Genomic DNA, 115,343 nt, shown 5'->3' with positions numbered 1-115,343 from the left:
CTCGATCCGGTAGCCGCGCAGCTTGATCTGGTTGTCCATCCGCCGGAGGAACTCGATCCGCCCGTCCGGCAGGAACCGCGCGAGGTCACCGGTCCGGTAGAGGCGCCCGCCGGTGAACGGGTCGGCCACGAACCGCTCCGACGTGAGCTCCGGCCGGTTCAGGTAACCGCGCGCCACCTGCACGCCGCCGAGGTAAAGCTCACCCGGCACACCGATCGGCAACGGCTCGCGGTTCTCGTCGAGCACGTACGCCGTGTTGCCGGCGATCGGACGGCCGATCGGCAACGGGCTCTCGGTGCCGTCGCACTCCGCGGAGGTGATCCAGATGCTCGCCTCGGTCGGCCCGTAGATGTTGACGAACCGCCTGCCGGGCGCCCACAGCGCCGCCACCTCGTCCGGGCAGGCCTCGCCGCCCGCCATCAACGTGCGCAGACCGGGTACCGAGGCCGGGTCGGTCAGCCGCAGGACCGTCGGCGGCAGGCAGGCCATGTCGACGCGCTGCGCGTTGATCGTGCGCGCCAGGTCGGGACCGGGCTGCAGATCGTGCTGCGGTGCGAGCACCACCGTGGCGCCCGAGCTCAGCGTGACCATGATGTCGGCGACCGACACGTCGAAGCTGAACGACGCGAACTGCAGCATCCGGTTGCCGGGCCCGATGCCGAGCATCCGCGCCAGCTCGTCCGCGAGGTTCACCACGCCCCGGTGCGGCAGCATGGCGCCCTTCGGCTTGCCGGTCGAGCCGGACGTGTAGATCACGTACGCGAGGTCGTCCGGCGAAACAGTCCGCTGTGGACGGTCCGTGGCGAACGCGGACAGGTCCACGACGTCCAACGACAGCGTGTCGACGGAGGGGAAGCGTGAGGCGAACGCGGCCAGCGTCACGACCACCCGCAGACCGGAGTCGGCGACCATGTACGCCAACCGATCCGCCGGGTACTCGGGGTCGAGCGGCACGTAGGCGGCACCGGACTTGAGCACACCCTGCTGCGCCACCACGAGGTCGAGCGACCGCGGCAGGCTGATGCCGACCAGGTCACCACGCCCGATGCCCGACGAGCGCAGCTGGTGCGCGAGCTGGTTCGCCCGCGCCTCCAGCTCGCGGTAGGTGAGCGACTGGTCCTCGAACACCAGTGCCACCGCATCGGGAGTGCGGTCCGCGGACGCCTCCATCAGTTCGTGCACCAGCACGTCGTCCAGCCGCGGCGACACCGGCGGGTTCCACTCGTCCACCAGCTGCGCACGCTCGGCAGCGGTGATCATCGTCAGACGGCCGACCGGGCGGGACGGATCGTCGAGGCCGGCGGACAGCAACGTCTCCAGGTGCCCCAGCAGCCGCCGCACCGTCGCCGGTTCGTACAGCGCGCTGTCGTACTCCAGCAGCCCGGCGATCCCGCCGGACGTCGACGTGACGCCCAGCTCCAGGTCCCACTTCGCGGTGCCCGAGTGGGACGCCACCCTGGACACGGACACACCGGGCAGCGAGAAGATCTCGTGCTGCGAGTCCTCCATGCCGACGATCGTCTGGATCACCGGCTGGTGCGCGGTGCTGCGCGGCGGTGCGAGCGCCTCGACGACCCGCTCGAACGGCAGGTCCTGGTGCTGCTGGGCGGCCAGCGTCGTGTCACGCACCTGGTGCAGCAGCGACCGGAAGCTGACCGAGGGCGAGACACGGGTGCGGATCGCGACCGTGTTGACGAAGAAGCCGACCGCGTTCTCGATCTCGGCACGTCGGTTGGCCACGTTCGTGCCGACCACGAGGTCGTCAGCACCGGAGTAGCGGTGCAGCAACACGTTCCACGCGGTCAGCAGCACCATGAACGGCGTGACGCGCTCGGCCAGGCAGAACGAGTCCAGCCGCTCCTTCAGCGAAGCAGGCCAGGCGAACGACTCCGCCCCACCGCGCATCTTCATCACGGCCGGACGTGGGTGATCCGCCGGCAGCTCCAGCACCGGAGGCACACCGGCGAGCTGCGAGGTCCAGTACTCCTCCAGCCGCGCGCCGTCCGGACCGGCCAGCCACTCGGTCTGCCAGCGGCTGAAGTCCAGGTACTGGGTCGGCGCGGGGCCGAGGTCCGCCGACTCGTAGGCGGCGCGCCATTCGGCGAACAACAGCTGAGTGCTCCAGCCGTCGCAGACGATGTGGTGCATGGTGACCAGCAGCAACGCGTCGGTCGCGGAGAAGACGACCAGTTCGGCCCTCAGCAACGGGCCCTCAGCCAGATCGAACGGTTCCCGCGCGGCCTCAGCGGCACGCGCGGAAGCGAAAGCGTCCCGCTCTGAAGCAGGAACCGACACCTCCGTCACCACGAGCGAGAACTGCGGCTCCGGCAGGATCACCTGACGCGGATCCCCGTCGAGGTCGAGAAGAACGGTCCGCAGCACCTCGTGACGCCGGCCGAGCGCGAGCAACGCGGCCGCCAGCGCTGCACTGTCCACGGGCCCGCGCAGCCGGAAGGCGTAGGGCACGTTGTAGACGGGGCTGCCTGGATGCAGCTGGTCCAGCAGCCACAGCCGCCGCTGGCCCGACGACACCGGGTGCACGTTGAACTCCTCGCCGCGCTCGGCGAGCTGCGCGAACACGGCCGCGCGGCGTTCCGGGTCCAGCGCCTTCAAGCGCCGCAACACGTCCTGCACGACTTTCCTCCCTCTCACAGATCGAGCAGGTCGGCGACGGAGAGCGAGGACCTGGCCTCTGCCCGGATCGCGCCAACGGATACGGGTGTGGTGTCACGCAACCTGTCGACCTCGGTCGCGATGCCGGCGACGGTCGGGTGGTCGAACAGCGACCGCATCGGCAGCCGGACACCCAGCTCGCTCTCGATGCGCGAGAGGATCCTGGCCGCCTTCAGCGAATGGCCGCCGAGATCGAAGAAGTTCGCGTCCCTGCCGACCGACTCCGCGCCGAGGACCTGCCGCCACAGGTCCGCCACGGCGACCTCGGTCACCGTCTGCGGCTCGTCGGGTTCCTCGGCCGCGATCTCCGGGTCCGGCAACGCGCGCAGGTCGAGCTTTCCGTTGCGGGTCAACGGCAACGTCTCCATCGGCACCAGCGCGGACGGCACCAGGTACGCGGGCAACGCGTCCCGCACGTGCCGCATCAGCTCGTCGAGCTGCTCGTCGCCCTGCTGTTCCAGCACGACGTAACCGACCAGGCTGACGTCACCGGCGGCGTCCTCGCGCGGCACGACGACCGCCTGGCGCACCAGACCCGACGAGTGCAGGCACGCCTCGACCTCGCCCGGTTCGATCCGGAACCCGCGGATCTTCACCTGCCGGTCGGCCCTGCCCAGGTACTCGAACGTCCCGTCCGGCAGCAGCCGGGCGAGGTCACCGGTCCGGTACAGCCGCGCACCCGGCCTGCCACCGACGTGATCGGGCACGAACCGTTCCGCCGTCAGCGCGGGATTGCCCACGTAGCCGCGGCCGACGCCGTCACCACCGATGCACAGCTCGCCCGCGACCATCGGCGGCACCGGCTCCAGGTACTGGTCCAGCACGTACAGCTGGGTGTTGCTGAGCGCGCGGCCCAGCGGGATCCGGCCCTCGGACCGATCGCAGGAGTGACTCGAAGCGAAGGTCGTGGTCTCGGTCGGCCCGTAGCCGTTCACGACGTGCTCGGGACCGCCGGGATGCGCGACGAGCGTGGCGACCGCGTGCTCGTCCGGCTGTTCGCCGCCGAAGACGAAGTACCGCAACGAGGACAGCGCGGCAGGCAGTTCACGAGCCACGTGCATCGCGACCGACGTGGTCAGGAACAGCGTGTCGATCGAGTTGGCGCGCAACCACTCCCCCAGCGCCGCGGGGTCCAGCGCGATGTCCTTCGGCAGGCCGACCAGCCGGGCGCCGTTGAGCAACGCACCCCAGATCTCGAACGTCGCCGCGTCGAACGTCGTCGTCGACGCCTGCGCGACCCGGTCACCGGGAGCGAACTCGACGTAGTTGGTGTCACGGACCAGCCGGACCACGTTGCGGTGACTGACGCAGACGCCCTTCGGCATCCCGGTCGAGCCGGACGTGTACATGACGTAGGCGAGGTCGTCCGGCTCGACCGTCCGCTGTGGACGATCCGCCGGACAGGTCAGCACCGTCGCGGAGAGGTCGACCAGCTCGACCCCCAGGTCCGCGGGCCGGCCGGCGACCACGACAGCGGCGGAAGCGTCGGCGCACAACGCCTGCAGGCGTTCGATCGGGTACTCCGGGTCGAGCGGCAGGTACGCGCCACCCGCCTTGAGCACGGCGATCGCGGCGACGATCCAGTCCACGCCTCGTTCCAGCAGAATTCCGACCGGAGTCCCCACGCCCACGCCCAGAGCGCCGAGGTGCGCGGCCAGCCGGTTGGCGCGCTGGTCGAGCTCCGCGTAGGTGAGGCTGACCGAGCCGAACTCGACTGCGATGTCTTCGGAGAACCGGTCCGCGGTCTGCTCGAACAGCTCGACCAGCGTCGCGTCCGCCGGGTACGCGGTCGCGTTCGCGTTGAGGTCGCGGACGATCCGCAGGGTCTCGTCGGCGGAGAGCAGCGACAGGTTGGACAGGCGTGCGTCCGGCGTGCTGGTCAGCTGCTCCAGCACGGTGGTGAAGCGCTCGGTCAGGTCGACGATGTCGGCACGCTGGTAGAGCGCGGTGCGGAACTTGGCCCAGCCGCGCAGCTCGCCGCTGCCAGAGTCCGGCAGCTGCAGTTCGAGGTCGTACAGGCACTGGTTGCTGGTGCCCTGGGTGAACGTGAACACGCAGCCACCCGCGGCCAGCGGCCCGGCGAGCGGCGGCGGGGACGCGAAAACGACCTGGAAGACCGGGTGCCGGTCCACGTCGCCCTTCTCCCCCAGCGCTTCCACGATCTGGTGGAACGGCGCTTCGCGGTGGTCGAGCGCGTCCAGGACGGTGTCGCGCACGAGGTCCATCGCCTCGGCGCAGGTCGGGTCCCAGCCGAGCCGCACACGCAGCGCGAGCATGTTGACGAAGTAGCCGACCAGGTCGTGCGTGTCGGCGTGTTCACGTCCGGCGGACGGCGAGCCGACCACGATGTCCGACGAGCCCGTCAACCTGTGCAGCAGCACGGAGAACGCGGTCAGCAGCACCATGAACGACGACGAGCGGTGCGTGCTCGCGGTCTTCCGGACGGCGTTCGCCAGTTCCTCGGGCACGACCAGCGGCAGCACCTCGGCGGCGAAGTCCGGCTGTGCGGGCCGGGTGCGGATGTTGGGCAGTTCCAGGGGTTCCGGCAGATCCGCGAGCTCCGCGCACCAGTGTTCGACGTCGGCATCACCGCTCAGCAGGGCGACGTCGCGGTACCGGACCCCGGGCTGCGGCAACGCCACCTGACCGGCGTAGGAGCGCACGAGCTCCTCCTGGATCACCGCGACCGACGCGCCGTCGACCGCGATGTGGTGCACCAGCAGGACGAGCTGGTGGCTGTCGTCGTCCAGGCGCAGCAACACCGCTCGCAACGGCGCGCCGCTGGAAATGTCGATGGGGCGCGCGAGTTCATTGGCCACCAGCGCTTCGGCGCGCGCAGTGCGTTCAGCGGGCAGAAGCTCACGGAGGTCCCAGGCATTGATCGTCACCTGTGGGTCAGGGGCGACCACCGCTACGAGTTCGGTGCCGTCGAGCCGGTACGTCGTGCGCAGCGGCTCGTGCCGGTGCACGACCGCCATCAGCGCGGCGGTGAGCGCGCCGGTGTCCAGCGCGCCGGTGATCTCCACGTGCACCGGGACCGTGTTGAACGTGGCGCCCGGCGCCAGCTGGTCTGAGAACCAGATCTGCTGCTGGCCGCGAGTCGCGGGGTGCTTGCCGACAAAGGGTTGCTCGTGGCTCACTGCACACCTTCCTTGGCGGCCGCGCACAGGACGCTCGTCACCGCCGCCGGATCGTCTTTGAGGTAGAAGTGGCCGCCGGGCCGGACCACGAGGTCGAAGCCGGCGGTGGTGTGGCGCTCCCAGGCGGCGACCTCGGCCTCGCTCGCGATCGGGTCACCGGTGCCGGCGAACGCGGTGATGGGCACGTCGATCACGTCTTCGGTGCCGCGGTAACGGGCGCACACGGTCAGGTCGGCGCGCAGCGTCGGCAGGAGCAGGGCGAGCATCTCCCTGTGCGCCAGCAGGTCCGCGGGCACGCCACCGAGCCTGGTCATCCAGTCGAGCAGGCCGTCGTCATCGAGCAGGTGCGGCTCGTCGCCGGACGTCAGGTGCGGCGCCCTGGTCGCGGACACGAAGAGGTGCTCGACGAGACCGCCCAGCCTGCGTGCCACGTCGAACGCGATCAGCCCGCCCATGCTGTGGCCGAACAACACCAGCGGCGTCCGGATCTCCTCGCGAACGGCCTCCGCCAGCGGTTCCGCGATCCGCGCCGCCTCGGTCTCGGCGATCTCGGCGAACCTGCGTTCCCGTCCCGGCAGCACCGCGCACCACAGCTCAACGCTGCTGCCCAGCAGATCCGCCCAGTCCCAGAAGGCCGACGCGCCGCCGCCCGCGTAGGGCACGCACACCACCCGCAGTGCCGCGTCAGGCCTCGGCCGAGGACAGATCAGCCAGCTGCTTCCCACCCGTCACACCCCCCGTGTTCCGTCGTCCACGAGAAGCTACGAAGCGGCCCTTAGCGCACCCTTCCGGAAACCTGATGGAACTCTTACGGCGGCTTTGACCTGCTGGAACGCCAAAAAGGGCCACCTTTGCGGACGGTGATCCGCTCAGGTGGCCCCGTGGTGTGCCAGGGACTTCCCTCAGGAGACCTGAAGAACAGGTCTGCCGAACAGGTCCGGTTCGGTGGGCCGGACGCCGATCTCGTTCATCTGCCCGAGATAGACCTCGTACCTGCGGCGCGCCTCGCCGTGCCGGCCCGCCGCCCGCAACGCCTTCACCAGCCGCACGTGGGCGCTCTCGTCGTACGGGTCGAGCTCCAGCAACCTCGTCAGGTAACCGACCTGCTGTTCGGGGTCGGGTACCTGTGCCAACGCCCGCAGCACGGCGGTGTGTCTGCCGCGAACTTCCTCGCGCGCCTGGATGGCCCACTGCTCATAGGGTTCCTCGGCCAGGAACTCACCGAGGTACAGCTCGTCCGCGTCGATCAGCAACCGGTGCGCGGCCGGGTCGTTGCGCCGGTGCGCCACCAGCGCGGCGTTCGCCGTGGTGAAGAAAGCGGCGACGTCCAGGTCCACGAGGGACAGGTCCAAGGCGACCGTGTCGCGGGTGGCGACCAGCGGCTCGGCGTCCGCGGACACCGACAGCACGTTCCTGAGCGTGGACAGCAGCACCGACAACCGGTTCGCCGTGCGGTCGGAGAGGTCGTCCGGCCACAGCAGGTCGACGAGCTGCGGCCGGGGCACGGGCCGGCCACGGTTCGCCGCCAGGATCTTCAGCAGGTCGCGCGCCTTCTTCGACTGCCACAGTGCGCCCGGCACCGGAACGCCGTCGCGCAGCACCTGGAACCCGCCGAGCGTCCTGACGGCGATCCGCGCGGTGCGGGGCAACCCCGTGCCGAGCACGTCGGCCATCGGCACGTCGGTGCGCACGCCGTGCCCGCGCAGCTCGTCCTCGAACCTCGGGACGTCCACGCCGGTCAGCCGGGCCGACGCGAGTTTCGCCGTCAGGGCACCGACCTCGTCTCCCGCCGCCTGCCACACCATCGCGGCCTCGGCGAGCAGCGCGACCGCCGGCTTCTCCGACGTGCCCGCCGCCAGCTGCAACGCGTCGGCGAGCCCTGCCCGGTCGCCCCGGCGCCCCGCCAGCGCCCGAGCGGCGGCCGCGTCCTCGCGCGCCCGCTCGCGATCACCGGCGAGCAGGGCGACCCAGCCACGCGCGAGCAACGCCGGCACCTGCCACATCCGCAGGTTCTCCGCGTCGGCCACGGCCTCGTCGGCGAGTTCGCGCGCGGTTGCGGGGTTCTCGCTCGCCAGGACTCTCGCCAGCGTCGCCTTCGCGAGGATCCGCAACGGATCCGCGCCGGGGATGGCCAGCGCCTCGTCGAGGAACGCCTGGGCCTGACCGGGTTCGCCGCGCCTGCGGTGCACCTCCGCCCTGATCACCAGGCCCTTGACACCCCAGCCCGCCTTGTCGGCATCGGTGAGGGCAGCGTCGAACCGGCCGAGCCTGGTGTTGGCGAGCGCCCTGGTGTGGTGGCAGTCCGGCTCGACGAGTCCCGCCTGCCTGCCGAGAACCACGACCTCGCCGAGCTCGGCGAGCGCGTCGGCCGGGCTGGTCTCCGCCGCCAGGAACCACGCCCGTTCGGTGCGGATCGTCAGCTCCAGCATCCGGTTGCCGGACCGCCGGGCGCCGTCCGCCGCCTGGCCGTAGTGCATCTCGAACGCGACCCGGTCACCGTCGTGCGCGGCGAGGAACCCGAAGGCCTTGCTGCTCCAGGCCTTCGCGGCGTGCCCGCCACAGCGCCGTGCCGCCAGCTCACACCGCCCGGCCAGCTTCCGCGCCTCCGCGTGCCTGCCGGTCTCGCGGAACCACCGCACCGCGAGCGACAGCAGCCGCACCTCGTCCAGTGACGCGACGTCGTCGAACACCGTGCGCTCGAACAGGTCGACGGCCCGCTCCGGCTGCCCGGTGAGGGCGTGCAGCTGCCCCATCCGCCACGCCAGGCACGGTCGCAGCACCTTCCCGCTCGCCTGCTCGTAGCTGTGCAGCGCCCCGAGCCAATCCCCCTTGTGCTGCCGGGCGAAGCCCTGGACCAGGTGCAGCCGCTGGTCGTCGATCTCCAGGTGCTCCAGCGCTTCGAGCACCGCGTCCGCACCGCCCGCCGCGACGATCTGCTCGTCCCTGCGCAGGAGGAGCTGCGCGACCAGGTCCCACCTCTTCGCCTCGACGAGGTGCCGCAGTGCTTCCGCGTGCGCGCCGGTCCGTTCGCAGAAGACCGCCGCCCGGTGCCGGACCTCCTCGCCGCCGGTGTCGCGCCGCAGCAACTCACCGATCGGCTCCAGCACACTCCACTCAGGACGGTCGCCGCTCAGCAACCCCCGCCGGGTCAGCTCCGGCAGCGTCTCGCGGGCATCGGTGAACCCGAGCGCGACGCACAGCGCGATGCTCACCCGCCCCAGCAACGCGATGGCGCGCAACAGCTCCCTGACCGGCTCTGGCTCGCCGGCGAGCACCGACGCGGCCAGCCGCACGAGCACATCGCCACCATCCTCCTGCGGCACCGCGCATCCGCTGCTCAGCGCTTCCCGGTACAGCGTCACGGCAGCGGGCCACCCGGCGGTGCGCGCCCGCACGACCCCGGCCGCGTCCGCGCCGACGAGCGCGGCGACCTCCTCCCCGGTGAACGCGAGCTCCCGCGAGTCGAGCTCGCAGAGGTCCGCGGGCAGCGCGAAGCCGAGCTCGCCGCGGGTCAGCAGCACCAGGCTGAACAACTCGGGGCTGCGCAGGCACAACGCCTCGATCAACCGCGCACCGTCGCCGTCCAGCGCGCCGGCGTCGTCGACCACCAGCACCAGAGGCTCGTCGAGGTGGACGTCCAGCAGCCCGCACACCAGGTCCGCGACCGCATCGGCCTGCGAGGTGATCAGCTCCACCGGCAACCTCGGCAACCGCTGCCGCAACGCGCGCAACAGCCCGCGCGACAACCGGTCCAGCGAGGTGTCCCCCGCACTCAGCCAGCACGCCCGCCGGGTCGCCGCCCACGCGGCGACCGAGGTCGTCTTCCCCCAGCCCGGTCCGGCCTTCACGACGACGACCTTGTGGCCTGCAGCGGCGTCGAGCCTCGCGGTCAGCGCGGGCCTGTCCACGAGCCGGGCCGGTAACGCGGGCTGCGACATCTTCTGGCACCACTTCCTCGCCGTGCGCCGGGGCGGAATCCGGCGTCGGGACGAGTGCACCAACACCGTGCATCCGTCCCGCATCGACGACCGATGCACGGATGTTCCGGCGCGCTGACCAGCAGCCGCCTGCCAGAGACGTCTGCAAGTACCACCAACTCTTGATCGTGACGACCCCTGTTGGCAGTAGAAAAGAGCGTGTTGATGTTGGGCTGGTGGTACTTGCAGACGCCATCGGAGCCAGGCGCGGAAGATCTTGCTGGTGGTCAGCCTGCTGAGGCGAGTGCCACGCGTTGAGTGCTGGTGCCGCAGACGCACCGCATGCAGGTCGCATCGGCGTCAGCCAGATGCGCGCGAGGGTTCTCCGCGTCCACCGCACCGGCCGGGTACAGCTCGACAGCCCGTTCCCAGTGCGTACGAGCCCACTCCTGGTCGCCGCGCAGGGCAGCGGCGTGAGCCAGTCCCTCGTGTGCCCGCGCCCGCACCATCGGCAACGCACCGGCGAGCGCCAGTTCCTCGGCGGCCCACAGCATCGCCTCGGCTTCACGCAGCCGCCCGGCGGCCAGGTAGGTCTCGGCGAGGCCGTTCAACGCGTCGCCTTCCGGCTCCCGCAGATCCATGCGGCGCGCGGACTCCAGGGCTTCCAGACCCACCTGCAGCGCGTCCGCGAGACGACCGACCCGCCGATACGTCACCCCGAGCCAGGCCAGGGAAATGCCCTCGCCGCGGATCATTCCGATCTCCCGGCTGAGCCGCACCGCCCGTTCCAGCGCCTCGACCGCCTCCGCCTCCCTGCCGCGCAGCTGCGCGAGCCACCCCAGGTTGATCAGCACCACGACCTCGCCGCCGGTGTAGCCGTCGCGCTGGTGCATCGCGAGCGCGTCGTGGAACCGGCCGGCCGCCGCCTCGTACCGCCCGAGGTTGCAGTCGACGTACCCCAGGTCGATGAGCGAGTTCACCTCGGCCCGCTGGTCGCCGATGGACCGGGCCAACGCCACCGCCTCGGTGAAACTGGCGGCCGCCGCGCCCAGCATGCCCGCCTGCACCTGCGACGCGCCCAGGTCGCGCAGCCCACCGACCGCGGCGGGCAGGTCGCCGAGCTCACGGCTGATCGTGATGGCCTGGTCCAGGACCTCCAGCACCTCGCTGTTGCGTCCGGCCTCGCGCAACGCGAACGCGATGTTCGTCAGCGCCATCGACACCCCGCGCCGGTCGCCCAGGGCCTGAGCCGCCGCCAGTGCGTTGCGCGACAGCTCGAGCACACCGGACCGCAGGCCGACACGGGTCAGGAAAGGCAGGAGCAGGCACGGCAGCTGCCAGGCGTGCACGTGCCATCCGTGCGCGCTGGCGTAGTCCGCCACCGCCACCATGTTCTTGTACTCCGCCCGCAGCTGGCGGATGTCGTCCTCCTCGGAGGCCGACACGGGCACGGATTCCGGCAGCCACTTCACGTCCGGCTCGAACCCGCGCCTGCCCGGCATGCTGCGGCGGCCGCGGACGTCCGCCAGATGCAGGTAGTAGTCGAACAGGCGGTGCCGTGCGGTGTCCAGTTCGGACGGTGCGTGCGCGGCGTCCGCGAGGTCACGGGCGCAGTCGCGGACCAGGTCGTGCAGGCAGTAGCGGTCGGCGGCGCGTTGCATCAGCAGGTTGCACTCGACCAGTTCCTCCAGGACGTCCTGGGCGTCGTCCTCCGGCACTGCGGCGAGCGCGGCCGCGGCGCAGGCGTCGAAGTCGGCGCCGGGCACCAGGGACAGCAGGCGGAACAGCTCTTGGCGGTCGGCGGTGAGGTGGTGGTAGGACAGGGCGAGCACACCGGCGACACTCAGGTCGTTCGCGGTGAAGGCGCGGGTGCGGCGCTGGCGGTCCCGCAGCTGGCCGACGAGGTGCGCCACGGTCCAGCTGGGCCTGCGGCAGAAACGGGACGCGGCGATGCGGATCGCCAGCGGAAGCCTGCCGCACAACGAGACCACGTCGGCGACGGCGTCCGGTTCGGCGTCGGCACGAGCGGGTCCCGCGATGCGGCGGAACAGCGCCGCCGCGTCGTCGGCGGGCAGGACGTCCAACGGGACGGGGATGGCGCCCTCGATCGACATCAGGTGGCAGCGGCTGGCGATGATCACCACCGAGCTGGAGGCGCCGGGCAGCAGCGGGCGGACCTGGATCGCGTCGGCCGCGTTGTCCAGCACCACCAGCACACGCCGGGCGGACACCTCGGCCAGCCACAGGTCGCGGCGGGCGGCCGGGTCGGCGGGGATGTTCTCCGGTGGCACGCCGATCTGGCGCAGCAGCTGGTCCAGCGCGGCGCCGGTCGTCATCGGCGTGGTGCCCGCGGTGAAGCCGCGGAGATCGACGTAGCAGTGACCGTCCGGGAAGCGGCCGGCCAGGCGGTGGGCGACGTGCACGGCCAGCGCCGTCTTGCCGATGCCACCCATTCCCTCGATGGTCACGATCGCCCGTGTGCCGATCGCGTCCACCAGTCTGTCTACTTCGGACTCGCGACCGGTGAAGTCCGGGATGTCGATCGGCAGCGACGATCTTCGCGAGGTGACGACCGGCGAGTCGGTCAGCAGTTCGGCGTGCAGGCGCTGGAGCTCGGGGCCGGGATCGGTGCCCAGCTCCTCGGCCAGCGCCTGACGGCCCTCCTCGAAGATGGTCAGCGCGTCGCCGCGGCGGCCCGCCTTCCGCAAAGCGCGCATCAGCGTGGCGCGCAACGACTCCCGCAGCGGGTGTTCGGCCACCTGAACCGCGAGGTGCCCCAGCAGCGAGGTGACCTCACCCAGGTCGAGGCGCAGTTCGGCCAGCCGTTCCACGGCCTGCAAACGCTGTTCGCCCAGGCCGGAGCAGGCCGCGTCGATGGAGGCCGAGCCCAGGCCGGCCAGCACCGGGCCCCGCCACAGGTCGAGCGCGTTCTGCAGCAGCGCCACGGCCTGAGCCGGTTTTCCTTGGGACACGGCGGCTTCCGCGCCGGCCACGTGGGACCGGAACACATCCGCGTCGAGCGTCGCGTCCTGCAGTTCCAGCCGATAGCCGTGGGTGCTCGTGATCAGGTCGCCGCCGTGGTGCGACACGACTCGGCGCACCGCAGCGGCGGCGTTGCACACCTGACGGCGCGCGGTCTGCGGCGGGTCCTCCCACAGCTCGTCGATCAGGCGGTCGAACGTCACGACCGAGCCGTGGCCGAGCAGCAACAGCGCCAGCAGCTTCTGCTGACGCTCGCCTCCGAGCGCGACGGAGCGGCCCGCGGACCGCAGTTCCAGCGGGCCCAAAATGCGATATTCCATCGGCCGGAACTTTCCACTCGGGACTGCTTCTGGTGGAGCCGTCGATACTGCAGTGCCATCAGATATCACCTTTAGGAGTCGCCGTGCGCGCCTGAGATACAACATGGTTGCTGTACCGATTCAGAACTGTCGAATCACTCTCGGGAGCCGTTCGCGCACGGCGCGTTACCAGGTTGACGAACTGGACAGACGCTGCGATATTCCCCTCCGCAGTGACGAGGGAGGGAGGTTCCTCGTCGCACGTGGAGGGGATCAAGAAAATGAGACGGGCAGGCTTTTTCGGCGCACTTCTGGCTGCCGTGGCACTTGCTGCAGTAACGATTGTCAGTGCGGCTTCGGACACCGGACCGACGGAATCGGTGACCAAAACCCAGGCGATCCTCGGGCCCTGCACAACGGGCTGCTGATCGTTCCGGGCAGCCGGTCCGATGCCCACCGAAATGGACGCCGGGGCACGTGCCGCGAAAGGCATGGCCTTCACCGGTGCCGCACTCGGAATGATTTTTCTCGCTGCCACCGCCGCCCAGTTGCCCGCCGACGTCGTCGGGCACCGGGTCAGCGCCCAGCGGGACACGCTCCGGCTGTTCTGGCCGCAGGGCATGCAGCTCTTCACCGACGCGGCGGGCCGCGAGTTCATCGTCGCGTACCACCACGACGAGCCCACCGGCACGTTCGTCCCGATCACCCGGACCGCGGGTGACCGGGACCACCTGCGTGGCCTGGACCGCGGGTCGTACGCCGACCTGGTCCGGCTGCTCGCCACGGTGGACGAACTGCCGGCCGGGCACTGGCAGGACTGCGCGGCGGCGACGGTCTCGGACTGCGCCGCCGCCATCACCAGTGCTCCTCGAGCACGTCTGAACAGCTACTTTTCTCCAGAAGTGCCCTGCGGACCGACCGTGTTCACGGCGGAGCGCCCTGACGGGGACAGGCCGGCCAGGCGCGTCGTGCGCGTCGCGGTCGCGGACCTCCAGTGCGCACCCCGGTAGCCCGCGCGCTGGCGTTCGAGCCGCGGACGATCACCCTCGGCGCCGCCCGATCGCTGGTCGCGCTCGCCGAACTCAGCGTCCTCGTGTTCACGTCCGACGCCGATCTCTTCCCCGCTGTACCGAACGGCCCAACGGGACCCCGGTGCGACGGTCTGCGCACCCTTTCGCTGTGGTGCGTTAGTTCCTCTCCGGTTGCGCTGACAATTTTCCGGGTAGTAACAATCGCCGTGCTGGCGCTCGTGATCTCGGGCTATCGGCCCCGCTGGACCTGCATTCCGCACTGGTACGTCACTTTCAGCCTCGCCGTCGCGATCCACGTGCCCAACGGCGGTGAGAACGTGGCCAGGATCCTCACCCTGCTGCTCATCCCGCTGTGCCTCGGTGATGATCGGATCTGGCATTGGAGACGCCCGGCGACGCCATTGCCCGCGTGGTGGATAGGAACCTCCTATACCGCCCATCTGGTGATTCGCTTGCAGGTGGTCATCGTCTACGGGCAGGCGGTGTGGCTCAAACTCGTCGAACCGGAATGGCGCGACGGCAGCGCCATGCACTTCGTTCTTCAGGACGCGTATTTCGGAGCCGCCCCGGAACTCGTGCCGTTCCTCGATTCAGGCGTTCTCACACCCGCTATCACGTGGGGCACGATCCTGCTCGAATCCGCGATCGTGGTCTGCGTGTTCGGCAACTCGGCCGTGCGCCGCGGCGGCCTCGCGCTGGCCGTTGTGCTGCACGGCGGAATCATCCTGGCACTCGGCCTCGCGAGCTTCGGACTAGTGATGATCAGCCTGGTGGCGGCGGCGAGCAGCGGCCGTTCAGAGCACAGTGGCGAACTCGATCGAGCTCAGGTAACCATGCAGTGGGCTGAAGAGGAGAGGGACGGAGGACCGACGACACGGGAGACTGAATGACCACAGGGGGTAGGGCGGAACTGGGCGTCGACCTGGACGAGCTGCGGCTGCTGGTCGGCCTGTCCTATCGCGAGCTGGCACGCCGCACCGGTTGTGCCCGCAGCACGTTGCACGACGCGTTGACCGGGCGCCGTTTTCCCAAGCTCGACACGGTGCTGGCGATCGCGCAGGCGTGTGGCGGGGACGCGACGAGCTGGCGGCAGCGCTGGGTCGCCGCCTGCCAGCGGGCGAGGTGGCAGCGGCTCGATCACGCACCACGAACGGTGCCGACGATGTCGCGGCAGTCGACCAGGCCCAGCTGACGGGAGTCCTGCGACCGCGGGTTGTCGCCTGACACGGCCACGAAACCGGCCGGCACGTGCGAGGTGCCGGGCAGCGTGGCCGCGAGCCAGTCCGGCACGGCGTCACCAGCGACGGCCGCGACGCGCTTGATCCGGTGCGGCAGCTCGGGGTCGGGGACGCGGAACACGATCACCTCGCGGCGGCGCGGGCTCCTCCACAGGAGCCTGCGCGCCACGAGTTTCTGCCCGTCGGACAACGTCGGCGACATGCTGTTGCCCCGCACCGTCACCCTGATCCACATCAGCCGGCCCTCGCATCCTGGTACCCGTCAGCCTGCAGCCGGAACAGCCGCGCATACTCGCCGTCCGCGTCCATCAGCTCGTCGTGGCTGCCCTGCTCGACGATCCGCCCGCCCACCAAGGTGACGATGAGATCCGCGCCGCGCAGTGCCGCCATCCGGTGCGAGATCAGCAACCTGGTCCGCCCCTCCGCGTGCCGCCTGACCGTGTCGTGCACCCGGTGCTCGCCTTCCGCGTCCAGGCCGGACGTCGGCTCGTCGAGGATCATCAACTCGGCGTCGCGGCGCATCAGGCACCGCGCCAGCGCCACCCGTTGCCACTGCCCGCCGGACAACGTCACGCCGGTGCGCTCCTCATCCGCATGGGTCCTGGACAACACCGTGTCGTACCCGTTGGGCAGTGCCTGCAGCGTGTCCGCGATCCTCGCCACCTCGGCCGCCGCGACGATCCGCGCCCGATCACCGAGTGCGTCTGCCTGGCCGATGCCGATGTTCTCCGCCGCGGTCAGGTCATAGGCCATGAACTCCTGGAACACCACGCCGATCCGCCTGCGCAGTTCCTCGACGTCCAGCTCGCGGAGATCCACGCCGCCCCACGTGATCGTGCCCCGCTGCGGGTCGTAGAACCGGCACAACAGCTTCACGAGCGTGCTCTTGCCCGCGCCGTTCACACCGACCAGTCCGACGGCCGCGCCGGCAGGGATCGTGAGGTCGACCCCGCGCAGCACCCACGGGCCGTCCTCGGCATAGCGGAACCAGACGTCCCGCAGCTCGATCGTCGCCTCTGCCGGCACACCGGTTCCCGCGGGCAGGTCGTCACGTGTGCCAACGACGTCGAGGTAGTGCCCGAAGAGCTTGACCGCGCGGCCCGCCTCGCCGAGCTGCAGCACCACACCGGACAGTCCGGTCTGCACTCCCGCGACCGCACCGAGGAACAGCACGAGATCGCCGACCGACGACCGGCCGGACACCACGTTCACCGCCACGACGACCGTGCCCGCCCCGGCCACGACAGCCCCGAGCAGCGCCAGACCGCTCTGCACCAGCGTTCCCCGCCGTGCCGCCGCCAGCCGCGCACCCGACACCGTCGCGAGCGAGCCGACCATCCTGGTGTGCAACAACTCTCCGAGCCCGAACAGCCGGATCTCCTTGGCCGCACGCACATCCGTGAGCAACGCACGGTAGAAGAGCCGCCGCCGGTCGGTCGCCACCCACGCTTCCTCCGTGGCCGCCTCACGCCGTGCGGTCGCCAGCCTCGCGAACACCGCCGTCACCACCGAAGCCAGCAGCAGCAACGTCATCGGCGGCCACACCACCAGCAACGCACCGGCGAAGCTCACCAGCAACACGAGCGACCTGACGAGCTCCTGGGTGAACTGCGAGATCGTGCCGGGTGCCTCCTGCGCCGCCTGCTCGGCGAGCCGCAACCGGTCGTGGAACGCGGGATCCTCGATCTGCCGCAGTCCCCGCAGCGTTGCGACCCGCTGGAACAGCCTGCTCTCCACGGTCAGTGCGACCCGTTGCTGCACCACTTCTCCGAGGTGCCCGCCGAGGTAGAGCAACGCGATCGCGAACCCGCCGACGAGGGCGGAGGTGACCGCGAGGAACGCCGCCCTGCCGGCACTCGCCGTGCCCGAGGTGAGCTCGTCGACCAGCAGCATCGTCAACCACGCCCCGCTCGCCGGTGCCGCACCCGCGACCACCGTGAGCGCGAGCGTGGTGGTGGCGACCAGCGGCGTGGCCCGGAACGGCAGCGCGAGAGCCGCGACGGCGTTCCTGATCATGCCACCGGCGCCGGCACACCGGCGAAGTCGTCGAGTTTGATGCCGGACGCGGTCACCACGCCGCCGTGCGTGTACACCAGCGTCGGGAACGCCATGACCTCGAACGCCGACAGCACCGGGTCATCCGTGCCGATGACCGCGACCCGCCCCAGCGCACTGACCTTCTCCACGAGCCGCCGGGTGGCTTCGGGATCGGTCGGGTCGCCGTCCACAACGGACACGAACCGGGCGGCGGGCGGCTCGGCCAGCAGCGCGTCGGTGAGGGAACGGCACGGCCCGCAGCCGACCGAGAAGAACCCGACCTGCACCGGTCCGTCGAGGTCGGCCTCGGTGAACAGCGCGCCGTCGGTGCCGGTGACCGAGAACGGCCGGATCACCAGGCCGGGCTGCGGCAGGTTCTGGTTGCGCGGCGGCCCTGACCGCTCCTGCAGCTCGCGGACCCTGGCCACCAGCCCGTACGTGAACAGCACGTGCACCGCGACCACGACGGCGAGCAGGACGACGGCGATCGTGAGCAGGGTCATCGGTTCCTCCCAGGATGCCGGCGGCGTCACGAACGCGCCGGTGACAGCAACAGCGATCAGCAGTCCGTTGCGCACGAGGTGCTTGGGCCCGAGCACGTCGCCGCCCGCGCCGAAACACTTGCAGCGCACGGCTTTCCTGCTGCGGATGGCGAGGACGATCCCGCCGCAGAACGCCGCCAGCAACCCGGTGGCGAGTGCGTAGCCGAGTCCCGTTCCGGGAACCGCGAGCAGCACGACGGCAGCTGCCTCGCCGGCGAGAACCGCGATGGCGACCGGCTGTGCGGGCAACCACGGCGCCAGTGCGCCGATCGAGTCGCGGAACTCGGCGAACCCCTGCCGGGTGCGGACTTTGCCGGCGAACGCCGCGAGGAAGACAGCGGCGAGCAGCACGCGAGCGAACAGGTCGAGCACTTCAGGCCTCCCCAGCGAGTGAGGGGTGCCGGCGGGAGACCCACCGGCACCCCGGCTCAACGCGTCACCTGCAGCTGCTGCTCACCGACGAGCAGATGCCGTTGCAGTTGAAGCGGTAGCCCCGCTTGCAACACTGCCCGTGCTCCGGCACGCAGGCACCGGCATCGACCTTCGGCAGCACCAGTCCGACGAGCTTCTCACCGGCCAGCTGTGCGAAACGCTTCATGGTCCGCTCCTCCCAGTTGATCAACAGAACGCCGCACACGCTGTCCTGCCGCGACCGGGAACGGAAGCCGAGTCGGACGGACTCGGACACCCTCGGACTCGCGCTACCCCGTCCGGCCGATCGCCGTGCCGCCCGGCCGGATCAGCTCGTGACGGCGTTCGCGATGCGCAGCCCCAGCCGGTGAGGCATTCACCGGCTTTGCTCACGCTGTCGCGAGCAACACCCGACCGTCGTTCAGCGCCAGCTCCTCGCCCTGCCACCGCTCCCGCAGCAACCGGTCGTGCGACACCACGACCACGGCGCCGGGGTAACCGGCGAGCGCGGCTTCGAGCTCCTCCACCAGCGCGAGCGACAGGTGGTTCGCCGGTTCGTCCAGCAGCAGGACGTCCGACTCCTGCCGCAGCAACCGCGCGAGCGCCAGCCGTCGCCGCTGCCCGATCGACAACGCTCCGACCGGAGTCACGAAGTCCGCCTCGCGGAACAGTCCCAGCGATGCCAGCTGCTCGGCGTGGCCCTCCGGCGTCCCCGGCCTGCCGGAGGCGAACGCCGCGAGCACCGTCCGGCGCGGGTGCCGCACCACGGTTTCCTGCGGCAGGTAGCCGACGACGCCGTGCCGCGTGACGGTGCCGCGCTCCGGCTGGAGCGTCCCCGCCAGCACGTCGAGCAACGTCGACTTGCCCGCCCCGTTCGGACCGGTCACGAGCAGCCGCCGGCCCGCGGCCACGACGAGCTCGTCCACGCGCAGCCGGTCGCCGACGCGGACGCCCGCCAGTTCGAGCACCGGGCCCTCCCGCACCGCCGCGTCGAACGGTGCGTTGAGGTGCAACGGATCCGGCGGTTTCGGCACTGGATCGGCCAGGAGCCGCTCCAGCCGTTCCGACGCGCTGCGCACCCGCGTCGAGATCGACGCCTGCACGCGCCGCCCGTCGCCGTTGTACTTGCACTTGTTGTGGTCCTTGATCGCCCGGCCGGGCGCGACGCGGTACGCCGTCGTGCCGCGCCACTCGGTCCAGCGCACGATCTCGCCGGCCCACTCCGCGTACGCCTGTTCCCAGCGCTGCCTGGCCGCCCGCTTCTCGGCGAGGTAGCCGGCACGACCGTTGCCGTAGCGGGAGATCGTGCGACGGTCGCCATCGACCTCGACGATCGCGGTGACCACCCGATCCAGCAGCAGACGGTCGTGCGTCACCACGACAAGGGTGCCGCGGTGTGCCCGCAACCGTCCTTCCAGCCAGGCCAGCGCCTGGTGGTCGAGGTGGTTCGTGGGCTCGTCGAGCAGGAGCAGTTCCGGTTGCGCCGACAGCACTCCGGCGAGCGCCAGCCGGGCCCGCTGCCCACCGGACAGCGTGCCGAGCCGCCGTGCCGAGCCGAGATCGCCGATGCCGAGCTCGGACATGGCGGCCTCGACCCTGGCGTCGGCCGAGTAGCCGGCCCGCAGCTCGAACGCGGTGAGCAGCTCGCCGTACGCCGCCAGCTCCGCGGAACCGGCCGTGCCGAGCTCCTGCTCCGCGGCCTTGATCCGCTGCTCCAGCACGCGGATCTCGACGAGCGCGGCGTCGACGGCGTCACCCACCGTGGCGTCGTCCGGCAGTGCGAGCACCTGTCCGAGGTGCCCGGCACCGCCTTCTGCGACCACGGTGATCTCGCCGTCGTCCGGCGTCTCCTGCCCGGCGATCAGCCGCAGCAGCGTCGACTTGCCGGAACCGTTCTCTCCTACTACACCGACCTTTTCGCCGGCTCGGACCGTCAGCGAGACGACGTCGAGCACGCGGCGGTGGGCGAAGGTCTTGCTGACCGACCGGATTGTGAGCTGACCTGACATGGAAGCCTCCGAACGCGGGTGAAGAGAAGGGACAGGGCGCCGTGCGTTTCGCTGTGGAACATTTCCCTCGGCCTTTCTCTTGGCGTATCAGAGGTTTCAGCCGGCGCGACCGGCTTGCAGGGCCATCTCCGGCCCGCTCGATGTCCACCTCAGACAGTCCGAATCCGACCCGGCACGTCCGTCCAGGCCGTACGACTTCACCAGATCACGGCATGCGGAAAGGAATGTTCGTCATGAGCCACCCACCGCCGAAGGAAGATCGGAAACGGAGAACACGCCGGGCACACAGCGCTCAACCAGCGCGGGCCGCAGGCACGTGTCGGTGCGGGTGTCAGAAGATCACGTGAACGACGTTGCCACACCCTGCCGCGAGCCGTCAACCGCGCGCACAGCGCGTCACGCCGGCGAGAGCCGGGCACGGTACGGTCACCGGGAACACAGCCGGAAATTGAGGACCACACAGGTTCGCGCCGTGATTCCAATCGCACCACCACGAGGCCCAGAAGGTCACAATAAGTCTTCGTTGAAGATGCAACAGTCCGACTTATCACACTTCCGGCTACTCGCGCAATTCCGCACTTTGCGTCATCATTCACATCCCCCGGAATGCCTCACCCATCATCGAATTCGATGACAGTCAATAGGCCGTGCAGTGCAACCTTGATCACAGCTCAGAGTGTCGCACGCAACCCCTCCGGCCCTTGACCTGGCCATGTAGCTGCTTGAGAGAATTCACCCCGCGATTCCACCCCGACCGGATTGCACCCCGCCCTGATTCCCCGGCCGATCAGGAGACCCCTGTCTTGAGCGTGCCAGATGTCTCAATACGCGATTTCGCCGTTGCACAACTCCAGACCCTTCTGCGCGCGGTCGGATTAGCAGAGTCCTCGGAAAGATCGACGAAACTGCTGGCTGAGGCAATGGGCCCCGGCTGCCTGAGGCCGCTCACGGCGGTCCCCCATTGGCCGTCTTTCGTCGCCGACGACCACACCCCGATCGAATTCTCGGTGGCTTTGGCCCAGAACGAGCCACCCGCGGTCCGCATGATCGTCGAGTCGCTCGCCGAGCAGCCGGGCCCGGCCGCGAACCTCGCCGCGGCGCTCGGCGTGCTCGACCGGCTGACGGCCCAGCACCGGCTGGACCGCCGGCGGCTGGACCAGGTGCGCGACCTGTTCCTCCCGGACGATCCGCAGGGAGCGTTCTCGTTCTGGTACTCGCTGATCGTCAACAGGGACGCGGCACCCGCGATCAAGGTCTACCTCAACCCGGAGGTGCGTGGCCGTGAGAGCGCGACCTCCCTTGTCAGCGAGGCACTGCGGCGGCTCGGCCTCGGCGCAGCCCACCCGACGGTCGCCGGCCACGCGCTGCAACGTGAAGGCCTCGACCGGTTCTCGTTCTTCGCCCTCGACCTGACGGAGGCGGACCGCGCGAGGGTGAAGACCTACGTGTCGCACGACGCCGCCGAGATCCCGGACGTGGTGCGCGCGGCCGCCGCGGCCCCCGACGTGGATCCCGAGCTCCTGGCGGACGTCGTCGCGCTGGCCGGTGGCGGCACGGGACCGTTCGACCGGCGCCCGCTGATGTCCAGCTACACCTTCCTGTCCGGCGACGTCGACCGGCCGAGCGGCTACTCGCTCTACATCCCCGTGCGGGACTACGTGCAGGACGACCTGGAAGCGTGTGAGCGCGTTCTCGCGATCATGGCCAGGTGCGGCATGGACACCGCGCCGTTCGTCATGGCGCTGGCGAGCATGGTCCGCCGCCCGCTCGCCGACGGCGTCGGGCTGATCGCCCACGTGTCGCTGCGCCTGGGCCGCCCTCGCCCAGGAGTCACGGTCTACCTGTCGTCCGAGGCATACGACGTAACACCACCCCGCACCAAAGCAATGTCGCTCTAGCGCCGCGACACGAACCCTTGGCGGGTTGTTCGGCGCTCAGCAGGGCGCCTCGCGGCACCGCCCCCGCGCCCCCGTACATCCAGTATGAGGACGCGTGGGCGGCACCACGATCCACCCGTCTGACCACCGAACAACCCGGCAAATTTCGTGCCGCGGCACTAGAAAGGGCAAGACCGTGGAGCCGTACCGGATCAAGGTCGTCGAGCCCATCCCCATCACGACCCGCGACTACCGGGAACGCCGGTACGCCGAGGGCGGGTACAACCAGTTCAACCTCACCGCGGACGACGTGACGATCGACCTGCTGAGCGACTCCGGCACCGGCGCGCTGTCGGCGGAGCAGCAGGCGGCTGGCATGCGCGGCGACGAGACGTACGCGGGTGCCCGCTCGTTCTCCCGGTTCCGCGACGTGGCGGAGGAGCTGACCGGCTACCGGTACATCTTCCCGGTCCACCAGGGCCGGGCCGCGGAACGGATCCTGTTCAACGCGCTGCTGAAGCCCGGTCAGATCTCCATCAGCAACACGCACTTCGACACGACGCGCGCGAACGTGGAGCTGGCGGGCGGAGTGGTGCGGGACCTCCCGTGCCCGCTGGCCGCGGACCTCGACAGCGACGAACCGTTCAAGGGCGACATCGACCTCGTCGCGCTCGAAGCGGCGTTGAGCGGACCGGACGACGTCGGTCTGGTGCTCATGACGATCACCAACAACGGCGGTGGCGGCCAGCCGGTGTCGATGGCGAACATCCAGGCGGCGAGCGCGTTGTGCCGCCGCCACGGGGTGCCGTTCATCCTCGACGCGGCCCGGTTCGCCGAGAACGCGTGGCTGGTGACGCAGCGGGAGGAGAAGTACCGCGGCCACAGCCCGCGCGACGTCGCGAAGCTCGCGTTCCGGCTGGCCGACGGATGCGTTGCCAGCCTGAAGAAGGACGGCATCGTCCACATCGGAGGGTTGCTCGGGCTGAACGACGAGGAGCTCGCCAAGCGGTGCGAACTCCTGCTGATCGCCACCGAGGGGTTCCGCACCTACGGCGGGCTTTCCGGCCGTGACCTCGACATGTGCGCGCAGGGCCTGATGGAGGTCACCGACCCGCTGTACCTGCGGGAGCGCGCGGACGCCACCGCCTACCTCGCCGAGTGCGCCCGTGAGGCCGGTGTGGACAGTGTGACGCCGACGGGCGTGCACGCCGTCTACCTCAACGCGGGCAGGCTGCTGCCGCACATCCCGCCGCACCGGTTCACCGGTCACGCGCTCGCGTCGGAGCTCTACCTCGCGGGCGGAATCCGTTGTGCCGAACTGGGTTCGCTCTACCTCGGGGAGATCGACGAGTCCGGCGAGCTGATCACGCCCGCGCCGTTCGAGCTGGTGCGCCTGGCGATCCCGCGACGCGTCTACACGCGCAGCCACCTGGAGTACGTGGCCGAGACGCTCGCGGGGATCGCCAAGAACCCGGAGCAGGTGCCCGGTTACCGGCTGACCGAGGCACCCGCCATGCTGCGACCGTTCCGCTGCCGGTTGGAACAGGTGCGGGACGGTGTGGTGACCGCCGGGCCAACCCCTGCGTTCCGGCGTTCGGAACCACGCAGGACGACGCCGTGAAGGCCGGCGGTCACAGCTGAGAACTCAGGCAATTGCCGCGTGGTCGAGCTTGCTCATCGCATGCTCGATCACGCGGGCGAGCACCACCTTGCACGACTCGCGGTCACGCGCGTCGCACAGCACCAACGGCACGTTGGTGGTGACGTCGAGCGCGTGCCGCAGCTCGTCCTCGGTGTAGGAGTGGCTGCCGTCGAAGCAGTTCACCGCCACCACGAACGGGATGCCGCGGCGCTCGAAGAAGTCGATCGCCCCGAAACCGCTGTCCAGCCTGCGGGTGTCCACCAGGACGACCGCGCCGATCGCGCCGTGGGACAGCTCGTCCCACATGAACCAGAAGCGGTCCTGGCCCGGCGTGCCGAAGAGGTACAGCACGACCTCGGGGTTGATCGTGATGCGGCCGAAGTCCAGCGCGACCGTCGTCGTGTTCTTGCCCTCGACGCCGGCCAGGTCGTCGATCTCCGTGCCGGCCTCGGTGAGCAGCTCCTCCGTCCGCAGCGGCGTGATCTCGCTGACCGCGCCGACCAGCGTCGTCTTGCCGACGCCGAACCCGCCCGCCACCACGATCTTCACGGACGAGGGGACGAGCAGTTCTTCTCTCTGCTCAGATCGCACGGACACCATCAAGCACCTTCTGCAGTAGGTTCAGATCCGGCCCGGTCGCCAGCCGCGACGGATCGCTGGTGATGACATCGCCGCGCTGGATCAGGTCACTCAGCAACACCTTCGCAACGACGAGCGGCGCGTGCAGATACGCGGCGACCTCCGCCACGGACAGCGGGGTGCGGCACAGTCGGATGATCTCCTGGTGCTCCACGGAGAGCGAACTGGGGTCGGTCGACGTGCGGATCGACCGCACCTGGGTCGCGAGGTTCAGCCGGCCCCACGTGGGCCTGGTCCTGCCGCTCACCAGGGCGTAGGGACGGACCAGCGGGCCCGCCGCCTCGTCGTACCACCAGTCCGACGACCGGGAGCTCATGACAACCCGAGCGCGTTGGGGAGCCGCGGCGACGCGAGTGTTCGAGGCGCTGTCGACAGGTAGCTCCCCACGCGCTTCACGAGCATGTTCATCTCGTAGGCGATCATGCCCATGTCCGCGTCCTCGTCACCGACGACCGCGAGACAGGCACCCTGGCCCGCCGCGGTGACGAACAGGTGAGCGCGCTCCATCTCCACGATGGTCTGCCGGACCTGACCGCCGCCGAAGTGCCTTCCGGTGCCGCGGGCGAGGCTCTGGAACGCCGACGCCATCGCCGAGAGGTGGTCGGAGTCGTCCTTGGACAGTTCGGGAGAGCGAGCGAGCAGCAAACCGTCCGCGGAGAGCACCACAGCGTGCCTGGCACCGACCACTCTGGCGACGAGGTCGTCCAGCAACCAGTTGAGCTCGGGGTGCCCGCCGGTCAGGTCGTCGTCCACGTAATAGCCCTTTCGGTGTTCAGCGGTGTCATCACGGTTCGACGTCGTCATCGGCCCGGCGGGCATCACGCGTGCCCTGCTGGAAGGCCGACATGCCGTCGCGAGTGCGTTCCGCCCGTTCCTCCGTGTCGAACTCGGCGAAGTCGGGCGTGGGCCGGTGATCGTCGTTCGCCAGCTGGGGCACGAGGTGCTGCTGACGCCTGCGGCGGGGCAGCTCCGGCCGGGCGTCCTGACGCGCCGCGTCACCTTCCCGGTGGTCTTCTGCCGGCCACGGGCCCGCCGGGTGGTCGGCTGTGGGCAGCACGCCGCCGATGCTCCCGCTGTCGGGATCGCTGTCCCGGCGGGAGCTCCGGTCGTTTCCCACTCCTCCCCCTGCCCAGAACTCGTTCAGCTCGGAGCTGGGCCGCGCGTCGAGCACCACGTCCTCGGCGGCGTGCGGGAGGGCGGTCTGGGCGAGCGTCTGCTGCCGGAACGTCGGCTTGGGCATCTGCACGGGATCCGCGGCGTCCACCGCACCCGCCTCGCCGACGATCAGCTCGGACGGGACGAGCACCAGCGCGATCGTGCCGCCGGACGAGCAGTCGCGCAGCTCGACCCGGATGCCTCGGCGGGCGGCCAGCCGGGCGACGACGAACAGGCCGAGGCGGGACTCGCCGCGCAGCCGCATGGCCTCGAAGTCGGGCGGCGCGGCCAGCATCTGGTTGTGCAGCTCGCGGTCCTCCGCCTTGATGCCGAGACCGTGGTCCTCGATCTCGATCACGAGACCCTGCGGCACCTCGCTGCTGTGCACCTCGACCTGCGAGCGCGGAGAGGAGAACGACGTCGCGTTGTCGACGAGCTCGGCGATCAGGTGGATCACGTCCGCGACGGCGGCACCGGCGAGCGCCACCTCGGGCACGGGGTGCACCTTCACCCGCGCGTACTGCTCGGTCTCCGCGACGGCGGCGCGCACCACGTCGAGCATCCGGACCGGCTTGCGCCACTGCCGTCCCGGCTGCTCGCCGGTCAGGATGATCAGGTTCTCGGCGTTGCGCCGCGCGCGGGTGGCGAGGTGGTCGAGCTGGAAGAACGCGTCGAGGTGGTCGGGGTTCTCCTCCTCGCGCTCCAGCTTGTCGAGGATCTTCAGCTGGCGGTGCACGAGACCCTGGTTGCGGCGCGCGATGTCGAGGAAGACCCGGTTCACGCCTTCACGCGTCTGGCTCTCCTTCACCGCCGCGGCCACCGCGGTGTACTGCGCGGCGTTGAACGCGTCGGCCACCTGGCCGATCTCGTCGTTGCCGTAGTCCAGCGCGGGCACCTCGTGCGCCACGTCGACGTGCTTGCCGTCGCGCAGCCGCTCGACGATGTCCGGCAGCCGCTCGTGCGCGAGCTTGAGCGAGTCGCTCTTCAGGTTGTTCAGCCGGACGATCAACGCCTTGTTGACCAGGCGGCTGGAGATGCGGACGGCGACGAAGATTCCGATGATCACCGCGACCAGTGCGATGAGACTGCCGATCAGCACCGTGGTGAACTTGCTCTCGCCGTTGGACATCGCGATGTTCACGGCGCCGTTGGACTGCTCCTGCACCATCGTGGTCAGCTCGGCCGACACCGCGCGGCTCGCGGCCTCCCAGTCGGGCAGCCCGACCGACTGACCGATGGGCCGCTCCGCGTTCTGCAGCAGGCGGTTCTCCAGGGACACCAGCTGCTGCCACTGGGCGCTGCCGGTGACCGTCTTGTAGTGCTCACGCACGTTCGGCAGGGCGTAGGGCTCGATCGAGTTGAGCGAGGACCGGTACGCGCCGACGAGGTAGACGAACTCGCGGTGCTCCTCCGGCGTGAACTTCCCCGCCGCCAGCGCTCCGGCCGCGACCGAACCCGACCGCGACATCGAGTCGGCCGCCTGGAAGTACTGCACCGCGGCCAGCGCGCCCTGCACCGTCTCGGCGTCCGGCACGATGCGGGCCTGCGTGTTGAACAGCGCGGCACCCGCGTCGAGCACGCTGTTGTAGTAGCGGTAGATCTCGGCCTTGGACGCGGTGCCGGCCTCGAGCGCCGCCCGCTGCTGCGGCAGCTGGTCCAGCAGCCCGTTGAGCTTGCCGATCCCGTCGGCGACCTCCTGCGGCGCCTGGGAGGCGAGCTCGGTGAAGGCCGTCCTCATCGTGGCCAGGTCCTTGTCGGTCTCCTGCTGCTGCTTGATCAACGCGGACGTACCGGAGCCGGGCCGGCTCAGGCTCGTCATGCTGAGCTCGCGTTCCTTCTGCAGCGATGCGAACGACTGAACCGCCGGAATCGACGCGTCTTTCACACCGGAGGCGACCAGCTGAAGGTACAGCCCTTCGAACACCGTATAGGACGAGAACAGCGCCCACATGGCCAGAAGGACGATGCTGGGAACCACCACGACACCAGTGAGCCGAGAACGAATTGTCTTGTAATTCGTCTCAGGCACGGTCTTCAGCTTCACAACGCTCCACGACCACGCGAATTGGCGACGGAAAGATAGCATCGCGCGATCGAGACGATCAACAGCGATGATCTTGGGGGGCGCGTAGAGACTACTCAGTCCGATGACCATCGCAACACCCCCGCCCCTGGTTCCGGTCCTGGGCGGCGAAGCGTTGTTGTGGTGCGTGAACACGCTCTCGCAGGTAGATCGGTCACGGAAGGTCATTGCGGGCACGGGATGCCCAGCTGGGCTTTCTCCAACCGCACCCGACAAACGCACTGGTGATTGGCGCGAACTTGACAGAACGTGAGGAGTCTTCTAAGCGAGAACGGAGTGCGCCCCGTCGTCGCTTTCCGTCACCGTTTCTTATTCGTAAATTCGCGGCCGCGACTTGCGTGAGTCCTGCGACAGGCAGTGGGAGCGAGCCCTCCTCAGGAGGGCGCACCCGTCCAATCCCTGTTCACGGCGACTCCCCCCTTTACACGTGGCAGCAGGACCGGACCACTGGGCGAACCCAGTCCTGCTGCCACCCCCCAGAACCCGACCGTGACGCTGAGCGTCTCCGTCGTGCCACCAGCATCACGCCGCCAGGAGCGGAACGGCAGGGGTCTCCCGTCTCCCGGTGGCGAAGGCGACGGGAGACGCCTGGGAATCGGATCGGCGGCCGATCACACTCGGTCCGTGCGGCCAGAGGTCAGCCCTCGCCGCTCCGGGGCTGGGCCCACGACCAGGGGCTCAGTAGTCTGCAACGGTCGATTCACCGGCCGCGGGCACGCGCTGCGCTCCGGTGGCGGATGGGGGCGGGGGCTCATGGCTGAGCAGTCGGATGTCTTTGGGGTGGAACTGCGGCGCCTGCGCACCGCGGCGGGCCTGTCGCTGGCGACGCTGGCGCAGCAGGTCCACTACAGCAAGGGCTATCTGGGCAAGATCGAAACTGGCATCAAGCAACCAGGTGTTGATCTGGCCCGGCGCTGCGACGCGGTTCTCGGAGCCGGTGGACGTCTGGCCTCGCTGGTGGACCAGCCCGCTCCCGCGAGCCCGCCGGCAGCCGTCGCGGCCGACGGCGACGGCGAAGTGTGGGTGATGAGCATGGCTCCGGACGGATCGAGCTGGATGGTTCCGATGCCTCGGCGTGAGGCGATCGCGACGGGCGCGGCCTCGCTGCTCGGGCTGACGCTCGGGGCACCGCGCAGCGCCTCGGCGGCCGCGGCGCACGACGGCACGCTGATGGCGTTCCGCTCGTTGTTCGCCCAGGTCAGGCAGCTGGGGCAGACGACGAGTCCCAGCGTGGTGCTGCCGATGGTGACCGTCCACACCCACACCCTGCGCGGCATGGCGAACGGGGCGCCCTCCCCGGTCCGCGAGCAGCTGCTCGGGCTGGCCGCGCGCTACAGCGAGTACGCGGGGTGGATGGCGCAGGAGGCCGGTGACGACAGGGCCGCGATGTGGTGGACCCGCAACGCGGTGGAGATGGGCGCCGCGGCCGGCGACACCGAGCTCGCCACGTACTCGCTGATCAGGCAGGCGCTGATCACGCTCTACCGCGACGACGCCGTGGGCACGATCGACCTGGCCCAGCAGGCGCAGGCGGCACCGGGCACATCGCCGCGGGTCCAGGGGCTCGCCGCGTTGCGCGAGGCGCAGGGCCACGCGCTGGCGTGCGACTACGACAACTGCCAGCGGGCACTCGACCGCGCCGCCGCACTGCTCGACGAGGCGGACACGTCGAGCGGCATGGTGATCGGCTCCGCCTCGGTGAGCGGGGCCGACCTGAACAGTCTCGTCGCGGCCTGGTGCCTGCACGACCTCGGCCAGTCGCGCCAGGCGGCGGATGTGCTGGACCGGCAGCTCGCCCTCGTGCCGGAGACCGCCCACCGCACCCACGCCCGCTTCGGCGCCCGCCGCGCCCTCGCCTACGCCGCGGCGGGCGACATCGACCACGCGAGCGCACTGACCGCGAAGGTCCTCGACGCCGCCGACCTGGTCGACTCGGCCACCGTCCGGCAGGACCTGAAACGCCTGGCCCGCCTGCTCGGCCGCGAACGCGATCACGCCGCCGTCCGCGACGTCCACCCCCGCCTGAACGCCGCCCTCCGCAGCCCTGTTCTCTGAACGACGGACCGATCACTGATGTATGCACGATGGGGGCGATGAGGTGTCCGATGCCGCGATCTTCCAGCGCAGGTTCGAGGCGCTGGCGGCGAACGTCGAGGACTTCATCCGAGGCAAGCCCGAGGTGGTCCGGCTGGCGCTGGTGTGCCTGCTGGCCGAGGGACACCTGCTGATCGAGGACGTGCCGGGCGTGGCGAAGACGTCGCTGGCCAAGGCGATCGCCCGCTCGGTGGCGGGTGCGGAGGTGAAGCGCATCCAGTTCACCCCCGACCTGCTGCCCTCCGACGTCACCGGCGTGCAGGTCTACGACCAGGGCCGCTCGCGCTTCGAGTTCCGGCAGGGCCCGGTCTTCACGAACATCCTGCTGGGCGACGAGATCAACCGCGCCTCGCCGAAGACCCAGTCGGCCCTGCTCGAGGTCATGGCGGAAGGCCAGGTCACGGTCGACGGCCGCCCGATGGCGGTGCCCTACCCGTTCCTCTGCATCGCCACCCAGAACCCGGTGGAGCACCAGGGCACCTACGCCCTCCCGGAAGCCCAGATGGACCGGTTCATGATGCGCGTCAGCATCGGCTACCCGGAGGACCTGGCCGACGAGGTGAGCATCCTCGCCTACGGGGTGACGCGCCGCCGTCCGGAAGAACTGAAGTCCGTCATGGAGCTCGACGACCTCCGCCTGATGATCCGGGCCGTCCGCGACCAGCGCGTCGCCGACAACCTCCGCGAGTACGTGGCCCGCCTGATCCGCGCCACGAGGGTGCATCCCGACGTCGAACTGGGCGTGAGCCCGCGCGGCGGCATCGCCCTGGTGACCGCCTCCCAGGCCTACGCCCTGGCCGCCGGCCGCCCCTACGTCACCGCCGACGACGTCAAGGCCGTGGCCGTCCCGGTGCTCAACCACCGCCTGCTGCTCACCCCGGAAGCGCGCATCCAGCAACGCACCACCGAGTCGGTGCTCAACGACGTCCTGGCCGGCGCGCCGGTCCCGGCAGGCCGGTGAGCGCTGTGCTGACCAGATCCGGGGCCTGGACGGCGGCTGCCGCCGTGGGCCTGGTCGCCCTCGGTACGTGGACCGACTACCCGGAACTGGTGACGCTCGGCCTCGCCGCGGCGGGTGCCCTGCTGGTGGCCGCCGCCTGGCTGGTGGCGACACCCCGGCTGACGGTGGTGCGGGAGGTCCGGCCGAGACGCGTGTTCGAGGGCGGCGCCGCCCAGGGCACGCTGACCGTGACGAACGTGGGCAGGCGCGGCAGCCCTCCGCTGCTGGTCAGCGAGACGATCGGCGGACACCGCACCACCGTCGCGGTGCCCGCGCTGACGGCCGGCCACAGCTGCACGGTCTCCTATCCGCTACCGGTGGCACGGCGCGGCCGCTACGTGATCCCACCGGTCGCGCTCGGCCACTCCGACCCGTTGCGGCTGCTGCACCGCGGCCGCGCGTGCGGGGGTGAGCTGGTCGTGCACGTCTACCCGCGCGTGCACCTCCTGGCCACGATCACCGCCGGCGGGCCGCAGGACACGGACGGCCAGACGACCGGCAACGCTCCGCTGGGCGGCGCGGCGTTCCACAGCCTGCGGGAGTACACGCCGGGCGACGACTGGCGACGCATCCATTGGGGCGCAACGGCTCGCACCGGCACGGTGATGACCCGTCACGTGGTGGTGCCCGACGAGCCGCGCCAGCTGGTCGTGCTGGACACCAGCTCCGCGTCCTACCACGGTTCGCTGTTCGAGGACGCCGTCCGCGTCGCCGCGTCGTTCTGCGTGGCGGCCGAGCGATCCGGGCTGCCGCTTCAGCTGCGCACCACCGGTGCGGCCGAGAGGGAGTCGAGCGGTACCGCGCTGGAGTTTCTGTCCACTGTGGAGCCGGACAGCGCCGATCGGGGACTCGCGGCTCTGTCCGGCCTGGTGCGGGACGTCGTCTCCGACACGCAGGGCGTCGCACTCGTCATCGTCACCGGCCGCTTGGACGCCGACGCCACGCAGCTGCTGATGTTGCTGCGCCACAGGTTCCTCTCGGTCAGCCTCGCGCAGCTGGTCTCGCCGGACTCCGCCCTCCCGCCGCGGCCGCGCGGTGTGCTCGCGGTCGCCGCGCCGAGCAGCGAACGGTTCGCCGCCGGCTGGAACCGGCTGGTGCTGCGATGAACTGGCGGAGGTTCGCACGGAGTGGCCCGGTCGCCGAGGTGGTGCTCGCGATGGTGGCGTCGGCCGCCGGAGCGCTGGTGTACCAAGGCTTCTTCGTCACCGACGAGCACCTCCTCGTGCTCACGCTCGCGTGCCTCGCCGGCGGTGTGGCGGCCACGCTGGGCCACCGGCGGGCGTGGGTCACACCGGTGCCGGCGGTCGCGGGACTCGGCCTGGTCCTGGTCTACGGCGTGTTCGGCGGCGACAGCTCGGCCGTCCTCGACGGCGTGCGCGGCAGCTGGCACCGCCTGCTCACCGTGACCGTGCCCGCTGACACGTGGGGCGAACTGCTGGCGGCACCGACGCTGGTGGCGTGGGCGGCGGCGTTCTCGTCGGTCCTGCTCGTCCTGCGGACGCGGAGCGCGCTGGCGCCACTCCTGCCGCCTCTGGCGGGCTTCCTGTTCGCTCTCTTCGTCGTCGGCAACCAGACAGGCGGGCACCCGTTCGCCACCGTCGTGTTCCTGGTCGCCGCGCTGATCCTGACCGCGATCCGCACCCACCGCGGCACCGGAGACGGCGCCGTGCGCCTCGAACGCCGGTCGTCCAGAACGGTCGCCGCGTTCGTGGCCGCGGGCTCGATGGTCGCCGCCAGCACGGTGTTCGGCGTGGCGGGCGGACAGATGCTGCCCCTGGCGTCCGGCGAGCACCGGTTCGATCCGCGTGACCTGCTCGCACCGCCGGTCGTGCACGCCGACGCCCTCACCCCGCTGGCGCAGCTGAAGAAACAGCTCAACGAGAACCCGCCCCGCCCGTTGTTCACCGTGCGGACGACCCCCCAGTCCGCCACGCAGATCGACCGGGTGCGCACCGCCGCGCTGGACGCGTTCGACGGCACCACCTGGACTTCGACCGACACCTATCGCGTGGCCGGGAGCCGCCTCTCCGTCGATCCCGCGCTGGTGCGCCGCAGGCCCGTGACGGCGCGCATCGAGCTGCAGGAGCTCTCCGGCCCGTACCTGCCGGTCATCGGCTGGCCATCCCGGTTGCACGTGCCCGGCGAGACCAGGGGCCGGTTCGGGTTCGACCCGGACTCGGGCGTGGTGGTGAGCACCGGCCACACCTCGGCGGGGTTCAGCTACGAGGTCACGGGCGAGGTCCATTCGTGGGACACCGACCTGGCAACGGCCGCGACGACGGCGACCCGCTCGTCACCGCTTCCTCCCGGTGTCCCGGAAGCCCTGCGCACGCTGGCCGCCACGGCTGTGCAATGGCACGACAGCAGGCTCGCGCGCAACCGGCTCGACGCCCTGGAACAAGAGCTGCGGAGCAAGCCCTACCTGATGAATCGGCCACCGGGGCATTCCTACGCCGCCATCGCCCGCGCGCTGGCCGAAGGGGACGCGGGCGGCGGGTACGCGGAGCAGTACGCCGCGGCGTTCACGGTGATCGCCAGGATGTGGGGGTATCCGGCCAGGGTCGCGGTCGGATACCGCTTGCGCCCCGCCCGGAACGGGGTCTTCCAGGTCACCACCGCCGACGCCCACGCATGGTCCGAGGTGCACTTCGCCGGGTACGGCTGGATCGCGTACGAACCCAGCTCCCTCGACGACACGAGCACGGGGAACCCGCCGTCGGAGGCGCCCAGGGTGGTCCCGCCACCGCAACTCTCGCCGTCGCCCACCACGCCGTCGCCCGCACCGCAGGCGGAGGCGCAGCCCGCCGATGCGCCGGACGACCGCAGGTTCCGCTGGGACAACGTCCTGAACGGGACCTTCGTGCTGGTGCCGTCGGCGGTTCTGCTGGTGCTGCTCACGGGTGGACTCGTGGTGCTCGGCAAAGCCCGTCGCCGCAGACAGCGGCGCCGCGCTCCCGACCACGCGGTACGGGTGATCGGCGCGTGGCACGAACAGCTCGACCGGCTGACCGAACGAGGCATCTCACCGCCGGTCTCGCTCACGTTCCACGAGGTGGCTCAGCACGTGCGCGACAGGCTCGGCAGCGCGGCGAACCCGATCTCCGCGACCGCGGAACTGGCGACCAAGGCGATCTACGCGCCGGAACAACTCGACCGGCCGGACGCCGACCAGGCCTGGGAACTGGTGGAACGACTGAACGCCGAGCTCTACCCGGGACGCATGTCCGCGGCACGCCTTCGCGCCGCACTGGACCCACGTCCGCTGTGGACTTCGTGGATGGTCACGCGACGCAGGCGACAGGCAGGCGAAAGCCTGGAAATGGGGCGATACAGATGAAATCGAGAGACATCGGAGTCGCGCTCGCCTCCGTCGCCGTGATCGCGGCGGCTGTTCTGGTGGCAGGGCCGGGTTACGAGACCTCACAGGCGCGGATGTACTCCGGCGCGGCCTGGCTGCCGTCCGGCCAAGTCGGCGAGGTGACGCTGGTGAACGGCGCTTCCGCCGAGGTGACGGCCCGCGTGCCGGTCGCAGGCGCGGGCGCGGTGCTGAACGTGGCCCAGCAGGCCGGCGCCGCCTTCGTCCTGAACGAGCAGACCGGTGGGTTGAGCCGCATCGACACCGCCACCGAACGGCCCACCGCACCGGTGCCGGTTCTCCCCGCGAGCGACGGGCTGGTCGTGCTGCCAGCTCCGGACACGCTGCACGTGGTCGATGTCCGCAGTGGAATGACTGCCTCCGTCGACCCGGCGACGCTGACGCCACGAGGAGAACCGCGGCGGCTGGCGGAGGCGATCAGGCCGGGCAACGTCGGTGTCGACGAGAACGGGCGGTTGTGGGCGATCGACGACACGACCGGTGACCTGGTCTGGCTCAGCGACGGGCAACGACGGACCCGTTCCGCCGCAACGAAGAACGGTCACCTGACGATCACCGACGGCCGGCCTGCGCTGGTGGACCCGGAGCGAGGCGCAGCCGAGTTGCTCGACCCCGAGACCGGTGAGGTGGCGAAGTCGGTACGGCTTGACGCGCGTGTTGACGACACGGCGGTGATCGGAGGTTCCACCGGCCAGGCGCGAGTGCTCATCGCGACCGGCAGCCGGGGCCAGCTGGTCTCGTGCGCGTTCGACACCGGCTGCACCGAGCCCGTGCCGGTCAGCTCCGCGGGCGCGGAGCTCGGGACGCCGATCGAGGTCGGCAACGACGTCGTGGTTCCCAACCACTCCACCGGGCAGGCGACGATCGTCGATGTCACCACCTCCCGGGTGGTCGCCCAGCGCCAGCTGTTCGACAAGCCGACCCGGTTCGAGCTGGTCGCCAGGGACGGCATCCTGTTCTTCAACGACCCGAACGGCGACAAGGCCGGGGTGCTGGACCTGGCGGGCGACGTCCGGACGATCACCAAGTACACGGACGGCCCCACCACGGACGAGGCCCCGCCCGCACCGGATCCGCGGGCGCAGGCGACGAAGATCGACCACCGGGCGCAGCAACCGGGCCTGGGACTCCCCGTCCGGGCGAGCTCGACGCCGCGGGCGAACCCACCACCGCGGGCACCGGAGATCATCCCGTCCATCGTGGTCCGGCCGGGCAATCGCGGTGTGGTCGGAGACGAGTTCGAACTGACTCTGCTGCTCCGGCCCGCTGCCACCGCCACCACCCGCTGGTCGTTCGGCGACGGAACGGAGGCTGCGGGCGCCACCGTCCACCACCGCTGGCACCAACCGGGCAGCTTCACCGTCCGTGCCACCGCAACCCTCGGCGAGGGGCGCACAGCGGAGTCGGAGACGGTGGTGACCGTGGTTCCGGCAGAGGCGCCGCCGGGCATCAGCCGGATCGACTTCCGGCGGCCACGGCCGGTGGTCGGCGAGTCGGTGCACTTCAGCGCGGACACCACGGGGCGAGCCGACCGCTGGCGGTGGACCGTGACCAGACCCGGCACGACCACGCCCGTGGTCACCGCGGACACAACCGAGTTCGACCACAGGTTCGCCGCGCCGGGTGTCTACACCGTCTCGCTCACCGTCACGAGCGGCACGCGGACCGCGCAGTCGTCCCGGCAGCTCAAGGTTTCCCGGGGCGCGGTCAAGGCCTGGGGCTCCAACCTCGCGGGCCAGACGGATGTTCCGCTCGCGGCGTCGAGTGGCGTGGTCGCGATCGATGCCGGGGCCGACCACAGTCTGGCGTTGAAGGCGGACGGCTCCGTCATCGCCTGGGGCGAGGGCGGACTGGGGCAGACAGACGTGCCGCTGGCTGCGACCAGCGGAGTGATCGCCATCGCCGCCGGCGCCAGCCACAATCTGGCGTTGAAGGCGAACGGCTCCGTCATCGCCTGGGGCGACGACCAGTACGGCCAGTCGACCGTTCCGCCTCAGGCCATGCACGACGTGGTCGCGATCGCCGCCGGCGGCGGCCACAGCGTGGCGTTGAAAGCGGATGGCTCCGTCCTCGCCTGGGGCGACAACTTCGTCGGCCAGCTGGCCGTTCCGCAGGAGGCCCTGAGCGGCGTCACCGCGATCGCCGCGGGCGGCAGCCACAGCCTGGCGCTGAAGAGGGACGGCTCCGTCCTCGCCTGGGGCAGCAACTTCGCCGGTCAGTCGACCGTTCCGCAGGAGGCCCTGACCGGCGTCACCGCGATCGCCGCCGGCACCGGCCACAGCCTGGCGCTGAAGCCGGGTGGCTCCGTGATCTCCTGGGGCCGGCCCGGATGGCCTGCCATGGCGGAACAGCCGGAGGCCGGCCGCGGAGCGGTCGACCTGTCTGGGGGTGTCCAGCACTCCCTGGCGACGATGGCGGACGACGAGCAGGAAGTACCGCCCGCAGCCCGGACCGGCGTCATCTCGTTCTCCACCAACTTCGTGCACAGCCTCGCTGTGAAGACGGACGGCTCCGTGGTCGGCTGGGGCAGCAACGTGGACGGAGAGGCGTCGCCACCACCCCAGTACAACCGCGGCGTGCTGGCCGTCGCCGCCGGCTGGCACTTCAGCCTGGTCGTGGTGGAAGGCCTCGACTGACGGAGCTACGAGTAGCGGGCACGGGTGGCCTGGCGCAGCTCGCGCCAGGCCACCGCGACCCGCTCCGGGTCACCGCCGAACGCCCCGGCCCGCAGCAGTGCGGAGTCCGCGTTGAGGCGGGCGATGTTGCGTTCGTAGATGACGTCGTCGACCCGGTCGAGGCGCACGGCGAACTCGCCGAGCGAGGAGAACGCCCCGTCGTGCAGCTCCAGCAGGCTGCGCAGGAACTCGTAGTCCGCGAACGCCCATTCGAACGCGCTGCCGTCGACGACGTTGAAGAACACCCGGCTCAGCACCTGCCGCAGCTGCACGCTCAACGCCTGATGCGGCGGTGTGCCACCCCACGCGGGCAGCGCCGCAGCGTGCCGCGGGTCGACCACGTTGCGCAACGCGAGGAGGCGCAGCACCGGCGTGGACCGGCCGTCGGCGCCGATGACCGAGGTCTGGCAGAGCAGCCGGTGGACGAGGTCCTCCCGGCCCGCCTCCACCGCGGCCACGCCGATCACGTAGACCAGCAGCAACGCAGGGTAGGCCACGGCGTTGACCCACACGTCCTGTGCGCCGCGGTGCTGCGGCGAAGGGCGCAGGAAGCGTTCGGCCAGCATGATCCACAGGTCGTCGTGCCGCCGGTCGCCGGAGCGCACGCCGATGGCCACCAGCCGCAGCAGTGGTGCCAGGTCGTGCTCGTAGCCGGTGAGCCGTTTCTCCAGCTCCGCGGGAAGTTCGCGGTCGTCGAGGTGACCGGAGGTGGGGTAGCGCGCCTCCGTCAGCAGGTCGAGCACCGCCGCTGCCGCCGCCTGCACACGTTCGCTCACCGACTGGCCCACGGGCTCGGTCAGGGCACGCCGGAACTCGGTGACGGTGCTGCGCAGCTCGCCCTCGGCCGGCCGGTGCTCCCGCGCCACCGCCGGCGCCGCCTTCGCCGTGACCAGTTCCGGTACCAGCTCGACCAGCTCGTCCACCAGGCGCGGGAGGTCGAGATCGTCGCTGCGGTGGTGGATGCGCAGGTACTGGCAGCGCGCCAGGCGCTTCAGCGCGTCCGGCAGGTCGGCTTCGGTGAGCGGGTCGATGCCGTCCATCAGCACGGGGATGACGCGCAGCCCGTACTGGAAGGCCTCGGTGATCTCGCGACGCACCCAGTCGTCGGCCTTGTCGAGTCTTCGGACGCCCTCGCGATCCACGGCGCCGACCCAGCGGGGGCCGATGAGCGCCAGCAGCACCTCGCACCGGCGCAGCCCGCTCAGGATCTCGCGGGAGAAGTCCTCGCCGAGGCGGATCGACTGGCTCGCGTAGAACACCTGGTCAGCACCGAAGCGCGCGCTCAACTCCCGCTTCACCAGGGCAGCAGCCCATTCACCGTCTCCGGTGCGGTAGTTGACGAACACGCCAGGCATTGCCCAAACCCTCTCATGGGGAGCTCTGGCGTGGAGATTACTGATCGCCGGTCAGCTGGTCCGGTGGACCTCGGTGATCTCGCGGCTCTCCTCGGCCAGCGCCTTCTCCGCGAACATGGTCGGCGCGCGCCAGTGCTCGTTGCGGACGGTGAGCTCGCCGGTCTTGTGGTCGCGGCCGGAGTCGATGTTGGAGTGGAGGATGCCGGTGCCGCCGAAACCGACCCACCACACACGGGCCTCCGACACGGTGGAAGATGACGAGGTGAGCGTGCCCAGGCGAGGCCGGCCCACCGGTCCCACCGGGCCGGTGATCGGCCGTGCGCTCCAGCTGCTCGGCGCGTTCGACGCGGAGCACCGCGAGCTGACGCTGAGTGAGCTCGCCCGGCGGGCGGGCATGCCGTTGTCGACCGCGCATCGGCTGATGCACGAGCTCTGCGAGTGGGGTGCCGTCGAACGCGGTGGCGATGGGCTGTACCGGATCGGCCTGCGGTTGTGGGAGCTCGGCTCGCTCGCACCGCGTGGTCCCGGCCTGCGTGAGACCGCGCTGCCGTTCCTGGAGGACCTCTCCCTGATCACCAGGGAGAACGTGCAGCTCGCGGTCAGGGAGGGCACCGAGGTCGTCTTCGTCGAGCGGATCGCCGGATCCGGCGCGGTGCCGGTGCTCACCCGCGTCGGCGGCCGGTTCGCGCTCACCGCCACCGGTGTCGGCCTGGTCCTGCTCGCGCACGCGCCCGTCGAGGTGCAGGAAGAGGTGCTGGGCGGTTCGATCGACCGGTACACCGAACGGACCGTCACCGATCCCGCACAGCTGCGCCGGATGCTCGCCGCCGTGCGGTCGAACGGCTTTTCGATCAGCGACCGGCAGGTCACGATGGACGCGCTGTCGGTCGGCGCGCCGATCCACGACCGGCGCGGCCAGGTCGTCGCCGCGGTGTCGAGCTGCTCGTCGACAACCTGCTGGACCTCTCGCACGAGACGTACCTGCACGGCGGTTACATCGGCACGCCGGAGGTCGCCTCCACCCCGATCACGACGGAGGTCGACGAGGACGCGGGCATCGTCTACGTCTCGCGGCACATGGACGACGCGGAGTGCCCGCCGTTCTACTCGAAGTCGACCGGCCTGCAGGGCAGGATCGCGCGCTGGCAGGACATCGAGTACACGCCGCCGTGCCTGTACAAGCTGCACAGCCGCATCGCGCCGGTCGGGTCCGTGCCCAACCCGGACGGAACCGACCCGGACGCGTTCCACGTCGAGGTCGTGTACGCGATCACGCCGGAGACCGAGACCTCGACGCACGACTTCTGGGCCGTGGCAAGGGATTTCGCGCTCGGCGACGCGGAGGTCTCCGCGTTCCTCGCGGAGAACAACCGCACTGTCGTGATGCAGGACGTCGTGGCGCTGAACGTGCTGGAGAAGGTCATCGCCAACGAACCGGAGGGCTACCAGGAACTGTCGATCAACATCGACACCGGCGGGCTCGCCGCGCGGCGGATGCTCAAGCGCCTGGTCGAGAAGTCGTGAACGCGCTCACCGGCAACCGCGTGTTCCGCATCCACTGGGTGCTGGGCACCGACCGGCTCCGGGCGGTGTGCCACTGCCAGGCGGAGCGAGAGTTCGAGGATCCGGTCGAGCTGTGGGAATGGCTGCTCGACCACCCCGTGGGACACACGCCATGAAACTGTTGCTGGAGAACAAGGAACCGATCGCCGACGGCGTGGTGCTGCTGACGCTGCGGCATCCGGACGGCGACCCGCTGCCGGCCTGGGCACCGGGCGCCCACGTGGACCTGGTGCTCGCCGACGGCCTGGTCCGCCAGTACTCGTTGTGCGGGGATCCGTCCGACACCTCGGTCATGAAGGTCGCCGTCCTGCGTGAGCTCGACGGGCGCGGTGGCTCGCGGCACGTGCACGACGTTCTCACCGCGGGCCAGCTGATCGAGGTGGGCGGGCCGCGCAACCACTTCGAGCTCGTCGAGGCGAAGCGCTACCTGTTCATCGCGGGCGGCATCGGCATCACGCCGATCCTGCCGATGATCGCGCGGGTGGAGGCGGCCGGTCACGACTGGCGGCTGGTCTACGGCGGCAGGACGCGGTCGTCCATGGCGTTCCGCGACGAGCTGGAACGCCACGGCTGTGCCGAGATCCACCCTCAGGACGAGCACGGCCTGCTGGACCTGGAGTCGTTGCTCGGCCGGCCGGAGGAAGGCACCGCGGTGTACTGCTGCGGCCCGGAACCCCTGCTGGCCGCCGTGGAGGAGCACTGCGCGGAGTGGCCCGACGGGACCCTCCACATCGAACGGTTCGCGCCGAAACCCGATGCGGCACAAGGGCCTCGGCACGAGTTCGAGATCGAGCTGGCACAAACCGGAACCGTGCTGCGGGTGCCGGCCGACCGGTCAGTGCTCGAGGTCGTCGAGCAGGCGGGCGTGTCCGTGCTGTCGTCCTGCCAGGAGGGCACCTGCGGCACCTGCGAGACGATCGTGCTCGGCGGCGAGCCCGATCACCGCGACTCCGTTCTCACCGCGGAGGAACAGGAGTGCGGCGACGCGATGATGATCTGCGTGTCCCGGTCGCGCTCACCGCGCCTGGTGCTCGATCTCTGAGCACGGCACGGCCGCGCACGAGAAACACTTGACAGTTCAACAAAGCCGACCCATGCTGTCTATATCAGGATTCCTTATATTCGTGATCCTGATACCAGCGCTCGACGAGGAGCAGAACCATGCGTGGTCACTAGGAGCCGGAGAGAGCGGCGCGGCACCTGTTGAGCAGGTCGTGCAGCGCGGTTCGCTCGTCCTTGTTGAGCCTGCTCACCATCCGTTCCTCGATCGCCGCGACCTCGGCGGCGTGCTCGTCCAGGAACGCCCTGCCCTTGTCCGTGAGGCTGATCAGCAACCTCCTGCCGTGCGCGGGGTCCTGCTCGCGGACGATCAGCTCACGCCGCTCCAGTGCGGCGACCATGTCGGTCATCGTCTGCGCGGTCACGAACGAGTGGCGCGCCAGTTCCGCTGACGTGAGGCCGTCACGGCCGGCCAGCACCGTCAGCGCGGTGTACTGCAGGGTCGTCACGCCGGCGGGACGCAGCACCTCGTCCATGAGGGCGCGCACCGCGAGTTCCACCTGCTTCACCTCGTACATCAGCGACGGTCGCAAGCGCCTCACCTTCCCCATCTGCACTCCCCTCTCCCCTCGAAGCCTGTCACAGGAAGGCAAACCCACCATGACCACACTGGACGACCGGCCGGCCGCAACGCTGCTCCGCCCCGACGTCAAGCCTGGCAGGTTGTTCATCGGGGGGCAGTGGCAGGAGGCAGCGGAAGGCGGCCGGATCAACGTCGCCGACCCCTCCACGGGTTCCGTCGTGACGTCCGTCGCCAGGGCGGGGACGGCGGACGTGAACGACGCGGTGGACGCGGCCCGCGCGGCGTTCGACGGCTGGGCGGCTACACCCGGCAGACACCGCGCCCGGATCCTGCACCGCGTCGCCGACGTCATCCGGGCCAGGGCGGACGAGCTGGTGGCGGTGGAGAGCCTCGACGTCGGCAAGCCGGTCGCGCTGTGCCGCCCCGTCGACGTGGAGACGACCGCCGAGCAGTACGAGTACTACGCGGCGCTGGCGCAGAGCATCGACGGCGCGACGCGGCAGATCCCCATTCCCGCGCACGCCTACACCCGCCGCGAGCCGGTCGGCGTGGTCGCGGCGATCACGCCGTTCAACTTCCCGCTGATCCTGTCGAGCTCGAAGATCGCCCCCGCCCTCGCGGCCGGCTGCACCGTCGTGCACAAGCCGGCCGAGGACACCCCGCTCAGCGCGTTGCTGATGGCCGAGATCCTCGCCGAGGCCGGCGTGCCGGCGGGCGTGGTCAACGTGGTGACCGGCTACGGCGCCGAGATCGGCGAGCACCTGCTGCGCCATCCCGGCATCGACAAGGTGGCCTTCACCGGGTCGACGGCCGTCGGCAGGCACGCGGCGAGCGTGGCGGGCGCACAGCTCAAGCCGATGACGATGGAGCTGGGCGGCAACGCGGCGCACATCATCTTCGAAGACGCCGACCTGGACAAGGCGATCGGCGCGGCCATCAAGGGCTTCGTGTTCAACACGGGCCAGTTCTGCATGGGCGGCCCCAGGTTGCTGGTCGCGTCACCGTTGTACGACGCCGTCGTCGGCGCGCTCGCCGGCGCCGTGCCGCACGTCCCGCTCGGCGACCCGTTCGACCCGGCAACCGTGATCGGCCCGATGGCCGGCGAACGCCATCTGTCCAAAGTGGAACGCTATGTGGCGCAGGCGAAGGAGGCCGGCGGCCGGATCGTCACGGGCGGGCAGCGGGCGGACCGGCCCGGCTTCTTCTTCGAGCCGACGGTGATCGCGGACCTGCCGGACACCTCCCCCGTCGTGCAGGAGGAGATCTTCGGCCCGGTGCTGACCGTGCAGCGGTTCGACACCGAGGACGAGGCGATCGCCATGGCCAACGGCACCTCCTACGGCCTCGCAGCTGGTTTGCAGACCGAGAACCTCGCCCGCGCGCACCGCGTGGCCGCCCGGCTGCAGGCGGGCATCGTCTGGGTCAACGACTGGGCGATGCTCGACCCCGCGATCCCGTTCGGCGGCGTCAAGGACTCCGGGTACGGCCGGGAGTACGGCCCGGAAGCGCTCGCCTCCTACACCAGGACCAAGTCCGTCGTCATCTCGCTCGCCTGACCCCGCAGGAGAAACCCATGCCCACAACAACGACAGCGGCCGTGGTCGAGGCCGCCGGTTCCGGGTTCACGCTCGCCGAGGTGACGCTGGACGACCTGCGCCCCGACGAGGTGCGCGTCCGCGTCGTCGCCACCGGCATCTGCCACACCGACCTCGGCGTGGCGGGCGGCCACCTGCCGTTCCCGCTGCCCGGCGTGCTCGGCCACGAGGGCGCTGGTGTCGTCGAGGAGGTCGGCTCCGCGGTCACCAGGGTCGCCGCGGGTGACCACGTCCTGCTGAGCTACACCTCCTGCGGCCGTTGCCAGAACTGCCGCGCAGGGCATCCCGCCTACTGCGACACCTGGCTGCCGTCGAACCTCATCGGCGGCGAACGGGCCGACGGGACGTCGCCGATCTCCCGCGGCGGCGTCCCGCTCGGCGGTCACTTCTTCGGGCAGTCGAGCTTCGCCCACCACGCCGTCGTCGACGAGCGCAGCCTGGTCAAGGTCGCCGCCGACGCGCCGCTCGACCTGCTCGCGCCACTCGGGTGCGGGGTCATGACCGGTGCCGGCGCGGTCTGGAACGTGCTGGCGCCGCGGCCCGGCGCCACGCTGCTCGTCACCGGAGCGGGGGCGGTCGGCCTCTCGGCGGTCATGGCGGCACGGCTCACGCCCGCGACCCGGATCATCGCGGCGGACCGCGTGCCGCGGCGGCTGGAGCTGGCGGCCGAGCTCGGCGCCACCGACACCGTCGACACCACCCACCAGGACCTGGGCGAGGCGGTCGCGAAGCTCACGTCCGGCCGCGGCGTCGACGGCGTCGTGGAGACCACGGGCAACGCCGGCGTGCTCGGCACGGCGATCTCCTCGCTCGCGAGCCGGGGCACCGCGGTGATCGTCGGCGCGCCCGCGTTCGGCACGCAGGTGCCGTTCGACGTGAACTTCATGCTGCCCGGCCGCCGCGTCACCGGGCTCACCATGGGCGACGCCGAGACGCAGTCGCTGATCCCCGCGCTCGTCGAGCACGTCACCACCGGCCGCCTGCCGATCGACCGGCTCATCACCCACTACGCGTTCGACGAGATCGGGCAGGCTGTCGACGACGTGCTGACGGGCACGACGATCAAGCCAGTGCTGCGGCTGGGGTGAGGCGGCGATGATCGGACCGGCCAACCCCGGCGTCGGCAGCTGGCCGGCCCGGCGTGCGCGCATCTCCCCGCACCGCACCGCGCTCGTGCAGGCGAACCGGACGCTGACCTACGCCGAGCTCGCGCACCGCGTCGACCGGCTGGCGGCCGTGCTGACCGGACTCGGTGTGCGGCGCGGCGACCGGGTCGCCTACCTCGGGGTCAACGACGTCAGCGTGTTCGAGACGCTGTTCGCGACCGCGCTGTGCGGGGCGATCTTCGTGCCGCTGAACTACCGGCTGTCCGGCGCGGAGATCGGTTACATGCTCGCCGACTGCGGCGCCTCCCTGCTCGTGCACAGCGCGGACGCCGACGAGCTCGTCGCGTCGTCCGGACCGCTGCCGCGCGTGCTGCGAACCGCCGACCTCGACGCGGAGACAGCCGGTGAGCCGCCCTCGGCGGAGGTGACGCTCGACGACCCGTGCCTGCTGCTCTACACCTCCGGCACGACCGGCAAACCGAAGGCGGCCGTGCTGACGCACGGCAACCTGACCTGGAACACGGTCAACCAGCTCGCTCACTTCGACGTCCTCAGCACCGATCGCGCGCTGTGCATCGCACCGCTGTTCCACTGCGTCGGCCTCGGCCAGATCACCCTGCCGACGCTCTTCAAGGGCGGCAGCGTCGAACCAGTCGCCAGGTTCGACCCGGGCGTGATCCTCGCGCGCATCTCCGAAGCACGGATCACCGGTTTTTCCGCCGTACCAACGATGTTGCAGATGATGTGCCAGGACCCGGCCTGGGACACCACCGACCTCAGCTCGCTCACCTGCGTGCTCTACGGCGGCTCACCGGTGCAGGAACGCGTCGCGCGGGCGTGGCTCGACCGCGGCGTCCGGCTGCTGCAGGGCTACGGCATGACCGAGGCCTCCCCCGGCGTGTCGATGGGCACCCACGAGGGCACCCCGGCCCACCCCGTCTCGGCCGGTGTCCCGCACTTCTTCACCGACGTCGCCGCACTCGGCCTGGACGAGCGCGTCGCACCGCTCGGCACGCAGCCAGCCGAGCTGCTCGTCCGCGGCCCCAACGTGTTCGCCGGCTACTGGAACCGGCCGCAGGAGTCCAGGGACAGCTTCGTCGACGACGAGTGGTTCCGCACCGGCGACGTGGTCCGGGTCGACGACGACGGCTGGACCTACGTCGTGGACCGGGTGAAGGACATGATCATCTCCGGCGGCGAGAACGTCTATCCCGCCGAGGTCGAGGCCGTCGTCGTGCAGCTCGACGAGGTCGAGTCGTGCGCGGTGGTCGGCGTGCCCGACGAACGCTGGGGCGAGGTCGGCGTCGCCTACGTCGTGGTTCGCACGGATCTCGACGAGGACACGTTGCGCAAACACCTCGAAGCCAACCTGGCCCGCTACAAGGTGCCCAAGCACCTCGTCTTCGTGGATGCCTTGCCGCGCAACGCCACCGGCAAGGTCCGCCGCGTCGAGCTGCGGGCGCGAGCCGCAGCCACCTTCGCCGGCAACTGACTCCTCACTCGTCCGCAATGGATTCGAGCACGCCGGCGGCGAGCTCACCGGCCTGACGCTCCCACCCGTGCCGCAGCGTGCGGAACCGTTCCGCGGCACGGGTCCCCGGCCATCCCTCCGGCAGCAACACGGACGGCAGCACCGGATCACGCCGGATCAGCAGCAACCACTCGGCACCCAGCAGGATCCGCCGCGACAGTTCGTCGAGATGCCCGAACGCCCCGTCCGCCCACCGCACCAGGAAGTCCTCGTAACCCGCGGCGATCGCCGGCAGATCCCAGGCCTCCGCGGCGATCCGCGCGGGATCGGTCCACATGAACGCCTCAGCGCGGAACACCTCGGCGCGGTCGAGCAGGTCGAGCTCGGCCAGCGTCGCCGAGACGTCCGCGGCCGACGTCGAGACCCACAGGCCGCTGCGCAACGGCCCGAAGCCGAACCAGCCGAGCCGGGTGCGCAGGGCGTGCCGATCCGCGCGCCTGCTTTCCGGGACGGAGAACGACAGCAGCGTCCAGCGGCCGTCCCAGTGCTGGTCGACGATTTCCCCCTCGAGCTTGCGCTGCCCGTCGTGCAGCACCTCGGTGCCGTGCTCGGTCAGCCCGAGAAAAGCCTGGCGGCCACGGCGGAGCGTGCGGAGCAGGCCGCGGCGGCCCATTCGGCTCAGCGCCGTCCTCGCGGCGTGCTCACCGATGCCGAGCCGCCCGAGGGCGGCGACGACGCCCACCGTCGACACGGCCACACCGCGATCGAGCACGTGGTCGCCGAACAACGCGAGTGCGGCGGTTTCGGGGCGCACGGCGGAGCCGGCCACACCACCGTCCGGAGGAGTCACAGCTGCTGACATCGGACCATTATTCGTCGAATGACTCGCCACGTCATTCGTCAAAAGATTGACGGCCGTCACGAATCTGAATACCTTCGGTGGTCCGGAATCCCTGAACCGGAGGTCGATGATGACCGCGCGCAAAACCTTCATGACACTCGTCAGCGCCCTGATCACCTTGATCGGCGTCGTACTCGCACCACAGGCGTCCGCCGCGTCGCTGGTGGAGGTGACCAGCTTCGGCGACAACCCCGGCCGGATGCGCATGCACGTCTACGTACCGGACACCCGCCCTGCCAAGCCCGCGATCGTGGTCGCCATGCACGGCTGCGGCGGCTCCGGCCCCGCCTTCTACGCCGGCAGCGAGTTCGCCTCGCTCGCCAACAGGCACGGGTTCATCGTCATCTACCCGAGCGCACAACAGGAAGCCGGGTTCGGCAAGTGCTTCGACACGTGGTCCGACGCGGCGAAGCGGCGCGGCGGCGGCAGTGACCCGGTTTCGATCGTGTCGATGGTGACCTACGTCCAGCAGCGTTACAGCGGTGACCCGAACCGCGTCTTCGCCACCGGCTCGTCGTCCGGCGGCATGATGACCAACGAGATGCTCGCCCTCTACCCGGACGTGTTCAAGGCGGGTGCGGCGTTCATGGGCGTGCCCTTCAACTGCTTCGCCAACGCCGCCGACTTCCCGCCCGGCCGCAGCAAGTGCACCGGCGGGAGCATGAACCGCACGCCGCAGCAGTGGGGCGACGCCGTCCGGCAGGCCTACCCCGGCTACACCGGCCCGCGCCCGCGAATCCAGCTGTGGCACGGCACCGCCGACTTCCTGGTGCCGTACTCCCTGCTGGAGGAATCCATCGAGCAGTGGACCAACGTGTTCGGCCTGAGCCAGGCACCGACGTCCAGCGACACCCCGCGTCCCAACTGGAACCGGCGCCGCTACTCCGACAAGGTCGAGGCCTACAGCATCCAGGGCGCAGGGCACAACCTGCCGTCCGCGGGCATGGCCGCCGTCGCACTCCAGTTCTTCGGCATCACCAGCTGACCTGGGAAAGGCCGGCCCGACGCCAGTACCGCTGGCGCCGAGCCGGCCTTCCGGACTCAGTTGATCTGCTAGCCGAAGTTCACGTCGCTGCACCACATGTAGGTCTGGTCGAGGTGCGAGGCCTGCCAGATCGTGAACACGATGTGGTGGCCCCGGTACGAGCCGTTGGTCTGGACGTTGAACCTGATGTCCTTGGCAGGGGCGAACCTTCCGGTCGTCGTGACGAGATCGAGGTTGCCCCAGCCGAGACTCTGCGTGGTGGGGTCGTACCCGTTCTTGCTCACGTAGACGCGGAAGTAGTCAGCACCGTGACTCGCCTGGTCGTACAGGTGCATCGTGAAGCTGGCCCCCACGCTGGTGGTCTTCCACCGGCCCGGGGTGTTCAGCGAGTTGTTGCGCGCCAGGGCGTTGCTGCAGAGCTGCCCGTTCGGCGTGGACCCCTGGAAGTTCCCGCGGAGTCCGTCCCGAAGCGCGCTCATCCAGTTCCACATGGTGTCGGCGTTGGCCTGGAAAGCCTGGTAGCACATGGGGTCCTGCTCACGCATGGCAGGGTTCGTGTGCTGACTGCCCCACGTCTTCCAGCATTGGTAGGCACGGGTGGCCGGGCTGACGATGGTGCCGTGCGCCGAAGCCGGCGGCGCCCACAGGAAAGTGCTCGCCAGCATGCCGATGACCAGCGCGATGACGCCACGCCGTCTGGTAGCGGACCTGGAGGTGGTGCGGACACGCATGAATGAGCCTCCATTCTCCGATGATCGAACAGCAGCAGCGGCGGAATGGGAGCGCTCCCAGAACATCAAGCCTACAGGTAACTCTGCGAAACTTCAATGAAACATTCAGTCACGCCTGGTCAGCACTTCACCCAGTAGTTCGGCGAGGTCTGACGGACGCTGCTGCTCGTGAACGTGTTCCACAAACCGAGGGCCTGGCCGGAGCCCGTCGCGTAGGTCTGCCCCGCGACGGCGTAGGCACGACCGGCCGTGGTGTGTGCGTAGTTGCTCGCGGTCACGCACTCAGGAACCGGCTGCGTCGTCGTGGTCGTGGGCGGCTGCCCACCGCTCATCGCCTTCACCATGTTCACCACGGCGGTCATCTGCGGCCCGGTCTTGAGCGCGTACTGGGCGGACTGGTACCCCCACCAGTCCCAGCAGCCGCGCGGGTTTCCGGCCATCGTGGTCACCTGCGGGTAGAGCACGATCATGTTGTTGGTGTCGGCGTACTCGTTGAGATATCCCTTGTCCATCAACGCATTGCCCACCAGGCCGTAGTACTGGTAGCAACCGTGCAACGTCACCATCAGCTTGCAGGGCCCGGTCTCGCACGCCCGCGGCACGTAGGCGAAACCCTCACGCCCCATGCTGACCGCCGCCGCGTTGCCGCCGGGCACGTACCCGCTCTGGTCGAACTGGACGAGCTTGCCGGACAACGCCGAAGCCGCCGGGTTCACCTGCCCGAACAGGTGCCCGAGCATCTCCCCGACCGGATCCGAGGTCCCGCACTTGTTGACGTACGGCGAAGACGTGGACCCGCAACTGTTCGACCCGATCGGACTGACCCAGGCATGCCCGGCCGCGGTCGTGTTGTTGTAAGCGACCCGCGCACCGAAGTCGCGGTAGTAGGTGGCGAGATCGTCGTTCACCACCCGGTCGACCGTCTGGTCCGCACCGCCGTGAAAGAGCCAGACCGGGTCACCAGCCAGGTTCTGCGGCGAGTCGACGCTGCCCGCCGCAGCCCGGTTCCTGGTGAGCTGCTCCAGTTCGGCCGGCGTCTTGCGCACCTGATACGTGTCCATGCACGCGTACAGAGCGGTGTTCAAGTTGTTCTGAGCGCAGTCGTAGGCACCGGCGGAGAAGATGCCCGCGCCCTGGAACAGGCCGGAGTACGCGACGTGGAGCTGGTTGGCCAGGTACCCACCGGACGACAGCCCGCTCACGTAGGTACCGGTGATGTCGTACCTGCCGAGACCGCCGGGCTGCGGTGCCGGAACCGCAGCGGTCGACATCGACAGGGAGGCCGCGGCCAGGCCGGTTGCCGCGGCCAGAACCAGGAACGCGTTCCTCAATCGCATGTGCTCGCCTCCGTCGTTGCAGGCAGAAACCCCTGGACCCGGCCGATGTTAAGAGTCGGTAAAAGGACGGCACGACGGGTGCGATCGACACTTCGAGCTGCGGCCTGACGTGGAGAACCACCATTGCGCCCATGCTTCAGAAGGCGGCGAGCGGTCTGACTGGATCATCCACGTCTCACCTACCAGCCGTGACTCACACCAGGCCGTGCGACTGGGCGTAGAGCGCGGCCTGAGTCCGGTCGCGCAGCCCCAGCCTGCCGAGGATGCGGGAGATGTGGTTCTTCACCGTGCCCTCCGACAGGTACAGGCGCTCGGCGATCTCCCGGTTCGTGGCTCCGGCCGCGACCAGCCGCAGCACCTCGACCTCCCGCACGGTGAGCGGTTCGCGCTGCCCGCCGGACCGGTCGAGCACCGCCGCCAGCCGTGCCGCGGCGGCCGGGTCGAACTGGGCCACGCCCGCCGCGGCGAGCTTGACCGCCGCCGCCAGCTCCTGCGACGGCAGGTCCTTGAGCAGGTAGCCGGTCGCGCCCGCACGCAACGAGCGCACCACGTAGTCCTCGTCGTCGAACGTGGTCAGCATGACGACCTGGCAGCCGGGAGCGCGCTTTCGCAGCAGTGCCACCGCCTCGACGCCGTCGATCCCCGGCATCCGCACGTCCATCAGCACGACGTCCGGGGCCAGCGTCACCGCCTGCTCCACGGCCTCGTGCCCGTCGGCGGCGGTGCCGACGACCTCGATGCCCGGCTGCAGGCCCAGAAGTGACGCGATGCCCTCGCGGATCAGCCGCTGGTCGTCGACGACCAGCACGCGGGTCACGCGGTCCTCGCCGCGGGAATCGTGACGGTCAGCCTCGTGCCGGACGACGTGCTGGCGAGGTCGACCCGCCCACCTGCCAGCGCGACCCGCTCCCGCATCCCGAGCAACCCGAACCCCTCCACCGCCGCGCCCATGCCGCGCCCGTCGTCGGCCACGGTCAGCCGGGCCCGCTCGGCGCCGAGGTCGACGGCGACCGCGATGCGCGTGGCGGCGGCGTGCCTCCGCGAGTTGGTGATGCCCTCCTGCGCGGCCCGGTACAGCGCGTGCAAGGCGCTGGTGTCGTGGCCGTCGGGTGAGCCGCTGACCGTGAGGGTGACGTCTCCTTGGCCCGCAACGAGTTCGTCGAGGGCGGCGAGCAGGTGGAACGACCGCAGCGACCGCACCGACTCGCGCACCTCGCCCAGCGCCCGCCGCGCCGACCGCTCGGCGTCGAGGACAGCGTCCTTCGCGGTGCCGGGTTCGCGGTCGTGGAACGCGGCCGCCTTCTCCAGCAGCACCACGATCGCGGTCAGGTGGTGGCCGAGGTCGTCGTGCAGATCCCTGGCCACCCTCGCCCGCTCCGCCGCCGCCGACAGCTCGGCCACTGTGCGGTGCGACTCCTGCAACCGGATGCGCCCGTCCCGCTCGCGCACCGCCACCGCGGCCATCGCGATGGCGAGCACCAGCCCGACGGTGAGCATCACCAGGTCCGACACCCGCTCCACGTGGGCGTACCAGTCCGGCGTGCTCGCCACCGCCACCGCCAGGCACACCGCGGCCAGCCCGATCGCGACGGTCTGCCCGAACGCGAAGTACGCCGTGAACGGCACGAGCACCAGCAGCACCCGTGCCAGCCCCGAACCGTCCACATGGGCCAGTCCGACGTACAGCGCGGCCCGCAGCCCCAGCAACGCCGCCGCCACGAGCTTCGGCGTGCGGACCGGGTAACGGCGGAACTCGGCCACGTCGACTGCCACGAGCACCATCAGCCCGCCGACGAGCAGCGGCAGTCTGGTGGTGCCCAGTCCGAGAACCGCGGCGTACACCCCCGCGGCCAGCACCGCGGCACACAGCACGGGCGAGACCCAGGGCGCCGGTCGCGACGTGTGCATGCCGCTCAGGCTAGTGCCGTTGGCCATACGGACTTTGCGAGCCACACCAGCACCACCGCGCAGACGACGTGCGCCAGCGCGGACCAAGGCGTGTCCGGCAGCGCCGCGAACACGGCCAGCACCGTGAAGCTGATCCCGTAGCCCCAGGCCGGCACCGCGGGAAACACCTTCGCCCGCACCATCGACACCCCGAACAGCACGGTGCCGAGCACGAACGCCAGCGACGCCCCCTTCAGCACCGCCTGCGTCACCGCCGCCACCTGTCCCGGCTCCTGGAAGAAGAGCACCAGGTTCAACGCGAACGCCACCCCGGTGAACAGCCCCAGCCCGAGCATGTTCGCCGCGAACGCGAACGCCCCGAACCTCCCCGACGCGTGCGCCTGATGCCCGTGCAACGCCACCACCGCCGGCGTCCCGAACGCCGTCCCCAGCCCGATCACCAGACTGGTCGCCGCCGTCTCCCCGGTGAACGCCTCGACGGCCCCCGGCACCCCGATCGACAGGGCGAGCACACCCCCGCACACCGCACCGAACCTCGGCAAGAAGACCTTGTTGTCCGTCACGCCACCGACGCTATGAACGCGGCCACCGTGCCCCGAAGTCACCACCGGCCACTTCGGACGTCAGAAGTAATGCCCCGAGGGGTGCCGATCGGCACATGTCACGTTCGGCACCTGTGCAGCGATGTCGTGGGCGAGGGAGGCGTGGTGGCGAAGTCGCTGAAGTCGCAGACAGGCCGGGTCGTGGCCGCGATCGTGCTGGTGGGCGCGATCGCCGGGCTGGTGCTCGTGATCCGCTCGTCGACCGAGCAGAGGTCCTGGGCCAGCACCGAGGGCACCGTGCAGGAACGGCTGCGCTCGGGGAAGAGCATCTCGGTCAAGGTCGAGTATCCGCTCCCGGACGGCACCAAGCAGGTGACGGTCCTGTCGGAGAACGGACCGGCCAGGCACCCCGGTGACCGCGTGACCGTCCGCTACGACCTGGAGAACGGCCGGGTCGTCGAGGCAGCCCTGGCCGACAACGACCAGGCGCACTGGGTGGCCGGCGGCATGCTGGGCTTCGTGATCCTCGGCGCGTTCTTCGCGAACCTCATCGCGTGGGCGCCCAGACCGCGGTCCGGGTGACTCACCGACCGCCCGGCACGGCCTGCGCCCTGGCGTTGCGTTCGAACCGGGACCATTCCGGTGCGGCACAAGAGGTGCAGTCCGGCCCGAAGAACACACCGCGAGCCTGTTCGTCACCGAGCAGGTGGAATCGGAACCACGCGGTGACAGGCCCCCGGTAGCCGCCGCCGTTCCCGGTGGGCTCGGTGTGACCGGCTCCCGCGAGCTCCCCGTAGACGGCGGGCACGTGGCCCGACTCCCGGTACCGCGGGTGAACCAGCAGCAGTGGCGTCGCGACCAGGTCCAGCTGACCGGCCAGGTAGAACGCCGGCCCGTGCAGCAGCCGGTGGTCGCCGAACGGCCCTGGCTGGATCGGCACGACGGTGTCCACCCTGGGATCGGCGCCCGTGACGATGGCGCCGGCACCGCCCTGGGAGTGGCCGGTGCCGCCGACCCGATCGAGGTCGACCCTGCCGCGCAAGAAGCTGCCGGGCCGGTGGTGCTCGGCGGTGACGTGGTCCAGCCCGGCGAGCATCTCCCGGCCGGACCCGGAGGCACCCGTGTCGGCGGCGACCACGATGAAGCCGTGGGAGGCGAGGTGCCGCAGCAGCCCGGCGTACGTCTCCGGCGTGGACCCGCTGCCGTTGCCCCACAACACGACCGGATGCGTGCGGCAGCCCCCGAGCCGGGCCGGGTGGAAGAGCGTGTGCCCGGCCCCGCTCGGCGTCTCGGCCACCGCGAACGGACCGGGCGCTGCCCAGGCCTGGCCTACGGACGGGCAGCCGGGCGAGGCGGAGGCGTCCACTTCGGACAGAGCCGGCAGCAGCGTCACCGCCACGCCCAGCGCGAGAGCACGGGCGACCAGGCCCTTCCGGTGGTCCACGATCTTCGCGCCCCTCCTCGCGCAACTGCTCAGACACTGCGAGGTTAGCGGGCCGCACTGCCCCTTACAGGCGAACGCTGTAGGCCGTTCAGGGGTGATCGCGCTCCGACCTACGAGAACCAGGTCAGCTCACAAGCGCGTGCGACGTCCTCGGCGAGCTGAGCCGGATCCCGGTGCCACAGCAGCACCGACGCGCCGATCACCCCACTGTCGCCCTGGTTTCCCTCCCGGCCGGCCTTGCGGACGTGGACCTCGTGCTCGCTCCTGAGGCCGCTCAGATCAGGACCCGGCTCGCGGAACCTCTTGCCCGGCATGACCGGCGGCCACAGCCAAGCTGCCTGAAGGTCCTGCTGAACCGGCTCCGGCACCGGCAATCCCGCCTGCATCCTGAGGCTCACGACCTCCAGGTTCACCCCGGCGTGCAGCCGCGCCAGCTCCGGCACCAGCGCACCCGGTGCCCGGCCGGCGACCTCCAGCACCACCAGCTCACCGACCGGGTTCACCGCGAACTCGGTGTGCACGACGAAACTCCCCTGGCTGCCCAACGCGCGCACGACACGCTCGTTCAGCTCGTGCGCGGCAGCGGTGAACGGCGACTCCTGTTCGGTGGCACCGCCGAGGATGTGCCCGGCGTCGAGTCCTAGCAGCGGCCCCAGGTACCGGCCCACCAGCACCGGGGTGATCTCACCGTCCCGCGCGACCGCGTTGACGTGGTGCAGGGTGCCCTCGACGAACTCGTCGGCCTGCCACCCGGTCTCACCGTCGTGCGCGGCCAGCCAGTCGCGCACGTCCTGCGGGGTGCGCAGGATCGTGATGCCGCGCGGGCCGCGAGGCCCAGTTCCGCCCGCAGCCGCGCGCACTCCGCCAGGCAGTACTCGTCGTTCGTCACGACCTCGACCGGCCCCTCGAACCCGAGGAGGTGCGCCGGCCACTTCTCCCGGTCCTGCACGGTGATCTCGGGTGCGGGACCGGTGACGTCCTCGCGCAGCACCGCGTCCGCCGGACCGTCGGTCAGCACGACGACGTCGAACTCCCCGGAAGGAAACGCCATGGCCGGCGCGACGGTGAACGGCTGCTTCGACTGCAACGCAACAATCGTCGTTCTCATCAGTGCTCCCCGCGCTTCTCGCCGATCCACTGGAGTCAAGACTCCCGAAACCGGAGCTGCCAGGGCACGCTTGTGACTGGTGCCACGGTCGCACCGGCGCACGCGAGCGATTGTGTGAGCGTTAACAACTATTGTTCTCATGCGGCGCCCACACACGCGCAAAACCCACTCCGAGCAGCAACCTGACTCCCGCTCAACTTTTCACAGTTGCGTTAGCGCTAACATTGGGCGTTGACCGCCTTGCGGAGACGTGACTACATTCCGTCGCAGGGCCGCCACCACGCGGAACCCGCCCCGGACTGCCCGGGCCATCCCCCGGACCGTCCGTCAACGACGACGTCAGGGGTCTCGATGCGGTCATCCCGGCTCTGCCCAGATTCCCGGCGCCGAGGGCGAAGTCACGCCCCCACCTCCTCCGGATGCGCAACACCTCACTGAACCGCACCGTTTCGCCGAGCAACTGGAGCATCCTCATGTCCTCATCGTTGAGTCGACGCAGGCTCTTCCAAGCCGCGGGTGTGGCGGCCGTCGCGCCGTCGCTGGCGGCAGGTTCGGCGCAGGCGGCCACGGTGCCCCCTGCGCGCGGCGACGCGGGGGTGTCGGCCTACGCGTTCGACCTGTCCGAGGTCCGGCTGACGCAGGGCCGGTGGCTGGACAACCAGAACAGGACGCTGTCCTACCTGCGGTTCGTCGACGTCGATCGGCTGCTCTACAACTTCCGCGCCAACCATCGCCTGTCCACCAACGGCGCCGCACCGCTGGGCGGCTGGGAGGCGCCGGACTTCCCGTTCCGCACGCACAGCCAGGGGCACTTCCTCACGGCCTGGGCGCAGGCGTGGGCGGTCCTGGGCGACACGACGTGCCGTGACAAGGCGAACCGCATGGTGGCCGAGCTGGCCAAGTGCCAGGCGAACAACGCGGCGGCCGGGTTCAACACCGGTTACCTGTCGGGCTTTCCGGAGTCGGACTTCGACGCTATGGAAGCCGGTTCACCCAAGTCCGTGTCGTACTACTCCCTGCACAAGACCCTCGCCGGGCTGCTGGACGCGTGGCGCTACCTGGGCAACAACCAGGCGCGGGACGTGTTGCTGCGCCTCGCCGGATGGGTGGACTGGCGCACGGCCCGCCTGTCCTACAGCGTGATGCAGAGGGTTCTGGGCACAGAGTTCGGCGGCATGAACGCGGTGCTCGCCGACCTGTACCAGCAGACGGGCGACTCCCGCTGGCTGACGGCGGCCCAGCGGTTCGACCACGCCGCGGTGTTCGACCCGCTCGCCGCCAACCAGGACCGGCTGAACGGCCTGCACGCCAACACCCAGGTGCCGAAGTGGATCGGCGCCGCCCGCGAGTACAAGGCGACCGGCACCGCCCGCTACCGCGACATCGCCCTCAACGCCTGGAACATCACCGTCGGCGCCCACACCTACGTCATCGGCGGCAACAGCCAGGCCGAGCACTTCCGCGCGCCCAACGCCATCGCGGCCTACCTCAACACCGACGCGTGCGAAGCCTGCAACACCTACAACATGCTCAGGCTGACCCGCGAACTGTGGCTGACCGACCCCGGCAGGGCGGCCTACTTCGACTACTACGAGCGCGCCCTGATCAACCACCTGATCGGCCAGCAGAACCCGGCGGACCCGCACGGCCACATCTGCTACTTCACCGGCCTCAACCCCGGCCACCGCCGCGGCAACACCGGCCCGGCGTGGGGTGGCGGCAACTGGAGCACGGACTACGGCACGTTCTGGTGCTGCCAGGGCACCGGCCTGGAAACCAACACGAAGCTCGCCGACTCCATCTACTTCTTCAACGGCACCACGCTCACCGTGAACCTGTACGCGCCCTCGGTGCTGACGTGGTCGTCCCGCAACATCACGGTCACCCAGACCACGACCTACCCGGCGAGCGACACCACGACGCTGACCGTCACCGGCAACGCGGGCGGAAGCTGGACGATGCGGTTCCGCATCCCCGCCTGGACCTCGGGCGCGGTCATCAGCGTCAACGGCGTCGCGCAGAACGTGACCACCACCCCCGGCACCTACGCCTCCCTGACGCGGTCGTGGACGTCCGGCGACGTGGTGACCCTGCGCCTCCCGATGCGCGTGATCGTCCAGCCCTCCAACGACAACGCCAACGTCGTGGCGCTGACCTACGGCCCGGCCGTGCTGGCGGGCAACTACGGCAGCACCACCCTGCCGGCGTTGCCCTCGCTGGACGTCAACTCCGTCACCCGCACCAGCACCTCGTCACTCGCGTTCACCGCGAAGGCGAACGGCACGCAGGTGAACCTCGGCCCCTTCCACGACGCGCACGGCTTCAACTACACCGTCTACTGGAGCACCACCAGCGGCGGCACGACCCACCGGCTAGTCAACGCCGGCACCGGCCTGGTGCTGGGCATCCAGAACATGTCCACCGCGGACGGCGGCCTCGCCGTGCAGTGGCACGACAGCGGCACAGCCGACCACAACTGGCAGCTGATCACCGACGGCTCCGACGTGAGGTTCCGCAACGCCAACAGCGGCAAGGTGCTCGGCGTGGAGAACATGTCCACCGCCGACAACGCCCGCGTGCTGCAATGGTCCGACAACGGCACCGCCGACCACAGGTGGACCCTGATCGCCAACGGCGACGGCACCTACAAGATCCGCAACGCCAACAGCGGCAAGCTGCTCGGCATCCTCAACGGCTCCACCGCCGCGGGCGCGCAGGTCGTGCAGGACTCCGACAACGGCAGCGCGGACAACCGCTGGCGCCTGATCGCCAACTGACCACAGTGGACAGCGGGCGAGAGGACACCCTCTCGCCCGCACGCACACGGGTGACGCACCCTCAGTGACCGCCGACCACCTTGACCACGATGACGACACCACCGATCAGCAGGTTGACGAGTCCGCTGAGGACCGACATGAGCACGCTCGCCTTCATGCGCCGCCCCGCCGTGTAGCCCCAGACGAACATCGTCGCGGTGTCCACGGCGACCGACCCGTACAACGCGGCGGTGAGCGAGAAGGCCCCGAACGCGGAGAAGAGCACCAGGACCAGCGGGCCCGCGGCGGCGGTCATCAGCGGGCTCGTCACGAGCAGCATGTGACGCAGCTCCCCGCCGCTCATCCTGTGCCCGTAGGCGAACCGGTGCCCCTGCACCTCCGCCGCGATCGTCGCGAGCCACAGGCCCAGAGAGGCACCGAGCACGGACAGAGCGGCCGGCAGGTGGGTGCTCGACCCGGACAACGCCAAGCCGAGCGTGACCGCGATGACCGCCAGCTCGGCGTAGATGCGTTCCTTGAGACGCTCCGCGACCCGCGCCACGTCCTGGCCGGTGCTGCCGTCCGACTCGATCACCGTTCGCCGCCTTCGAAAGCCGTCGCTCCGCACCGCCGTTGACCGGCAGTGCGTCGCCGACGGTACTCCACGGCTGTCCACTGTGGAGTACCGCCGTGCTCGGCCCGCCGGAGCCGGCCTGCTTCGCGTTCTGGCCTACTTCGGCGCCTTCACGCGGAGCACGCCCGCGAGCGCCTTCTCCGCCAGGTGGGTGTCGGTGAAGTAGTCGTAGCAGTTGCCGCTGGTGTTGCTGCTGCCGCCGCTCAGGATGCCCTTCGCGGCGATCGTGCCGTCGCTGCGGATGGTGTAGATCGGGCCGCCCGAGTCGCCGCCCACCGTGCACTTGCCCTTGCGGTACGACTTGTGCGCCGCCCTGAGGATCTCGCCATCGGCGAACTTCGCGGTGACGTGGGAGGCGATCACCTTGAACCCGCACATCTCGCCGGTCACCTGGCCGCCGACGCAGTAGCGGTCGCCGGTGCCGGACGGGCCCCACTTGTCGGTGACGACGCGGTACGTGTCGGAGTTCGGGCCGCCCTTGTAGACCAGGGTCGAGGACGCCTTGCCGGCGGGCATCTTGATGGTCGCCAGGTCACCCGAGTAGTAGGACTGGCCGTTCCACTTGACCGAGCCCTTCTTGTTGTTCCAGTTGTCCGCGGTGACCTTGCCCATCGAGCCGGCGTTGGTGGAGACGGTCTCGTTCAACGACGTGCAGTGGCCTGCGGTGAGGATGTACGACTTGCCCTGGTGCACCCAGCCGAACCCCTTGGTGCATCTGCCACTCGAGAACTCGGAGCCGCCCGCGAACGGGCTCCCGTCCCACTTGCGATCGTCCTTCCTCACCAGCGGGACCGCGTCGGGCCGCAGGTACAACGCCACCCGGTCCGAGCCGTACTTGGCCGCCAGCGCCGCGCGCAGCGCGCCGGACGCCTTCGACGTCTCGACCAGCACACGGTTGTTCGACGCGTCCACGTAGGCCGACACCAGGGACGCGGCATCGGGCAGGGTGGTCAGCGTCAGCACCTCGTCCCGCACCGCCTCCAGCTCCGCGACGCTGTACTTCACGGTCGTGAAGTTCGGCGAGATCGCGGTGGTGGACTGGACGGAGAGCGTGGCGGTCCCCTCCTCTTCGACGGGATTCGGCTCGACCTCCTCCTTCTGCACCGGGGCGCCCTCGATGGTGCCGTCGTCGGAACCCAGGTCGGGGCCCGCGGTGGGCACGGTGTAGGGCTCACGCCCCACCCTGAGCGCCTCGGCCGACGCGTTCGGCGTGGCGGTGGCGACGACCTTGCCGTTGGCGACGTAGGGGACGGACAGCTCGGCCGGGTGCGCCGCGGCGCGGTCGAACGCCGACGCCAGCGCCGTGCGCTGGGCGTGTGTCAGCGGCGCGTCGTTCTCGTGCGGGTCCTGCGTGATGACGGCGACGGCGGTCGCCGTGGTCGGCTCGTCGCCCAGCGCGTCGGCCGTGGCCGGGCTGGACAGGACCAACGAGGCGGTGGCCGCGACGAGGCAGATCCTCGCCGCTCTGGCTCCAGTGCTCACGAACAACCTTTCCGGACATGCGTTGAAGTGCTCGGAAGCTCCCCGACCGACGCTTCTCCGCGGTTGCCACCTGGTAGAAGTCCCAGGGTGTCCCCCCAGACGCCGCACACACTGGGACGCACGTCCAGGGCGAATCTAGGATGGATCTTGAATCGGCTGAGGGGAGTGCGTTGACCGTCGAGTTCGGACTGCTCGGTGACCTCGAGGTGCGGGTGGACGGTCGCCTCGCCGAGATCGGGCACGTCAAGCAGCGGTCAGTGCTGGTGGCGTTGCTGGCGGAACAGGGCCGCCCGGTGCCCGTCGACCGGCTGATCGACCGGGTCTGGGGCGAGCGGGCGCCTGCGCGGGCCAGGGACACGCTCTACGGCTACCTCTCGAAACTGCGGCAGGTGCTCGACATCCAGCGGGAACCCGGTGGCTACCGGCTGCGCGCGGACTCCGTCGACCTGCACCGGTTCCGGACACTCGTCGAGCAGGCGCGCACGCAGACGGACGAGCGTGCGCTGGAGCTGTTCGACGAGGCGATCGGGTTGTGGCGCGGTCCCGCGCTCGCCGGCCTGGACTCGCCCTGGCTCGCCGCGTTCAGGGAGGAACTGAACGTCGAACGGGTCGAGGCCGAGCTGGACCGCACCGACCTGGCGATCAAACTCGGCCGCAACGTGCTGCCGGAGCTGCGGAAAGCTGCCGCGGAGCGGCCGGTCGACGAACGGCTGATCGGGCAGCTGATGCTCGCGCTGCACCGTGCGGGCAACTCCGCCGAGGCGCTGCGCCACTACGAGGCGCTCCGGCAGCGACTGGCCGATGAGCTGGGTGTGGATCCCGGTGCGCCACTGCGCGTGCTGCACGAGCACATCCTCACCGCGAACCCGGCTCCCACGCCGCGCCAGCTGCCCGCGCCGCAGCAGTGGTTCACCGGCCGCACGACCGAACTCGCCGGCGTGCGCGGCGAAGGTGTCACGGTGATCGCGGGCGCCGGCGGAGTGGGCAAGACCGCATTGGCCGTCCAGTGGGCGCACCGGCACCTGGACGACTACCCGGACGGCCAGCTGTACGTGAACCTGCGCGGGTTCGACCCGTCCGGCGAACCCGTCACGACCGGCGCGGCACTGCGCGGGTTCCTCGACGCGCTGGGCGAGCACGGCGGGCAGGTGAGCACCGCGCGCTTCCGGAGCCTCGTGGCGGGCAAGCTTTTGCTGATCCTGCTGGACAACGCGCGCGACACCGAACAGGTGGCCGGGCTGTTGCCGGGAACCCGGTCGTGCGCGGTGCTCGTCACCAGCCGCAACCGGTTGCCGGGGCTGCTGGCGGACGGCGCTCACCTCGTGCCGCTCGACGTGCTGGGCGGCCGTGAGGCGCGCGAGCTCCTGGCCTCCCGGCTCGGGCGGGCGCGCGTCGCCGCCGAACCTGGGGTTGTCACCGAGCTGGTCGGGTGGTGCGGCGGGTTGCCGCTCGCGCTGAGCATCGTGGCGGCACGGGCGCGCCGCCATGGACCAGGGCCTCCCGTTGTCCGCGCTGGCCGACGAGCTGGCCGGGTGCGGGCTCGACGCCCTGGACGCGGGCGAGTCAGGAGCGAACCTGCGGGCGGTGTTCTCGTGGTCGCGCGACGCGCTGAGCGACGCGGCTGCGGAGCTGTTCGCGTTGCTCGGGCTGGTTCCCTCCGCGGACACGAGCCTGGCCGCGATCGAGGCCCTCTTCGCGCGGCCGCGAGTGCGGATGGTGTTGCGGGAACTGGAGAACGCGCACCTGGTGCAGCAGCTCGTCGCCGGTCGCTACCGCATGCACGACCTCGTCCGGCTGTACGCGGCGGACCTCGCCGGGGAGAACACCGAGGCCCTGCGCCGGTTCGTGGACCATCACCTGCGGCGTGCCGGAGCCGGTGCGTTGACGCTGGAACCGCACCGGCCGCTGCCGGAGCTGGAACCCTGTGAGAGGTTCCCCGACGCGGCCTCCGCCATGCGCTGGTTCGACAACGAGCACGAGTCGTTGCTGGCCGTGCAGCGGGTCGCGGCCGAGCGCGGCTGGCACGAGACCACCTGGCTGCTGGCCAGGACGATGAACTACTACCACCGCAGGCGCGGGCGCACGGCCGACGAGCTGACCGTCTGGCACCTCGGACTCAGCGCCGCGGAACAGCTGGGAGACAAGAAGAAACAGGCCGCCGCGCACACGTGCATCGGCCTGAACCACGTCGAACAGTCACGGACGGCGCTCGCGCGGGAGCACCTCGGCCGTTGCCTGGAGCTGCACGACGAGGACGACTTCGAGGCACGCGCGGGCGCACACCGCGCGATCGCGTGGGCACTGGAGTTCCAGGGCGACTTCGCGGGTGCGCTGACCCACGCGCTGGACGCGCTGGAGGGTTTCCGCAAGGCGGGCCTGGAGATGAGGGAGGCCGAGGCCCTGAACGAGGTCGGCTGGCGCTACGCCTGCCTCGGCCGCTACGCCGAAGCAGCCGCCTACTGCGAGGAGAGCATGGCGCTGAACCGGCGGCTGGGCCACGCGGAGGGCGAAGCGGCCACTTTGGACAGCCTCGCGCACATCGCGCACCACGACGGCAGGCACGCGGACGCGATCGCGCACTACCACGAGTCGCTGAAGCGGTACCGCGAGCTGGACAACAGCTACGAGGAGGCCAGCGTGCTGCACCACCTCGGTGACGTGCACGCCGCGATGAACCAGCACACCGAGGCCCGTGAGCTGTGGGACCGGGCGCTCACGCTGTACCAGGCGCAGGGCAGGAAGAACGACGCGACGTCACTCGCGGAGCAGCTGGGCCGCTGACCGAGGCCCTCAGATCCGGCCGACGCCCACGCCCGCACGGACGATGCGCGGCACGTCGGCGGCGTTGTCGAGGGTGTAGGAGTAGTAGGAACGCGGTTCCTGCACCGTGCCCGCCGTCTGCGGGGCTCCCGAGCCCGCGAAGATGTTGTTGCGCTGCACGACCCGTCCAGGGCCGCTGTCGCCGTAGCCGACGAGGATCGGGTGCGGCACGTTCTCGAAGTAGTTGCCCTCCACCAGCACCCCGGCGTCCATTGTGGACGCAACGCCGTACAGCTCGTTGGAGCGGAAGTAGTTGTTGTAGACGTGCACGGGCTCGCCGAAACGCACGCGAGGGTGCCGCTGACGGGAGCCGTCGAAGAAGTTGTGGTGAATGCTGACCTTGAGATGCCCCTTGTCGGTGCTCGCACTGCCGTCGGAATGGCCGATCAGCATCGACTTGTCGGTGCCGCGGAACCAGTTCCAGGACACCGTCACGTACTCGGCGCCTCGCACGATGTCGACCGCCCCGTCGGCGGGGCTCGAGAACTCGTTGTGGTCGATCCAGACGTGGTGCGAGTTCTGACCGATGTTGATCGCGTCGTCCTCGGCTGCCGTGAAGCGGAGGTTGCGCACGATCACGTTGGAGGAGCGGTAGAAGTCCAGGCCGCCACCGTTGATCACGGCTGAGGTGCCGAGGCCGACGACGGTCTTGTTCGGACGGACGCCCTGCTTGCTGGAGATGGTGATGGTGCCCTGCACCTGGATGACCAACGCGCCGACCGTGTCGATGTAGTCGAGGAACTGCTCGGCCGTCGTGGCGGTCACGACCTGGCCGCCCGCTCCCCCGGTGGTGCCGCCGAGTCCTGACGCGGGCACGTTGGCGAACCCGTCCGGGCCGCCGGCCGCGGCGGCCGGGGTGGCGAGGTGCCCGGCGACGAGCGCGCCGGCGGTTCCCGCGAGCAGGGCACGCCTGCTGATCCGGAAGTTCTCGGTCATCGTGGCTCCTTCAAGATCCGGCGAGGGTTCCCGCTGCCCGGAAATGCGGCGGCAGCCGGCCACGAGAACGGTGCGAGCGACGCTAGATGCGCATTTCCTGCCCTGTCAATCCTCAACAACCAGACCCGTCGAATTCCGTCGAGCAGGCGGATCGAACCAATTCGACTGTTCACGGAGGTGAATCTCGGGCCGCAGACATTGCACTCGCTCGAAGAAGTGCGTTAACGTGCTGGAGCCCATTTTCCCGGTTCAAGAATGCGAACCGCAGAGGTCGCATTCACATTCTCCGGAGGGAAATCGTGCGAGTCATCCCGCTGGCCGTCGCTGCCGCAGTCCTGACGGTGTGCCCGGTACCCGCCGCGGCGGCACCCAGTGTGCTGCACGTCGCGACCAGCGGGAACGACAGCAACCCCGGCACTCTGGACGCTCCGCTGCGAACGATCCAGAAGGCGGTCGACACGGCCGAGGCAGGCACGACGATCTCGATCCGCGGCGGCACCTACGCACCGAGCACCACCATCAAACTGCTCAAGAACGGCACGTCGAGCAGTCCCATCGTGCTGCGCAACCACAACGGGGAACGCGTTGTGATCGACGGCGAGAACATGCCGTACACGCCGGGCGCGGTGGGATCGTCGATTCCGCGGCCGGACCGCGGGGCCATCCACATCGAAGGCGACCACTGGCGGATCATCGGACTTGAGATCATTCATGGTCCGTACGGCGTATTCGGAGTCGACGTCAACAACACCGTCTTCGAGCGTCTGGTGACCCGGGACAACTACGAGTCGGGCCTGCACCTTCAGGGTTCGTCGAGCAACAACCAGATCCTGAACCTCGACAGCCACGGCAACCGCGATCCGCGCAAGAACGGGGAGAGCGCGGACGGGCTCGCCATCAAGGAGGGCTCCGGCAGCGGCAACGTCGTGCGGGGCGCGCGGCTGTGGAACAACTCCGACGACGGCCTCGACTACTGGATGTTCTCCTCGCCCGTCCTGACCGAGAGCACCCTGGCGTGGGGCAACGGCTTCAACCGGTGGAACCTGCCCGGATTCACCGGCGACGGCAACGGCTTCAAGCTCGGCGGCAACGGCGTCGCTGCCGACCACACCGTGCGCAACAGCATGGCGTGGGACAACGCGGCAGGCGGTTTCGTCGACAACGACAACCCCGGCCGGCACCGGATCGAACGCAACACCGCGTGGGACAACCCGAAGACGGGGTTCGCCGTCAACCGCTCCGCCAGCACGCTGACCAAGAACCTCGCGGTGGCCAACGGCACCGACGTCGCGCTGGGCTCGAACTCCGGGGGCAGCGGCAACTCGTGGAACCTCGGCGGCTCATGGTCGTTCGCGTCGACCGACCCGGCCACGATCAAGGGCCCCCGCAGGCCGGACGGGTCGATCCCGGCCTCCACCTTCCTGCGTCCCGCGAACAACGCGGACGTCGGTGCCAGGTTCTGACCCGACGCCGCAGAACGACCTCCTGGTTGGCGCCGGAACTTGACGTGCAGCTGATCAAAACTGGGAACGTTCACAGCCCTATGCCGTGCAGACGCACCTTGCACAGTCAACAAGTGCTGGATATTTACACCGGCGACACGTGACGCTACCGTGAACGTTCACAGCGGTCGGACGGGGCCGGCGGGCACGGCGTGTTCGTGTGGGACCACCTGCGCTGGCGGGCACCGGTCCGGGACGTGGCCGACCCGTGGATCACGCTGGCCGCGATCGCCACTTCCACCGAACGCCTCCGGTTCAGCCCCATGGTCACACCCCTGGCCCGCCGCCGACCGGCCAAGGCGGCCAAGGAGACCGCGACGCTCGACCGGCTCGGCAACGGCCGCCTCACCCTCGGCGTCGGTCTCGGCAGCGACCGCTTCGCCCACGAGCTGCACCATCACCGATCTCCGCGGGCCGAGGTCGACCTCCTACGACATCGCCGTCGCTTTCCCGCCTGGCACCGATCTGGTGCCCTACGCCGACGCGGGCGCCACCTGGTGGCCGGCGGAGTTCGACCCGGACACGGTCTCGCTGGACCAGGTGCGAGGCGTGCTCCGGGACGGACCGGCAGTGCCCTGAACGCTTCAGGCGCGGAGGCGTTCGAGCCCGTCGAGGAGCAGGTCGAGGGTGAACTCGAACTCGACCTGGCCGTCGCACCACCCCAGCGTGGGATCGGCGCTGTCGTGCATCTCGGCCGCCATCATGGCCGCGAGATGCGGCATCTGCTGCGCGAGCGCGGCAAGCTCCGCCTCTGAGGCGCCGTCCTCCGCCCCGCCGTCGGCCGCTCCGGGGCTGAAGATCTCCTGCACGAACCCGAGCGGCATGCTGCCGAACGCGTGCAGCGCGCGGTGCGCGAGCCGGTACGAGAACCCGGCGTCGATCATGACGCCCAGAATGCCGTCGTAGTACGCGAACACGCGCGGCGGAATCGTCCGGCGCGTGCTCAGCAGCCCCGGCATCCACGGATGGCGCAGCATGACCTGGCGCGCCGCGAGGAACTGCCGCCGAATTCGCGCACGCCAGTCGTCGCCGTTCGCCGGGGAGCCGGCGGTCGCGGCGTCGATCTCCGCGAGCACCGTCTCGACGACGCCGTCGAGCAGGGCTTCCTTGGCGGGCAGGTGGTAGTAGAGCGACATCGCCTCGACCCCGAGGTCGGCCGCGAGGCGGCGCATCGTCAGCGCCTGAATTCCTTCGGAGTCCACCAGGGCGACGGCCGCCGCCAGCACTCGCTCGCGGCTGAGCGGCGTCCGTGATGCCTTGGCTGTCACCTGTCTCCTCACTCTTGCCCCCACCTTACATCGTAAGTTACCTTACGACGTAAGGTGCCTTACGTCGTAAGGTTCGGCCCTCGAAGGAGCCACGATGCACGCGCTTGTCCGCACCGCCCGCACGACAGGCCTGCTCTACCTCGGCCTGGCCTTCGCCGGCGCCCTCGGTTTCCTGCTCATCCGGTCACAGCTCTTCGTGGCGAACGACCCCGCCGCGACGCTCGCCAACCTCGTCGAGCACAAGACGCTCGCCCGTGCCGATGTCGCGTTCGAACTGCTCGTCGTCCTCACGCAGGCGCTCGCCGCCGCGTGGTTCTACCGGCTGTTCCGCACCGCGGACTCGTTCGCCGCCGCCGGCATCGCCGCCTTCGGCCTCGTCAACGCGGTCGCGATCCTCGCCAGCGCGGCGATGCTCGGCACCGCGCTCCAGGTCGCGCAGACGCCGGCGGGCGACGCGGCCGCCACCGTCCAGCTGCTCTACCTGATCAGCGCGAACCTGTGGGGCGTCGGGGCGTTGTTCTTCGGCCTGTGGCTGATCCCGATGGGCTGGTGCGTGCTCCGGTCCGGATGGATGCCGCGCGCGCTCGGCTGGGTGCTCATCGCCGGCGGCGTCGCCTACGTGCTCAACGCGTTCGTGCGCTACCTCGTCCCCGGCGCGGACGCCTTCGTCGACGCGCTCGCCCTCCCCGCGACCGTGGGAGAGTTCTGGATGATCGGCTACCTGCTCGTGCGCGGCGTGGGCGGTCGCGCCCGCGAGGAAACGCCGGCAGCTGCGCCGGCCGCGGTCTGACCGGTCGACGTCCGGGGCGTCGCGGCCCCGGACGTCAGCTCGTTGCGGCCGAGCAACCACACCGCCGTGTCGTAGCGGCAAGGTGCGCCGGTCTGGGAGCGCTTGGCAATACGATCTGACTCATCATGTGCGAGCGCGCGGACGATCCCACGGCCAAAGGCGACGGCTCCATCAACGACCCACTGCTCTCCACCCCCGTGGCCAGACTGCTGGCTCTGGCGATGGGCACCGGCATCCGCGTGTTCGACGTGCCCGCGGCACACAGCGTCGGACTCGCGGGCCTGGTCGGTGTCAGCTCCGGCGACGACGGCGAGCCGCAGTGCTCGATCGGACTCACCGACGACCTCGACGACGACCTGCGCGCCGACGTGCTGGCGTTCGGCCTGGCGGTGCTCGTCGGCACGCCCGAGATCCTCGACGAGAGCCCGGACGGCGTCCTCGGCATCAGCAGGCAGCGACTCCCGCAGGCCGGCAACGGCCCAGGCAACCTGGCCTGGCACATGTTGCAGACGTGCGGCCGCGAGTCACCGTCGACGACGTTCCGGCTGATGGTCATCCAGTCCGACGAGTAGGCCAGTCGCAGGAGGACCGGCCAGTCGAGGACGACGTCGGCGAGGATGGCGGAACATCTGCTGAGCGCGCTGGCGGACGACCTCGCCCACAGGTGAGAAAGCCGGCTGTCAACGGCACTGGGGTGCGCTGCCAGTCGCGACCGGCGGCCTGACCAGGACCGCACAGGACTTCCGACGCTTGCTCACCGATCCGGTGTTCCTCGGCGCCGTACTCGTCACGGGCTTCGTCAACGCCGCCCTGTTCGCCTGCCTCAGCGGCGCGACCTATGTCCTGCAAGGCATCTACGGACTCTCGCCGCAGGGCTACTCCTACGCGTTCGGGCTGAACTCGCTGGGGTTCATGGTCTTCGGGTTCGCCGCCACCACCCCGCCCGCGACCTCGCTGGCCCTCGCGCACTACCCCGGCATCGCCGGCACCGCCTCCGCGCTGCCCGGGACGGCGAGGTTCGCGTTCGGTGGTCCAGCCGCGCCCCTGGTCGGCCTCGCGCTCGCGTCCACGGTGCTCGCCACGGCCGCCTACCTGGTGACCGCGCGGCACCGGGACGCCGGCCGTCACCTTGTTTCCGCTACTTCCGCAGCCCGTGGTGCACCACGCCGACCGCGTACGACGCCGACCGCCACCACGACCGCCGCGACCAGCAGACTCAGCAGCAGCTGGGAACGGGCATCGGCGTCGAACAGCATGCCCACCAGCAGGGCCACCATGCCGACGATCGCCGCCCACGTCAGGTACGGGTAGCCCCACATGCGCAAGGTGAGCTGCTCGGGGGTCCGCTCTTCCAGGTGCTTCCGCATCCGCAGCTGGGACACCGCGATGGCCAGCCACACGAACACCGCCACCGCGCCGGAAGAGTTGACCAGGAAGAGGAACACCGTGTCCGGCGAGAGGTAGTTCAGCGCCACCGTGGCGAATCCGACGACGGTGGAGGCCAGCACCGCGGCCGTCGGCACTCCTCGCCGGGAGACCCTGCCCATCACCGCGGGAGCCTCACCGCGCCGGGAGAGCGAGAAGACCATCCGGGAAGCGGTGAACAGACCTGAGTTCAGGCAGGACAGCACCGACGTGAGCACCACGACGTCCATGACCACCGCGGCCGCGGGCAGACCGAGCGTGTCCAGCACCGCTACGTAAGGACTCTTGGCGACATCGGCGTCATCCCACGGCAGCAGAGTGACGACGACGGCGATCGAACCGATGTAGAAGACGAGGATGCGCCACACTACCGATTTCACCGCGGCGCGCACCGCCTGCACGGGGTTGGCCGACTCCCCCGCGGCGACGGTGGCGATCTCCGCGCCGAAGAACGAGAAGACCACGACGAGCATCGCGGCGAAGACCGGACCCGTGCCCTGGGGGAAGAAGCCGCCGTGGCCGGTGAGGTTGGTGAGGCCCGGAGAGTCGAAGCCCGGCAGCAGGCCGCCGATCGCCAGCACTCCCACCGCGAGGAACACGGTGATCGCCGCGACCTTGATGCCGGCGAACCAGAACTCGAACTCGCCGAACGACCGGACCGAGTACAGGTTCGTCAGCGTCAGCACGATCGTCAGCAGGAGCGCCCACGTCCACTGCGGCACGGCCGGGACCCAGCGGTGCACGATCGCGGCCCCGGCGGTGGCCTCGATGCCGACCACGACGACCCAGAACCACCAGTACAGCCACCCGATCGCGAAGCCGGCCCACGGGCCGATCGCGCGTTCGGCGTAGGCGGAGAAGCTGCCGGTGTCGGGATTGGCCGAGGACATCTCGCCCAGCATCCGCATCACGAGCACGACGAGCAGACCGGCCGCGGCGTACGAGAGGAGCACGCCAGGCCCTGCCTTGCCGATCGCCGCACCACTGCCGACGAACAACCCGGCGCCGATGACCCCGGCAATTGCGATCATGCTGAGGTGCCGCTTGCGCAACGAGGGTTGCAGGTCCTGCGACATCGGCCCTCCTTCCCTCGACGAGAACGATCGACTGTTTCCGATCAGTCTGCGAGTGCCGCCCTGCGAGGGACAGTCGACAAATCGTCGAAGGTGCGCTGCCGCGTTGTCCAAATCCGACAGTCAGTCCGGCTGCGGTGACAACGATGTTTCCGGCACGTCAACGCTGGTCGAGTTGATCAGCACAGCGAGGCCGGCGCGGTTGGTGAGGCCGAGCTTGCGGTAGATCTGCTCGAGGTGCTTGTGCACGGTCCGCGGGCTGATGCCGAGGTTGCGGGCGATCTCCCGGTCGGTCGAGCCGTCGGCCACGTGCACGGCGACGTGCCGTTCCCGCGGTGTGAGCTCGGGCAGCCGGGCGAACGAGCGTGTGGCCTGTTCGGACACCAGCGTCGCGTGCCGGGCGGCCGCGACCAGCGCGGCCAGCCGCTCACGCCGGACCAGCGCCTGGGACAGGTGGGGCGCCAGCAGGTCGACGACCGCCCGGTCGCGCCGGGAGAAGCTGGGCCGGGAGCGGTTGAACACCACCACGCTGCCCCGGCGCCCGTTCAGCCGCACGACCCGCAGCAGCTGGTCGACCGTCCCCTCTGGACGGTAGAAGTCGGCGTAGAGCGGTAGCCGCAACAGGCTTCGCCGGTCCTCCAGGTCGGTCAGCGCGACCGAGGACGTGGGCGACAACCGGCCGGAGCGGTACGCCGTGAACGCGGGATGGTGTGCCACCGCGGCGACGAAACCGGGACGGCCCAGCAGGTTTCGTTCGGGGCGGGTGATGTGAACGCTCGTCAGCCGTCGTGCGACGTGGTCGCTGCCGATGATTCCCGCCGTGTCGCAGCCGACGAGGCGCCCCAGCCCGTCGAGGGTTGGAAGCGTGTCGTCGTCGTTCCACTCGTGCACCAGGTCGAGAGCGCGGCGCAGGTCGCGTGCGGTCAGATCTGCCACAGAACGAAAGAGCCCCAGCAGCACCCGCAGATACGACTACGCAGAAGTACGTATGGAGGCGAACACCCCGTGGTTGGTGGCATGGAAGCCCCAACCCAACCACGGGAGATTTGAATGATCGCAACGAAGAGGATCGCCGCGGTGGCCGGACTGACCGCCGCGGCCGTGCTGAGCCTCGCGAACACCGCGTCGGCGGCGCCGGCGCAGTACACCGAGACCAGTCTCAACCTCAACAGCAGCCTCGCCTCGAACCTGTCCGGGTTCGTGGTGGCGGCACCACCCAACGCGGCCGACAGCCTGCAGCGATGGCACGCGACGGAGCGCACCATCGCGTTGCCGGGCGGGGGAAGCGCGTCCGGGTGGCAGCTGAAGAACGTCGCCACCCAGAAGTGCATCTCCGACGCCGGCGCCAACGCACAGGTCAGGGAGGTCACCTGCGAGACGGCACCGGGTTCGGCCACCAAGCAGGTGTGGCAGACCACGGGCCTCAAGCACGTCAACGGCAAGCTCTACTGGTTCTGGGAGAACGCCACGACGCACCGCAAGCTCAAGAACAGCGGTGAGGTGACGGACGGGAAGTTCCCCACGTTCAAGGTGATCGCGTCCACGGACGCGCTCAGCCCGGGGACGGCACGGGAAGCGCTGCACCTGTGGAACGAGATCCGCGTGGCCTGACGGCAGGGGCACGGGCTCGCCCGTGCCCCTTGTCACACGACATGCCCACCTTCGGTGGTCCTGAAAGCCGCGATGAGCCCGTCAGCTGAATCAGTGGCATGGTGCTGGAGTCACTTGGATCGAATCGGGGTACAAGACCGATACCGTGCACGCGCGCGTTCTGCACGGCAGGCCACCTCGCGTGGCCGGACGGAACCGGTGCGGGCCTGTTGAGCAATCCAGCACCCGCACCGGTTCGGTTTCCCTCACCCGGAGTGGTGCAGCCATCGAAGCTCCGACGCCGTACCATTCGCTGCGAGCGTTGAGCCTCCAGCGCCGCGAACTCGCTCTCAGCGAAAGGCGATGCGGCATGGACGACCTGGTTACCACGCCTGTGCAGGCGGACGCGCAGTCCGCGGACGCGGACAGGCAAGACCCGGTGGAGCGGCTGGACGAGGCGACCGCGGCACTGGCGATGCTGAGGGACGGGTTCTCCGCCGAGGAGCCCCTCGACGAGGTCCTGCAGCGGCTCGCCGAAACCGCGACGAGAGCCATCCAGGACGCCGATGCCGTCACCATCACCGTCGGGCCTCAGCAACCGAGAACCGCCGCGGCCAGCGACAGCACACTCATCGAGATCGACGAGAAGCAGTACGGCGCCAACCGCGGTCCCTGCCTGGAGGCCGCCCGCACACTCCACGCCGTCCGCGCGGTCGTCGGTCAGAACAACGACACCTGGCCGGAGTTCGAGGCTGCTGCGGACGAACACGGCGTGCGCGCCTATCTGTCCGTACCGGTCGTGCTCCCGGCGTCGAACCACAACGACGCCATGCACGTGGGATCGCTCAACATCTACAGCTACACCGCGACGGCCTTCGATCCGTTCGATGAAAGCGTCATGCGGCTGTTCACCACCGCCGCCAGCGCGGCGATCGCCAACGCCCACCAGTGGCAACGGTCCCGCGAGCACATCAAGCAGCTCGAGACCGCACTGGTCTCGCGAGCGGTGATCGAACAGGCCAAGGGCGTGCTCATCGCGGTGCACTCCTGCACAGCGGACGAGGCCTTCACCATGCTCGTCCAACGCTCCCAGCACGAGAACGTCAAGCTCCGCGACGTCGCGCAGAACCTGCTCGACAGCGTCAGTCAGCGCTGAGCCGCCGCGAAAGTCGCAGAAACGTCGCGGCGTGCTGTCATGGGCGCGTTCAGGGATGCAGACCGGGGCCCGGCTCCGTGCCGGGAGCGATTGGAGTCGGACTGAGCGCGGTGTCGTCCTCGCCCTCTTCGAGGAGCGTGGCTGCGGCGCCGACGACGCGGACGTCCGGGGTGCCGACCACCTCGAGGTCTCTGTCGGCGTAGTCGAAGCGAGCCAGGACGCTGCGCATGGCCTCGATGCGAGCCCGTTTCTTGTCGTTGCTCTTGACCACTGTCCACGGTGCGATCTCGGTGTCCGTGACGCGCAGCATGGCGACCTTCGCCTCGGTGTAGTCGTCCCAGAGGTCCAGGGACTTGATGTCGTTGGGGCTGAGCTTCCACTGGCGCACCGGGTCGATCTGCCGGATGACGAACCGGGTCCGCTGTTCCTTGCGGGACACGGAGAACCAGAACTTCACCAGCAGCACTCCATCGTCGACGAGCATCCGTTCGAACACCGGTGCCTGCCGCATGAACAGCTCGTACTCCGTCCGGGTGCAGTACCCCATGACGTGCTCGACCACGGCGCGGTTGTACCAGGACCGGTCGAACAGCACGATCTCTCCCGCGGTCGGCAACTCGCGGACGTAGCGCTGGAAGTACCACTCGCCCCGTTCGCGCTCGCTCGGCTTGCCCAGGGCGACGGTCCGCGCGCCGCGTGGGTCGAGATGTTCGGTGAACCGCTTGATCGTGCCACCCTTGCCGGCGGCGTCACGGCCCTCGAAGAGGATGACGAGACGTTGCCCGGTCTCCCTGACCCAGTGCTGGAGCTTCAGCAGCTCGATCTGCAACAGCCGCTTGAGCCGTTCGTACTCGGGACGGGGCATCCGTTCGGTGAACGGGTAGTTCTCCCGCCAGGTGAGCACCTCCCGGCCGTTCGCGTCGCGCAACACCGGTTCGTCGGCGTCCCGGAAGTCAGCGGTGTAGCCCTCGACCACGAGGTCGTGCGAGCCGACAGTCAGGTCGGTCACGAAAACCTCCGTACGTCTCACGTCAGCAAGCGGTGGTTCCACGGGCCTCGCTCCGGTCCGCGCTGTCGACGTCGAGCAGGCTCAGCAGCGGTTCGACCTGTCCTGCGCGGAACGCACGGCGCTGGCGGTCCGCGCCGCCTCCGTCACCGTCCAGCAAGCGCAAACCTCGTTGCACCGCAGTCAGATCACCGTTGGCCTCGAACACGGGGGTGAGTCGCCGAACCAGATCGCTCAGCTGTTGCCGGACCGGCCGCGACTCGCCGGACGACACGTCCAAAGTGCTGCCTCGCAGGCCTTCGTTCGCCGCACCCCAGCAAGCCTGCCGCAAGGTCTCCTGTGGAATCGGCTCCGCCGGTACGCCGCCTTCGACGTCGACAACCGCCTTCGCGACGAGTGCGCGCACAAGCGCCGCGAGCAAGGCCGCATCGTCCACGGTCACGGCGACATCCGCGATCCGCACCTCCACGGTCGGCAGTTCGGTGGCGGGCCGCACGTCCCAGTAGACCATCGCCCGGTCCAGTGCCGTCCCCGCAACGATCAGGGTGTCGCAAACCTCCTCATAGTGCCGCCACGACCTGAAAAACGGCGGCGGGCCGGACACCGGCCAACGCGACCACACCGTCGAGCGCCAGCTCGCGAAACCGGTGTCCTTCCCGTCCGAGAAGGGTGAGTTCGCGGTCACCGCGGCCAGCACGGGCAGCCACGGCCGCACGTGGTTGCACACCTGCACCGAGGTCTCCCGATCGGGTACGGCGACGTGGACGTGGCATCCGCAGATCAGCTGCTGCTCGGCGAGCGCACCGAACTCGCGGGCGATTCGGCGATAACGCAAGCTGTCCGTTATCTCCCCGGTGGCATGGCCCAGCGGAGGCGCCCCCACGGCGATGGCCCGGCACCCGGCCGACCGCGCGGCCTGCGCGACCGCGCGACGCGTCTCGCACAACTCACTGCGAACTTGCTCCACATCACGGCACACCGACGTGTTGATCTCCACCTGCGCCCCGGTCAGCTCGCGTTCCAGCTCGAGGCCGAACCGCTCACGCGCAACGGCGAGAACATCGTCCGCCCGGTTCACCGGGACGCCGGTCACCGGATCCACCAGGAGGAATTCCTCCTCCACACCGACCGTCGGGCACCACACGCGCTTCGCTGACGCCTGCTCCACGTTTCACCGTCCTGCTCATGGCACCGATACGCGCTGCCGGGGAACTGGCGGATACCCCTTGCGCGGCGAACGCACTCAACCTGCGCTCCGGTGAATTCAGTGCGTTCGACCGAGCTGGTGCTCACACGACCTCAGCTGGAACTACCGCCATCGTGGCGACCGGAAACGTGACGCTGCTCGGTGTTTGCCCGGGCTCTGCCGGGCTAATTCCTCCGCACCAGGACGAACTGAGCGGAGAACGAGAATGAGTGCTGCTGGAGCACTGCGATCGCTGGCACGTGAGCACGTCGCCGTCGCCGCGCTCACGATCCCCCGTCTGCTGCGGCATCGGGTGTGGCGTGACGCGAATCCCCACGAGGGCGTCGGCCTCGGCGTGGTCCTGGTGCCGGGTTTCGGTGCGGGCGACTTCAGCCTCACGTTCGCCACCACGTGGTTGCGCGACCGCGGCTACGTGCCGGTGGGCGCGGGTGTCGGGTTCAACGTGGGCTGCACCGCGGAGCTGGTGGACCGCGTCGAACGACGTCTGGAGGAGCATGCCGAGGCCACCGGCGGCCCGGTGGTGCTGCTGGGGCAGAGCCGCGGTGGCGCGCTGGCCCGACTGGCCGCCGTGCGCCGCCCGGACCTGGTGTGCGGCCTGGTCATGCTGGGCAGCCCGGTGATCGACCCGATGGGCGCCCATCCTCACGTGCTGCTCGCCGCCAAGGCACTGGCCCGGCTGTCCGCGATCGGCGTGCCGGGGCTGATGAACACCGACTGCCTCTCCGGCACCTGCTTCGAGGACAACGTCAAGGCGATCAGCGCTCCCCTGGACGTGCCCGCGGTGTCGATCTATTCCCGATCCGATGGAATCGTGCCGTGGCGGCTGAGCCTCGACCCGGCCGCCGAGTGCGTCGAGGTGCACAGCACCCACACCGGCATGGGCCTCGATCCCGACGTCTACCTCGCCCTGCGACCACGTCTCGCCACGTGGGCCGCCCAGCGGTACGACCTGCGCGATGCCGGGTGACGAACAACTGCTGCGAACAGCAGAAGAGATCTTCGGCTGGACCGAGCTGCGGCCCGAGCAGCTGCTCGGTATGCGGCACCTCGTCGACGGCCAGGACGTGCTGGTCGTCATGCCGACCGGTGCCGGAAAGTCCGCCATCTACCAGGTGCCCGCGATCCTGCTCGACGGCCCGACCGTGGTGGTGTCACCGCTGATCGCCTTGCAACGAGATCAAGTCAGGGCGCTGCGAGCCAGCGACGCGCCCGCGGCGGCCGCGGTGAACTCGGCGCAGACCGCGGCGGCCAGCGAGCAGACCTGGCAGGCGTTCACCGCTGCCAGGACGGAGTACCTCTTCCTCTCACCCGAACAACTCGCGAACGCCGACACGCTCCAGCGGCTGCACCAGGCGAAGCCTTCGTTGTTCGTCGTGGACGAGGCACACTGCGTGTCGGCGTGGGGACACGACTTCCGGCCCGACTACCTGCGACTGCGCCACGTGATCGAGCGGCTGGGCCATCCGCCGGTGCTCGCGCTGACCGCCACCGCGAGCGGCCCGGTCCGCGCTGACATCGCCGAGCACCTCGGCCTGCGCGACGCGGTGGTGATCGTCGCCGGGTTCGACCGGCCCAACCTGCACCTGGGCGCCCGGTTCTGCACCGACGAGGACGATCGCGGACGGGCGGTGACCGACTGGGTGACGGGCCGCGCCGGACCCGGCCTGCTGTACGTGGCCACCCGCAGGGACGCCGAGCGGTACGCCGCCGATCTGGCCGGCGGGAACCTCGCCGTGGCGGCCTTCCACGCCGGTATGAAGGCCGCTGACCGGCGGCAGGTGCAGGACGGTTTCATGCGCGGTGATCTCGATGTCGTGGTGGCCACGTCGGCGTTCGGCATGGGCATCGACAAGCCGGACGTGAGATTCGTGGCGCACGCCGCGACACCCGGCTCGCTCGACGCCTACTACCAGGAGATCGGCCGGGCGGGACGCGACGGCGAGGCCGCGGAGGTCATCCTCTTTCACCGTCCGGAAGACCAAGGCCTGCAACGGTTCCTCGCCACCCGGCAGCTCGACCGCGACTGCGTTCGCCAGGTCGCCGCCGCGGTTCGCCGCCGTCGCCTTGGTATCGCGATCACCGAACTGGCGCGGCGGCTGGACTGCTCCCGGCGGAAGGTCACCGGTGTCGTGAACCTGTTGGAGGACGCGGAAATCGTGCGGACCGAGCAGGACCGGGTGCGGTACGCCGAAGGCGCTCCCCCACCGGCGAAAGCCGTCGCAGCCGTCGCCAAGGAGGCCGAGCGACGAGCGAGACGAGACCAGTCACGGGTGGAGGTCATGCGCGAGTACGCCGAGACGCGCGGCTGCCGCAGGCGGTTCCTGCTCGGCTACTTCGGTCAGGAGCTCGACGAGCCGTGCGGCAACTGCGACACCTGCGACGAGGGCGTGGTGGCCGACGACTCGGGCTCTGCCGAGTACCCGCCCAACTCCGTCGTGCGCCACGAACAGTGGGGCCGAGGCACGGTCGTGCGGCGCGAAGCCGACCGGTTGATGGTGTTGTTCGACGACGTCGGCTACAAGACGCTCTCACTCGCCGCCATCGGCAGCACCGGGGTGCTCGAACGGGGGTGACGGTCGGCATTCTCGCGGTTGAACACCGTCCGCACGGGAACACCTGCGGTTCCGAGATCTCATCGTCGCGAGGTGGCCGCTCATGTCCGAAGACCAGTACACCCGCCAGGACCCGAGGACCCAGTATCCGCGCCCAGGTGACCAGGAGGGCCAGGAACAGCCGCATCCCGGCACAGACCGGCGGATGGGGCCGGAGCCCGACCACGGCGAGCGCACCTACCGGGGCAGCAACCGCCTGCTCGACACCAAAGCCGTGATCACCGGCGGCGACTCGGGCATCGGCCGTGCCGCGGCTCTCGCGTTCGCCCGCGAAGGCGCCGATGTGCTGCTGTCCTACCTCGAGGAAGAGCAGGCCGACGCCGAGCGCACCGCCGAGCTCGTCCGGGACGCCGGTCGGCAGGCCGTGCTGGTGCCCGGCGACCTGCGCACCGAGGAAGCGTGCCGCGAGGTGGCCAAGCGCGCCGAAGAGGAGTTCGGGCGCATCGACGTCCTGGTCAACAACGCCGCCTACCAGATGGCGCAGAGCGAAGGCCTGCTCGGCATCAGCAGCGACCAGTTCGACCGGGTGTTCAAGACCAACGTGTACGCGATGTTCTGGCTCTGCAAGGCCGCAGTGCCGCTCATGCGTCCCGGCGCCGCCATCATCAACACCTCGTCGATCCAGGCGTTCATGCCCTCTCCCCCGCTCATGGACTACGCCGCCACCAAGGCCGCCATCGTCAACTTCACCAAAGCCCTTTCGGCCGACCTCATCGACAAGGGCATCAGGGTCAACTCGGTGGCTCCCGGCCCGGTCTGGACACCACTGATCCCCGCCACGATGCCCGCCGAGAAGGTCGACGACTTCGGCGCACAGACGCCGATCGGCCGCGCCGCGCAACCCGCCGAACTGGCACCGGTCTTCGTCTTCCTCGCATCGCAGGAGTCGAGCTACGTCACCGGAGAGGTGCTCGGCGTCACCGGCGGCCAGCTGCTCACCTGACGCGAGCGGCGCACAGCACGCCTATGCCACCTGGTCGAGCAAATCTCCAGTGGCTGGCGTAGACATCCGTGCCTGACCGCGTGTAGCCTTCTACAAGTAGCGAGAGAGAGAACGTCATATCTGCACGGGAGATGACGAACTACCCGTGAAGTGAGACAGAACAGTCGGCAGGCAAGACCGGAAGCACGACCGCAGTACGCACGACCCCCGGAGCCGACAGTCGCACGACAGAGCAAGTGCAAGACCGCAGTACGAAGCAAGTGCAAGACGGTCGTCCGCCGGAGCCGGCCAGCAGTACGAGCTCCGGCAGACGACCGAGACCAGTCGGTGCAGCAGGACCGGCACCGGCGATCACGCGAGAACAGAAAGTCAGTACCAGAGGAGAAGGGAAGGGTTGCACACCATCGGATCGCCCGCCTCCGGCTGAACACCGCCGAGCGGGTACCGCAGTTCCATCAGATTGGCAGGTGGTCTTCGGTTAAGCACAAGCAACGATCCCCGCAGCTCCCGCCTCTGACGCGGGATCCGCGGACACAGGAACCCGATCTCACGATCGGTTGATGGAAGTGAAACCCAAAAACCCTCGGGGCCCCGGTGCTACGCGCATCGGGGCCCCTCGTGATGCGGAGGCGCGATGACCCCTGAGACCCCCCGGACGGAATCCGGCGAGCCGCACACCGCGGCCGAGAACCTCGACGACGACCACTACCCCGCGTACACCATGGGCCGCGCCGCGGAGATGCTCAACACCAGCGCCGCCTTCCTGCGCAGCCTCGACGAGGCGAAACTCATCGAGCCGCAACGCTCCGCCGGCGGCCACCGCCGCTACTCCCGCCAGCAACTGCGCCTCGCCGCCCGCGTCCGCGCGCTGCTCGACGAGGGCATCGGGCTGGACGCGGCCTGCCGCATCGTCACCCTCGAGGACCAGCTCGAGGAAGCCCGAAACCTCAACACCCGGACTTCACCGCCGCACACCCCCGACGAGCCGTACCCGCCCCTGCGAGGCGTCTGATCATCTACCGCCGTCGTCAGCCAGGGACGGGATCACCGCGGTCCGCTGGGGCGGGAGTCCTCACCGGCCCCTGATGCCCGTCGGGCGAGGACGCCGGCGGTGAGGTCGTCGAAGTTGTCGAGGACGAGCCGGGCGAGGTCGGACCGGGCGTCCCCCGCCACCCACATGTCGAGCCCGACCCGGAAAGCCGCGGTCGCGGCGACGAGCCGGAGCCGGGTCAGCTCCCGTTCCGGCTCGGCGGCGTAGTCCGCGACCGCCTGGCTCTGATCTGGGCCACGATCGAAGCCAGGGCACTCGAGCGGTTCCTCGGCGAGGGGTACGAGCAGGCCCGGCTGGAGGACATCTGCGCCGACGCCGTGGTGTCGCTGACGGCTGGCGGATCACGCGGGCCCGTCTCGAAGGCGTTTCCTCCAAGGCGCTCCCCTGGGCTTCGACATCACTTGACCGCTCCCGCGGTGATGCCCCGCGTGAGGGTGCGCTGGAAGATCAGGAAGAACGCGATGGCGGGGATCACGCCGAGCAACGCCGAGGCACTGGTCATCGTCGCGTCCATCAGCCGCTGGCCCTGCAGCACACCCAACGCGACCGGCACGGTCTGGGTGTCGTTGGAGATGAGCAGGACCAGCGGCAGGAAGAACTCGTTCCACGTCCAGATGAACGAGAAGACGAACAGCACACCCAGGGTCGGCCTGCTGATCGGCACCACGATCCGGACCAGGGTCTGCCACTTGTTCGCGCCGTCGATCCGAGCCGCCTCGAGCAGCTCGTGCGGGAACCCGGCGTAGGTCGAGGACAACAGGTAGGTGCCGAACGCGGCCTGGATGATCGTGAAGATGATGATCACGCTGAGCTGCGTGTCGTACAGCCCGGTTTCCTTGGCCAGGAAGTACAACGGGTACACCATCGCTTCCTGCGGCAGCGTGTTCGCCACCAGGAAGGCGATCAGAATCCACGATCTGCCGCGGATCCGGCCGATGCCCAGCGCGTAGGCGTTCAGCACCGACACGACGACCGCCAGCACCGCGACCGAACCGCTGATGATGAAGCTGTTCAACAGCTTCTGGCCGAACCCGACCCGGTCCCAGAAGTCGATGACGCCCTGGAAGGTGATGTCGCTGGGCAACGCCAGCGGCCCGTCGGACGCGTACTGCGCCGGAGTCTTGAGCGCGTTCAGGGCCACGATCACGAACGGTGCCAGCATCACGACCGCGAGCACGATCAGCGACCAGAGCACGGCATGGCGTTTCACGCGCGCTCACCCCGGTTCTGCACCTTCAGGAACACCGTGGTGAGGATGAGGATCAGCACGGTGAGGACGGTCGCGATCGCCGCGCCGTAGCCGACCTGGGTCTTCTCGAAGAAGTTCTGGAACGAGAAGTAGGACGGGACGTTCGTCGCCCCGCCAGGACCGCCCCTGGTCAGCACGTAGATCGGCCCGAACACCTTCAGCGCGGCGATCGTGCACGTCAGCAGCACCACGAAGACCTCTGGCCGGATCTGCGGCACGGTCACGTGCCAGAACCGGCCCCACCACGACGCGCCGTCCAGCTCGGCGGCCTCGTACAGCGACGGGTCCGCCCGCTGCAGGCCCGCCATGAAGATCACCACCGGATACCCGATCTGGATCCACAGCAGCACACCCATCACGCTCCACAGCGCGACTTCCGGGTCGCCCAGCCAGTTCTGCCCCAGCGAGCCCAGCCCGACCACGCCGAGGAACTCGTTGAGCGCGCCCTGCGGAGCCAGGATCCAGCTCCACACGATGCCCGCCACCGCGATCGGCAGCACCTGCGGCAGGTAGACGCACGCACGCAGCACGCTCGCCGCCCGCTGCCCGAACCTCTTGCCGATCACGTCGAACAACGCCGCCGCGATCACCAGCCCGATGGCTGTCGGCAGGATCGCCATCGCCACCACGAGCGCGAGGTTGTGCTGGAACGACGACCAGAACGTGCCGTCGCCGAGCAGCCGCGTGTAGTTGTCCAGCCCGGTCCACTTCGGATCGCCGACGCCCTGCCACCGGGTGAAGCTGATGCCGATGTTCATCGCGAACGGCACCAGGATCACCGCGACCAGCAACAGCGCGCCGGGGATCAGGAACAGCAGGTACGAGCCGCGGTCCCGCAACGTCTTCGCGATCATTTGCCGACGTTCGCCAGGTTCTCCTGGTACGGCTTGGCCAGCTCGTCCAGCGCCTGCCGCGGCGTGGCCGTGCCGGTGATCAGCTTCTGCACCGCGGAGACCTGCACGTCGTAGTAGCCGGGTGCGGGCCAGTCCGGGTAGAAGGCCAGGCGGTCGCCCCCGCTCAGGGTCTTGAAGTTCTCGGTGAGCTCCTTGATCTGCGGCGACGCGGCGGGCGAACCGCTGTCCGCGAGGGGCACACCGCCCGCGTCCCTGAGCTTGTCCTGGATCTGCGGCGACATGGTGATCGCGATGAAGTCGTAGGCCAGGTCCTTGTTCTTCGAGCCCTGCGGCACCACCCACATGTTGCCCGCGGACCCGGCGGTCAGCCCCGGCCACAGGAACGACCCCCACTGGAAGTCCTTGATCCCGGCGGCCAGCCGGCCGTACCACCACGTGCCCGTGATCATGATCGGGTGCTTGCCCTGCATGAACGACACACCCATGTCCTCGGCCTTCACCCCGGCCGAGTCCTTGCTGACGTAGCCCTTCTTCACCCAGTCGGCGAACGTCTCCGCGCCGTACGTCCAGGCCGGGTCGTGGAAGTCCACGGAGCCGGTGTACCGCTGGAACCGGTCCACCCAGCCCTTGTCCGCCTTGGAAAGCGCGAGCTGGTACATGATCTGGTGCGCCGGGTACTCGGCGCCACCGACGGCGAGCGGCGTGATGCCGGCCGCGACGAACTTGTCCATCGCCGCCGTCAGCTCCGCGATCGTCGTCGGCACCGCGATCCCGTGCTTCGCGAACATGTCCTTGTTGTAGAAGGCCATCACGTACTCGGCGTAGTTCGGCACACCGAACCACTTGCCCGACCCCATCACGCCCCGCTCGTCGTAGCGGGCGGTGGTCTGGATGTTCTGGCTCAGCTGCTTGTCCCAGCCGCGCTTCGTCACCTCGTCGGTGATGTCGGTCAGCAGCCCCTGCCTCGACAGCAGGCCCGCGGTCGCGTTGCCCTTGTTGTACTCCAGGACATCCGGCGCGTCCTTGGAGTTGAGCACCATCGGTGCCGTCTTCTGGATCTGCTCGAAGCCCTTCTCCTCGAACTCCACCTTCACACCGGGGTGGGTCGACTCGAACTGCTTGATCGCCTCGGCCCACGCCACCCCCATCGCGCTGTCCGGGCCTTCGTAGTGCCAGAGTTTCAGCGTCCTCGGCCCGTCGTCACCGGATCCCGACCCGCACCCGGCGATCACCAGCGCGGCGGCCAGCATGGCTGCGAGAGCCCGCTTGGACAGCCCCTTCACCCCAGTCATCGACCCCTCCTCGCATTGCGAACGAACTAATTGTCGAATTCGAATCGAAACGCTTCGATCAGTCTCGCCTGGACCGTAGCGGCGATGTCGCCACAATGGAACGCCCTCTGATCAGCAGCCGATCCTGAACCAGTTGATGCCGAGGTCGAGCCAGCCGGCGACGGCGCCGTAGGTGTTCGAGATGTCGGTGTCGGGGATGGCGGGCGAGATGCCGAACACGAAGTACAGGTCGTGAACACCGGGCAGGGCGGTGATCGGCACGGTTGTCCGCCGCCAGTGGTAGAGCGGGTTGCGGTAGTCGGCCACCGAGTTGAGGCCGTGGTCTCCGGTGACAGTCACGCTGCCGAGCACGGCCCCGTTGACCGGATCGTCTGCCTTGATGGTGATCAGGGCCGGTTCGGTCGACACCTTGACGTAGTTGATCGTCAGGCTGGCTCTGGTGACGTCCCGAAAGTCGATCTTGTGATAGGCCGCCCAGTCACCGTTGCGGATCCTGTTCAGCTGCAGGCCGACATCATCACCGTGGACGTTGTCCGCGCGCAGGTTCGACGGGGCGCCGCTGATGTTCCCGGAGGCGTCGAACAGTTGCGCCTCGTGCCGGACGGCGAAGGCGTTCTTGTTCGTCTGCCCCTGGATCACGACCCGGGTCGTGCAGGACAGCCCGTTGCCCGTGGTCGCCTTGAGGTGGACGTGGCCGTCACCGGCGGCCGTCGCGCGGATCGTGCAGTTCCACGCCCGGTTGTGGTTGCCGGAGGTCTGGCCCTCGATGAAACCCGCCGCAGACGCGGTGATCTCCGCGAGGGCGGTGGGACGGCCCTTCTCGTCGGTGAGCTCGAAGGTGACGGGCCGAGCCTCCGACGGGAACGGGTAGGTGACCGCCGACAGCACCAGCGAGCCTCGATGCTGGTCGATCGCCCCGAACCGGGAGAACTGGTTGGGCCCCCAGGAAATGTCGCGCGGACGCGAGTCGTGGCCGCTGCGAATGATGATCGCCTCGGGTTCGGTGCCCGCGGGTACGGCCTGGTTCTTGAGGGTCACCGGGAGCCCGGCGGCGGCCGTCCCGTTCGAGGTGGCATAGGTCGCGGTGACGCGGGCGGTCCCGTCGCCTGCGCCGGTGGCGGTCAGCTGGCCGGAACTGTTGATCGTCGCGAGTGTCGTGGGGCCGCCGTCGGGCGCGGTCACCGCCCAGGTCGGCGGACCGGTGACGACTCCGGTCCCGCGCAACTGTGCTTCCAGGAGCAGGCTCGCGGACTGCTGCTCGATCGTGGCGGGGACCCGGACGCGAGCACGGCCCAGGGACGTGGCCGCACTGGAGCCGAAGAGGTTCGAGGTGATCGAGACGTCCGCGCTCGTCGCCGGTGCCACCGCTCCCAGCCTGAGCCATTTGACGCTCACGCCGGCGTCGGGGAAGACGAGGTACAGGTCGGCGGTGCGGCCGCTGGGCCTCGTCAGCCCGGCACCCGCGTTGACGAACGTCTGGGCGTTGCCGGTGGGCGCGACGGTGATCGTCCCGATCCGCGTTCCGCCCTGGTCCGCGCTCGGCCCACCGCTCCACACCGCGACGTTCGACGCTGAGGGGTTCGGGTTGGACGCGCGGACCGTGATTCCCGTCGGCCGGCGTCCGAAGCTGACGTCGGCGTACTTCACCCACGCTCCTGCCGTCCTGGCCAGGATGCCGTAGGTGTTGTCCTCGCTGACCGACGTCGGCACGACGTCGGCCTGCAGACCGGTCGATGTCCGGCTCGTGAACGAGTGGTCGTCGAAGTCGCAGGCCGGCGTGACGCGAGTCAGGTCCCGGGCCGGGATCGGATCACCGGTCACGGTCAGGGTGCGTGACACCAACTGGTCCGCGTCGGAGGACGAGCGGCCGGCGCTGATCGTGTAGCGGCCGGGCTCCACGAAGAAGCGGCTGCGTGACACGTCCCAGATCGCGAGGTCGGACAGCTTGGCGCTGATGGTGACGCGCCGGGACCGGCCTGGGGCGAGATGGACGCGCTGGAAGCCGATCAGTTGCTTCTTCGGGTGTTCGACGCGCGACTCGGCGCTGTGGCGGTAACTCGCGTACACCTGCACGACGTCGTCGCTGGCCACAGCGCCGGTGTTGGTCACGGTGAGACCCACCGCGACATCCGGATCACGGGTGTTGCGCGCCGAGGCCGGGTTCACGGTGAGATTGCTGTAGCGGAACGACGTGTACGTCAGTCCGTACCCGAAGGGGTAGAGGACGTCGCCGTCGTAGTACTCGTAGGTGCGCTTGCCCTTGATGATGTCGTAGTCGGAGATCGTCGGCAGCGCGTCGAGGCCGGGGTACCAGGTCTGGTTGAGCCGCCCCGCCGGGGCGTGGTCGCCGAAGAGCACGTCGGCGACCGCCGAGCCGAGCTCCTGGCCGGCATGGCTGGTGTAGACGATTGCCTTCACGTTCGGGTTCGCGGCGATGGCGCGCAGGTCGAACGGGTAGCTGCCGACGACCACCACGACCGTGTTCGGGTTGGCGGCGGCAACCGCGTCGACGAGCTGCTGCTGGTGGGGCGGCAGCTTGATGTCGGGCAGAGTGGTGAGCCGGTCCTGCGTCTCACGCGAGGTCAGGTGCGGCTGGTCGCCGACGACCACCACCGCTACCGGGGCCGAGGACGCCTTGGCGACCGCGTCGGCGATGCCGTCCTTGACGGTGACGAGCTGGAACTGCCGGTTGGGGCTGGACGCCGAGCCGTCGTGCCGCACGGCGTAAGGCGCGCTGGTGTCCACCTGCACGTTGGGGTTCGCCGTCGGGCTGACGATGCCGGTGCTCTTCGCGAAGCGCAGCGACACCGTGGTTCCGGACCGGCTGACGATCCCGAGGTTCTGGTCGGTCGTCCACTGCTGGCTGGAGCGGTGAGGGCTCTGGTAGCCGGGCGGGTCGGCATCGGCCATCACCGTGTTGCCGGCGCCGCGGGCCGCGAGGTAGCGGTCGTGGGCGACCGAACGCGTCAGCCGCTTGTACGGGTTGGCCGGCTCGGTGTCGAGGTCACCGGCGTGCAGGCGCACCATCAGGATGCCGTGGACCGCTTTGTCGATGTCCGCGCCGGTCAGCATGCCGCGGGCCAGCGCCTCGTAGATCGGGCGGCGCGTGCTGGGCGTGTCCGTGTCGCCCGGCGTCATGACGGCGACGCCGTTCTTGATCGAGTCGGCCATCGCGGCGGCCTGCCCCACCGAGTTGTTCGGGTAGTAGCCGTTGGAGCCGGTCAGGTTGCCCGGTAACCCGGCGTCGGTGACGTTGAAGTAGGCGCAGTTCCCGTAACCGCCCGCAACCCAGTCCTCGTAGACGGTGGACATCATCTCCGGGAAGACCATCGTGGGCTTGCCGTTGACGAAGTTGTAGGAGGTCATCATCCCGTTCGCCGCGCCTGACTCGATCCCCTTCCGGAAGACGCGCAAGTAGTACTCGTGCAGGTTCCGCGGCGTCGCGTTGGCGGAGTACGAGGTGCGCGAAGCCTCCTGTCCGTAGGCCGCGACGTGCTTGAGCGTCGGGATGCTCTGGTAGTAGAAGGGATCGTTCCCCTTCATCCCCCGTGCCATCGCCGTCGACATGATTGCGGCCAGCGTGACGTCCTCCCCCATGCTCTCCGAGGCGCGGCCGCTGCGCGGATCACGCGCGAGGTCGACGACCGGACCCCAGAGGTCGATGCCGTTGAAGCGGGCGTCGACGCTGTTGTAGGCGCGCGTCTCCTGCCCGATGACGTTGCCCACCTTCGACATGAGCGCCGGGTTCCAGGTCATCGCCAGGCCGGTGTTCTGAGGGAAGACGGTGGCGTGGCCCAGCCAGGACAACCCGTGCAGACACTCGGTCCCGGTGCGGAACTGCGGAATTCCGAGGCGGATGACGGCGACGCTGAACTGGTGCAGCAGACCCACCTTCTCGTCCAGCGTGAGCGCGGCGATCAGGTCCCGGACCCGCGCGTCCGGTCTCAGCGCCGCCGCGCTCAGCTGGACCGGTACCTCGGCGGCGGCCAGGCGTGCGAGCGGTAGCCGCGTCGCCACCAGCCCCGCGCCGACCACCGCACCGCCCAGGAACCGGCGCCGGTTCAGCTCAGCGGACCAGACCGTGCCCGCACCGGTTTCCGTTTCGTCGTGCGCCGCCATGCCGAACTCCTCCGCTGCCAGTCAGGTCCAAGCACGAAGCCGGTGTTCCCTACCGTCGTTCGAACGACCAGACCGTCGTGTTGTCGGTGGAGCCGGTGTTCCACTTCACCTCACCGGCCGCGGTCGTGTACAGGTGGTCCCTGACGGAGGTGCTGTTGTTCAGACGCCATCCCCCACCGGCCGGCTCGAGGCTCCACAACGAGTCCGTGCTGACTTCGCCGGAGTTCCACACCACCCTGTTACCCGTGGTGTCGGTGTCCAGGTAGAACCGCCCGCTCCTGGCGTTGCGAACGGTGCACGCGCCGGAGGAGTGCTGGGTGACGACCCAGTTCTGGTCGTCGTACGAGGTGCCGGACGCGACGGTGAGTCCGCCGTTGTTCTCCGAGTCCAGGTACCTGCCCGTGGCCACATTTTTGATCTTGTAGGTGGCGCCGCTGACGATCCCGCCGGGGTCGGCCTTCTTGTAGGCGCGGAAGTAGTCGACGACGAACTCCTTCGGCTCCGGGTCGCTGGGGTTCACCGTCCCGTTCCATCCCGCGTTCTCGTAGATCCCGAGCAGGAACGCCGAGGCGTACGCCGGAGAGGCGTTGATCGTGTTCTTCAGGACGTTGTCGACGTACAGCTTGATCTGTGTGGGCGTCCACTCGAGAGCGTAGATGTGGAAGTCCGAGGTCACGTCGAACCCGGCCTGAAGCGTTTGTCCGACCTCCGGGAGGTTCGGATCCGACCACTTGTGCAGGCTGTAGTAGAAGCTGCTGAGGCCGTGCTTTCCCTTCCCGTGCTCGAAAACGTCGATCTCGGCTCGCTGCTCGTACGTGTCCTGCTTGCCGACCGTCCAGAACGCCGTGTGCATCCCGTGTCGTGCGCTGGACTTGGCGCGGATCTCGAAGTATCCGTACTGCGGGGTGTACTTCATGACGGTCGGGATCTCGTGGTCGAAGGGCGACGTCTGGTGCAGACCGACTCTCTGCGCGGTCTGGATGCTGGAGACCTTCATCGGGTTGCCGCCCGCGTAGTAGGTCGGCTGGTCGTCGTCGATGCGCAGCACGAGGGCGTTGTCCCTGAAGTGGTAGCGCGCGCGGGATCGCCATTCGGGTGTGCGGGACTCGAGGTAGTTCGTGATCCACAGGCTGCTGTCGAGGCTTCCGTTGAACTCGTCGTGCCGGTCGAGGGTCCAGCCCGGCTTCTCGATCGGGTTCGGTGGAACGCCGGCCGCCATGGCCGGTTGAGGTGAGCTGACGGAGACGATGGTTGCGGCGGCCAGGAGCGGCAGGACTGCAGCTGCCCGGAAGAATCGCCGGAGACTCGGTCGTGCGGTTCTCATAGCTGTTGTCCCCTTGAGACGTCGTCAGATCAGTGCGGCAGTGAGCACCGGAACGTAGAAGGAGGTGATCCCGGCGAGGTTCGGATGCGTGCCGGTACCGCTGGTTCCGGGATAGCCGTTCACGAGACCGTTGAAGGTGTACGCCACCCGGTGGCTGTCGATGCGGGTGTCCAAAGTGGTGCCGTTGAAGACGTCCGTCACCGTGACGCCGTACTTGGCGCAGACCTGCAGCGTCACGTCGCGGATCGCGAGCTGGGTGTTCCAGTCGCGGGAGCCGAGCTTGTGCACGGCGACGTAGACGATGCGGGCGTTCGGCCACTTCGCCCGCATGGTGCGGACAGTGGTGTCGAACGCACTCGTGAACGCGGACCTGTTGAAGGTGGCCGGGTAGGCGTCATTGGTGCCACCGTCGAACACCACGTAGTCGGGTGACTGCGCAGAGGCGTTCTGCACCTGTGTGACGATCTGGTTGCCACCGGCGCCGATGGTCGCGCCGTTGATGGCGTATTTGGTCAACGTCATGAGCTCGCGTTCGGCCGTGAGGTGCGTGAAGCCGCGCGAGTAGTTGTGGCCGGCGACGATGCTGTCGCCGAACGCGTACATCGTCTTGCCCCTCAGGCTCCCGTTCGCGGCATTCGCCGGTGCGGTGAGGCGGAAGTTGTCGATGGACTGCACGCCGGAGCCGTAGTAGTTGCAGGCAACCAGCTTCGCGAGGTTCTTACCGGTCACGGTCGCCGTGCCCGAGGCCATCACCCGCGCGGCGGTTTCCTTGGTGGAGATCAGGTACTGCACACGCTGCAGCGCGAAGTCGAGATGCAGGTTGATCGTGTACCACTTGGTGCGGTCGTAGGCGGTCCTCGTCCAGGCCGGGTTGAGCGAATCGGGGGCGGACGTCGAGTCGGAAACGGGGCCGGTGAGGCCGTAGCGGAGTTCGGTGGTGGTGCCGGCGAGCGAGAACACGAGGTTGCCCTCGCTGTCGCGCAGTTCGATGCCCGTCTTGTTCCCGCTGGTCGCGATCGCCGTCTTCCAGTCGAAGGTCAGATCGAGAGTCCGTTCCCGCACAACAGGTGCGTCGAACGTCTTGGCCGAGGTGGTGTAGTTGCCCATCCCTCTGGTCACGTTCAGGACCCCGCCGGTCACCGGGGCGCCGGAGGGGAAACCGAAGTTGGCCGGACTCGTCTGGGAGCTGAACGTCTCGTCGATCAGCACGCCGGCCGCGGCCGCGGTGGGGGCGACGACGGTGACCGCCGCCGCCACGAGGACGGCGACGACGGCCGTGGGCCGGAGAAACCGGCGGGATCGCCGTTGGTCTGCATGCACGTGGAGTCCCCCTGCGCATCTCTTTGCTCACTTGGGTTCGAAGGTCCAGACCGTGGCGGCGTCGGTGGAGCCGGTGTTCCACCTCACCTCGCCGGCCGAGGTCGCGTACGGGTATTCGCTCCCGGCGTTCTGGTTGTTGAGGCGGTAACCACCGGTGGAGACCGGTTCCAGCGCCCAAAAGGCATCCGCGCCCGATCCGCCGGAGCCGTCCTGGGCGAACACGCCCAGCAGCGACTTGAGCTGGGTGTCGTTCCAGCCGTAGCTGTACCGCCGCTTCTCGTACCGGTACTGGATCCCGTTGTGGAAGAACGGCTTTCCATCGACCATCAGGACCATCTTGTCGTGAGCGGATCGTGCCGTGTCCACATAGGACACCATCGTTGCCGTCGGACCGGCCGCACCGGCCGCACGCTGGTCACCGAACACGCCCAGGCCCAGCCCGCCGAGCGCTGCCGCTCCCGCGGTGGTGAGGAACCTGCGCCGCGGCCACGTGTTGGTCTTCGGCTCCATTGCCCTCTCGATGCTTCTACGCGCTGATGACTTCGAGGTGGCCGACGTTCGGCAGCCCGGCCGAGGTCGCGGGACTGAACCGGATCGTGTTGCTGCCGGCGTTCAGCGAGACCGTGAAGGTCTTGACAGCCCAGGCGTTCCAGGCGCCCGTACCCTCGAACGACGGCGTCTGGACGGCCGATCCGTTGACGATCAGCGAAGCCGGTCGCGCGGATGTGGTGCCGTTGGCGAACCTGTCGCCACGCCGGCGAGAACCACCAAGCCGATCACGGACGCGAACCACCGCAGCATCCGGCTCGGCGACCGGGATGTCCTCCGCCCGGCACGCGCTTCGACACGGCACATGAAGCTCAACCTCCAGATGCTCGACTTCCACCGGCACTGCAGCACTGTCGTGCCGGTCTCGACGAGACCGGCTGTACGACGCGACTTCTTCTGACAACAGATCACCGTGGCAGCGGTGGAGAAGAACTTCTGGAAAGCGCTTTCCCGAGAATCACCATAAGACCGAGCCAGAACGGCCGTCAAGGGTCATCCATTGCTTCGATGACGAAGCTCGGACGTTCCGCCAACTCACCGAGAGCGGGCGATTGAACCGGCCGGGAAATCGTTTACACCGTGGAGTGCCGAACGCCGACGGCCTACTGCACCGCGCAGACATCCGAGGTTCCAGAGAACCATCCAAGCGGCTTAAGACCAGGTCAGGAGCGTCATCACGACAGCCCGCGAGCCGCACGGGAACGTCGACCTGAGACTCGTATCCGTCGAAAACGATATCGTTATCGTTATTCCCGGCCCCCGGCGCGTTGATTCGGCCCACCCTCAATGTGAAATCAACCTTGGAGCCCGCAATATTCTCATCGAATCGACAGTCGAATACGTTGCACGAAAGCCGGCGACGCCGTGGTGGTGACACACCCGCGCGGTCAGGCCCGGCGGTTTCGCCACCACCGAGCCACGGGTACCCGGCACGTGCCGACACCCGGCGAGCAGGCGGGCGTTGGCGTTTTCTGACCGACCGGGAACCATTGGCTCGGCTCTTGTGCGCGATCGTTTCCATCCACTCGCGTCCCACGCGCCATGAACAGCACAACCCTGCCCGGGTCGTGGCCTCTGGTGGTGCTCACCGACGAGCAACACGAGGTGCTGAGGCTGCGTGTCGTTCACGGTCTGTCCGCCGAGCAGGCGGCACTGGTGCTGGGCTCCACGCCGGCGGAGGTGCGACTCGTGCAGCACCAGGCGCTCGAGGCGCTGCGCGCGGTGATCACGGGATCGTGGCCTCTTCCGCCGTGAGCCGCTCCACGTGGGATGCTCTTCACAACGGAAGGCGAAGTCGGTGAGCGGTGAGCGACTGGCCAAGGCGCTGGCGCACCTCGCCGGCGACGCGGCGGCCCGCGGCATCACGACCTCCACCGAGTCGGCTTGCGAAGCGTGCGTTGTGCTGATCGGGGTGAGCGGCGCGCAGCTGACCCTCATGAACGGGACGGGCCGGGGTGAGTCCCGGTACTCCACGAACGAGATCGGCACCCAGCTCGAGAACCTGCGGTTCACCCTGGGTGAAGGGCCGTGCGAGGACGCGGTCCGATCAGGTGTGCCCGTGCTGGTGGAAGAGCTGGACACCTGGGAGAACCGCCAGAGGTGGCCGCTTTTCGTGCCTGCGGCAAGTGCCGCCGGCGCACGAGCGGCGTTCGCGTTCCCGTTGCGCAGCGGTGCGATCCGGATCGGTGCGCTCGTGCTGCACCGGACGAGCCCAGGACCGCTGACTCCGGATCAGGTCTACGACGCACACATCGTGGCCGACATCATCCTGTCGTTGCTGCTGGACGAACTGACTCGCCGGCATCTCGACTCCGAGGTTCCTCCAGCCGACGGAGTTTCACTGAGCCGTGCCGAGGTGCACCAAGCCACCGGGATGCTGTCCGTCCAGATGGGGGTGAGCATGGATGAGGCACTGGTGCGACTGCGCGCCCACGCGTTCGCTCATGACCAGTCGGTCGTCGATGTCTCCCGCGACATCATCGGCCGGCGCCTGCGACTGAGTCCGGACGGCCGGTCTGATCCCAGATGATCACTCCTCCGTCCGGCGATCGATCAACAGAGGTGGCTCCCATGACCATGGAGAATCTGGCGGAGACGTTCGTCGAGCTGGCCGACACCCTGGTGGCCGACTTCGACCCGGTCGAGTTCATGCACCTCCTCACCGACCGCTGCGTCACCACGCTGGAGGTGGACGCCGCCGGCATCCTGCTCGTCGACCACCACGGTGAGCTGCAGGTCGTCGGTGCCTCCACCGACCGCGCCCGGCTGCTCGAACTCTTCGAGCTCCAGCATCACCAGGGTCCGTGCATGGAGTGCTACCTCACGAGCGCGCCGGTGACGGTCGCCAGCTTCACCGAGCCGCCGCAACGATGGCCCCAGTTCTCCTCGGTGGCGAGGGATGCGGGGTTCGGTGCGCTGCACGCACTGCCGATGCGGTTGCGTGAGCAGACCATCGGCGCGTTGAACCTGTTCTCCATCGCTGAGGGAGCCCTGAGCGAACGCACGCTCAGGGTCGCGCAGGCCATGGCGGATGTCGCCACCATCGGCCTGCTCCAGGCCCAGGTCATCAGCCGTCGTGAGTTGCTCGCCGTGCAGCTGCAGAACGCGTTGCAGAGCAGGGTGCTCATCGAACAGGCGAAGGGCGTTCTCGCGGAGCGGCTGCAGCTCGACATGAGCCGGGCGTTCGAGACCATGCGCCGTTACTCGAGGAGCCACAACCTGTACCTCAGCAAGGTGGCGGAAGGCGTCATCGCCGGCGAGATCGACCTGACGGCGCTGGCGGCGAGAGAGGCAGCTGATCCGCCCGCGCGGCGCTCACCTTCGTAGTTCACGTCCTCGCGTGGTCTGCGAGGGTATCTGGCCGCCTTCGGTCTCCCTCACGTCCGTTGTGGACTCCGGGGGCGTCCCCGACGTCCACGCGGAGCAGATCCTCGACGGTGTCCGTGTTTTCGCGCAGGACGGCACGCATCATGGTGTGGTGGGCGGCGGACGGTTCGGTGTCCGGTGGAACGAGGAGCAGCGTGAGGCGGCGCCGGTCGCCCGCGATGAGGTCCACGGTGTGCGGCGGCCTGGACCAGAACCCGCTGAGCCGGACGCGGACACCGTCGGGCGAGATCTGCGCCGGCGTTGTGTCCCACTCGGTCAGGTTGTAGCTCACGCGAGGGATCTCACCCAGCCGAACCGCCAGCACCGCGAGCAGCGCGGGCAGTTCGGCGGCGAGGTCCCGGGAACGTGGCCACCAAGCACCGTCGACATACCCCGTGGTGAGCGCCTTCGGCCGCAACCGCAATCGCAGCGGATACCGAGGCTGCTCATCGGCTGTGACAACCGGTGAGGTCGTGGAAAGGTGAGGGGCCGACGTCATGCCGGGACTCCCGTCTCCGGCCGAAAAAACGGACCGGTTCAGGTTTCGCCGAGATGTTCTCGACAAAATCGACACTACACCCCTTCAGACTTGATCGCCTGAAATGACGGCGAATATTTTCACCCCGCCAACAGCTGCTACCTGCGACGTTGCCGCAGGTCTGCCCTGACTCCGCCGTTCGGGTGCCACATTTCCGCCCGGCTTCAACAGACGACCGGCGCAGGTGGCAAGAAATGAACAGAAAATGTTTGACCTCGGCCACACCAGGGCTATCCTGGGAAAAACCGCCCAGACCCCGCGGTCGCTCTGGTCTTGTGAGGAGATTCCATTGAGCACCGTGTGCGGTAACGCATGAACGCAGTCCCGGCAGACGCGTCGGTGATCGCCCAGCGCCTGCACCTCGCCACCGGTTTCCACGCGTCCGAACGCGACTGGGTCGTGGAGCGACTGGCCGCGCTCGGTTCTCGCCTGCGGTCGTACCGTGACGACCAGGTGGACCTGGAGATAGCTCTGAAGGACCGCGAGGGCATCGGCCAGCGGGTCATCCTGCAGTGCTGGATCAGCAGTGCGCATCGCCTGCACCTGGTCGCCTCCTCGTCCGAGCAGCGGTTGTCCTCCGCGCTCAACGAGGTCCGCGACGAGCTGATCCGTCAGGTGGACGAGGCCAAGACGCGCACCGAGCCGCGCAGCAACCGGTCCCTGCGGTCCATCCCGCCGGCACCGGAGATCGGCTAGCGACATGGGCACCGGTCAGCGCTGTGGCACAGACCTTCGTCGAGCTGGCGGACACGCTCGTGGAGCGGTTCGACAGCACCGAGTTCCTGCACGTGCTGGCCGAGCGTTGCGTCGAGTTGCTGGTGGTGGACGCGGCCGGAATCCTGCTGGCCGACGAAGGGGGTTCGCTCAAGCTGATGGCCTCCTCCAGCGACCTGTTGCGTCCTCTGGAGCACTTCCTGCTCCAGAGCGAAGAAGCCCCGTCCACCGAATGCTTCAACTCCGGCCGGAGCGTGCGGTGTCACGACCTTCACGCGGAACCACAACGATGGCCGCGGTTCAGCGTCGCGGCGGTGCAACTCGGGTTCACCGCGGTCGACGTGGTGCCGATGCGGTTGCAGGACGAGGTCATCGGCACGCTGAACCTGTTCCGCACCACGCCAGGAGCGCTCCCGCCCGCAACGGCGGCACTGGCGCAGTCGTTCGCGAACGTCGCGACGCTCAGCCTTCTCCAGGTGCGGGCGATCCGGCACAACGAGCTGCTCACCGAGCAGCTGCAGTCCGCACTGACGAGCCGGACAGCGATCGAGCAGGCGAAGGGCGTGCTGACCGAACGCCTGCAGATCGACGTCGCGGATGCCTTCTCCCTCATGCGGAACTACGCCCGCAACACCAACCAGCTGCTGCCCGACGTCGCCGGGCAGGTCAACGCCCGGTCACCGGAGATCGCCAGGCTGACGAGGATCAACCAGCCGCGCTCCCGCTGGTAGGTCAGGGCACACCAGCGCCTCGGTGACATCGGTGTGGAGGTCGAGCACGCCGACCAGCCCGGTGATCATCAGAGACAGCCGCACCGGCCGGGTGCGTGCGACCACGCACAGGCGGCAATCCGCGAGCAGCGCCGCCTCCCTCACGACGACCAGAACGGTGAGGCCGGCCGCACCGAAGAAGCTCACGCCAGTGAGGTCGAGGATCAGGTGGCGGGTGGATCGCACGTGCGCGATGAGACGATCGTGCAACAACGGACAGGTTGTCGCGTCCATCTCGCCGTGCACGGCCACCACGAGCGCACCGGAAGGGGCCATCCGCGAGGTGACGGGCATGAGCTCACCGGCGGCCGGGGCGATCGGTGCGGGCCCCGCGGCGACGGTCGTGGTCACATCAACAAGTACCATGGGACCTCCTCGGTCGGCTTTCGCCGCGCCTGGGTCCAGGGCACTTGACTCAGACACTACACCTCATGCACCGAACAAAGCGGATTCGCCGACCGGCCTCACTCAGAGTCACTCCACAATAGACATTCCTCGCTCGAACGCCCCCTCTGGACGACGAGTTCAGGCGTAGCGTTGAGTCATCGACGAATCAGCGAACAGCGAACGACCCCAGGCCGGCTCGACCGGGGTCACCGGGAGGATCCGGGCGGGCGCCGCCGTGATGGCGGGCGTTCTCCTGCTTCTCGCGGCCGCTCTGGTGATGCTGCTCGGCGTCTCGGAGGCGGGCGCGGCGCTGCTGGGCGTGCTGGGCTGGACGGTCGCACTGGCGGCACGCCTGCCGGTGCTGGCATCGGCGGGCAGACTGCACGCGGTCAGGCAGCGCGACACCATCCTCGGCGTGGCGTCGGGAGTCACCGACGAAGTGGTCCGGCTGGGGCTCGTGCTGATCGTCGTCAGCGGGATCGGATCGGCGCTCTGGACGGGCTTCGGCTGGGCGCTGGCCGGGCTCGTGTTCGTCGCCGCCACCCAGCTGACGCAGTTCAGCTGGCCCATCGGACGCCAGGCGGCTGAGCAACTGAGGTCGCAGGGCGGGTTCATCAGCACGCATCCCGTGCACGGCGGGGTTCGCGGCATCACCGCGACCTCGTTCCACCTCGGTGCGACCCTGCTCGTGGCCTCCTGGCCGTGGTGGGTGCTCGTCACCGCGTCCGCGCACGCCTTGGTGAACGTCGCGTTCGCCCGATGGGCTCGGCGACGACTGGTACCGGTCGAACTGCTCGGCGCCGTCGTGAGCGCCGCCCTGCTCCTGGGAGGGCTGCTGACGTTCGTCTGGCGATGAAGGCACCATCATGTGGTGAACGCCCGCAGGAGCGTGCACCGAACGGTGCACACTCCTGCGGAGGGCGATGAGCGAGTCAGTCCTTCTTGAAGGCGTCCTTGACCTTCTCGGCCGACTCCTTGAGGTGACCCTTCGCCTGGTCGACCTTGCCCTCGGTCTGCAGACCCTGGTCGTCGGTGGCGTCGCCGACGCCTTCCTTGACCTTGCCCTTGAGCTCGTCGCCCTTGGCGTCGAGCTTGTCGTCGGTACCCATGTGGTCCGTCCTTCCCCCACACCCGAATCTCAGGTGCGACGTCCACCCCGGATGCCCGCCCAGCCGAACCTCAACCCTCGGACGCGCAACGGGTTTTGCCACCGCGGTGCAGGGGAATTCCAGCCACAGGCGTTGCGAACACCGCCGCCCCACCGATGACCCCAGACCCCGGCGTCGGAGATCGACACCGGAGGTACGGACATTGTGAGCACGACGGCGGATCGACTCCGCTCGCCTCTTCCCGCGGCGCGCGCGAACAGCGGCGACGCCACCTCGATTCCCGCTGCGTTGCGCGTCAGTGCGGCGCTGGGTTGGCGCTTTCTGGTCGTGGTCGCGGCGCTGTACGTCGTGGGTGTCATCTTCAGCAGGCTGGCGGGACTCGTCGTACCGCTCGCGATCGCGTTGTTGCTGGCCGCGTTGCTCGCGCCGGCCGTCGGTTTTCTGATGGCGCGTCGGGTTCCGCGAGGTCTGGCCACCGCGCTGGTGCTGGTCGGAGGACTGGTCGTGCTCGGCGGGCTGCTCACGTTCGTCGTGGTGACCTTCGTCAACGGCTTGCCGGACCTGGCGGCGCAACTGGCCCGCAGCGTCGACACGGTGTCCGGCTGGCTCGTCAGCGGCCCGTTGCAGCTGAGCGAGACACAGCTGCGGGACTTCGCGGACCGGATCGTGAAGACATTGCAGGACAACCAGTCCGGCATCACGTCGAGCGCCATCACCACCGCCGCGACGGTCGGCGAGACCTTCGCGGAGATGCTGCTGGTGCTGTTCTCGCTCGCGTTCTTCCTCTACGACGGTCCGCGGATCTGGCAGTTCCTCCTCCGCGTCGTCCCCGTCGCACCCCGCAGGCGCGTCGACGTCGCCGGCAGGCGCAGTCTGGCCGCATTGGTCAGCTACGTCCGTGCGACAGGAGCGGTCGCCGTGGTGGACGCGCTGGGCATCGGGATCGGGCTTGCCGTGTTGCGTGTGCCGCTGGCGGTTCCGTTGGCGGCGCTGGTGTTCATCGCGGCGTTCATCCCCATCTTCGGTGCGGTGGTGGCGGGCGGCGTGGCGGTTCTCATCGCGCTCGTCGCGAACGGTCCCGTCACCGCGTTGATCGTCCTGATCATCGTCATCGCGGTGAACCAGCTGGAAAGCCACATCCTGCAACCGTTCCTGCTCGGACGAGCGGTGAAGCTGCACCCGCTCGCAGTGGTGCTGGCCATCGCGGCCGGCCTGCTCGTCGCGGGCATCGCGGGTGCGTTGCTCGCCGTTCCACTGCTGGCGGTGCTCAACTCCGCAGTGCGCTCGCTGCTCAGCGAAGCTGACGAACACGTGCTGCCCTCCGACGTGCACACCAGCCAACCGGAGGAGTCCGGACCGGACGAGCCCGGGCTGGACACCGAAGCCGGCAAGCAGACCTCGACGACGGCTCCCCACAGCCACCTATCCGGAGCAGGTACATGACCTCAACGCACGACGTCCGCACCGACACGGCCGAACGCCCGCGCGGCAGCGACTTCGCCCGCCTGACCAAAGAACTGAAGGCCGCAGGGCTGCTGAACCGCCGACGCGGCTACTACCTGCTGCGAATGACGGTCAACGCGCTGTTGCTCGGCGCCATCGCCGTCGCTTTCGTCGTGCTGGGCGACTCCTGGTGGCAGCTCGTGACAGCAGGCGTCCTGGCCGTGGCGTCGACGCAGCTGGCGTTCATCGGACACGACGCCGGGCATCGGCAGATCTTCCGCAGCCACCGCAGCAACAACGTCGTCGGGCACCTGCACGGCAGCCTCACCGGCATCAGCTACCAGTGGTGGGTCGCCAAGCACAACCGGCACCACGCCAACCCCAACCACGAGGACCACGATCCGGACATCGAGATCCACGCCCTCGCGTTCAGCCGCGCGCAGGCCCTCCAGAAACGCGGCTTGTACAGCTGGATCACCAAGAACCAGGCGTTCCTGTTCTTCCCCCTGCTGCTGGCCGAGGCGGCCGTGCTGCGGATCTCCGGCCTGGTCGCGTTGTGCCGCAACGAACTGCGCAACCCGTGGCGCGAGGCGACGCTCCAGATCCTGCCGCTGGCCGCGTATCTCGCGGCGGCGTTCCTCGTGCTGTCACCCGTGAAGGCAGTCGTGTTCATCGCTGTGCACCAGGGCCTGATGGGCGTCTACCTGGGATGCTCGTTCGCGCCGAACCACAAGGGAATGCCGATCATCGCCGAGGGCCAGCGTCTGGACCATCTCCACAAGCAGGTGCTCACCTCGCGCAACGTCACCGGCGGCCGGTGGGTCGACGCTCTGCTCGGTGGCCTCAACCACCAGATCGAACACCACCTCTACCCGCACATGCCTCGCCCCAACCTGCGTCGCGCACAGCCCGTCGTCGAGGACTTCTGCCTGCGGCACGGCATCCCGTACAGCAAGACCACCCTGCGCGACTCGTACGCGCAGGTCCTGCGCCACCTGCACGACTCAGGAGCACCCCTGCGCCACCCGGCGCGGTGAACCTCCGGTCTGCGTCCGTCGGCGGCCCTGCTTCCCGTGGTGTCAGCTGGCGGCGGAGATGATGTGATGTGCTGCCTGGTGGATCTGCTCGGTGGTCGTCCAGCGGCCCAGCGACAGCCGCAGTGCGCCCAGGCCACGGCAGGCGGGCAGGCCCATGGCGGTGAGCACGGGTGAGGGCTGGTGGTGTCCGCTGTGGCAGGCCGAGCCGGTGGAGGCGGCGATCGCGCTTGTGGCGCCGAGCAGTTCGTGCCCGGCGATGCCGTCGATGCTGACGTTGAGGGTGTTGGGCAACCGCGCCGTCTCGGGACCGTTGAGGTGGACCCTGCCCGGCAGCGCGGTGGCGAGTCGGTGGTGCAGGTGGTCCCGCAGCGCACGGAGGCGCTCGTGACCACCCGAGGCGAGTTCTTCGGCTGCGAGCGCTGCGGCCGTGCCGAGTGCGACAGCGAGTGCGACGTTCTCGGTGCCGGCGCGCAGGCCGTGTTCCTGGCCGCCGCCGTACACCAGCGGCTCCAGCGGTACACCGGGCCGGACACAGAGCGCGCCGATTCCCTTCGGCGCGTACATCTTGTGCCCGGCCACCGTCACCAGGTCGAGTTCGGCCGCGCCGAACGGGATCTTGCCGATCGCCTGGGCGGCGTCGGTGTGGAACACCACTTCGCGCTCGCGTGCGATCCGGCGAGATCGTCGACAGGTTGCAGTGCACCGGTTTCGTTGTTCGCCGCCATGACGGACACCAGCACGGTGCGCGGGGTGATCGCCGCGGCGAGATCGGCCGGGTCGACGAGGCCGTCGCCGTCGACCGGCAGCAGTGTCACCTCCGTGTTGTGCCAGCGGTGCAACGCCTCGCAGGCCCGCAGCACCGCGGGGTGCTCGGTGGGCTGGGTGATCACGTGCGGCCGTTCCACGCCGGAGGCGAGCACGGTGCCGCGGACGGCGAGGTTGTCCGCTTCGGAACCGGACCCGGTGAACACGATCCGCTCGGCTGTCGTGCCGAGCAGCGCCGCGACCTGCCCGCGGGCGTGATCGAGTGCGCCGCGGGACCCTCGGCCGTAGTGGTGCGTGCTGGACGGGTTGCCGAACTCCGCTGTCAGACAGGGCAGCATCGACTCGGTCACCGCAGGGTCGATGGGCGTGGTGGCGTTGTGGTCGAGGTAGATCGGTCCGTCGAGGAGTCCATGTGGGACGGTCATGCGCTGACCTTCCTGTTGGAGTGGGTTTCGTACATGCGCACGGCCACAACGATTCCGGACAGAGCCGTGAGCGCGGCGACCACCCACACCGCGGCACGCAGGCCCCAGAGGTCGGCGACGACGCCGCCGAGAAGCGCACCGACCGCGAAGCCGCCGTCGCGCCAGAGCCGGTAGACGCCGACGGCCCGTGCTCGCCACGCCGGCTGCGCCACGTCGCCGATGCCGACTGGCTCGCGTCGTTGCTGCACGGGCTGATGCCGCGCGAGCCCGAGGTCGCCGGCCTGCTCGCGCTGATCCGGCTGCACCGCGCCCGCGCCGCAGCCCGCTTCTCCCCCAGCGGCGACCTGGTGAGGCTGCAGGCTCAAGACCGTTCGTCGTGGGACCAGCAGATGATCGACGAGGCCGTGGAACTGCTGACGCGCGCGCGGCCCGACACCGCCGACCGGGGCCGTACCAGTTGCAGGCGGCGATCGTCGCCTGTCACGCGGAAGCGAAGTCGTGGGAGGACACCGACTGGCCGCAGATCGTGGTCCTCTACGACATGCTGCTGTGCCTCGCACCGTCCCCGGTGACCCGGCTGCATCGCGCGATCGCGCTGCGCTACGTCGCCGGTGCGGAGAAGGCGTTGGCCGAGCTGGAATCTCTCGACCTGGACCGCTATCACCTCTACCACGCCACGCGCGCCGAACTGCTGCGCGCGCTCGGCCGGGGCGACGAGGCCCGCGAGGCTGATCAGCGCGCGCTGCGGCTCACCACCAACCCGGCCGAGCAAGCACTGCTGGAACAGCGCCTCAGACCTTGACCGCGGCCACCCGCTCGACCATGCCGAGCTTGAGCCGTTCCTGCCGCTGCACCACAAACCCCGCCTGCTCCACCAGGGGCAGCGGCCGCCGGGTCTGGTAGTCGCCCATCATCCGGACGGTGAACTTCTCCAGCAGCGACTGTACGAAGTGGACGATCCGGTGGTGGCTACCGACGTGATCGAGCAACAACAGCTTCCCGCCCGGCTTGAGCACGCGCTGCATCTCGGTGATTGCCCCGCGCTCGTCGGGAACCCCGCACAGGCCGAGCGTGCAGACCACGGTGTCGAACGAGGCATCCGGGAACGGCAGCGCCTGCGCGTCCCCCTCGCACAGCTCGATCTCGCGGCCGAGCTCGGCGGCACGGGTGCGGGCGATGTCGAGCATGGCCGGGCTGAGGTCCAGGCCGGTGAGTCTGACGTTCGCCGGATAGTGCGGAAGGTTGAGGCCAGTCCCGACAGCCACCTCTAGCACGTCGCCGGTGGCCTGCGGGCACACCCATTCGCGCCCGCCGCTGAACTGGATGCGTTCGAAGAAGCTGATGTCGCGGTCGTAGCGGGGTGCGTAGCGGTCCCACACCTCGCGGAGGCCTTCAGCGGTGAGCTTCTGGCTCATGTCGATGTCCCTTCAGGCAGCAGTCCACGCGTGAGCAGGCCTGCCAGCGTGGCTGGAACGGCAGCGGTCTCGACGGGTTGCCCGGCGGGATCCCAGTGCAGGTGCACCGCCCACAACACGCAGGTCTCCAGGATCGTGCGGGCGACCAGCGGCGCCGGTCCGGGAAGCCGCAACGCCTTGCGCCGCTGGAGATACTCGGTCAGCACGGCCACCAGGCCCGCGCGGCCATGGCCGAACCAGACCGCGGCCAGCTCCGGAAGCTCGGAGGCACAGCGGTCGACCAGCTTGATGCTGACCCGATGCCGGGACAGCGTGTCGTACAGGTTCGTGATGATCTCGCTCAGCTCGACGTCCAGCGGACCACGCCGCCGCTTCGACACCGCCTCGACCAGCCGCAGCTGCCCGATCTCGGTGCGGAGCCGGTCGGCCACCAGCGCCGCCAGCTCGCCTGCCGCCGGCGCACGGACCGGCAGGTCGGCCACCTCGGGCAAGGACTCCACGCCGTCGGCGAAGCGCAGCGCGGCGCCGAGCAGGGCGTCCTTGTTCTCCACGTAGCCGTAGACCGTGCCTTTGGCCACGCCGAGGACGTCGGCGACGTCCTGCATCTGGGTCCGCTGGAAGCCCTGCGCGATGAACGTCTCGGCGGCAGCCGAGACGAGCCTGGGAAACATGTCCGCTGAACGAGTACGTGGCACCCTCCCACAATAAATGACCGACTGGGTCAGTCAATATCGCGAGCCGCCCGAATCGCGCTGTGCACCACCTGAGCGATGCGGTCAGCAGCCTGACCCGGATCGGGTTGACCGGCGTCGAGCCAGGCGATCACGGACTCCAGGGTCACCGTCGGCACGATCTGCACCGCCCAGTCCAGCCACGGACCAGCCGGGATCACCGCGGCGAGCTCGCGACGGGTGACCTCCGCGGACATCGCCCGGATCCCGTCGATCACCTCCCGGAACTCCGGTTCGCGCACGGCGTGGCGGAACAACAACCGGAACCCGTCCGGATCGGCGGCCGCGGCGCGCAGCAGGGCGGGGATGCTGCCGTCATCGAAATCACCGGAGCCGACCGCCACCTCAAGCCGGGAACACGCCCGGTCGAGCACAGCCCGGTACAGGTCGGCCTTCGAGTCGAAATGCCGGTACAGCAACACAAGCGTGACGCCGGCTTCAGCCGTCACCCCGTCGAGCCCGGTCGCCACATAACCCGTACGCGCGAACGCACGGGTCGCGGCGTCGAGGATCTGCTCACGCCGCTCCGCCCGCGGCATGCGCCGCACGTTCTGTGGCCCCGCTGCCATCACACCTCCGCTTGTTTAGATCAGACTAAACAAGTATCTTTGTATAAGTCAACTTATACAAGCTGACTTCAACAAGGGGGCTCGTCATGGTCTCTCCTGCTCAGCTGCCGTTCGAGCAGTCCCACCCGCTTCAGCTCGCTCCACAACTACGCGCGCTCCAATCCCAGGGCGCGGTCCACCGCGTCCGCACCGCGGTCGGTCACGAGGCCTGGCTGGTCACCGACTACGCCCACGTGCGCGAGCTCCTCGCCGACGACCGGCTCGGCCGATCCCACCCCGACCCGCAGAACGCGGCCCGCACCGGTGAATCCGCCCTGTTCGGCGGCCCGATGGGAGACTTCGCCACCGAGCACACCGACCACGCCCGGATGCGCGCACTGCTGCAACCGCACTTCTCTCCCAGCACATGCGCGGGTTACGTCCCCGAATCGACGCGCTGACCACACAGCTGCTCGACAACCTGGCCAACTCGCAAGCACCGGCCGACCTGCACGCCGCGATCGCGCTCCCGCTGCCGATCCTCGTGATCTGCGAACTGCTCGGCGTGCCGTACGACGACCGCGACCAGTTCCGCGCCTGGACCGAAGCCGCCGCGAACATCAACGACCGAGCCGTCTCGGAGCAGGGCCTTGGCAACCTGTTCGGCTACGGCATGCGCCTCGTCGAGGCGAAACGACGCGAACCGGGTGACGACGTGATCTCCCGCCTGTGCGCGACCGACGGCGTCTCCACCGAGGAGGCCGCCATGCTGTCCATGGCACTGCTGTTCGCAGGCCACGAGACGACGGTGGTCCAGATCGGCTTGGGCGCACTGCTCCTGCTGACCAGCCCGGACCAGTGGAACGCCCTGCGAAACGACCCGACCCTCGTCCCGAACGCCGTCGAGGAGCTTCTTCGCGCGCCGGGCAAGGGCGGTGGAGGCATCCCTCGCTACGCCCGCACTGACATGGAGATCGACGGCGTCGGCATCCGCGCCGGCGACCTCGTCCTGCTCGACAACGGCGCCGCCAACCACGACCCGGCCGCCTTCACCGAACCGGACCGCGTCGACATCACCCGCAAGGCCGCAGCGCATCTCACCTTCGGCCACGGCCTGCGCTACTGCATCGGCGCCCCACTGGCCCGCATGGAACTGCAAGCCGTGTTCTCCCAACTGATCCCGCGCTTCCCCACCATGCGCCTGGCTGTTCCCGTGGAATGCCTGACGATCCGGGGCGACGTGCTGACGGGCGGACTCACGGCCCTTCCGGTGACGTGGGATCGCTGATCTCGAGCTCGGTCCGGCGGCCGAACGCCGGAAAACGGGCCGAGGGGAAGGCCACCGGTCGAGATCCGGCGGCCTTCCCCTCGGCTCCGCAGTGACTAGCTCGTCACCTGGACCAGCGACCACTGCTGTTCGAACCGGTTGCCGTCCGGCCACTGGACGACCTGCGCGCCGTCAGCGGTCGATCCGCCGGCGACACTGAGCAGCTTGCCGCTGTGGCGGGCGCGGATCTCGTAGTAGGCGCCGACGGGTTCGAGCGTGAACGCCTGGTCGAACGCGGTGTTCTGCACCCACTGCGCGGCTCGTGTCCCATCGGCGGTGCTCGCGCCGAAGATGGACACGGCCCGGCCGCTGTTGCGGTTGAGGAGCGTCCGGTAGCCGTCACCGGTGTCCGTGATGTGCCAGTGCTGGTTGAAGCCACCGTTGTCCGCCCACTGCACGAGGTTCGTGCCGTCGGCCAGGCTGGCTTCGAACGCGTCGAGCACCTTGCCGCTCTGCCGGTTGACCAGCTTGTAGTACGGCCCGGTGGATCGTCCGAAGTCGATGTCGGCGTGCCGGATGGTGCCGGCCCCGGACAGGATCAGCACACGACCGGTGCGGGGGACGTACGTCAGGTTGCGGAAGTACCCCGACCCGATGGTGGTGAGCTGCCGCGTCCAGGCACCCGTGCTGCTGCCGCTCGGGTTGACCCAGACGTCACCGCTGCCTGCCGCGTTGTACATCAGCCGGCCGTCGGGAAGCCGGACGATGACCGGGCTTCCACCCCTGGTGAGCGCCGGGGATCCGGAGGTGATCGGAAGGGCCGTGATGTTCGTCCCGGCCGCACCGCCGACGGAGAAGAAGTTCAACGGGTTCGACGAGATCTTGTAGCGCACGTTGTCGCCGCCGCCGAAGTACTCGTAGGTCATCATCCACTGGCCGTCGGTGGTCTGCACCACGTTCGGCATACCCGGGCGTCCGCCGCCGATCTGGTTGACGCCGCCCACGTTCTGGGTGAGGCCGGCGACGTCCAGCACGGGGGCGCTCCACGCGCTGGAGGTGTTGCCGTTCCAGGTCCGGTGCGCGATGACCTGCCCGTGGGAGTCGCCGGCCGTGTCGTTGTCGGCGCGCATGGTCAGCACGCCCGTCGAGGTGTCGTAGCCGGTGTAGTCGTTCTCGTCGGAGTAGTACGCGACGAGTTGGTTGTTGTACACCATCAGGTACGTCTCCCACACGGGGTCGACCTGCCGGTACGTGTTGGCGTTCGCGATGTTCTGTCCGACGGCGCCCGCGCTGCCGCCCTGCCAGCCGCCCGCGGTGATGATGTTGAGGAAGTTCCAGGACGCGCCCTGGTCCGTGCTGGAGTAGAGCGCGAGTGCCAGGTCGCGACGGTCGCCGTCGTTGGTCGGCACCCAGTTCGGGTCCGCCGCCTTGTGCTCGGTGAAGTAGTGATCCTCGCCCGTGACCAAAGTGGACAGCAGCAACGTGCCCGCGCTCAGGTTGCCCATGTTCTGGGGAAGAACGTAGAAGAACGGGGCACCCCAGTTGCTCGTGTACTTCGCGTACGCGGGGTTGCTCGACAGGTACGCCGGCGCCCGGACGTCGGACAGCCACTGCCACGTCGTGCCGTCGTCGTCACTGCGGTACACCGGGATGACCTGACCGACGGCCGTTCCGGTCGGGCCGACGATCGCCCTCTCGAAACCGGCGACCAGGCGCCCGCTCGGCAGCGCGGCGGCCTTGGAGTAGATCGCGCAGTTGCCGAGACCCTTGGTGCACTGGGCGTTGGCGGGAAGCTGGTAGAGCGTTTGGGGTGTCGGACTGACTGCCTGGCTGGAGGTGGCCGGCAAGGTCAGCAGCGCCGCCCCCATCACTGTGGTCACGACCCTGGCGAGCCATTTCTTCATGGTCACGGACTGTCCTATCGGGAGTTGAGAGGAACTGCGGCTGTCGGGAGTGGACAGAACGGTCGGCCGGGTCAGCACGGACCGAACCGCCTCGTGCAGCGCGTGGATCGCCCGCACCACACCGTGTTCACGTGAACATCACTTCGCACAGGCAGATCAGCCGGCGTGTCTGCGCAGCACGGCGACCGCCCGCGGCGGGAGAACGAGTTGCCGTCCGTCAGCGGGGCCGACGATGACGTCACCCGTCACCTCGGAGACCTCGACCGGTTCGTCGGTGCGGTTGATCAGGAACCAGAAGGCCGTGTCCCGGTCGGCCCTGACGGCCAGCTCGACCCGGCCGCGAATCCCTGCCGGGAGCTCGCTGCGGACAGCGGCCGCGTCCAGGACCTCGGTCAGCACCGGGAGGAGACCCACCGGCCCGAGACGGGTCGATACGTACGTGGCGGATCCCGTCGTGGTGACGCGCCTGGTGATCGCGGGCCGGCCTTCGTGGTCGCCGCTCTTGTACCAGGCGAGCACTTCCACGCCGTCGGCGGTGATGTCGATCCGGTCCGTCCACATCGTGCCGGTTGTGCCGTTGTCCAGCTCCACCCGCTGGTCGTCGAGCAGGGGCCCGAACTCCTCGATCCGGATGCCCGTCAGGTCTCGCAGCGCACCGGGATGGCCACCCGGCCAGATGTGGTCGTTCTCGTCGACGATGCCGGAGAAGTAGGTCGCGACGAGGTGCCCGCCGCCGGCGACGTAGGCGGTCAGGCGCTCGGACAGCGCTGCCGGCACGAGGTGCAGCACCGGGGCGACGACGACGTCGTACCCGTCGAGCGGTGTGTTCACCGGCACCACGTCGACGCGGACGCCGAGGTCCAGGAAGGCCGAGTACCAGTCGAGCGCTTCCTGCCGGTAGTCCAGCCGCGAGGTCGGGTGGGAGTCCTGTTCGCTCGCCCACCAGGAGGACCAGTCGAACACGATGGCGGCGCGCGCCGCGTGGCGCACCGTGCCCGCCACGGGGCCGAGTTCGCGCAGGGTCCGCCCGAGCTCCGCGACGGATCGGAAGACCTCGCTGTCCCGACCGGCGTGCGGCAGCATCGCGGAGTGGTACTTCTCCGCGCCCGCGACCGACTGCCGCCATTGGAAGAAGCACACCGCGTCGGCGCCGTGGGCCACGTGCGTCAGCGAGTCACGAGCCAGTTCGCCCGGTCGTTTCGCCACGTTGACCGGCTGCCAGTTGACGGCGCTGGTGGAGTGCTCCATCAGGAACCACGGCCCCGGCGCCAGGTTGCCGGTCAGGTTCGCCGAGAACGACAGCTCGTCGAGCGCCTGCGGTCCGGGGTGCACGTAGTGGTCGTTGGAGACGAAGTCGACTTCGCCGGCCCAGTCGGCGTAGTCCATGGCCTTGATTCCGTGCATGACCATGAAGTTGGTCGTGACCGGCACATCAGGGGTGATCTCCCGCAGGGTGTCGCGTTCGGCCCGCAGGTAGTCCTTCAACGCGTTGGAGGAGAAGCGCTTGAAGTCGAGCTGCTGCGTCGGGTTCGGCTGCGCCGCCGTCAGCCGGGGAGGCAGGATCTGTTCCCAGTCGCTGTAGTGCTGTGACCAGAACGCGGTTCCCCAGGCGGCGTTCAACCGGTCCAGGGTGCTGTACCGGGCCCGCAGCCACGTGCGGAACGCGCGCGCCGCGTCGTCGGAGTAGTCGTAGGCGTTGTGGCAGCCCAACTCGTTGGACACGTGCCAGGCCGCCAGCGCCGGGTGGGTGGCGTACCTCTCGGCCATGGCGCGCACCAGCCGCAGCGCGTGCTCGCGGAAGACGGGTGAGGTGGGCCGCCAGTGCTGACGCGAACCCGGCCACACCGTCGCGCCGTTGCGGTCGACGGGAAGGATTTCCGGGTGCCGGGCGGTCAGCCACGGCGGTGGCGAGGCGGTCGCCGTGGCGAGGTCGACGGCGATGCCGCCCGCGTGCAGCAGGTCCATGACGTCGTCGAGCCAGGAGAAGTCGTAAGCGTCCGGAGTGGGCTGGATGCGGGCCCACGAGAAGATCCCCAGCGAGACGATGTTCACCCCGGCCGCCTGCATCGCCTGGACGTCCTCGGCCCAGACCTCGACGGGCCATTGTTCCGGGTTGTAGTCGGCGCCGTAGGCGAGCCGCGCCTCGGCGACGGCGCCGGGCCAACGCAGCCAGCGGGCGGCGGGAGGAGAAACCACTGCTGCTCCTTGACGTTCGATCATGCGCTGCCAGTGCAATGTTTACGTAAACATGACGCCGGTTCGAGCGGCCGGAATGCACAGCGGCGGGGAAGTGCCGCATAACTACACGGTGATCATGGAGTCATGTTAACGTGAACATGCACGATGCTTACATCACGTTGCACGGTCGTCAAGACCCGGTTAACCCATGTCGGGAAGGGGCGGTACGGCGTTGACTGCCGCGGACACCTCGCCAGGAGCACCACCACCGGAGCCGTCCGGCCGCAGAAAGCGCGGTGTCTCCATAGGTGACGTCGCGCGGCTCGCCGGCGTCTCGTCGCAGACGGTTTCCCGAGTCTCCACCGGCCACCCCAGGGTGATCGCCTCCACCCGCGAGCGCGTCCTGGCGGCCATGGAAGAACTGGGCTACCGGCCCAACAACGCCGCGCGGGCGCTGAGGCTGGGCGAATTCCGCACCATCGGCGTCGTCCTCTTCACGTTGTCCACCACCGGAAACAGCCGCACTGTCGAAGCGATCGCCGACCACGCCGCCGCCGAGGGCTACGCGATCACCCTCATCCCCGTGGCGTCACCAACCCAGGACGACGTCCTCGGGGCGTTCACCCGGCTCGAGGAGCTGGCCGTGGACGGCGTCATCGTGATCATGGAAGTGCACCTGCTCGACGCCGCCACCGTGACGTTGCCGCCCGGCGTCCAGGTGGTCGTGGTGGATTCCGACGCGGGAGACCGCTACGCGGTCGTCGACAGCGACCAGTTCGACGGGGCGCGGCAGGCCGTTCGCCACCTGCTGGAGCTCGGGCACCGCACGGTCTGGCACGTAGCCGGCCCCACCGGGTCATTCGCCGCCGAACGCCGCACCAACGCCTGGCGCACGACTTTGCAGGAGGCGGGCCGCCGTGTTCCGCCCGTCGAACGAGGTGACTGGTCGGCGGAGTCGGGATACCAGGCCGGCCTGCGACTAGCGGAACAAGACCGGTGCACCGCCATATTCGCCGCCAACGACCAGATGGCGCTGGGCGTGCTGCGAGCCTTGCACGAGCACGGTCGCTCCGTGCCCGGCGACGTGAGCGTGGTCGGGTTCGACGACATCCCGGACGCGGGTTGCTTCCACCCACCGCTGACCACGGTCCGCCAGGACTTCGCCGAGGTGGGCCGCCGCTGCGTGGAGCGACTGCTCCGGCAGATCCGCCGCGAAGCGGTCGAACCCGGCATGGCCCTGGTGCCCACCCGGATGGTTGTGCGTCACAGCACGGCCCGGCCTCGCCGCGGACGACAATCCACTTAGGACGGAACCCGAGGTACACCTGTTGTCGCCACTGATCAACGACGCACTCAACGGGGCGTTACAACCACAGAGGTGAACGTTCTCACGTGGGAGCGCGGGGCAGCCGCACGTAGGCTTGCCGCCGTCCGGGCCACGAGGTGTCTGGCCCACCCCCCGTTTGAGGAGTTGCACCGTGCGGCGAACCATGCCGCCGATGTTCCGCGCGCTGCGCCATCGGAACTACCGCCTGTGGGCCACCGCGGACCTGATCTCCGTGACGGGCTCGTGGATGCAGGTCATCGGCCTCAACTGGGTGGTGCTCGAACGCACCGGATCCGCGACCTCGGTCGGTTTCTCGGTACTGCTCAGCACGCTGCCCGCCGTCCTTCTCGGCCCGTGGGCGGGTGCGCTCGCCGACCGGTTGCCGGTGCGCCGAATCGTGCTCGTCTGCCAGACACTGCACGCCGTGCTGGCGGGGGCACTCGCGGTGGCCATCTGGTCGGATCTGCCGATGGCGGCGGTCTACGCACTCACCGTCACCGCCGGCCTGATCTCCGTGTTCGACGGTCCCGCGTTCGGCAGGTTGAGCAGCCAGATCGTGCCGCGTGACGGTCTCGCCAACGCGGTCGCACTCGGTTCCGTGGTCAGCTCGGTCGGACGGATTCTGGGCATGAGCACCGCGGCGCTGCTGATCGCGCTCGTCGGTGCGCCGATGTTGTTCGTGCTCAACGGCCTCAGCTTCGGTGCCGTCATCGCCGCCGTCCTGTGCATTCGCCGCGAGGAGCTGCATCCCCTCGCCGCCAGCACCGCGTGCCGCGCCGGAGTGCGGGACGGCCTGCGCTACATCGTCAGCAGTGGTCGCCTGCTGCTGCTCGTCGCGCTCGGGTTCGTCTTGTCCTGTCTGGGCCGCAACTACCAGGTCACCATGGCGGCGATGAGCACCGACGCGGCCATGTACGGCGTGCTGTCGTCGGTGTTCGCCATCGGAACCGTCCTCGGCGGGCTGTTCGCGGCAGCGCGACCGAGGCTGTCCGTGCGGCTGCTGCTCGTGGCGGCCGGCCTCGCCAGCGTGCTCCAGGCCGCCGGTGGCCTCCTGCCCGGCCCCGTCGCGTTCGCCGTCGTGCTCGTCCCGATCGCGGCCGCGGCGGTGCTGATCGACACCACCATGAGCACCCGCCTGCAGCTCGACTCCGAGGAGGGCATGCGCGGCCGGATGCTCGCGATCAGCGGGTCCACCGGCGCGGCCGCGGGCGCGCTCGGTGCTCCCCTGCTCGGCTGGCTGTGCGAGCGGATCGGAGCGGACACGACGTTGGTGCTGGCGGGCACCACAACCCTGCTCGTGACCTTGAGCGCGGCCACTCTCTTCGCCGCATCGCCACAACGACGGACAGCGCTCGCACACCGCGTGCTGCGCCGGCACCGCAGTGCCCCGCACCCCGCCGGGCACCCGCACCAGCCCAAGCCGCTCACCCGCCCACGCCGCCATGCTCGGGTGCTAGCCGCGACGAGGACCACGGTCTGAGCAGCGTCAGCGCTTGCGGCCGACCGCGGCGAGCCCGGTGAACCGCTCCGGCTGGTCGTCGACGTCGTCGAGCGACACGGGCCGCCACAGCGGCAGGAACACCACTCCGGGCTCGACCAGGTCGAAGCCGTCCATCAGAGCGATGACCTGCGACTTGGAACGCATCGTCATCGGGCTCGCCGTGCGGCGGCGGTAGAGGTCCTCGTGCGAGCCGGCCTTCTCCGGCTGGCCGTCCTGGCTGGCGTGCGAGACGACCAGGAAGCTGCCGGGAGCCATCGCTTCGCGGTAACCGGCGATGACGGCGGCCGGGTCGTCGGCGTCGGGGACGAAGTGCAGCACCGCGACCATCATGACCGCGATCGGCTCGTCGAAGTTCAGCAGCGAACGCACTTCAGGACTGCCGAGCACCTGCTCCGGGTGGCGCAGGTCGGCCTGCACCACCGCGGTCCGGGGGTCGTCGCCGAGGATGGTGCGGCTGTAGGCGACGGCGATGGGGTCGCTGTCGACGTAGACGACCCGCGTGCCGGGCGCCGCGTCCTGCGCGACCTGGTGCACGTTACCCGCGGTCGGGATACCCGAGCCGAGGTCGAGGAACTGCCGCACCCCGGCGTCGACGCAGAACCGCACGGCGCGGCGCAGGAACGCCCGGTTGGCCTGCATGATCAGCGGGAGGTCCGGCCACATCTCGATCGCCTGCTGGGCCATCTCGCGGTCCACCGCGAAGTTGTGGGCACCACCCAGGTAGTAGTCGTACACCCTGGCCACGCTGGGCCTGGTCAGGTCGATCTCCCCCGGCACCGGTTCGCTCGCCACGCTCGCCTCACTCCGACAGGTCTGGCCGGCTGCTGCGCCGGACTCCGCCTCGGGTGACGCTACCGCCCTCTCCTGTTGGTCAAGGTGAAGGCGCGCCTCAAGACCTGCCGACGGCTGGCGGTGCCAGTCAGAAGGGTCCGAGAGCAATGGCCGACAACGGTGCGCGCGCCACAGAGGTACAGCATGAATCGCAGTTCGTTGCACGCGTAGACGCCTTCGCACCGGATTTCGCCCAAACCTGGACCACGTTGCGCCTGGCTTCGTCGTCGTGGAGTTCCTTCCAGTCCTACAACCACCCCGATCGCTACATCCGGCACTACGCCTACGAGTTGAGGCTCGCCCCGATCACCACCGCGGTCAGCCGCAGCGACGCCACGTTCCGCGTCACCAGCTGACCCCGGCACGGCAGGAGGCTGGACGTCGACAGCGGCGACGTAGCACTGTTCGCGGCGGATCTGCGACCGTTGCGGGAGAAGGCGGGCAGCCCCAGCTACTGCCTCCCACGCGGCTGAAACTCACCGCGACCGCGCACGCGGGTCCGCTGGTCGCATCGCCGTATCCGGGACTGGCGGCGTTCATCCACACCACGATGATCAACCTGATGGCCAGATCACTGCGTCAGGAGTTCTCGCAGCAGTTTGTCCTGGGTGAACGGGAGGTCACGGATCCGGCGGCCGGTGGCGTGGAAGATCGCGTTGCCGATCGCGGCGGGCACGCCGGTGATCGGTGTTTCGCCGAAGCCCCTGGCCCCGAGGGCCGTGCTGACCGGATCCGGCTTGTCCACGAAGATCGCCTGGATGTCCGGCACATCCGCGTTCACGGCAAGCAGATACGTCGACAGGTTCGGGTTGACCACCCGCGCGGTCCGGCGGTCGAGCACGGTGTGTTCCATCAACGCATTGCCGATGCCCCAGGTGAATCCACCGATCACCTGGCTGCGTGCGGTCTTGCGGTTCATCACGCGGCCGGCGTCGTACGCGCCGACTCCGCGGGTCACGCGCACTCGGCCGTAGCGCGGATCAACCCGGACTTCGACGAAGACCGCTCCGGTGGAGTAGCCCCTGGCGTTGGTCATGGTGCTGGTGTTCTGCACCGGCGCGCCATGCCGTGCCATGACGGCTCGATAGCTTTCGCGGCGGGAACGGTCCGGCGAGAACAAGTACCCGTGCTGCGTGACGATCTGCTCGGCAGGCAGGCCGTACAACGGTGACGCGGGATTCGACACAGCGAGCTGGACGACGGCGGTCCGCACGGCCGACGCGGCCGCGTTGACGGCGCCGGTGACGCTGGCGATCGTCCCGGACCCCGCCGACAACGCCGCCGCTGGGAAGTTGGTGTCGGCGAGCTCGACCTTGACCTGGTTCAGCGGCACGCCGAGGGCTTCGGCGACGACCTGGGTGAACACCGTGTACGTGCCCGTTCCGATGTCCTGCGTGGCTGTCTGGCTCAGCACGGTGCCGTCCGCTGCCATCCTGACCATTGCCGAAGACGGGCTGGCGCTGTGGTCGTGTGCTTCGGTAGCCATGCCCCAGCCGACGAACTCGTGACCGTCCTTTGTGGAACCCGGCTTCGGGTTGCGGCGTGACCAGCCGAAGGCGTCGGCGCCGAGGTTGTAGCACTCCAGCAGGAACCTGCTCGAGAAGCGCTCCCCCGTGGTGGGGTTCACGTCGGTGTAGTTGCGCCTGCGCAGCTCGACCGGGTCGACACCGAGCTCGTAGCTCAGCTCGTCCAGCGCCGTTTCCAGTCCGAAGTGGGAGGCCATCTGCGGTGAGCGCATGAACCGCGACGTCGGAACGTCGAGGCGGACTCCTTGTTGCCGGGTGTGGATGTTCGGGCAGGCGTAGAGCATCCTGCTGGAAATGCTGTGGCTGTACATGTTCTCGCTGGTCCTGGACAGCTGCTGGGTGCTGACGTGCACCAGCGCGGTGAGGGTGCCGTCCCGTTTGGCGCCCAGGGTGACCTGTTGCCAGAACTCGGCGCGGTGACTGACGATCGAATACATCTGGGACCGCGCGAGCACCATCTTGGCTGGCCGCCCGAGCTGCCGGGCGATCGCGGCGTTGAGCAGCGAGTGCGGCCACACCGGTGACTTGCAGCCGAACCCGCCGCCCAGGTACGGCGCCAGCACCCGCACGTTGGTCTGCGGGATGGCGAAAGCGGTGGCGAAGGTGCGTTGGGCGTTGACGACGCCCTGGGTCGTCTCGTGCACGGTCAGGCGATCGCCGTCCCACTGCGCGACTGTCGCATGGGGCTCTATCGGGTTGTGGTGGTGTGGCGGGCTCGAGTAGTTCTGCTTGACGGTGACTTCGGCCGCGGCCAGGCCCGCGGCCGCATCGCCGACGATCACTTCCTGGTTCGCGGGCAGGTAGACCTCCGCCAACGCGTCGGCGATCACCGCTTTCGGGGTTTCCGGAGCGTAGGTGACGCGCACGAGCTCGGCGGCTTCCTGCGCCTGCTCAAGTGTAGTGGCGACCGTGATGGCCACGATCTGCCCGTTGTAGTGGATCTGGTTTCCCTGCAACGGCATGAAGTGCTGCTCGCTGGTCAGTCGAGGCGCGTTCTCGTGCGTGAACACCTCGACGACTCCGGGGACCGCACGGGCAGCGGTGGTGTCCACGGCCGTGACCCGGCCGCGAGCGATCGTGCCCATCACCAGGTGGCAGTACAGCATTCCGGGCAGCGTGCGGTCGGCGGCGTATCGGGCGGTGCCGGTGACCTTGGCACGTCCGTCGACGCGTTCGACAGGCTGTCCGACAGTCATCGCACACCTCCGAGATCTCGCAGCAAGCCATCGAGCGCGCGTTGGACGAGGTCCACCTTGAACGCGTTGTGGTCACGGGTGACGGCACCGCGGACCAACGCACGCCCGGCTTCGGTGATTGTCGTCGTGGTGAGCGGCTTCCCGCGCAAAGCGTCTTCGGCTTCCGGCGAGCGCCAAGGTTTTGTGGCCACGCCACCAAATGTCAGCCGGACGTCTCGCACGGTGTTGCCGCGCATGGCCAACGCCGCGGCAACGGACACGACCGCGAACTCGAACGTCGCGCGGTCACGCAGTTTCAGGTACCTCGACCTGGCCGCGAGCGGGGTCACCGGGATCTCGAACCCGGTGATCAGCTCGCCGTGCCCGAGCACGGTCTCCTGATCCGGCGTCGTGCCGGGAACGACGTGGAGATCGGCGAACGGGAACCGCCTGCGGTCGGTCAGCACGACGGCGTCCACTGCCAGCAGGGCCACCGCCAGGTCCGACGGGTGCACGGCGAGGCAGTGATCGCTGCCGCCGAGGATCGCGTGGCCGCGGTTCTCACCTTCGAGCGCGGGGCATCCGCTGCCGGGAGCCTTCTTGTTGCACGTGGTCCCGCTGTCGCGGAAGTACCCGCATCGGGTCCGCTGCAGGACGTTGCCACCGACCGCGGCCATGTTCCGGACCTGCGGGGACGCGGAGTTCAGCAACGCCTCCGACACGACGGGCAGGGATCTGCGGACAGCAGGATGCGCGGCCACGTCGCTCATCCGGGCCAGCGCGCCGATCCGGATCACGCCGTTGCGCTGCACGATGTCGCCCAGCGCCAGACCGTTGATGTCGATGATCACGCCGTGGCTCTGGGCGCCGTCCCTCATCAGGTTCAGCAGGTCCGTTCCGCCCGCGATGAACCGTGCGCCGGGTTGCCCGGCCAGCCGCACCGCCTCGGCGACGTCGCGAGGCGCGGCGTACGTGAAGTTCCTCATTTCGCCGCGTCCTGGATGGCGGCGACGATGTTCGGATAGCACGCGCACCGGCACAGGTTCCCGCTCATCCACTCGCGGATCTCGTCCGCCGAACGGGTGTGCCCCTCGGAGATGCAGGCGACACCGGACATGATCTGACCGGGTGTGCATCCTCCACATTGGAGCGCATCACGCCGGATGAACGCCTCCTGCAGCGGGTGCAGCCGGTCACCCCGTGCCAGGCCTTCGATCGTGGTGATCTCGGTGTTCTGGCGCATCACCGCGAGCGTCAGGCAGGACTTGATCCGCCGCCCGTCGGCCAGCACCGTGCAGGCGCCGCACTCACCGCGGTCGCAGCCCTTCTTGGTGCCGGTGAGGTCAAGACGCTCTCGCAAAGCGTCCAGCAACGTCACGCGGGGTTCGACCCCCAACCGGTGGTCGTGTCCGTTGACGCGCAACGTTATGTCCACAGAGGACTCTGTCTGCGCTGCCGCTGCGGACGTTACCGCGCGCGTT

The 115,343-nt window shown here is 69.3% G+C and carries 99 protein-coding genes and 4 pseudogenes (2 of these 103 only partly in view); 47 read left to right on the top strand and 56 right to left on the bottom strand.

Annotated elements, in window-relative coordinates; genetic code table 11:
- From ABFX45_RS18520 to ABFX45_RS18500, 5 genes are all read right to left on the bottom strand, one after another.
- Positions 1–2,634: the 5' portion of a non-ribosomal peptide synthetase gene (locus ABFX45_RS18520; protein ID WP_346131368.1), read on the bottom strand. Its footprint begins 585 nt before the window's first position; only the first 2,634 of its 3,219 coding nucleotides appear in the window; the start codon lies at positions 2,632–2,634; its stop codon lies beyond the left edge, outside the window.
- Positions 2,635–2,648: 14 nt separating this feature from the next.
- On the bottom strand, positions 2,649–5,813 hold the full coding sequence (locus tag ABFX45_RS18515) for a non-ribosomal peptide synthetase (RefSeq protein WP_346131366.1): 3,165 nt from the start codon (positions 5,811–5,813) through the stop codon (positions 2,649–2,651).
- Complete coding sequence (locus ABFX45_RS18510) at positions 5,810–6,538, bottom strand: thioesterase II family protein (protein WP_346131364.1); 729 nt, start codon at positions 6,536–6,538, stop codon at positions 5,810–5,812. Before ABFX45_RS18510 ends, ABFX45_RS18515 begins: the two co-directional genes overlap by 4 nt.
- 177 nt (positions 6,539–6,715) lie before the next feature.
- Positions 6,716–9,751, bottom strand: a complete 3,036-nt coding sequence (locus ABFX45_RS18505; RefSeq protein ID WP_346131362.1) for an AfsR/SARP family transcriptional regulator — start codon at positions 9,749–9,751, stop codon at positions 6,716–6,718.
- Between the two features lie 266 nt (positions 9,752–10,017).
- A complete protein-coding gene (locus tag ABFX45_RS18500; RefSeq protein ID WP_346131360.1) occupies positions 10,018–13,032 on the bottom strand; it encodes an AfsR/SARP family transcriptional regulator in 3,015 nt (1,004 codons plus the stop codon).
- 428 nt (positions 13,033–13,460) lie between these two features.
- Between ABFX45_RS18500 and ABFX45_RS18495 the strand changes: the two genes are divergently transcribed.
- From ABFX45_RS18495 to ABFX45_RS18485, 3 genes are read left to right on the top strand one after another with little or no spacing between them, the layout of a single operon-like run.
- A complete protein-coding gene (locus ABFX45_RS18495; protein WP_146771815.1) occupies positions 13,461–14,021 on the top strand; it encodes a hypothetical protein in 561 nt (186 codons plus the stop codon).
- Positions 14,006–14,932 (top strand): sporulation-delaying protein SdpB family protein, encoded by a 927-nt coding sequence (locus ABFX45_RS18490; protein WP_346131357.1) that lies wholly within the window; start codon positions 14,006–14,008, stop codon positions 14,930–14,932. Before ABFX45_RS18495 ends, ABFX45_RS18490 begins: the two co-directional genes overlap by 16 nt.
- Positions 14,929–15,234: a helix-turn-helix domain-containing protein gene (locus ABFX45_RS18485; protein ID WP_109638472.1), complete on the top strand. Its 306-nt coding sequence runs from the start codon at positions 14,929–14,931 to the stop codon at positions 15,232–15,234. The genes ABFX45_RS18490 and ABFX45_RS18485 overlap by 4 nt, the downstream gene beginning before the upstream one ends.
- Here ABFX45_RS18485 and ABFX45_RS18480 read toward each other — a convergent pair.
- The 5 genes from ABFX45_RS18480 to ABFX45_RS18460 form a co-directional block, all read right to left on the bottom strand.
- Positions 15,180–15,515: a S26 family signal peptidase gene (locus ABFX45_RS18480; RefSeq protein WP_109638471.1), complete on the bottom strand. Its 336-nt coding sequence runs from the start codon at positions 15,513–15,515 to the stop codon at positions 15,180–15,182. The genes ABFX45_RS18485 and ABFX45_RS18480 overlap by 55 nt on opposite strands.
- Positions 15,515–17,296 (bottom strand): ABC transporter ATP-binding protein, encoded by a 1,782-nt coding sequence (locus ABFX45_RS18475; protein ID WP_346131354.1) that lies wholly within the window; start codon positions 17,294–17,296, stop codon positions 15,515–15,517. The genes ABFX45_RS18480 and ABFX45_RS18475 overlap by 1 nt, the downstream gene beginning before the upstream one ends.
- Positions 17,293–18,231, bottom strand: coding sequence for a TlpA family protein disulfide reductase (locus ABFX45_RS18470; RefSeq protein WP_346131353.1), 939 nt, complete (start codon positions 18,229–18,231; stop codon positions 17,293–17,295). Before ABFX45_RS18470 ends, ABFX45_RS18475 begins: the two co-directional genes overlap by 4 nt.
- A 64-nt stretch (positions 18,232–18,295) precedes the next feature.
- The gene (locus tag ABFX45_RS18465; RefSeq protein WP_170155060.1) at positions 18,296–18,457 is read right to left on the bottom strand and encodes a hypothetical protein; all 162 of its coding nucleotides are present in this window, start codon (positions 18,455–18,457) and stop codon (positions 18,296–18,298) included.
- 202 nt (positions 18,458–18,659) lie between these two features.
- A complete protein-coding gene (locus ABFX45_RS18460) occupies positions 18,660–20,279 on the bottom strand; it encodes an ABC-F family ATP-binding cassette domain-containing protein (RefSeq protein WP_346131350.1) in 1,620 nt (539 codons plus the stop codon).
- Between the two features lie 809 nt (positions 20,280–21,088).
- On the opposite strand from ABFX45_RS18460, the gene ABFX45_RS18455 reads away from it, so the two are divergent.
- Both ABFX45_RS18455 and ABFX45_RS18450 read left to right on the top strand, forming a co-directional pair.
- Positions 21,089–22,177: a tryptophan dimethylallyltransferase family protein gene (locus ABFX45_RS18455; protein ID WP_428834164.1), complete on the top strand. Its 1,089-nt coding sequence runs from the start codon at positions 21,089–21,091 to the stop codon at positions 22,175–22,177.
- Between the two features lie 175 nt (positions 22,178–22,352).
- Positions 22,353–23,777, top strand: coding sequence for a tryptophanase (locus ABFX45_RS18450; protein WP_346131346.1), 1,425 nt, complete (start codon positions 22,353–22,355; stop codon positions 23,775–23,777).
- Between the two features lie 24 nt (positions 23,778–23,801).
- Here the strand turns inward: ABFX45_RS18450 and ABFX45_RS18445 are convergent, their stop codons facing one another.
- From ABFX45_RS18445 to ABFX45_RS18430, 4 genes are read right to left on the bottom strand one after another with little or no spacing between them, the layout of a single operon-like run.
- Positions 23,802–24,398 carry a GTP-binding protein gene (locus tag ABFX45_RS18445; protein WP_109638464.1) on the bottom strand — a complete coding sequence of 199 codons (597 nt, stop codon included), beginning with the start codon at positions 24,396–24,398 and terminating at the stop codon, positions 23,802–23,804.
- Positions 24,379–24,753 carry a DUF742 domain-containing protein gene (locus ABFX45_RS18440; protein WP_109638463.1) on the bottom strand — a complete coding sequence of 125 codons (375 nt, stop codon included), beginning with the start codon at positions 24,751–24,753 and terminating at the stop codon, positions 24,379–24,381. The genes ABFX45_RS18445 and ABFX45_RS18440 overlap by 20 nt, the downstream gene beginning before the upstream one ends.
- Positions 24,750–25,190 (bottom strand): roadblock/LC7 domain-containing protein, encoded by a 441-nt coding sequence (locus ABFX45_RS18435; protein WP_204760285.1) that lies wholly within the window; start codon positions 25,188–25,190, stop codon positions 24,750–24,752. The genes ABFX45_RS18440 and ABFX45_RS18435 overlap by 4 nt, the downstream gene beginning before the upstream one ends.
- A gap of 31 nt (positions 25,191–25,221) precedes the next feature.
- Entirely contained in the window at positions 25,222–27,570 is a 2,349-nt protein-coding gene (locus ABFX45_RS18430) for a sensor histidine kinase (RefSeq protein ID WP_346131343.1), read from the bottom strand.
- Between the two features lie 858 nt (positions 27,571–28,428).
- On the opposite strand from ABFX45_RS18430, the gene ABFX45_RS18425 reads away from it, so the two are divergent.
- Genes ABFX45_RS18425 through ABFX45_RS18405 form a run of 5 tightly spaced genes read left to right on the top strand, consistent with a single transcriptional unit; the run spans position 28,429 to position 36,781 of the window.
- Entirely contained in the window at positions 28,429–29,730 is a 1,302-nt protein-coding gene (locus tag ABFX45_RS18425) for a helix-turn-helix domain-containing protein (protein WP_346131341.1), read from the top strand.
- A 22-nt stretch (positions 29,731–29,752) separates the two neighbouring features.
- On the top strand, positions 29,753–30,730 hold the full coding sequence (locus tag ABFX45_RS18420; RefSeq protein ID WP_109638460.1) for an AAA family ATPase: 978 nt from the start codon (positions 29,753–29,755) through the stop codon (positions 30,728–30,730).
- Positions 30,731–30,735: 5 nt separating this feature from the next.
- Positions 30,736–31,875: a DUF58 domain-containing protein gene (locus ABFX45_RS18415; RefSeq protein WP_346131338.1), complete on the top strand. Its 1,140-nt coding sequence runs from the start codon at positions 30,736–30,738 to the stop codon at positions 31,873–31,875.
- A complete protein-coding gene (locus ABFX45_RS18410; RefSeq protein WP_346131336.1) occupies positions 31,872–34,106 on the top strand; it encodes a transglutaminase TgpA family protein in 2,235 nt (744 codons plus the stop codon). Before ABFX45_RS18415 ends, ABFX45_RS18410 begins: the two co-directional genes overlap by 4 nt.
- Complete coding sequence (locus ABFX45_RS18405; protein ID WP_346131334.1) at positions 34,103–36,781, top strand: PKD domain-containing protein; 2,679 nt, start codon at positions 34,103–34,105, stop codon at positions 36,779–36,781. The genes ABFX45_RS18410 and ABFX45_RS18405 overlap by 4 nt, the downstream gene beginning before the upstream one ends.
- A 5-nt stretch (positions 36,782–36,786) precedes the next feature.
- Here ABFX45_RS18405 and ABFX45_RS18400 read toward each other — a convergent pair whose 3' ends face one another.
- Both ABFX45_RS18400 and ABFX45_RS18395 read right to left on the bottom strand, forming a co-directional pair.
- The gene (locus ABFX45_RS18400; protein ID WP_346131332.1) at positions 36,787–38,175 is read right to left on the bottom strand and encodes a toll/interleukin-1 receptor domain-containing protein; all 1,389 of its coding nucleotides are present in this window, start codon (positions 38,173–38,175) and stop codon (positions 36,787–36,789) included.
- 51 nt (positions 38,176–38,226) lie between these two features.
- Positions 38,227–38,406, bottom strand: coding sequence for a hypothetical protein (locus tag ABFX45_RS18395; protein WP_346131330.1), 180 nt, complete (start codon positions 38,404–38,406; stop codon positions 38,227–38,229).
- On the opposite strand from ABFX45_RS18395, the pseudogene ABFX45_RS18390 reads away from it, so the two are divergent.
- From ABFX45_RS18390 to ABFX45_RS18375, 4 genes and pseudogenes are all read left to right on the top strand, one after another.
- Positions 38,375–39,112 (top strand): annotated as a pseudogene (locus tag ABFX45_RS18390) (IclR family transcriptional regulator); the annotation flags it as partial. The gene ABFX45_RS18395 and the pseudogene ABFX45_RS18390 sit on opposite strands and share 32 nt — an antisense overlap.
- Positions 39,113–39,114: 2 nt before the next feature.
- A pseudogene (locus tag ABFX45_RS18385) lies at positions 39,115–39,699 on the top strand (aromatic ring-hydroxylating dioxygenase subunit alpha); the annotation flags it as partial.
- Positions 39,696–39,854, top strand: coding sequence for a hypothetical protein (locus ABFX45_RS18380; protein WP_109638452.1), 159 nt, complete (start codon positions 39,696–39,698; stop codon positions 39,852–39,854). The pseudogene ABFX45_RS18385 and the gene ABFX45_RS18380, both read left to right, overlap by 4 nt.
- Entirely contained in the window at positions 39,851–40,780 is a 930-nt protein-coding gene (locus ABFX45_RS18375; RefSeq protein WP_233439804.1) for a PDR/VanB family oxidoreductase, read from the top strand. The genes ABFX45_RS18380 and ABFX45_RS18375 overlap by 4 nt, the downstream gene beginning before the upstream one ends.
- A gap of 130 nt (positions 40,781–40,910) precedes the next feature.
- Here ABFX45_RS18375 and ABFX45_RS18370 read toward each other — a convergent pair whose 3' ends face one another.
- Entirely contained in the window at positions 40,911–41,330 is a 420-nt protein-coding gene (locus ABFX45_RS18370) for a MarR family winged helix-turn-helix transcriptional regulator (RefSeq protein WP_233439803.1), read from the bottom strand.
- Positions 41,331–41,397: 67 nt separating this feature from the next.
- Here ABFX45_RS18370 and ABFX45_RS18365 point away from each other — a divergent pair, with 67 nt between their 5' ends.
- Genes ABFX45_RS18365 through ABFX45_RS18355 form a run of 3 tightly spaced genes read left to right on the top strand, consistent with a single transcriptional unit; the run spans position 41,398 to position 45,513 of the window.
- Positions 41,398–42,876 carry an aldehyde dehydrogenase family protein gene (locus ABFX45_RS18365; protein WP_109638450.1) on the top strand — a complete coding sequence of 493 codons (1,479 nt, stop codon included), beginning with the start codon at positions 41,398–41,400 and terminating at the stop codon, positions 42,874–42,876.
- A 17-nt stretch (positions 42,877–42,893) separates the two neighbouring features.
- Positions 42,894–44,003 carry an NAD(P)-dependent alcohol dehydrogenase gene (locus ABFX45_RS18360; RefSeq protein WP_109638449.1) on the top strand — a complete coding sequence of 370 codons (1,110 nt, stop codon included), beginning with the start codon at positions 42,894–42,896 and terminating at the stop codon, positions 44,001–44,003.
- Between the two features lie 7 nt (positions 44,004–44,010).
- Positions 44,011–45,513, top strand: a complete 1,503-nt coding sequence (locus tag ABFX45_RS18355; RefSeq protein ID WP_346131326.1) for an acyl-CoA synthetase — start codon at positions 44,011–44,013, stop codon at positions 45,511–45,513.
- 4 nt (positions 45,514–45,517) lie between these two features.
- Here the strand turns inward: ABFX45_RS18355 and ABFX45_RS18350 are convergent, their stop codons facing one another.
- Positions 45,518–46,354, bottom strand: coding sequence for a PaaX family transcriptional regulator (locus ABFX45_RS18350; RefSeq protein WP_346131324.1), 837 nt, complete (start codon positions 46,352–46,354; stop codon positions 45,518–45,520).
- A 130-nt stretch (positions 46,355–46,484) separates the two neighbouring features.
- On the opposite strand from ABFX45_RS18350, the gene ABFX45_RS18345 reads away from it, so the two are divergent.
- Positions 46,485–47,378 (top strand): extracellular catalytic domain type 1 short-chain-length polyhydroxyalkanoate depolymerase, encoded by an 894-nt coding sequence (locus ABFX45_RS18345; RefSeq protein ID WP_346131322.1) that lies wholly within the window; start codon positions 46,485–46,487, stop codon positions 47,376–47,378.
- 68 nt (positions 47,379–47,446) lie between these two features.
- Here ABFX45_RS18345 and ABFX45_RS18340 read toward each other — a convergent pair whose 3' ends face one another.
- From ABFX45_RS18340 to ABFX45_RS18320, 5 genes are all read right to left on the bottom strand, one after another.
- Positions 47,447–48,109 (bottom strand): lytic polysaccharide monooxygenase auxiliary activity family 9 protein, encoded by a 663-nt coding sequence (locus ABFX45_RS18340; protein WP_109638446.1) that lies wholly within the window; start codon positions 48,107–48,109, stop codon positions 47,447–47,449.
- A gap of 119 nt (positions 48,110–48,228) precedes the next feature.
- Positions 48,229–49,446: an extracellular catalytic domain type 2 short-chain-length polyhydroxyalkanoate depolymerase gene (locus tag ABFX45_RS18335; protein ID WP_109638445.1), complete on the bottom strand. Its 1,218-nt coding sequence runs from the start codon at positions 49,444–49,446 to the stop codon at positions 48,229–48,231.
- 193 nt (positions 49,447–49,639) lie between these two features.
- Positions 49,640–50,263 carry a response regulator transcription factor gene (locus ABFX45_RS18330; RefSeq protein ID WP_346131319.1) on the bottom strand — a complete coding sequence of 208 codons (624 nt, stop codon included), beginning with the start codon at positions 50,261–50,263 and terminating at the stop codon, positions 49,640–49,642.
- Positions 50,260–51,354 (bottom strand): sensor histidine kinase, encoded by a 1,095-nt coding sequence (locus tag ABFX45_RS18325; protein WP_346131317.1) that lies wholly within the window; start codon positions 51,352–51,354, stop codon positions 50,260–50,262. Before ABFX45_RS18325 ends, ABFX45_RS18330 begins: the two co-directional genes overlap by 4 nt.
- A 5-nt stretch (positions 51,355–51,359) precedes the next feature.
- Entirely contained in the window at positions 51,360–51,917 is a 558-nt protein-coding gene (locus ABFX45_RS18320; RefSeq protein WP_346131315.1) for a hypothetical protein, read from the bottom strand.
- A gap of 144 nt (positions 51,918–52,061) precedes the next feature.
- Between ABFX45_RS18320 and ABFX45_RS18315 the strand changes: the two genes are divergently transcribed.
- Entirely contained in the window at positions 52,062–52,478 is a 417-nt protein-coding gene (locus tag ABFX45_RS18315; RefSeq protein ID WP_170155056.1) for a DUF3592 domain-containing protein, read from the top strand.
- Between the two features lies 1 nt (position 52,479).
- Here ABFX45_RS18315 and ABFX45_RS18310 read toward each other — a convergent pair whose 3' ends face one another.
- Together ABFX45_RS18310 and ABFX45_RS18305 are read right to left on the bottom strand one after the other, a co-directional pair.
- Positions 52,480–53,340 carry a poly(ethylene terephthalate) hydrolase family protein gene (locus ABFX45_RS18310; protein ID WP_346131312.1) on the bottom strand — a complete coding sequence of 287 codons (861 nt, stop codon included), beginning with the start codon at positions 53,338–53,340 and terminating at the stop codon, positions 52,480–52,482.
- Between the two features lie 110 nt (positions 53,341–53,450).
- A complete protein-coding gene (locus tag ABFX45_RS18305; RefSeq protein ID WP_346131310.1) occupies positions 53,451–54,128 on the bottom strand; it encodes an ATP-grasp domain-containing protein in 678 nt (225 codons plus the stop codon).
- A gap of 793 nt (positions 54,129–54,921) precedes the next feature.
- Here ABFX45_RS18305 and ABFX45_RS18300 point away from each other — a divergent pair.
- Positions 54,922–57,225: a beta-L-arabinofuranosidase domain-containing protein gene (locus tag ABFX45_RS18300; RefSeq protein ID WP_346131308.1), complete on the top strand. Its 2,304-nt coding sequence runs from the start codon at positions 54,922–54,924 to the stop codon at positions 57,223–57,225.
- A 61-nt stretch (positions 57,226–57,286) separates the two neighbouring features.
- Here ABFX45_RS18300 and ABFX45_RS18295 read toward each other — a convergent pair whose 3' ends face one another.
- Together ABFX45_RS18295 and ABFX45_RS18290 are read right to left on the bottom strand one after the other, a co-directional pair.
- The gene (locus ABFX45_RS18295) at positions 57,287–57,799 is read right to left on the bottom strand and encodes a hypothetical protein (RefSeq protein WP_346131306.1); all 513 of its coding nucleotides are present in this window, start codon (positions 57,797–57,799) and stop codon (positions 57,287–57,289) included.
- A gap of 135 nt (positions 57,800–57,934) precedes the next feature.
- A complete protein-coding gene (locus ABFX45_RS18290) occupies positions 57,935–59,320 on the bottom strand; it encodes a trypsin-like serine protease (protein WP_346131304.1) in 1,386 nt (461 codons plus the stop codon).
- Between the two features lie 170 nt (positions 59,321–59,490).
- Here ABFX45_RS18290 and ABFX45_RS18285 point away from each other — a divergent pair, with 170 nt between their 5' ends.
- Both ABFX45_RS18285 and ABFX45_RS18280 read left to right on the top strand, forming a co-directional pair.
- A complete protein-coding gene (locus tag ABFX45_RS18285; protein ID WP_346131302.1) occupies positions 59,491–61,248 on the top strand; it encodes an AfsR/SARP family transcriptional regulator in 1,758 nt (585 codons plus the stop codon).
- A 25-nt stretch (positions 61,249–61,273) separates the two neighbouring features.
- Complete coding sequence (locus ABFX45_RS18280) at positions 61,274–62,101, top strand: tetratricopeptide repeat protein (RefSeq protein ID WP_346131487.1); 828 nt, start codon at positions 61,274–61,276, stop codon at positions 62,099–62,101.
- Positions 62,102–62,110: 9 nt separating this feature from the next.
- Here ABFX45_RS18280 and ABFX45_RS18275 read toward each other — a convergent pair whose 3' ends face one another.
- The gene (locus ABFX45_RS18275) at positions 62,111–63,076 is read right to left on the bottom strand and encodes a pectate lyase family protein (protein WP_346131300.1); all 966 of its coding nucleotides are present in this window, start codon (positions 63,074–63,076) and stop codon (positions 62,111–62,113) included.
- Between the two features lie 299 nt (positions 63,077–63,375).
- Here ABFX45_RS18275 and ABFX45_RS18270 point away from each other — a divergent pair, with 299 nt between their 5' ends.
- Together ABFX45_RS18270 and ABFX45_RS18265 are read left to right on the top strand one after the other, a co-directional pair.
- A complete protein-coding gene (locus ABFX45_RS18270; RefSeq protein ID WP_346131298.1) occupies positions 63,376–64,539 on the top strand; it encodes a right-handed parallel beta-helix repeat-containing protein in 1,164 nt (387 codons plus the stop codon).
- 191 nt (positions 64,540–64,730) lie between these two features.
- Positions 64,731–64,934, top strand: a pseudogene (locus ABFX45_RS18265) (LLM class flavin-dependent oxidoreductase); the annotation flags it as partial.
- A 228-nt stretch (positions 64,935–65,162) separates the two neighbouring features.
- Here the strand turns inward: ABFX45_RS18265 and ABFX45_RS18260 are convergent.
- A complete protein-coding gene (locus ABFX45_RS18260; RefSeq protein ID WP_170155054.1) occupies positions 65,163–65,846 on the bottom strand; it encodes a TetR/AcrR family transcriptional regulator C-terminal domain-containing protein in 684 nt (227 codons plus the stop codon).
- Between the two features lie 94 nt (positions 65,847–65,940).
- Between ABFX45_RS18260 and ABFX45_RS18255 the strand changes: the two genes are divergently transcribed.
- Complete coding sequence (locus tag ABFX45_RS18255; RefSeq protein ID WP_346131295.1) at positions 65,941–66,636, top strand: DUF4386 domain-containing protein; 696 nt, start codon at positions 65,941–65,943, stop codon at positions 66,634–66,636.
- 125 nt (positions 66,637–66,761) lie between these two features.
- Positions 66,762–67,208, top strand: a complete 447-nt coding sequence (locus ABFX45_RS18250; protein WP_109638435.1) for a hypothetical protein — start codon at positions 66,762–66,764, stop codon at positions 67,206–67,208.
- A gap of 552 nt (positions 67,209–67,760) precedes the next feature.
- Here ABFX45_RS18250 and ABFX45_RS18245 read toward each other — a convergent pair.
- Positions 67,761–69,137 (bottom strand): amino acid permease, encoded by a 1,377-nt coding sequence (locus ABFX45_RS18245; RefSeq protein WP_109638434.1) that lies wholly within the window; start codon positions 69,135–69,137, stop codon positions 67,761–67,763.
- 120 nt (positions 69,138–69,257) lie between these two features.
- Positions 69,258–70,070: a helix-turn-helix transcriptional regulator gene (locus tag ABFX45_RS18240; protein WP_215732410.1), complete on the bottom strand. Its 813-nt coding sequence runs from the start codon at positions 70,068–70,070 to the stop codon at positions 69,258–69,260.
- Between the two features lie 114 nt (positions 70,071–70,184).
- On the opposite strand from ABFX45_RS18240, the gene ABFX45_RS18235 reads away from it, so the two are divergent.
- Positions 70,185–70,745, top strand: coding sequence for a hypothetical protein (locus tag ABFX45_RS18235; protein WP_346131292.1), 561 nt, complete (start codon positions 70,185–70,187; stop codon positions 70,743–70,745).
- A gap of 349 nt (positions 70,746–71,094) precedes the next feature.
- Entirely contained in the window at positions 71,095–71,880 is a 786-nt protein-coding gene (locus ABFX45_RS18230) for an ANTAR domain-containing response regulator (RefSeq protein WP_109638432.1), read from the top strand.
- A 49-nt stretch (positions 71,881–71,929) separates the two neighbouring features.
- Here the strand turns inward: ABFX45_RS18230 and ppk2 are convergent, their stop codons facing one another.
- Together ppk2 and ABFX45_RS18220 are read right to left on the bottom strand one after the other, a co-directional pair.
- Positions 71,930–72,889: a polyphosphate kinase 2 gene (ppk2, locus tag ABFX45_RS18225; RefSeq protein WP_233439793.1), complete on the bottom strand. Its 960-nt coding sequence runs from the start codon at positions 72,887–72,889 to the stop codon at positions 71,930–71,932.
- A gap of 22 nt (positions 72,890–72,911) precedes the next feature.
- Positions 72,912–74,054, bottom strand: coding sequence for a carboxylate-amine ligase (locus ABFX45_RS18220; protein WP_346131289.1), 1,143 nt, complete (start codon positions 74,052–74,054; stop codon positions 72,912–72,914).
- Positions 74,055–74,298: 244 nt separating this feature from the next.
- Between ABFX45_RS18220 and ABFX45_RS18215 the strand changes: the two genes are divergently transcribed.
- From ABFX45_RS18215 to ABFX45_RS18200, 4 genes are all read left to right on the top strand, one after another.
- Entirely contained in the window at positions 74,299–75,060 is a 762-nt protein-coding gene (locus ABFX45_RS18215; protein ID WP_346131287.1) for an alpha/beta fold hydrolase, read from the top strand.
- Complete coding sequence (locus tag ABFX45_RS18210) at positions 75,050–76,666, top strand: RecQ family ATP-dependent DNA helicase (RefSeq protein ID WP_346131285.1); 1,617 nt, start codon at positions 75,050–75,052, stop codon at positions 76,664–76,666. Before ABFX45_RS18215 ends, ABFX45_RS18210 begins: the two co-directional genes overlap by 11 nt.
- A gap of 82 nt (positions 76,667–76,748) precedes the next feature.
- Positions 76,749–77,648: an SDR family oxidoreductase gene (locus ABFX45_RS18205; RefSeq protein ID WP_346131283.1), complete on the top strand. Its 900-nt coding sequence runs from the start codon at positions 76,749–76,751 to the stop codon at positions 77,646–77,648.
- Between the two features lie 634 nt (positions 77,649–78,282).
- Positions 78,283–78,660 carry a helix-turn-helix domain-containing protein gene (locus ABFX45_RS18200; protein ID WP_346131281.1) on the top strand — a complete coding sequence of 126 codons (378 nt, stop codon included), beginning with the start codon at positions 78,283–78,285 and terminating at the stop codon, positions 78,658–78,660.
- 32 nt (positions 78,661–78,692) lie between these two features.
- Here the strand turns inward: ABFX45_RS18200 and ABFX45_RS18195 are convergent, their stop codons facing one another.
- The 9 genes from ABFX45_RS18195 to ABFX45_RS18155 form a co-directional block, all read right to left on the bottom strand.
- Complete coding sequence (locus tag ABFX45_RS18195) at positions 78,693–78,827, bottom strand: hypothetical protein (RefSeq protein ID WP_346131279.1); 135 nt, start codon at positions 78,825–78,827, stop codon at positions 78,693–78,695.
- A 269-nt stretch (positions 78,828–79,096) separates the two neighbouring features.
- On the bottom strand, positions 79,097–79,909 hold the full coding sequence (locus ABFX45_RS18190; RefSeq protein ID WP_211337457.1) for a carbohydrate ABC transporter permease: 813 nt from the start codon (positions 79,907–79,909) through the stop codon (positions 79,097–79,099).
- Positions 79,906–80,802, bottom strand: a complete 897-nt coding sequence (locus ABFX45_RS18185; protein WP_109638425.1) for a carbohydrate ABC transporter permease — start codon at positions 80,800–80,802, stop codon at positions 79,906–79,908. Before ABFX45_RS18185 ends, ABFX45_RS18190 begins: the two co-directional genes overlap by 4 nt.
- On the bottom strand, positions 80,799–82,094 hold the full coding sequence (locus ABFX45_RS18180) for an ABC transporter substrate-binding protein (RefSeq protein WP_346131276.1): 1,296 nt from the start codon (positions 82,092–82,094) through the stop codon (positions 80,799–80,801). Before ABFX45_RS18180 ends, ABFX45_RS18185 begins: the two co-directional genes overlap by 4 nt.
- Before the next feature lie 111 nt (positions 82,095–82,205).
- Positions 82,206–86,213 (bottom strand): glycoside hydrolase family 3 C-terminal domain-containing protein, encoded by a 4,008-nt coding sequence (locus tag ABFX45_RS18175; protein WP_346131273.1) that lies wholly within the window; start codon positions 86,211–86,213, stop codon positions 82,206–82,208.
- Between the two features lie 49 nt (positions 86,214–86,262).
- Entirely contained in the window at positions 86,263–87,432 is a 1,170-nt protein-coding gene (locus tag ABFX45_RS18170) for a family 16 glycosylhydrolase (RefSeq protein ID WP_346131271.1), read from the bottom strand.
- 129 nt (positions 87,433–87,561) lie between these two features.
- Positions 87,562–88,857 (bottom strand): SGNH/GDSL hydrolase family protein, encoded by a 1,296-nt coding sequence (locus ABFX45_RS18165; protein ID WP_346131269.1) that lies wholly within the window; start codon positions 88,855–88,857, stop codon positions 87,562–87,564.
- 27 nt (positions 88,858–88,884) lie between these two features.
- Positions 88,885–89,367 carry a hypothetical protein gene (locus ABFX45_RS18160; protein ID WP_346131267.1) on the bottom strand — a complete coding sequence of 161 codons (483 nt, stop codon included), beginning with the start codon at positions 89,365–89,367 and terminating at the stop codon, positions 88,885–88,887.
- A gap of 16 nt (positions 89,368–89,383) precedes the next feature.
- Positions 89,384–89,710 (bottom strand): carbohydrate-binding protein, encoded by a 327-nt coding sequence (locus tag ABFX45_RS18155; protein WP_346131265.1) that lies wholly within the window; start codon positions 89,708–89,710, stop codon positions 89,384–89,386.
- A 737-nt stretch (positions 89,711–90,447) separates the two neighbouring features.
- Between ABFX45_RS18155 and ABFX45_RS18150 the strand changes: the two genes are divergently transcribed.
- From ABFX45_RS18150 to ABFX45_RS18140, 3 genes are read left to right on the top strand one after another with little or no spacing between them, the layout of a single operon-like run.
- Positions 90,448–90,660 carry a sigma factor-like helix-turn-helix DNA-binding protein gene (locus tag ABFX45_RS18150; RefSeq protein WP_346131263.1) on the top strand — a complete coding sequence of 71 codons (213 nt, stop codon included), beginning with the start codon at positions 90,448–90,450 and terminating at the stop codon, positions 90,658–90,660.
- A gap of 43 nt (positions 90,661–90,703) precedes the next feature.
- Positions 90,704–91,435 (top strand): GAF and ANTAR domain-containing protein, encoded by a 732-nt coding sequence (locus ABFX45_RS18145; RefSeq protein WP_346131261.1) that lies wholly within the window; start codon positions 90,704–90,706, stop codon positions 91,433–91,435.
- A gap of 41 nt (positions 91,436–91,476) precedes the next feature.
- On the top strand, positions 91,477–92,232 hold the full coding sequence (locus ABFX45_RS18140; protein ID WP_109638417.1) for a GAF and ANTAR domain-containing protein: 756 nt from the start codon (positions 91,477–91,479) through the stop codon (positions 92,230–92,232).
- A 1-nt stretch (position 92,233) separates the two neighbouring features.
- Here ABFX45_RS18140 and ABFX45_RS18135 read toward each other — a convergent pair whose 3' ends face one another.
- Positions 92,234–92,695, bottom strand: a complete 462-nt coding sequence (locus ABFX45_RS18135; protein ID WP_346131259.1) for a DUF5994 family protein — start codon at positions 92,693–92,695, stop codon at positions 92,234–92,236.
- Positions 92,696–93,121: 426 nt separating this feature from the next.
- Between ABFX45_RS18135 and ABFX45_RS18130 the strand changes: the two genes are divergently transcribed.
- The gene (locus ABFX45_RS18130; RefSeq protein WP_109638415.1) at positions 93,122–93,505 is read left to right on the top strand and encodes an HPF/RaiA family ribosome-associated protein; all 384 of its coding nucleotides are present in this window, start codon (positions 93,122–93,124) and stop codon (positions 93,503–93,505) included.
- A 23-nt stretch (positions 93,506–93,528) separates the two neighbouring features.
- Positions 93,529–94,254 (top strand): ANTAR domain-containing protein, encoded by a 726-nt coding sequence (locus ABFX45_RS18125; RefSeq protein ID WP_346131257.1) that lies wholly within the window; start codon positions 93,529–93,531, stop codon positions 94,252–94,254.
- Here the strand turns inward: ABFX45_RS18125 and ABFX45_RS18120 are convergent.
- A complete protein-coding gene (locus tag ABFX45_RS18120; RefSeq protein ID WP_346131255.1) occupies positions 94,201–94,659 on the bottom strand; it encodes an STAS domain-containing protein in 459 nt (152 codons plus the stop codon). The genes ABFX45_RS18125 and ABFX45_RS18120 overlap by 54 nt on opposite strands.
- Positions 94,660–94,918: 259 nt before the next feature.
- Here ABFX45_RS18120 and ABFX45_RS18115 point away from each other — a divergent pair, with 259 nt between their 5' ends.
- A complete protein-coding gene (locus ABFX45_RS18115; RefSeq protein ID WP_112228046.1) occupies positions 94,919–95,536 on the top strand; it encodes a hypothetical protein in 618 nt (205 codons plus the stop codon).
- A gap of 76 nt (positions 95,537–95,612) precedes the next feature.
- On the opposite strand, the gene ABFX45_RS18110 is transcribed toward ABFX45_RS18115, so the two are convergent.
- The gene (locus tag ABFX45_RS18110; RefSeq protein ID WP_109638412.1) at positions 95,613–95,789 is read right to left on the bottom strand and encodes a CsbD family protein; all 177 of its coding nucleotides are present in this window, start codon (positions 95,787–95,789) and stop codon (positions 95,613–95,615) included.
- 204 nt (positions 95,790–95,993) lie between these two features.
- Here ABFX45_RS18110 and ABFX45_RS18105 point away from each other — a divergent pair, with 204 nt between their 5' ends.
- Both ABFX45_RS18105 and ABFX45_RS18100 read left to right on the top strand, forming a co-directional pair.
- Positions 95,994–97,232 (top strand): AI-2E family transporter, encoded by a 1,239-nt coding sequence (locus ABFX45_RS18105; protein ID WP_428834161.1) that lies wholly within the window; start codon positions 95,994–95,996, stop codon positions 97,230–97,232.
- Positions 97,229–98,269, top strand: coding sequence for a fatty acid desaturase family protein (locus ABFX45_RS18100; RefSeq protein WP_346131252.1), 1,041 nt, complete (start codon positions 97,229–97,231; stop codon positions 98,267–98,269). Before ABFX45_RS18105 ends, ABFX45_RS18100 begins: the two co-directional genes overlap by 4 nt.
- A 42-nt stretch (positions 98,270–98,311) precedes the next feature.
- Here the strand turns inward: ABFX45_RS18100 and ABFX45_RS18095 are convergent.
- Together ABFX45_RS18095 and ABFX45_RS46525 are read right to left on the bottom strand one after the other, a co-directional pair.
- Positions 98,312–99,372: pseudogene (locus ABFX45_RS18095) on the bottom strand (cysteine desulfurase family protein).
- Between the two features lie 83 nt (positions 99,373–99,455).
- Positions 99,456–99,824, bottom strand: a complete 369-nt coding sequence (locus tag ABFX45_RS46525) for a hypothetical protein (RefSeq protein WP_428834165.1) — start codon at positions 99,822–99,824, stop codon at positions 99,456–99,458.
- Here ABFX45_RS46525 and ABFX45_RS46520 point away from each other — a divergent pair.
- Both ABFX45_RS46520 and ABFX45_RS18085 read left to right on the top strand, forming a co-directional pair.
- Positions 99,714–100,031 (top strand): DUF6596 domain-containing protein, encoded by a 318-nt coding sequence (locus ABFX45_RS46520; protein WP_428834163.1) that lies wholly within the window; start codon positions 99,714–99,716, stop codon positions 100,029–100,031. The genes ABFX45_RS46525 and ABFX45_RS46520 overlap by 111 nt on opposite strands.
- Positions 99,917–100,261, top strand: a complete 345-nt coding sequence (locus ABFX45_RS18085; protein WP_346131250.1) for an RNA polymerase sigma factor — start codon at positions 99,917–99,919, stop codon at positions 100,259–100,261. The genes ABFX45_RS46520 and ABFX45_RS18085 overlap by 115 nt, the downstream gene beginning before the upstream one ends.
- Here ABFX45_RS18085 and ABFX45_RS18080 read toward each other — a convergent pair.
- The 3 genes from ABFX45_RS18080 to ABFX45_RS18070 are packed head-to-tail and all read right to left on the bottom strand — an operon-like array spanning position 100,251 to position 102,174.
- Positions 100,251–100,874, bottom strand: coding sequence for a class I SAM-dependent methyltransferase (locus ABFX45_RS18080; RefSeq protein ID WP_346131248.1), 624 nt, complete (start codon positions 100,872–100,874; stop codon positions 100,251–100,253). The genes ABFX45_RS18085 and ABFX45_RS18080 overlap by 11 nt on opposite strands.
- Positions 100,871–101,569, bottom strand: coding sequence for a helix-turn-helix domain-containing protein (locus ABFX45_RS18075; RefSeq protein WP_346131246.1), 699 nt, complete (start codon positions 101,567–101,569; stop codon positions 100,871–100,873). Before ABFX45_RS18075 ends, ABFX45_RS18080 begins: the two co-directional genes overlap by 4 nt.
- A 26-nt stretch (positions 101,570–101,595) precedes the next feature.
- Positions 101,596–102,174, bottom strand: coding sequence for a TetR/AcrR family transcriptional regulator (locus tag ABFX45_RS18070; RefSeq protein ID WP_346131244.1), 579 nt, complete (start codon positions 102,172–102,174; stop codon positions 101,596–101,598).
- Between the two features lie 86 nt (positions 102,175–102,260).
- On the opposite strand from ABFX45_RS18070, the gene ABFX45_RS18065 reads away from it, so the two are divergent.
- Entirely contained in the window at positions 102,261–102,614 is a 354-nt protein-coding gene (locus tag ABFX45_RS18065; protein WP_346131242.1) for a cytochrome P450 family protein, read from the top strand.
- A complete protein-coding gene (locus ABFX45_RS18060) occupies positions 102,581–103,441 on the top strand; it encodes a cytochrome P450 (RefSeq protein WP_346131240.1) in 861 nt (286 codons plus the stop codon). The genes ABFX45_RS18065 and ABFX45_RS18060 overlap by 34 nt, the downstream gene beginning before the upstream one ends.
- Before the next feature lie 95 nt (positions 103,442–103,536).
- Here the strand turns inward: ABFX45_RS18060 and ABFX45_RS18055 are convergent, their stop codons facing one another.
- Both ABFX45_RS18055 and ABFX45_RS18050 read right to left on the bottom strand, forming a co-directional pair.
- Positions 103,537–105,324, bottom strand: coding sequence for an RICIN domain-containing protein (locus tag ABFX45_RS18055; protein WP_346131483.1), 1,788 nt, complete (start codon positions 105,322–105,324; stop codon positions 103,537–103,539).
- A gap of 156 nt (positions 105,325–105,480) precedes the next feature.
- The gene (locus ABFX45_RS18050) at positions 105,481–107,520 is read right to left on the bottom strand and encodes a beta-galactosidase (protein ID WP_346131238.1); all 2,040 of its coding nucleotides are present in this window, start codon (positions 107,518–107,520) and stop codon (positions 105,481–105,483) included.
- Between the two features lie 190 nt (positions 107,521–107,710).
- Between ABFX45_RS18050 and ABFX45_RS18045 the strand changes: the two genes are divergently transcribed.
- Both ABFX45_RS18045 and ABFX45_RS18040 read left to right on the top strand, forming a co-directional pair.
- Positions 107,711–108,808, top strand: coding sequence for a LacI family DNA-binding transcriptional regulator (locus tag ABFX45_RS18045; RefSeq protein WP_346131236.1), 1,098 nt, complete (start codon positions 107,711–107,713; stop codon positions 108,806–108,808).
- Between the two features lie 172 nt (positions 108,809–108,980).
- Positions 108,981–110,309: an MFS transporter gene (locus ABFX45_RS18040; protein ID WP_346131234.1), complete on the top strand. Its 1,329-nt coding sequence runs from the start codon at positions 108,981–108,983 to the stop codon at positions 110,307–110,309.
- Positions 110,310–110,315: 6 nt separating this feature from the next.
- On the opposite strand, the gene ABFX45_RS18035 is transcribed toward ABFX45_RS18040, so the two are convergent.
- Positions 110,316–111,122 carry an SAM-dependent methyltransferase gene (locus ABFX45_RS18035; protein WP_346131232.1) on the bottom strand — a complete coding sequence of 269 codons (807 nt, stop codon included), beginning with the start codon at positions 111,120–111,122 and terminating at the stop codon, positions 110,316–110,318.
- A gap of 146 nt (positions 111,123–111,268) precedes the next feature.
- Between ABFX45_RS18035 and ABFX45_RS18030 the strand changes: the two genes are divergently transcribed.
- Complete coding sequence (locus ABFX45_RS18030; protein ID WP_346131230.1) at positions 111,269–111,517, top strand: AbfB domain-containing protein; 249 nt, start codon at positions 111,269–111,271, stop codon at positions 111,515–111,517.
- A 215-nt stretch (positions 111,518–111,732) separates the two neighbouring features.
- Here ABFX45_RS18030 and ABFX45_RS18025 read toward each other — a convergent pair whose 3' ends face one another.
- The 3 genes in view from ABFX45_RS18025 to ABFX45_RS18015 are tightly spaced (each overlapping or abutting the next) and all read right to left on the bottom strand, a layout consistent with a single transcriptional unit that may run on beyond the window.
- Positions 111,733–113,883 carry a xanthine dehydrogenase family protein molybdopterin-binding subunit gene (locus tag ABFX45_RS18025; RefSeq protein WP_346131228.1) on the bottom strand — a complete coding sequence of 717 codons (2,151 nt, stop codon included), beginning with the start codon at positions 113,881–113,883 and terminating at the stop codon, positions 111,733–111,735.
- Positions 113,880–114,848, bottom strand: a complete 969-nt coding sequence (locus ABFX45_RS18020) for an FAD binding domain-containing protein (RefSeq protein WP_346131226.1) — start codon at positions 114,846–114,848, stop codon at positions 113,880–113,882. Before ABFX45_RS18020 ends, ABFX45_RS18025 begins: the two co-directional genes overlap by 4 nt.
- Positions 114,845–115,343: the 3' portion of a (2Fe-2S)-binding protein gene (locus ABFX45_RS18015; protein ID WP_428834160.1), read on the bottom strand. Its footprint extends 77 nt past the window's final position; only the last 499 of its 576 coding nucleotides appear in the window; the start codon falls outside the window, past its right edge — the gene reads right to left on this strand; it ends in the stop codon at positions 114,845–114,847. Before ABFX45_RS18015 ends, ABFX45_RS18020 begins: the two co-directional genes overlap by 4 nt.

Source organism: Lentzea roselyniae (assembly GCF_039537795.1).
GTDB lineage: Bacteria > Actinomycetota > Actinomycetes > Mycobacteriales > Pseudonocardiaceae > Lentzea > Lentzea atacamensis.
This window is presented reverse-complemented; position numbering and strand designations above follow the sequence as displayed.

Bases quoted from the DNA above. Each gene is read 5' to 3' on its own strand.
- ABFX45_RS18505 (WP_346131362.1), bottom strand. From the start codon at position 9,751: ATGTCGCAGCCCGCGTTACCGGCCCGGCTCGTGGACAGGCCCGCGCTG.
- ABFX45_RS18500 (WP_346131360.1), bottom strand. From the start codon at position 13,032: ATGGAATATCGCATTTTGGGCCCGCTGGAACTGCGGTCCGCGGGCCGC.
- ABFX45_RS18495 (WP_146771815.1), top strand. From the start codon at position 13,461: ATGCCCACCGAAATGGACGCCGGGGCACGTGCCGCGAAAGGCATGGCC.
- ABFX45_RS18485 (WP_109638472.1), top strand. From the start codon at position 14,929: ATGACCACAGGGGGTAGGGCGGAACTGGGCGTCGACCTGGACGAGCTG.
- ABFX45_RS18480 (WP_109638471.1), bottom strand. From the start codon at position 15,515: ATGTGGATCAGGGTGACGGTGCGGGGCAACAGCATGTCGCCGACGTTG.
- ABFX45_RS18475 (WP_346131354.1), bottom strand. From the start codon at position 17,296: ATGATCAGGAACGCCGTCGCGGCTCTCGCGCTGCCGTTCCGGGCCACG.
- ABFX45_RS18465 (WP_170155060.1), bottom strand. From the start codon at position 18,457: ATGAAGCGTTTCGCACAGCTGGCCGGTGAGAAGCTCGTCGGACTGGTG.
- ABFX45_RS18460 (WP_346131350.1), bottom strand. From the start codon at position 20,279: ATGTCAGGTCAGCTCACAATCCGGTCGGTCAGCAAGACCTTCGCCCAC.
- ABFX45_RS18445 (WP_109638464.1), bottom strand. From the start codon at position 24,398: ATGGTGTCCGTGCGATCTGAGCAGAGAGAAGAACTGCTCGTCCCCTCG.
- ABFX45_RS18440 (WP_109638463.1), bottom strand. From the start codon at position 24,753: ATGAGCTCCCGGTCGTCGGACTGGTGGTACGACGAGGCGGCGGGCCCG.
- ABFX45_RS18425 (WP_346131341.1), top strand. From the start codon at position 28,429: ATGGCTGAGCAGTCGGATGTCTTTGGGGTGGAACTGCGGCGCCTGCGC.
- ABFX45_RS18420 (WP_109638460.1), top strand. From the start codon at position 29,753: ATGCACGATGGGGGCGATGAGGTGTCCGATGCCGCGATCTTCCAGCGC.
- ABFX45_RS18410 (WP_346131336.1), top strand. From the start codon at position 31,872: ATGAACTGGCGGAGGTTCGCACGGAGTGGCCCGGTCGCCGAGGTGGTG.
- ABFX45_RS18405 (WP_346131334.1), top strand. From the start codon at position 34,103: ATGAAATCGAGAGACATCGGAGTCGCGCTCGCCTCCGTCGCCGTGATC.
- ABFX45_RS18400 (WP_346131332.1), bottom strand. From the start codon at position 38,175: ATGCCTGGCGTGTTCGTCAACTACCGCACCGGAGACGGTGAATGGGCT.
- ABFX45_RS18375 (WP_233439804.1), top strand. From the start codon at position 39,851: ATGAAACTGTTGCTGGAGAACAAGGAACCGATCGCCGACGGCGTGGTG.
- ABFX45_RS18365 (WP_109638450.1), top strand. From the start codon at position 41,398: ATGACCACACTGGACGACCGGCCGGCCGCAACGCTGCTCCGCCCCGAC.
- ABFX45_RS18360 (WP_109638449.1), top strand. From the start codon at position 42,894: ATGCCCACAACAACGACAGCGGCCGTGGTCGAGGCCGCCGGTTCCGGG.
- ABFX45_RS18355 (WP_346131326.1), top strand. From the start codon at position 44,011: ATGATCGGACCGGCCAACCCCGGCGTCGGCAGCTGGCCGGCCCGGCGT.
- ABFX45_RS18350 (WP_346131324.1), bottom strand. From the start codon at position 46,354: ATGTCAGCAGCTGTGACTCCTCCGGACGGTGGTGTGGCCGGCTCCGCC.
- ABFX45_RS18345 (WP_346131322.1), top strand. From the start codon at position 46,485: ATGACACTCGTCAGCGCCCTGATCACCTTGATCGGCGTCGTACTCGCA.
- ABFX45_RS18340 (WP_109638446.1), bottom strand. From the start codon at position 48,109: ATGCGTGTCCGCACCACCTCCAGGTCCGCTACCAGACGGCGTGGCGTC.
- ABFX45_RS18335 (WP_109638445.1), bottom strand. From the start codon at position 49,446: ATGCGATTGAGGAACGCGTTCCTGGTTCTGGCCGCGGCAACCGGCCTG.
- ABFX45_RS18325 (WP_346131317.1), bottom strand. From the start codon at position 51,354: ATGCACACGTCGCGACCGGCGCCCTGGGTCTCGCCCGTGCTGTGTGCC.
- ABFX45_RS18300 (WP_346131308.1), top strand. From the start codon at position 54,922: ATGTCCTCATCGTTGAGTCGACGCAGGCTCTTCCAAGCCGCGGGTGTG.
- ABFX45_RS18280 (WP_346131487.1), top strand. From the start codon at position 61,274: ATGCGCTGGTTCGACAACGAGCACGAGTCGTTGCTGGCCGTGCAGCGG.
- ABFX45_RS18275 (WP_346131300.1), bottom strand. From the start codon at position 63,076: ATGACCGAGAACTTCCGGATCAGCAGGCGTGCCCTGCTCGCGGGAACC.
- ABFX45_RS18255 (WP_346131295.1), top strand. From the start codon at position 65,941: ATGCACGCGCTTGTCCGCACCGCCCGCACGACAGGCCTGCTCTACCTC.
- ABFX45_RS18250 (WP_109638435.1), top strand. From the start codon at position 66,762: ATGTGCGAGCGCGCGGACGATCCCACGGCCAAAGGCGACGGCTCCATC.
- ABFX45_RS18245 (WP_109638434.1), bottom strand. From the start codon at position 69,137: ATGTCGCAGGACCTGCAACCCTCGTTGCGCAAGCGGCACCTCAGCATG.
- ABFX45_RS18235 (WP_346131292.1), top strand. From the start codon at position 70,185: ATGATCGCAACGAAGAGGATCGCCGCGGTGGCCGGACTGACCGCCGCG.
- ABFX45_RS18230 (WP_109638432.1), top strand. From the start codon at position 71,095: ATGGACGACCTGGTTACCACGCCTGTGCAGGCGGACGCGCAGTCCGCG.
- ABFX45_RS18215 (WP_346131287.1), top strand. From the start codon at position 74,299: ATGAGTGCTGCTGGAGCACTGCGATCGCTGGCACGTGAGCACGTCGCC.
- ABFX45_RS18210 (WP_346131285.1), top strand. From the start codon at position 75,050: ATGCCGGGTGACGAACAACTGCTGCGAACAGCAGAAGAGATCTTCGGC.
- ABFX45_RS18205 (WP_346131283.1), top strand. From the start codon at position 76,749: ATGTCCGAAGACCAGTACACCCGCCAGGACCCGAGGACCCAGTATCCG.
- ABFX45_RS18200 (WP_346131281.1), top strand. From the start codon at position 78,283: ATGACCCCTGAGACCCCCCGGACGGAATCCGGCGAGCCGCACACCGCG.
- ABFX45_RS18195 (WP_346131279.1), bottom strand. From the start codon at position 78,827: ATGTGGGTGGCGGGGGACGCCCGGTCCGACCTCGCCCGGCTCGTCCTC.
- ABFX45_RS18185 (WP_109638425.1), bottom strand. From the start codon at position 80,802: ATGATCGCGAAGACGTTGCGGGACCGCGGCTCGTACCTGCTGTTCCTG.
- ABFX45_RS18180 (WP_346131276.1), bottom strand. From the start codon at position 82,094: ATGACTGGGGTGAAGGGGCTGTCCAAGCGGGCTCTCGCAGCCATGCTG.
- ABFX45_RS18175 (WP_346131273.1), bottom strand. From the start codon at position 86,213: ATGGCGGCGCACGACGAAACGGAAACCGGTGCGGGCACGGTCTGGTCC.
- ABFX45_RS18170 (WP_346131271.1), bottom strand. From the start codon at position 87,432: ATGGCGGCCGGCGTTCCACCGAACCCGATCGAGAAGCCGGGCTGGACC.
- ABFX45_RS18160 (WP_346131267.1), bottom strand. From the start codon at position 89,367: ATGGAGCCGAAGACCAACACGTGGCCGCGGCGCAGGTTCCTCACCACC.
- ABFX45_RS18150 (WP_346131263.1), top strand. From the start codon at position 90,448: ATGAACAGCACAACCCTGCCCGGGTCGTGGCCTCTGGTGGTGCTCACC.
- ABFX45_RS18140 (WP_109638417.1), top strand. From the start codon at position 91,477: ATGACCATGGAGAATCTGGCGGAGACGTTCGTCGAGCTGGCCGACACC.
- ABFX45_RS18130 (WP_109638415.1), top strand. From the start codon at position 93,122: ATGAACGCAGTCCCGGCAGACGCGTCGGTGATCGCCCAGCGCCTGCAC.
- ABFX45_RS18120 (WP_346131255.1), bottom strand. From the start codon at position 94,659: ATGGTACTTGTTGATGTGACCACGACCGTCGCCGCGGGGCCCGCACCG.
- ABFX45_RS18115 (WP_112228046.1), top strand. From the start codon at position 94,919: ATGGCGGGCGTTCTCCTGCTTCTCGCGGCCGCTCTGGTGATGCTGCTC.
- ABFX45_RS18110 (WP_109638412.1), bottom strand. From the start codon at position 95,789: ATGGGTACCGACGACAAGCTCGACGCCAAGGGCGACGAGCTCAAGGGC.
- ABFX45_RS18100 (WP_346131252.1), top strand. From the start codon at position 97,229: ATGACCTCAACGCACGACGTCCGCACCGACACGGCCGAACGCCCGCGC.
- ABFX45_RS46520 (WP_428834163.1), top strand. From the start codon at position 99,714: ATGCCGCGCGAGCCCGAGGTCGCCGGCCTGCTCGCGCTGATCCGGCTG.
- ABFX45_RS18080 (WP_346131248.1), bottom strand. From the start codon at position 100,874: ATGAGCCAGAAGCTCACCGCTGAAGGCCTCCGCGAGGTGTGGGACCGC.
- ABFX45_RS18070 (WP_346131244.1), bottom strand. From the start codon at position 102,174: ATGGCAGCGGGGCCACAGAACGTGCGGCGCATGCCGCGGGCGGAGCGG.
- ABFX45_RS18065 (WP_346131242.1), top strand. From the start codon at position 102,261: ATGGTCTCTCCTGCTCAGCTGCCGTTCGAGCAGTCCCACCCGCTTCAG.
- ABFX45_RS18060 (WP_346131240.1), top strand. From the start codon at position 102,581: ATGCGCGGGTTACGTCCCCGAATCGACGCGCTGACCACACAGCTGCTC.
- ABFX45_RS18055 (WP_346131483.1), bottom strand. From the start codon at position 105,324: ATGAAGAAATGGCTCGCCAGGGTCGTGACCACAGTGATGGGGGCGGCG.
- ABFX45_RS18045 (WP_346131236.1), top strand. From the start codon at position 107,711: ATGTCGGGAAGGGGCGGTACGGCGTTGACTGCCGCGGACACCTCGCCA.
- ABFX45_RS18030 (WP_346131230.1), top strand. From the start codon at position 111,269: ATGGCCGACAACGGTGCGCGCGCCACAGAGGTACAGCATGAATCGCAG.
- ABFX45_RS18025 (WP_346131228.1), bottom strand. From the start codon at position 113,883: ATGACTGTCGGACAGCCTGTCGAACGCGTCGACGGACGTGCCAAGGTC.
- ABFX45_RS18020 (WP_346131226.1), bottom strand. From the start codon at position 114,848: ATGAGGAACTTCACGTACGCCGCGCCTCGCGACGTCGCCGAGGCGGTG.